At 73.5% G+C, this 109723-nt stretch carries 112 protein-coding genes and 1 pseudogene (2 of these 113 only partly in view); 56 read left to right on the plus strand and 57 right to left on the minus strand.

The annotated features are described in order from the left end of the window. A protein-coding gene (locus ACF1GV_RS28195; protein ID WP_391685877.1) for a putative bifunctional diguanylate cyclase/phosphodiesterase crosses the window boundary here: on the plus strand, positions 1–1642 show its 3' portion. Its footprint begins 494 nt before the window's first position; the window shows 1642 of its 2136 coding nt (coding positions 495–2136); the start codon falls outside the window, past its left edge; its stop codon occupies positions 1640–1642. A 4-nt stretch (positions 1643–1646) separates the two neighbouring features. Then, positions 1647–2342, plus strand: a complete 696-nt coding sequence (locus ACF1GV_RS28200; RefSeq protein WP_391685879.1) for an N-acyl homoserine lactonase family protein — start codon at positions 1647–1649, stop codon at positions 2340–2342. A 157-nt stretch (positions 2343–2499) separates the two neighbouring features. Here ACF1GV_RS28200 and ACF1GV_RS28205 read toward each other — a convergent pair whose 3' ends face one another. After that, positions 2500–3384 (minus strand): LysR family transcriptional regulator, encoded by an 885-nt coding sequence (locus ACF1GV_RS28205; protein ID WP_391685881.1) that lies wholly within the window; start codon positions 3382–3384, stop codon positions 2500–2502. A gap of 120 nt (positions 3385–3504) precedes the next feature. Between ACF1GV_RS28205 and ACF1GV_RS28210 the strand changes: the two genes are divergently transcribed. The 5 genes from ACF1GV_RS28210 (at position 3505) to ACF1GV_RS28230 (ending at position 8700) form a co-directional block, all read left to right on the plus strand. Then, positions 3505–4176, plus strand: a complete 672-nt coding sequence (locus tag ACF1GV_RS28210; RefSeq protein WP_391685883.1) for a succinate dehydrogenase — start codon at positions 3505–3507, stop codon at positions 4174–4176. A gap of 1 nt (position 4177) precedes the next feature. Then, complete coding sequence (locus tag ACF1GV_RS28215; RefSeq protein WP_391685885.1) at positions 4178–6127, plus strand: fumarate reductase/succinate dehydrogenase flavoprotein subunit; 1950 nt, start codon at positions 4178–4180, stop codon at positions 6125–6127. Continuing rightward, complete coding sequence (locus tag ACF1GV_RS28220; RefSeq protein ID WP_391685887.1) at positions 6124–6873, plus strand: succinate dehydrogenase/fumarate reductase iron-sulfur subunit; 750 nt, start codon at positions 6124–6126, stop codon at positions 6871–6873. The genes ACF1GV_RS28215 and ACF1GV_RS28220 overlap by 4 nt, the downstream gene beginning before the upstream one ends. 193 nt (positions 6874–7066) lie before the next feature. Then, positions 7067–7840, plus strand: coding sequence for a GNAT family N-acetyltransferase (locus ACF1GV_RS28225; protein WP_391685888.1), 774 nt, complete (start codon positions 7067–7069; stop codon positions 7838–7840). Beyond that, on the plus strand, positions 7840–8700 hold the full coding sequence (locus ACF1GV_RS28230) for a lysophospholipid acyltransferase family protein (RefSeq protein WP_391685890.1): 861 nt from the start codon (positions 7840–7842) through the stop codon (positions 8698–8700). Before ACF1GV_RS28225 ends, ACF1GV_RS28230 begins: the two co-directional genes overlap by 1 nt. Here ACF1GV_RS28230 and ACF1GV_RS28235 read toward each other — a convergent pair. The 3 genes from ACF1GV_RS28235 to ACF1GV_RS28245 form a co-directional block, all read right to left on the minus strand. Beyond that, a complete protein-coding gene (locus ACF1GV_RS28235) occupies positions 8697–11030 on the minus strand; it encodes an ATP-binding cassette domain-containing protein (protein WP_391685892.1) in 2334 nt (777 codons plus the stop codon). The two genes, ACF1GV_RS28230 and ACF1GV_RS28235, sit on opposite strands and share 4 nt — an antisense overlap. Positions 11031–11073: 43 nt before the next feature. After that, positions 11074–12060: an LLM class flavin-dependent oxidoreductase gene (locus ACF1GV_RS28240; RefSeq protein WP_391686425.1), complete on the minus strand. Its 987-nt coding sequence runs from the start codon at positions 12058–12060 to the stop codon at positions 11074–11076. 492 nt (positions 12061–12552) lie between these two features. Beyond that, positions 12553–12972 (minus strand): (2Fe-2S) ferredoxin domain-containing protein, encoded by a 420-nt coding sequence (locus ACF1GV_RS28245; protein ID WP_391685894.1) that lies wholly within the window; start codon positions 12970–12972, stop codon positions 12553–12555. Positions 12973–13013: 41 nt separating this feature from the next. Between ACF1GV_RS28245 and ACF1GV_RS28250 the strand changes: the two genes are divergently transcribed. Further along, positions 13014–13529 carry a hypothetical protein gene (locus ACF1GV_RS28250; protein ID WP_391685896.1) on the plus strand — a complete coding sequence of 172 codons (516 nt, stop codon included), beginning with the start codon at positions 13014–13016 and terminating at the stop codon, positions 13527–13529. Positions 13530–13545: 16 nt separating this feature from the next. On the opposite strand, the gene ACF1GV_RS28255 is transcribed toward ACF1GV_RS28250, so the two are convergent. Continuing rightward, positions 13546–13761, minus strand: a complete 216-nt coding sequence (locus ACF1GV_RS28255) for a dodecin (protein ID WP_363263834.1) — start codon at positions 13759–13761, stop codon at positions 13546–13548. A 240-nt stretch (positions 13762–14001) separates the two neighbouring features. On the opposite strand from ACF1GV_RS28255, the gene ACF1GV_RS28260 reads away from it, so the two are divergent. Further along, entirely contained in the window at positions 14002–15261 is a 1260-nt protein-coding gene (locus ACF1GV_RS28260; RefSeq protein ID WP_391685898.1) for an extracellular solute-binding protein, read from the plus strand. A gap of 7 nt (positions 15262–15268) precedes the next feature. Here ACF1GV_RS28260 and egtD read toward each other — a convergent pair whose 3' ends face one another. The 4 genes from egtD to egtA are packed head-to-tail and all read right to left on the minus strand — an operon-like array spanning position 15269 to position 19648. Continuing rightward, entirely contained in the window at positions 15269–16231 is a 963-nt protein-coding gene (gene egtD, locus ACF1GV_RS28265) for an L-histidine N(alpha)-methyltransferase (RefSeq protein ID WP_391685900.1), read from the minus strand. Then, entirely contained in the window at positions 16228–17010 is a 783-nt protein-coding gene (gene egtC / locus ACF1GV_RS28270; RefSeq protein WP_391685902.1) for an ergothioneine biosynthesis protein EgtC, read from the minus strand. Before egtC ends, egtD begins: the two co-directional genes overlap by 4 nt. Beyond that, the gene (egtB, locus tag ACF1GV_RS28275; protein ID WP_391685904.1) at positions 17010–18329 is read right to left on the minus strand and encodes an ergothioneine biosynthesis protein EgtB; all 1320 of its coding nucleotides are present in this window, start codon (positions 18327–18329) and stop codon (positions 17010–17012) included. The genes egtC and egtB overlap by 1 nt, the downstream gene beginning before the upstream one ends. After that, positions 18326–19648 carry an ergothioneine biosynthesis glutamate--cysteine ligase EgtA gene (gene egtA / locus ACF1GV_RS28280; protein WP_391685906.1) on the minus strand — a complete coding sequence of 441 codons (1323 nt, stop codon included), beginning with the start codon at positions 19646–19648 and terminating at the stop codon, positions 18326–18328. Before egtA ends, egtB begins: the two co-directional genes overlap by 4 nt. A gap of 269 nt (positions 19649–19917) precedes the next feature. On the opposite strand from egtA, the gene ACF1GV_RS28285 reads away from it, so the two are divergent. Next, the gene (locus ACF1GV_RS28285; protein WP_391685908.1) at positions 19918–20745 is read left to right on the plus strand and encodes a TIGR02452 family protein; all 828 of its coding nucleotides are present in this window, start codon (positions 19918–19920) and stop codon (positions 20743–20745) included. Here the strand turns inward: ACF1GV_RS28285 and ACF1GV_RS28290 are convergent. The 4 genes from ACF1GV_RS28290 to ACF1GV_RS28305 form a co-directional block, all read right to left on the minus strand. After that, entirely contained in the window at positions 20730–21176 is a 447-nt protein-coding gene (locus tag ACF1GV_RS28290; protein WP_391685910.1) for a type II toxin-antitoxin system PemK/MazF family toxin, read from the minus strand. The genes ACF1GV_RS28285 and ACF1GV_RS28290 overlap by 16 nt on opposite strands. A 44-nt stretch (positions 21177–21220) precedes the next feature. Further along, the gene (locus ACF1GV_RS28295; RefSeq protein ID WP_391685913.1) at positions 21221–22750 is read right to left on the minus strand and encodes an SPFH domain-containing protein; all 1530 of its coding nucleotides are present in this window, start codon (positions 22748–22750) and stop codon (positions 21221–21223) included. 133 nt (positions 22751–22883) lie between these two features. Beyond that, positions 22884–23102 (minus strand): hypothetical protein, encoded by a 219-nt coding sequence (locus tag ACF1GV_RS28300; protein WP_391685915.1) that lies wholly within the window; start codon positions 23100–23102, stop codon positions 22884–22886. A gap of 2 nt (positions 23103–23104) precedes the next feature. Beyond that, entirely contained in the window at positions 23105–24535 is a 1431-nt protein-coding gene (locus tag ACF1GV_RS28305) for an amidase (protein ID WP_391685917.1), read from the minus strand. A 218-nt stretch (positions 24536–24753) separates the two neighbouring features. Here ACF1GV_RS28305 and ACF1GV_RS28310 point away from each other — a divergent pair, with 218 nt between their 5' ends. Further along, positions 24754–25542, plus strand: coding sequence for a hypothetical protein (locus ACF1GV_RS28310; RefSeq protein WP_391685919.1), 789 nt, complete (start codon positions 24754–24756; stop codon positions 25540–25542). Here the strand turns inward: ACF1GV_RS28310 and ACF1GV_RS28315 are convergent. Beyond that, a complete protein-coding gene (locus tag ACF1GV_RS28315; protein WP_391685920.1) occupies positions 25466–26293 on the minus strand; it encodes an MIP/aquaporin family protein in 828 nt (275 codons plus the stop codon). The genes ACF1GV_RS28310 and ACF1GV_RS28315 overlap by 77 nt on opposite strands. A gap of 77 nt (positions 26294–26370) precedes the next feature. On the opposite strand from ACF1GV_RS28315, the gene ACF1GV_RS28320 reads away from it, so the two are divergent. Beyond that, positions 26371–27339 (plus strand): fructosamine kinase family protein, encoded by a 969-nt coding sequence (locus tag ACF1GV_RS28320; protein WP_391685922.1) that lies wholly within the window; start codon positions 26371–26373, stop codon positions 27337–27339. Between the two features lie 268 nt (positions 27340–27607). Here the strand turns inward: ACF1GV_RS28320 and ACF1GV_RS28325 are convergent, their stop codons facing one another. From ACF1GV_RS28325 to ACF1GV_RS28335, 3 genes are all read right to left on the minus strand, one after another. Further along, positions 27608–27958: a hypothetical protein gene (locus ACF1GV_RS28325; RefSeq protein WP_391685924.1), complete on the minus strand. Its 351-nt coding sequence runs from the start codon at positions 27956–27958 to the stop codon at positions 27608–27610. Between the two features lie 119 nt (positions 27959–28077). Next, positions 28078–28434: a DUF6479 family protein gene (locus tag ACF1GV_RS28330; protein WP_391685926.1), complete on the minus strand. Its 357-nt coding sequence runs from the start codon at positions 28432–28434 to the stop codon at positions 28078–28080. Positions 28435–28471: 37 nt separating this feature from the next. Next, positions 28472–28876, minus strand: a complete 405-nt coding sequence (locus tag ACF1GV_RS28335) for a ChaB family protein (protein WP_391685927.1) — start codon at positions 28874–28876, stop codon at positions 28472–28474. Positions 28877–28998: 122 nt separating this feature from the next. Between ACF1GV_RS28335 and ACF1GV_RS28340 the strand changes: the two genes are divergently transcribed. Beyond that, positions 28999–29373, plus strand: coding sequence for a ferredoxin (locus tag ACF1GV_RS28340; RefSeq protein ID WP_363263818.1), 375 nt, complete (start codon positions 28999–29001; stop codon positions 29371–29373). 53 nt (positions 29374–29426) lie between these two features. Here ACF1GV_RS28340 and ACF1GV_RS28345 read toward each other — a convergent pair whose 3' ends face one another. Continuing rightward, positions 29427–29945, minus strand: a complete 519-nt coding sequence (locus ACF1GV_RS28345) for a DinB family protein (RefSeq protein ID WP_391685930.1) — start codon at positions 29943–29945, stop codon at positions 29427–29429. A 37-nt stretch (positions 29946–29982) separates the two neighbouring features. On the opposite strand from ACF1GV_RS28345, the gene ACF1GV_RS28350 reads away from it, so the two are divergent. The 4 genes from ACF1GV_RS28350 (at position 29983) to ACF1GV_RS28365 (ending at position 32909) form a co-directional block, all read left to right on the plus strand. After that, positions 29983–30996 (plus strand): methyltransferase, encoded by a 1014-nt coding sequence (locus ACF1GV_RS28350; protein ID WP_391685932.1) that lies wholly within the window; start codon positions 29983–29985, stop codon positions 30994–30996. A 78-nt stretch (positions 30997–31074) separates the two neighbouring features. Then, entirely contained in the window at positions 31075–31872 is a 798-nt protein-coding gene (locus ACF1GV_RS28355) for an oxygenase MpaB family protein (RefSeq protein WP_391686428.1), read from the plus strand. A gap of 234 nt (positions 31873–32106) precedes the next feature. Then, positions 32107–32298, plus strand: coding sequence for a DUF2795 domain-containing protein (locus ACF1GV_RS28360; protein WP_103784522.1), 192 nt, complete (start codon positions 32107–32109; stop codon positions 32296–32298). Between the two features lie 44 nt (positions 32299–32342). After that, entirely contained in the window at positions 32343–32909 is a 567-nt protein-coding gene (locus tag ACF1GV_RS28365) for a GNAT family N-acetyltransferase (RefSeq protein WP_391685934.1), read from the plus strand. Here ACF1GV_RS28365 and ACF1GV_RS28370 read toward each other — a convergent pair. Next, positions 32906–34669: a serine hydrolase gene (locus ACF1GV_RS28370; protein WP_391685936.1), complete on the minus strand. Its 1764-nt coding sequence runs from the start codon at positions 34667–34669 to the stop codon at positions 32906–32908. The genes ACF1GV_RS28365 and ACF1GV_RS28370 overlap by 4 nt on opposite strands. 131 nt (positions 34670–34800) lie before the next feature. Further along, entirely contained in the window at positions 34801–35547 is a 747-nt protein-coding gene (locus ACF1GV_RS28375) for a helix-turn-helix transcriptional regulator (RefSeq protein ID WP_391685938.1), read from the minus strand. A gap of 104 nt (positions 35548–35651) precedes the next feature. On the opposite strand from ACF1GV_RS28375, the gene ACF1GV_RS28380 reads away from it, so the two are divergent. Both ACF1GV_RS28380 and ACF1GV_RS28385 read left to right on the plus strand, forming a co-directional pair. Further along, positions 35652–36185: a DUF2231 domain-containing protein gene (locus ACF1GV_RS28380; RefSeq protein ID WP_363263812.1), complete on the plus strand. Its 534-nt coding sequence runs from the start codon at positions 35652–35654 to the stop codon at positions 36183–36185. Positions 36186–36204: 19 nt separating this feature from the next. Next, positions 36205–36624, plus strand: coding sequence for a hypothetical protein (locus ACF1GV_RS28385; RefSeq protein WP_391685940.1), 420 nt, complete (start codon positions 36205–36207; stop codon positions 36622–36624). 54 nt (positions 36625–36678) lie between these two features. On the opposite strand, the gene ACF1GV_RS28390 is transcribed toward ACF1GV_RS28385, so the two are convergent. Further along, positions 36679–39081 carry a penicillin acylase family protein gene (locus ACF1GV_RS28390; RefSeq protein WP_391685942.1) on the minus strand — a complete coding sequence of 801 codons (2403 nt, stop codon included), beginning with the start codon at positions 39079–39081 and terminating at the stop codon, positions 36679–36681. A gap of 202 nt (positions 39082–39283) precedes the next feature. Between ACF1GV_RS28390 and ACF1GV_RS28395 the strand changes: the two genes are divergently transcribed. Continuing rightward, positions 39284–40783, plus strand: a complete 1500-nt coding sequence (locus ACF1GV_RS28395; RefSeq protein ID WP_391685944.1) for an acyl-CoA synthetase — start codon at positions 39284–39286, stop codon at positions 40781–40783. Between the two features lie 6 nt (positions 40784–40789). On the opposite strand, the gene ACF1GV_RS28400 is transcribed toward ACF1GV_RS28395, so the two are convergent. Beyond that, positions 40790–41347, minus strand: coding sequence for a TetR/AcrR family transcriptional regulator (locus ACF1GV_RS28400; protein ID WP_391685946.1), 558 nt, complete (start codon positions 41345–41347; stop codon positions 40790–40792). Between the two features lie 111 nt (positions 41348–41458). On the opposite strand from ACF1GV_RS28400, the gene ACF1GV_RS28405 reads away from it, so the two are divergent. Next, positions 41459–42616, plus strand: a complete 1158-nt coding sequence (locus ACF1GV_RS28405; protein WP_391685948.1) for an FAD-dependent monooxygenase — start codon at positions 41459–41461, stop codon at positions 42614–42616. A gap of 446 nt (positions 42617–43062) precedes the next feature. Here ACF1GV_RS28405 and paaK read toward each other — a convergent pair whose 3' ends face one another. After that, complete coding sequence (paaK, locus tag ACF1GV_RS28410; RefSeq protein ID WP_391685950.1) at positions 43063–44361, minus strand: phenylacetate--CoA ligase PaaK; 1299 nt, start codon at positions 44359–44361, stop codon at positions 43063–43065. 173 nt (positions 44362–44534) lie between these two features. Here paaK and ACF1GV_RS28415 point away from each other — a divergent pair, with 173 nt between their 5' ends. Beyond that, the gene (locus ACF1GV_RS28415) at positions 44535–45377 is read left to right on the plus strand and encodes an alpha/beta fold hydrolase (RefSeq protein ID WP_391685952.1); all 843 of its coding nucleotides are present in this window, start codon (positions 44535–44537) and stop codon (positions 45375–45377) included. Between the two features lie 31 nt (positions 45378–45408). On the opposite strand, the gene ACF1GV_RS28420 is transcribed toward ACF1GV_RS28415, so the two are convergent. Together ACF1GV_RS28420 and ACF1GV_RS28425 are read right to left on the minus strand one after the other, a co-directional pair. Continuing rightward, positions 45409–46008, minus strand: coding sequence for a DUF6069 family protein (locus ACF1GV_RS28420; RefSeq protein ID WP_391685954.1), 600 nt, complete (start codon positions 46006–46008; stop codon positions 45409–45411). A 140-nt stretch (positions 46009–46148) separates the two neighbouring features. Next, positions 46149–46844: a type 1 glutamine amidotransferase domain-containing protein gene (locus ACF1GV_RS28425; RefSeq protein WP_391685956.1), complete on the minus strand. Its 696-nt coding sequence runs from the start codon at positions 46842–46844 to the stop codon at positions 46149–46151. Positions 46845–46987: 143 nt separating this feature from the next. Here ACF1GV_RS28425 and ACF1GV_RS28430 point away from each other — a divergent pair, with 143 nt between their 5' ends. Together ACF1GV_RS28430 and ACF1GV_RS28435 are read left to right on the plus strand one after the other, a co-directional pair. Next, the gene (locus ACF1GV_RS28430) at positions 46988–47890 is read left to right on the plus strand and encodes a LysR family transcriptional regulator (protein WP_391685958.1); all 903 of its coding nucleotides are present in this window, start codon (positions 46988–46990) and stop codon (positions 47888–47890) included. Between the two features lie 119 nt (positions 47891–48009). Further along, entirely contained in the window at positions 48010–48678 is a 669-nt protein-coding gene (locus ACF1GV_RS28435) for a dienelactone hydrolase family protein (RefSeq protein WP_391685960.1), read from the plus strand. 12 nt (positions 48679–48690) lie between these two features. Here ACF1GV_RS28435 and ACF1GV_RS28440 read toward each other — a convergent pair whose 3' ends face one another. Both ACF1GV_RS28440 and ACF1GV_RS28445 read right to left on the minus strand, forming a co-directional pair. Next, complete coding sequence (locus ACF1GV_RS28440) at positions 48691–49569, minus strand: SDR family oxidoreductase (RefSeq protein WP_391685962.1); 879 nt, start codon at positions 49567–49569, stop codon at positions 48691–48693. Positions 49570–49619: 50 nt separating this feature from the next. Further along, positions 49620–50072: a YbhB/YbcL family Raf kinase inhibitor-like protein gene (locus tag ACF1GV_RS28445; protein WP_391685964.1), complete on the minus strand. Its 453-nt coding sequence runs from the start codon at positions 50070–50072 to the stop codon at positions 49620–49622. Between the two features lie 92 nt (positions 50073–50164). Here ACF1GV_RS28445 and ACF1GV_RS28450 point away from each other — a divergent pair, with 92 nt between their 5' ends. Next, positions 50165–50617, plus strand: coding sequence for an NAD(P)H-dependent oxidoreductase (locus ACF1GV_RS28450; protein WP_363263798.1), 453 nt, complete (start codon positions 50165–50167; stop codon positions 50615–50617). Between the two features lie 24 nt (positions 50618–50641). Here ACF1GV_RS28450 and ACF1GV_RS28455 read toward each other — a convergent pair whose 3' ends face one another. After that, entirely contained in the window at positions 50642–50905 is a 264-nt protein-coding gene (locus ACF1GV_RS28455; protein ID WP_363263796.1) for a GlsB/YeaQ/YmgE family stress response membrane protein, read from the minus strand. A 133-nt stretch (positions 50906–51038) separates the two neighbouring features. On the opposite strand from ACF1GV_RS28455, the gene ACF1GV_RS28460 reads away from it, so the two are divergent. The 4 genes from ACF1GV_RS28460 (at position 51039) to ACF1GV_RS28475 (ending at position 53755) form a co-directional block, all read left to right on the plus strand. Further along, entirely contained in the window at positions 51039–51464 is a 426-nt protein-coding gene (locus tag ACF1GV_RS28460) for a CBS domain-containing protein (protein WP_391685966.1), read from the plus strand. A gap of 119 nt (positions 51465–51583) precedes the next feature. After that, a complete protein-coding gene (locus ACF1GV_RS28465) occupies positions 51584–52273 on the plus strand; it encodes a transcriptional regulator (protein ID WP_391685968.1) in 690 nt (229 codons plus the stop codon). After that, positions 52270–53241: a pyridoxal-phosphate dependent enzyme gene (locus ACF1GV_RS28470; protein WP_391685970.1), complete on the plus strand. Its 972-nt coding sequence runs from the start codon at positions 52270–52272 to the stop codon at positions 53239–53241. The genes ACF1GV_RS28465 and ACF1GV_RS28470 overlap by 4 nt, the downstream gene beginning before the upstream one ends. Before the next feature lie 157 nt (positions 53242–53398). Beyond that, positions 53399–53755 carry a cupin domain-containing protein gene (locus tag ACF1GV_RS28475; RefSeq protein WP_391685972.1) on the plus strand — a complete coding sequence of 119 codons (357 nt, stop codon included), beginning with the start codon at positions 53399–53401 and terminating at the stop codon, positions 53753–53755. A gap of 22 nt (positions 53756–53777) precedes the next feature. Here the strand turns inward: ACF1GV_RS28475 and ACF1GV_RS28480 are convergent, their stop codons facing one another. The 8 genes from ACF1GV_RS28480 to rhaI form a co-directional block, all read right to left on the minus strand. Beyond that, positions 53778–55145, minus strand: coding sequence for a VWA domain-containing protein (locus tag ACF1GV_RS28480; protein WP_391685974.1), 1368 nt, complete (start codon positions 55143–55145; stop codon positions 53778–53780). Further along, entirely contained in the window at positions 55142–55999 is an 858-nt protein-coding gene (locus ACF1GV_RS28485) for an AAA family ATPase (RefSeq protein ID WP_391685976.1), read from the minus strand. The genes ACF1GV_RS28480 and ACF1GV_RS28485 overlap by 4 nt, the downstream gene beginning before the upstream one ends. 102 nt (positions 56000–56101) lie before the next feature. Beyond that, positions 56102–56752 (minus strand): lactate utilization protein C, encoded by a 651-nt coding sequence (locus tag ACF1GV_RS28490; protein ID WP_391685978.1) that lies wholly within the window; start codon positions 56750–56752, stop codon positions 56102–56104. Next, entirely contained in the window at positions 56749–58266 is a 1518-nt protein-coding gene (locus ACF1GV_RS28495) for a LutB/LldF family L-lactate oxidation iron-sulfur protein (RefSeq protein ID WP_391685980.1), read from the minus strand. The genes ACF1GV_RS28490 and ACF1GV_RS28495 overlap by 4 nt, the downstream gene beginning before the upstream one ends. Further along, positions 58263–59018 carry a (Fe-S)-binding protein gene (locus tag ACF1GV_RS28500; RefSeq protein WP_391685982.1) on the minus strand — a complete coding sequence of 252 codons (756 nt, stop codon included), beginning with the start codon at positions 59016–59018 and terminating at the stop codon, positions 58263–58265. The genes ACF1GV_RS28495 and ACF1GV_RS28500 overlap by 4 nt, the downstream gene beginning before the upstream one ends. Before the next feature lie 74 nt (positions 59019–59092). Beyond that, positions 59093–60541: a rhamnulokinase family protein gene (locus ACF1GV_RS28505; protein WP_391685984.1), complete on the minus strand. Its 1449-nt coding sequence runs from the start codon at positions 60539–60541 to the stop codon at positions 59093–59095. Beyond that, on the minus strand, positions 60538–62577 hold the full coding sequence (locus tag ACF1GV_RS28510) for a bifunctional aldolase/short-chain dehydrogenase (RefSeq protein ID WP_391685986.1): 2040 nt from the start codon (positions 62575–62577) through the stop codon (positions 60538–60540). The genes ACF1GV_RS28505 and ACF1GV_RS28510 overlap by 4 nt, the downstream gene beginning before the upstream one ends. 109 nt (positions 62578–62686) lie before the next feature. After that, a complete protein-coding gene (rhaI, locus tag ACF1GV_RS28515; RefSeq protein WP_391685988.1) occupies positions 62687–63847 on the minus strand; it encodes an L-rhamnose isomerase in 1161 nt (386 codons plus the stop codon). Positions 63848–64136: 289 nt separating this feature from the next. Here rhaI and ACF1GV_RS28520 point away from each other — a divergent pair, with 289 nt between their 5' ends. The 9 genes from ACF1GV_RS28520 (at position 64137) to ACF1GV_RS28560 (ending at position 73522) form a co-directional block, all read left to right on the plus strand. Further along, a complete protein-coding gene (locus ACF1GV_RS28520) occupies positions 64137–65654 on the plus strand; it encodes a sugar ABC transporter ATP-binding protein (RefSeq protein WP_391685990.1) in 1518 nt (505 codons plus the stop codon). Positions 65655–65682: 28 nt separating this feature from the next. After that, on the plus strand, positions 65683–66756 hold the full coding sequence (locus ACF1GV_RS28525) for an ABC transporter permease (RefSeq protein WP_391685992.1): 1074 nt from the start codon (positions 65683–65685) through the stop codon (positions 66754–66756). Beyond that, entirely contained in the window at positions 66749–67735 is a 987-nt protein-coding gene (locus tag ACF1GV_RS28530) for an ABC transporter permease (RefSeq protein WP_391685994.1), read from the plus strand. Before ACF1GV_RS28525 ends, ACF1GV_RS28530 begins: the two co-directional genes overlap by 8 nt. A 99-nt stretch (positions 67736–67834) precedes the next feature. Beyond that, complete coding sequence (gene rhaS / locus ACF1GV_RS28535) at positions 67835–68917, plus strand: rhamnose ABC transporter substrate-binding protein (RefSeq protein WP_391685996.1); 1083 nt, start codon at positions 67835–67837, stop codon at positions 68915–68917. A gap of 21 nt (positions 68918–68938) precedes the next feature. Continuing rightward, positions 68939–69259, plus strand: a complete 321-nt coding sequence (locus ACF1GV_RS28540) for an L-rhamnose mutarotase (protein ID WP_391685998.1) — start codon at positions 68939–68941, stop codon at positions 69257–69259. A 52-nt stretch (positions 69260–69311) separates the two neighbouring features. After that, entirely contained in the window at positions 69312–70334 is a 1023-nt protein-coding gene (locus tag ACF1GV_RS28545; protein ID WP_391686000.1) for a LacI family DNA-binding transcriptional regulator, read from the plus strand. A 113-nt stretch (positions 70335–70447) separates the two neighbouring features. Then, complete coding sequence (locus tag ACF1GV_RS28550; RefSeq protein WP_391686002.1) at positions 70448–71749, plus strand: alpha/beta fold hydrolase; 1302 nt, start codon at positions 70448–70450, stop codon at positions 71747–71749. A gap of 91 nt (positions 71750–71840) precedes the next feature. After that, a complete protein-coding gene (locus ACF1GV_RS28555; protein ID WP_391686004.1) occupies positions 71841–72584 on the plus strand; it encodes a PIG-L deacetylase family protein in 744 nt (247 codons plus the stop codon). Between the two features lie 35 nt (positions 72585–72619). Continuing rightward, a complete protein-coding gene (locus ACF1GV_RS28560) occupies positions 72620–73522 on the plus strand; it encodes a sigma-70 family RNA polymerase sigma factor (protein WP_391686006.1) in 903 nt (300 codons plus the stop codon). Between the two features lie 6 nt (positions 73523–73528). Here ACF1GV_RS28560 and ACF1GV_RS28565 read toward each other — a convergent pair whose 3' ends face one another. Further along, the gene (locus ACF1GV_RS28565) at positions 73529–75064 is read right to left on the minus strand and encodes a cytochrome P450 (protein ID WP_391686008.1); all 1536 of its coding nucleotides are present in this window, start codon (positions 75062–75064) and stop codon (positions 73529–73531) included. Between the two features lie 108 nt (positions 75065–75172). Here ACF1GV_RS28565 and ACF1GV_RS28570 point away from each other — a divergent pair, with 108 nt between their 5' ends. Both ACF1GV_RS28570 and ACF1GV_RS28575 read left to right on the plus strand, forming a co-directional pair. Next, positions 75173–75781, plus strand: a complete 609-nt coding sequence (locus ACF1GV_RS28570; RefSeq protein ID WP_391686010.1) for a TetR/AcrR family transcriptional regulator — start codon at positions 75173–75175, stop codon at positions 75779–75781. A gap of 81 nt (positions 75782–75862) precedes the next feature. Then, positions 75863–76588, plus strand: coding sequence for a DUF2470 domain-containing protein (locus ACF1GV_RS28575; protein WP_391686012.1), 726 nt, complete (start codon positions 75863–75865; stop codon positions 76586–76588). Here ACF1GV_RS28575 and ACF1GV_RS28580 read toward each other — a convergent pair. From ACF1GV_RS28580 to ACF1GV_RS28600, 5 genes are all read right to left on the minus strand, one after another. Beyond that, positions 76556–77767 carry a lactonase family protein gene (locus ACF1GV_RS28580; RefSeq protein ID WP_391686014.1) on the minus strand — a complete coding sequence of 404 codons (1212 nt, stop codon included), beginning with the start codon at positions 77765–77767 and terminating at the stop codon, positions 76556–76558. The genes ACF1GV_RS28575 and ACF1GV_RS28580 overlap by 33 nt on opposite strands. Positions 77768–77923: 156 nt before the next feature. After that, on the minus strand, positions 77924–78970 hold the full coding sequence (locus ACF1GV_RS28585) for a hypothetical protein (protein WP_391686016.1): 1047 nt from the start codon (positions 78968–78970) through the stop codon (positions 77924–77926). Positions 78971–79021: 51 nt separating this feature from the next. After that, a complete protein-coding gene (locus ACF1GV_RS28590) occupies positions 79022–80341 on the minus strand; it encodes an aromatic acid exporter family protein (RefSeq protein WP_391686018.1) in 1320 nt (439 codons plus the stop codon). A gap of 223 nt (positions 80342–80564) precedes the next feature. After that, a complete protein-coding gene (locus ACF1GV_RS28595) occupies positions 80565–81059 on the minus strand; it encodes an FBP domain-containing protein (RefSeq protein ID WP_391686020.1) in 495 nt (164 codons plus the stop codon). A 187-nt stretch (positions 81060–81246) separates the two neighbouring features. Next, positions 81247–81852 carry a helix-turn-helix transcriptional regulator gene (locus ACF1GV_RS28600; RefSeq protein ID WP_391686431.1) on the minus strand — a complete coding sequence of 202 codons (606 nt, stop codon included), beginning with the start codon at positions 81850–81852 and terminating at the stop codon, positions 81247–81249. A gap of 168 nt (positions 81853–82020) precedes the next feature. On the opposite strand from ACF1GV_RS28600, the gene ACF1GV_RS28605 reads away from it, so the two are divergent. The 3 genes from ACF1GV_RS28605 to ACF1GV_RS28615 all read left to right on the plus strand — a co-directional run bounded on the left by ACF1GV_RS28605 (position 82021) and on the right by ACF1GV_RS28615 (position 86970). Then, positions 82021–85200: a cytochrome P450 gene (locus ACF1GV_RS28605; RefSeq protein WP_391686022.1), complete on the plus strand. Its 3180-nt coding sequence runs from the start codon at positions 82021–82023 to the stop codon at positions 85198–85200. Between the two features lie 115 nt (positions 85201–85315). Continuing rightward, positions 85316–86605, plus strand: coding sequence for an ROK family protein (locus ACF1GV_RS28610; RefSeq protein WP_391686024.1), 1290 nt, complete (start codon positions 85316–85318; stop codon positions 86603–86605). A 104-nt stretch (positions 86606–86709) separates the two neighbouring features. Continuing rightward, on the plus strand, positions 86710–86970 hold the full coding sequence (locus ACF1GV_RS28615; RefSeq protein WP_391686025.1) for a hypothetical protein: 261 nt from the start codon (positions 86710–86712) through the stop codon (positions 86968–86970). A gap of 130 nt (positions 86971–87100) precedes the next feature. Here the strand turns inward: ACF1GV_RS28615 and ACF1GV_RS28620 are convergent, their stop codons facing one another. Continuing rightward, a complete protein-coding gene (locus ACF1GV_RS28620) occupies positions 87101–88129 on the minus strand; it encodes an SDR family oxidoreductase (protein WP_391686026.1) in 1029 nt (342 codons plus the stop codon). 161 nt (positions 88130–88290) lie between these two features. Here ACF1GV_RS28620 and ACF1GV_RS28625 point away from each other — a divergent pair, with 161 nt between their 5' ends. Further along, a complete protein-coding gene (locus ACF1GV_RS28625; RefSeq protein WP_391686027.1) occupies positions 88291–89124 on the plus strand; it encodes an alpha/beta fold hydrolase in 834 nt (277 codons plus the stop codon). Between the two features lie 6 nt (positions 89125–89130). Here the strand turns inward: ACF1GV_RS28625 and ACF1GV_RS28630 are convergent, their stop codons facing one another. From ACF1GV_RS28630 to ACF1GV_RS28645, 4 genes are all read right to left on the minus strand, one after another. Next, entirely contained in the window at positions 89131–90090 is a 960-nt protein-coding gene (locus ACF1GV_RS28630; protein WP_391686434.1) for an SDR family NAD(P)-dependent oxidoreductase, read from the minus strand. A 270-nt stretch (positions 90091–90360) separates the two neighbouring features. Beyond that, a complete protein-coding gene (locus tag ACF1GV_RS28635; RefSeq protein WP_391686028.1) occupies positions 90361–91590 on the minus strand; it encodes an aromatic acid exporter family protein in 1230 nt (409 codons plus the stop codon). Positions 91591–91621: 31 nt separating this feature from the next. Next, the gene (locus tag ACF1GV_RS28640) at positions 91622–92278 is read right to left on the minus strand and encodes an HAD family hydrolase (RefSeq protein WP_391686029.1); all 657 of its coding nucleotides are present in this window, start codon (positions 92276–92278) and stop codon (positions 91622–91624) included. Between the two features lie 39 nt (positions 92279–92317). Beyond that, positions 92318–93358: a PHP domain-containing protein gene (locus ACF1GV_RS28645; RefSeq protein ID WP_391686031.1), complete on the minus strand. Its 1041-nt coding sequence runs from the start codon at positions 93356–93358 to the stop codon at positions 92318–92320. A gap of 143 nt (positions 93359–93501) precedes the next feature. On the opposite strand from ACF1GV_RS28645, the gene ACF1GV_RS28650 reads away from it, so the two are divergent. Both ACF1GV_RS28650 and ACF1GV_RS28655 read left to right on the plus strand, forming a co-directional pair. Next, positions 93502–94311, plus strand: a complete 810-nt coding sequence (locus ACF1GV_RS28650) for an SDR family oxidoreductase (protein WP_391686033.1) — start codon at positions 93502–93504, stop codon at positions 94309–94311. Between the two features lie 61 nt (positions 94312–94372). Then, on the plus strand, positions 94373–94609 hold the full coding sequence (locus ACF1GV_RS28655; protein WP_391686035.1) for a hypothetical protein: 237 nt from the start codon (positions 94373–94375) through the stop codon (positions 94607–94609). Positions 94610–94624: 15 nt separating this feature from the next. On the opposite strand, the gene ACF1GV_RS28660 is transcribed toward ACF1GV_RS28655, so the two are convergent. Further along, entirely contained in the window at positions 94625–95887 is a 1263-nt protein-coding gene (locus tag ACF1GV_RS28660) for a ricin-type beta-trefoil lectin domain protein (RefSeq protein WP_391686037.1), read from the minus strand. Between the two features lie 162 nt (positions 95888–96049). Then, the gene (locus tag ACF1GV_RS28665; protein ID WP_391686039.1) at positions 96050–96583 is read right to left on the minus strand and encodes a VanZ family protein; all 534 of its coding nucleotides are present in this window, start codon (positions 96581–96583) and stop codon (positions 96050–96052) included. Between the two features lie 222 nt (positions 96584–96805). On the opposite strand from ACF1GV_RS28665, the gene ACF1GV_RS28670 reads away from it, so the two are divergent. The 6 genes from ACF1GV_RS28670 to ACF1GV_RS28695 all read left to right on the plus strand — a co-directional run bounded on the left by ACF1GV_RS28670 (position 96806) and on the right by ACF1GV_RS28695 (position 100749). Beyond that, positions 96806–96988, plus strand: coding sequence for a hypothetical protein (locus tag ACF1GV_RS28670; protein WP_391686041.1), 183 nt, complete (start codon positions 96806–96808; stop codon positions 96986–96988). After that, positions 96985–97437, plus strand: a complete 453-nt coding sequence (locus ACF1GV_RS28675) for a monovalent cation/H+ antiporter complex subunit F (protein WP_391686043.1) — start codon at positions 96985–96987, stop codon at positions 97435–97437. The genes ACF1GV_RS28670 and ACF1GV_RS28675 overlap by 4 nt, the downstream gene beginning before the upstream one ends. 168 nt (positions 97438–97605) lie before the next feature. Beyond that, complete coding sequence (locus ACF1GV_RS28680) at positions 97606–97875, plus strand: Na(+)/H(+) antiporter subunit B (protein WP_391686045.1); 270 nt, start codon at positions 97606–97608, stop codon at positions 97873–97875. Next, the gene (locus ACF1GV_RS28685; RefSeq protein ID WP_391686047.1) at positions 97872–98633 is read left to right on the plus strand and encodes an MnhB domain-containing protein; all 762 of its coding nucleotides are present in this window, start codon (positions 97872–97874) and stop codon (positions 98631–98633) included. Before ACF1GV_RS28680 ends, ACF1GV_RS28685 begins: the two co-directional genes overlap by 4 nt. Before the next feature lie 8 nt (positions 98634–98641). Continuing rightward, complete coding sequence (locus ACF1GV_RS28690; protein ID WP_391686437.1) at positions 98642–98989, plus strand: sodium:proton antiporter; 348 nt, start codon at positions 98642–98644, stop codon at positions 98987–98989. Continuing rightward, positions 98989–100749, plus strand: coding sequence for a complex I subunit 5 family protein (locus tag ACF1GV_RS28695; protein ID WP_391686049.1), 1761 nt, complete (start codon positions 98989–98991; stop codon positions 100747–100749). The genes ACF1GV_RS28690 and ACF1GV_RS28695 overlap by 1 nt, the downstream gene beginning before the upstream one ends. On the opposite strand, the gene ACF1GV_RS28700 is transcribed toward ACF1GV_RS28695, so the two are convergent. The 3 genes and pseudogenes from ACF1GV_RS28700 to ACF1GV_RS28710 all read right to left on the minus strand — a co-directional run. Then, positions 100750–101424 carry a DUF4230 domain-containing protein gene (locus tag ACF1GV_RS28700; protein ID WP_391686440.1) on the minus strand — a complete coding sequence of 225 codons (675 nt, stop codon included), beginning with the start codon at positions 101422–101424 and terminating at the stop codon, positions 100750–100752. 816 nt (positions 101425–102240) lie between these two features. Further along, a complete protein-coding gene (locus ACF1GV_RS28705) occupies positions 102241–102621 on the minus strand; it encodes an anti-sigma factor antagonist (RefSeq protein WP_391686051.1) in 381 nt (126 codons plus the stop codon). Between the two features lie 159 nt (positions 102622–102780). Next, a pseudogene (locus ACF1GV_RS28710) lies at positions 102781–103168 on the minus strand (zinc-binding dehydrogenase); the annotation flags it as partial. A gap of 25 nt (positions 103169–103193) precedes the next feature. Here ACF1GV_RS28710 and ACF1GV_RS28715 point away from each other — a divergent pair. After that, on the plus strand, positions 103194–103649 hold the full coding sequence (locus tag ACF1GV_RS28715) for a helix-turn-helix domain-containing protein (protein ID WP_391686053.1): 456 nt from the start codon (positions 103194–103196) through the stop codon (positions 103647–103649). A gap of 4 nt (positions 103650–103653) precedes the next feature. Here ACF1GV_RS28715 and ACF1GV_RS28720 read toward each other — a convergent pair whose 3' ends face one another. Beyond that, positions 103654–105249: an amidohydrolase gene (locus ACF1GV_RS28720; RefSeq protein ID WP_391686442.1), complete on the minus strand. Its 1596-nt coding sequence runs from the start codon at positions 105247–105249 to the stop codon at positions 103654–103656. Beyond that, positions 105174–105344, minus strand: coding sequence for a hypothetical protein (locus ACF1GV_RS28725; protein ID WP_391686472.1), 171 nt, complete (start codon positions 105342–105344; stop codon positions 105174–105176). Before ACF1GV_RS28725 ends, ACF1GV_RS28720 begins: the two co-directional genes overlap by 76 nt. A gap of 720 nt (positions 105345–106064) precedes the next feature. Between ACF1GV_RS28725 and ACF1GV_RS28730 the strand changes: the two genes are divergently transcribed. Together ACF1GV_RS28730 and ACF1GV_RS28735 are read left to right on the plus strand one after the other, a co-directional pair. Continuing rightward, a complete protein-coding gene (locus ACF1GV_RS28730) occupies positions 106065–106526 on the plus strand; it encodes a pyridoxamine 5'-phosphate oxidase family protein (protein WP_391686055.1) in 462 nt (153 codons plus the stop codon). A 65-nt stretch (positions 106527–106591) separates the two neighbouring features. After that, the gene (locus ACF1GV_RS28735; protein WP_391686057.1) at positions 106592–106984 is read left to right on the plus strand and encodes a VOC family protein; all 393 of its coding nucleotides are present in this window, start codon (positions 106592–106594) and stop codon (positions 106982–106984) included. Positions 106985–107039: 55 nt separating this feature from the next. Here the strand turns inward: ACF1GV_RS28735 and ACF1GV_RS28740 are convergent, their stop codons facing one another. Both ACF1GV_RS28740 and ACF1GV_RS28745 read right to left on the minus strand, forming a co-directional pair. Then, positions 107040–107342: a DUF4235 domain-containing protein gene (locus ACF1GV_RS28740; RefSeq protein WP_363263744.1), complete on the minus strand. Its 303-nt coding sequence runs from the start codon at positions 107340–107342 to the stop codon at positions 107040–107042. Positions 107343–107382: 40 nt separating this feature from the next. Further along, complete coding sequence (locus tag ACF1GV_RS28745; protein ID WP_391686059.1) at positions 107383–108402, minus strand: glutathione S-transferase family protein; 1020 nt, start codon at positions 108400–108402, stop codon at positions 107383–107385. A gap of 115 nt (positions 108403–108517) precedes the next feature. Here ACF1GV_RS28745 and ACF1GV_RS28750 point away from each other — a divergent pair, with 115 nt between their 5' ends. Beyond that, on the plus strand, positions 108518–109501 hold the full coding sequence (locus ACF1GV_RS28750) for a cation diffusion facilitator family transporter (RefSeq protein ID WP_391686061.1): 984 nt from the start codon (positions 108518–108520) through the stop codon (positions 109499–109501). Between the two features lie 84 nt (positions 109502–109585). On the opposite strand, the gene ACF1GV_RS28755 is transcribed toward ACF1GV_RS28750, so the two are convergent. Next, positions 109586–109723, minus strand: the final stretch of a protein-coding gene (locus tag ACF1GV_RS28755) for a nitroreductase family deazaflavin-dependent oxidoreductase (RefSeq protein WP_391686063.1). The gene runs 306 nt beyond the window's last position; the window shows 138 of its 444 coding nt (coding positions 307–444); the start codon falls outside the window, past its right edge — the gene reads right to left on this strand; the stop codon is at positions 109586–109588.

Consider the following 109723-nt stretch of genomic DNA (forward strand, 5'->3'; position numbering starts at 1 on the left):
AATCGGCATCGCCGACCTCGACGGCACCATACTGCAGGTCAACGGCGCGCTGGTGCGCATGTTCGGCGGCATCGAGCAGGCGGTGCGCGGCCGCAACGTCAAGGAGTGGACGCACGCCGAGGACGCCCCGCAGGTGTGGCGCCTGTACGACGAGCTGGTACGCGGCGAACGCGAGCACTACCACGTGGAGAAGGCGTTCTACCGCCCCGACGGAACGGTCCTGTGGACCAACCTGACGGTCTCCCTGCTGCGCGACGCCGACGGCGAGCCGCAGTACCAGCTGGCGTTGATGGAGGACACCACCGAGCGGCGCCTGCTCAACCTGCGGCTGCGCTACGAGGCCACGCACGACGCGCTGACCGGTCTGCCCAACCGCACGCTGTTCTTCGAGCGGCTGGAGAAGGTCCTCGCCCAGCGCGGGGGACAGCGCTTCGGCCTGTGCTACCTGGACCTCGACGGCTTCAAGACCATCAACGACAGCCTCGGACACGCGGCCGGCGACCGGCTGCTCGTCGAGGTCGCCGACCGGCTGCAGTCCTGCGCGACCGCGCCCGGCGAGATGGTGGCCCGGCTCGGCGGCGACGAGTTCGTCGCGCTGACCACCGGACCCGACAGCCGGCGCGAGGTCGACGAACTCGCCGCGCGCATCATGAACGCCCTCCTCGCGCCCGTACGCATCGACGGCCGCGAGCTGACGGTGCGCGGCAGCATCGGCATCGTCGAGGGCGCCGCCGGTGAGCGCAGCGCGGCGGAGGTGCTGCGCAGCGCCGACATCACCATGTACCGGGCGAAATCGGCCGGCGGCAACCGCTTCGAACTCGCCGACCCGGAGGCCGACGCCCGCGCCATCACCCGGCACGGGCTGACCACGGCGCTGCCGGCCGCCCTGGAGCGCGGCGAGTTCTTCATCGAGTACCAGCCGCTGGTGCACCTCGGCGACGGCAGCGTACGCGGCGCGGAGGCGCTGGTGCGCTGGCTGCACCCGCAGCACGGAGTGCTCGGCCCCGACCGGTTCATCCCGCTCGCCGAGCACACGGGGCTCATCGTGCCGCTGGGCCGGTGGGTGCTGGACCAGGCGGTGCGCCAGGCGCGCCAGTGGCGTGAACGCAACGCCGGGGCGGGCCCGCTGCGCATCAACGTCAACCTCTCGCCGTGCCAGCTCACCCATCCCGGGCTGGTGCAGGACACCGTGGACATCCTGGAGCGCGCGGGCGTGGAACCGGACGCGCTGTGCCTGGAGGTGACCGAGTCGGCCCTGATCGGCGCCGACGACGACCTGCTCAAACCGCTGCGCCGGCTGGCCGAGATGGGCATCGACATCGCCCTGGACGACTTCGGCACGGGCTACTCGAACCTGGCGAACCTGCGCCGGCTGCCGGTGTCCGTCCTGAAGCTGGACCGGTCCTTCACGCAGGGCATGCAGCAGTTCCCGGCCGACCCCGTCGACCTGAAGATCGTCGAGGGAATCGTCTCGCTCGCCCACAGCCTCGACCTCGCGGTCACCGTCGAGGGCGTGGAGACCGGCGCCCAGGCCGAACAGCTGCGGATACTGGGCTGCGACACCGCCCAGGGCTGGTACTACGCCCGCCCCGGCCCACCGGAACGGCTGCACGAATTGGCCCTGGCGGACGCGAGGGGCTGAACCGATGCGGATACGGCGGCTGGACCTCGGGTACTTCGTGCGCCCGGCCCCGGAGACCGGTGGGGCGCATCCGCGCGTCGAGCCCGTCCTGGCCTACCTCGTGAGTCACGAGCGGGGCCCGATCCTGTTCGACACCGGGATCGGAGCGGCGAGCCCGGAGACGGAGGCCCACTACCGGCCCCGTCGCCGAGGGCTGCGCGAGGCCCTGGCGGCGGCCAGGGTGGCCCCCGAGGACATCACCCTCGTCGTCAACTGCCACCTCCACTTCGACCACTGCGGCGGCAACCCGCTCTTCCCGGGCACGCCCGTCGTGGTCCAGGACGTGGAGCTGGTCACGGCCCGCGCCGGGGGCTACACCTTCGACGAGCTGATCGACTTCCCCGGCGTGACGTACGAGGAGCTGAAAGGCGAGGCGGAGATCCGCCCGGGCGTGTGGATCGTCCCGACGCCCGGGCACACCGAGGGCCACCAGTCGCTGGTGGTGCGCCTGAGCGACGGCACGGTCGTGCTCGCCGGGCAGGCCCACGACTTCGCCTCCGACTTCGCCGCGGACCACCTGGCCCGCGAGGCGGCCCGCGACGGCGCCGCACCACCCCTGCCCCCGTACCGGCCCTGGCTGGACCGCCTGGCCGCCTTCGACCCCCGCCGCGTCCTCTTCGCGCACGACGCCTCGGTGTGGGAGCCGCCCCAGGGCCCCTGACGCTCCGGGCCACCCTGCACGGCACCAGCCGGCCCGGCCCGCCGCGCCCCGCAGGGGCGCAAAGGGGCGCGGGGAAACTGCGCGAGCAACCACAACGAACCCGCGGACGCCGAGCCGGCCGAAGCTCAACGGCGCTGATGCGAAGCCCGCCCCGGCTTCACCGCTCAAGAAGCATCCGCTGCAACTCCCGCGCAGCCCGAGGCGGAGCCACATCGCTGCGATGGGCGAGCGCGATCGTCCGATGCAACCCCGGCCGGGCCAACGCAGTGACCCGCAGGCCGCGCCCCGACCGCGCCGCCACCATACGGGGCACGACGGCCACCCCGAGCCCCGCCCGCACGAACCCCAGCACCGCGTCCATCTCACCGCCCTCCACCGCGAAGTCCGGCTCGAACCCGGCGGAACGACAGGCCGCCACCGTCAGCTCCCGCAAGTCGTACCCGTGCCGGAACATCACCAGACGCTCGCCCTCCAGGTCGGCGATCCGCACCGCCCGCCGCCCGCCGCCCGGCGTCGGCGCCTCCGGTGAGGACACCACGACCAGGTCCTCGCGCAGCAGCTCCACCGTGGTCAGGGCCGGCGACGGCGTCGGCAGGGGCAGCACCACCAGCGCCAGGTCCAGCGCGCCGCGGGCCAGCTCCCGTACCAGGTCGTGCGAGCCGCTCTCCTCGATCAGCAGCTGGATGCCCGGGTAGCGGTCGTGGAAGGCCCGCAGCACGTCCGGCAGCAGGCCCGTGCACAGACTGGGCGTGGCGCCGAGCCGCACCCGGCCCCGCCGCAGCTGCGCCAGCTCCTGCACCTCGTGGCGCGCGGTGTCGGCGTCGGCCAGGATCCGCCGCGCGAGCGGCAGCAGGGTCTCCCCGGCGTCGGTCAGCGTGATGTTGCCGCGCGCCCGCTGGAACAGATCGGCGCCCAGCTCCCGCTCCAGCGCCTTGATCTGCTGGGACAGCGACGGCTGGGCGACATGGACCTGCTCGGCGGCCCGCGTGAAGTGGCGGGTCTCGGCGACGGCGACGAAGTACTGGAGCTGCTGGAACTGCATCCAGCCAGCATAGGCTCCGCCTATCGAATCAAGCTGGACCATGTCTTGGACCGATCGCCCTCCCAGCCCCTAGCGTGCTGAGACATGGCTCTGGCAACGCGGACGGACCGACGGCCGTCCATGGCACGCACCGTGTGGGACTCCACCGTCGGCAAGAAGACGGTCATGGCCGTCAGCGGCGTGATCATGCTGCTGTACCTGGTCGCCCATGTGATCGGCAATCTGAAGATCTTCTTCGGCGCCGGGGAGTTCAACCACTACGCGCGCTGGCTGCGCACCGTCGGCGAGCCCTTCATGCACTACGAGTGGACGCTGTGGCTGGTCCGCGTCGTCCTGATCGCCGCGGTCGTCGCGCACGCCGTCTCCGCGTACCAGCTCAGCCGCCGCGACATCAGGGCGCGGCCCAGCAAGTACGTGCACTCCAAGCCGCGGGCGAGCTACGCGACGCGCACCATGCGCTGGGGCGGGATCATCCTCGGCCTGTTCATCGTCTGGCACATCCTGGACCTGACCACCGGCACCGTGCACTCCGGCGGTTTCCAGGAGGGCCACCAGTACCAGAACGTCGTGGACACCTTCTCCACCTGGTACGGCAACGTGATCTACATCGTCGCGATGCTCGCCCTCGGCCTGCACATCCGGCACGGCTTCTTCAGCGCCGCCCAGACCCTCGGCGCCGGCAGCCGCACCCGCAACCGGACCCTCAAGACCGTCGCGAACATCCTCGCGCTGCTGCTCACGGCCGGTTTCATCGCCGTCCCCGTGGGCGTCATGACCGGAGTGGTGAGCTGACATGACCTCCTACGTCGACTACACGCCCGGCGAACCGATCGCCGACACCAAGGCCCCCGCCGGCCCGATCCACGAGCGCTGGGACACGCGCCGCTTCGAGGCCAAGCTGGTCAACCCCGCCAACCGGCGCAAGCACACGGTGATCGTCGTCGGCACCGGGCTCGCGGGCGGCTCGGCGGGCGCCACCCTCGCCGAACAGGGCTACCACGTCGTCCAGTTCTGCTACCAGGACTCCCCGCGCCGCGCCCACTCCATCGCCGCGCAAGGAGGCATCAACGCGGCGAAGAACTACCGCAACGACGGCGACTCCGTCCACCGGCTGTTCTACGACACCGTCAAGGGCGGCGACTTCCGGGCGCGCGAGTCGAACGTGCACCGGCTCGCGCAGATCTCCGTCGAGATCATCGACCAGTGCGTGGCCCAGGGCGTGCCCTTCGCCCGCGAGTACGGCGGCCTGCTCGACACCCGCTCCTTCGGCGGCGTCCAGGTCTCCCGCACCTTCTACGCCCGCGGGCAGACGGGCCAGCAGCTGCTGCTCGGCGCCTACCAGGCCCTCAGCCGGCAGATCGCCGCGGGCAACGTGGAGATGCACGCGCGCACCGAGATGCTCGACCTGATCGTCGTCGACGGCCGGGCCCGAGGCATCGTGGCGCGCGATCTGATCACCGGGAAGATCTCGACGTACTTCGCCGACGCGGTCGTTCTCGCCTCCGGCGGCTACGGCAACGTCTTCTACCTGTCGACCAACGCGATGAACTCCAACGCGACCGCGGTCTGGCGGGCGCACCGGCGCGGAGCCTACTTCGCCAACCCGTGCTTCACCCAGATCCACCCCACCTGCATCCCGCGCACCGGCGACCACCAGTCGAAGCTGACGCTGATGAGCGAGTCGCTGCGCAACGACGGCCGGATCTGGGTGCCCAAGGCCAAGGGCGACACCCGTGCGCCGAACGCGATCCCCGAGGACGAGCGCGACTACTACCTGGAGCGCATCTACCCCTCCTTCGGCAACCTCGTCCCGCGCGACATCGCCTCCCGCGCCGCGAAGAACGTCTGCGACGAGGGCCGCGGTGTCGGCCCCGGCGGGCAGGGCGTCTACCTGGACTTCGCGGACGCCATCAAGCGCATGGGCCGCAAGGCGGTCGAGGCCAGGTACGGCAACCTCTTCGACATGTACCAGCGGATCACCGACGAGGATCCGTACCAGGTGCCGATGCGGATCTACCCGGCCGTGCACTACACGATGGGCGGCCTGTGGGTCGACTACGACCTGCAGACCACGATCCCGGGCCTGTTCGCGATCGGCGAGGCGAACTTCTCCGACCACGGCGCCAACCGGCTCGGTGCGTCCGCGCTGATGCAGGGCCTGGCCGACGGCTACTTCGTGCTGCCGGCGACGATCAACGACTACCTCGCGCGCAACCCGCTGGGGGACACGGTCACCGACGAGCACCCGGTCGTCCAGGAGGTCCTGGCCGAGACCGAGGACCGGCTGAACCTGCTGCTGTCCGTCGACGGTGACCGCACCCCGGACTCCTTCCACCGCGAACTCGGCGAACTGATGTGGGAGTTCTGCGGCATGGCCCGCACCGACGCGGGCCTGCGCAAGGCGCTCGAGCGGATCCCGGAGATCCGCGAGGAGTTCTGGCGCCGCATCAAGGTGCCCGGCAGTGGCGAGGAGCTCAACCAGTCCCTGGAGAAGGCGAACCGCATCGTCGACTACCTGGAACTGGCCGAGCTGATGTGCCTCGACGCGCTGCACCGCGCCGAGTCCTGCGGCGGCCACTTCCGCGAGGAGTCCCAGACCTCCGACGGCGAGGCCGCCCGCCGGGACGACGAGTTCTCCTACGCGGCGGCCTGGCAGTTCACCGGCACCGGCGAGGCTCCCGTCCTGCACAAGGAAGACCTGGTCTTCGAGTACGTCCACCCCACCCAGCGGAGCTACGCATGAAGCTCACCCTGCGCGTCTGGCGGCAGAAGAACGCCGACGCCGACGGCGCCATGTCCACCTACGAGGTGGACGGCGTCTCGCCCGACATGTCCTTCCTGGAGATGCTGGACGTCCTCAACGAACAGCTCATCCTCTCCGGTGAGGACCCGGTCGCCTTCGACCACGACTGCCGCGAGGGCATCTGCGGCGCGTGCTCGCTCGTCATCAACGGCGACGCGCACGGCCCGGAGCGCACCACCACCTGCCAGTTGCACATGCGGTCCTTCCGGGACGGCGACACGATCGACATCGAGCCGTGGCGGGCGGCGGCGTTCCCGGTAGTGAAGGATCTGGTCGTCGACCGCTCGGCCTTCGACCGGATCATCCAGGCCGGCGGCTACATCACCGCCCCGACCGGATCCGCACCGGAGGCGCACGCGACCCCTGTCCCGAAGGCCGACGCGGACTACGCCTTCGAGCACGCCGAGTGCATCGGCTGCGGCGCCTGCGTGGCCGCCTGCCCCAACGGCGCGGCCATGCTGTTCACTTCAGCGAAGGTGAACCACCTGGGAGTCCTCCCGCAGGGCTCGCCCGAGCGCGAGACCCGCGTCCTGGACATGGTGGCCCAGATGGACGCCGAGGGCTTCGGCGGCTGCACTCTGGCCGGCGAGTGCGCCACCGCCTGCCCCAAGGGCATCCCGCTCACCTCCATCACCCACATGAACAAGGAGTGGCTGCGCGCGACCCGCAAGGTCGCCAGGCGCTGACAGACGTTCGCCGTCAGGCGCGAACGGGCGGGACCGGGGGCTGGTGCTCTCCCCGGTCCCGTCTCGCTTCGGTGCCTGGCATTCAACAGCTCCACATCCTCGCTCCTGGCTGCGGTCACGTCCACGCCAACCGGCGTCGGAAGAAACGAGGGGTACCGCCCCCTCGCCCTTCCGGCCGTACCAGGAGTCAGCCATGACCGGCGTTTCCACGCTCGACCGTCCGCCGCGGCCCGCCGCGCCCACCCGTTACACCGTCTCCCTCACCCGGGACGAGGCCGAGGTGCGGGCCGCGCAGCGGCTGCGGCACGACGTCTTCGCCGGGGAGACGGGCGCCCTGCTGACCACCCCGCAGCCCGGCCACGACATCGACGCCTTCGACGCGTACTGCGACCACCTGCTGGTGCGCGAGGAGACCAGCGGGCAGGTCGTCGGCACCTATCGGCTGCTGCCGCCCGAGCGGGCCGCCGCCGCCGGACAGCTCTACTCCGAGGGCGAGTTCGACCTCGGCGCGCTCGACGCGATCCGCCCCGGCCTCGTCGAGGTGGGCCGTTCCTGCGTCCACCCCGACCACCGTGACGGCGCCGTCATCGGCCTCATCTGGGCCGGCATCGCCCGCTACATGGCCGACCGCGGCCACGAGTGGCTGGCCGGCTGCTGCTCCCTGCCGCTCGCCGACGGCGGCGCCCTCGCCGCCGCCACCTGGGACCGGGTACGGGCCAAGCACCTCGCCCCCGAGGAGTACCGGGTGCGCCCGCTGCTGCCGTGGACCCCGCGCACGGCCGGCACGCCGGCACCCCGCGCCGAGCTGCCCGCCCTGCTTCGCGGCTATCTGCGCCTGGGCGCCTGGGTGTGCGGCGAGCCCGCCCACGACCCGGACTTCGGGGTGGCGGACCTGTACGTGCTGCTGCCGATGCGCCGCGTCGACCCGCGCTATCTGCGGCACTTCCTCTCCCTCGTCCCGGCCTGATGAGCGTCTGGCTGCCCAGCGCCCCCTGCACCCCCGGGACGTGCGTGGAGGCGAGGGCGCGCATCAGTGCCGTACCGCGCGCGGTGTTCAGGCTGGCCGGGCTGGTCGCCGTGCTGCTCGTCGGGATCGCGCTGGCCCCGCTCGGCGCGCGGATCCCGGCGCCGGCCGTGCGGATCTGGTGCCGGTGCGTCGTACGGGCGGCCGGCGTGCGGGTGCGGATCACCGGCACCGCCGCCGCGCCCACCGGGGGCCTGCTCCTGGTCGCCAACCACATCTCCTGGCTGGACGTCCCGCTGCTGGCCGCCGTCCGCCCGGCCCGCATGCTCGCCAAGTCCGAGATACGAGGCTGGCCGGTCGCCGGGGCGCTGGCAGCGCGTGGCGGCGTCCTGTTCATCGACCGGGACCGGCTGCGCGCCCTGCCCGGCACGGTCGCCCGGATCGCCGGCACGCTGCGCGCCGGGCAGGCCGTCGCCGTCTTCCCCGAGGGCAGCACCTGGTGCGGCCGCGCCCAGGGCCGCTTCCGCCGCGCCGCGTTCCAGGCCGCGCTCGACGCCGGTGTCCCCGTCCAGCCGGTGCACCTGCGCTACTACCGGCACACCGGGGGAGCGGCCTCGACAGCCCCTGCCTTCGTCGGCGAGGACTGCCTGCTCAGCTCCGTGTGGCGGGTGGTGTCCTCGCGCGGGCTGGTGGCCGAGGCCGAGGTCCGCGCCCCGATCCCACCGGGCCGGCACCCGGACCGCCGCGCCCTCGCCCAGGCCGCGCAGCCCGCTCCGCCCACGGGCGCGCACCTGCCCGGCCTCACCCCGACACGCCTGCCCGCACCCCGACGCCCCGCACTCCTCCCCGCGGACGTCGCCTAGCGCCCCAGCGTCCGCGCCAGATACGGCGCCGTCGCGCTGCCCTCCGCACGGGCCACGTGCCCCGGGGTGCCCGCCGCCACGATGCGGCCGCCCGCGTCGCCGCCGCCGGGGCCCAGATCGATCACCCAGTCGGCGGCCGCGACCACCGTCATGTCGTGCTCGACGACCACCACCGTGTGTCCGGCGTCCACCAGGCCGTGCAACTGGCGCATCAGCACCTCCACGTCGGCCGGGTGCAGGCCGGTCGTCGGTTCGTCCAGCAGATACAGGGTGTGGCCGCGGCGGCCGCGCTGCAGCTCGCTCGCCAGCTTGATGCGCTGCGCCTCACCGCCCGACAGCTCCGTCGCCGGCTGGCCGAGGCGGAGATAGCCGAGACCCACGTCGAGCAGCGTGCCCAGGCTGCGCGCGGCGGCCGGAGTGTCCGCGAAGAACTCCGCCGCGGCCTCCACCGTCAGATCCAGCACCTCGGCGATCGTCCGCCCCCGGTAGGTCACCTGGAGCGTCTCGGGGTTGTAGCGGGCCCCCGCGCAGTCCGGGCACGGCGCGTAGGTGCTGGGCAGGAACAGCAGCTCCACGCTGACGAAGCCCTCGCCCTGGCAGGTCTCGCACCGCCCACCGGGCACGTTGAAGGAGAACCGGCCCACCCCGTAACCCCGGGCCCGCGCCTCGTCCGTGGCCGCGAACACCTTCCGCACCACGTCGAACAGGCCCGTGTACGTCGCCAGGTTGGAGCGCGGGGTCCGGCCGATCGGCCGCTGGTCCACCGATACCAGCCGCCCCACGCCCGGCAGGTCCTCGGTGATCTCGCCCACCAGCGTCGACTTGCCGGACCCCGACACCCCGGTGACGGCCGTGAACACGCCGAGCGGGAACGAGGCGGTCACCTGCCGCAGGTTGTGCCGGGTGACCGGACCGACCGTCAGCTGCCCGCGCCGGGCACGCACCTCACGCACCGGCGCGGGGGAGTCGTCGAAGAGATAGCGCGCCGTCGCCGACTCCGCCACCCCCGCCAGCTCGGCGACCGGCCCGCTGTGCAGCACCCGCCCGCCGTGCTCCCCGGCCCGCGGGCCGACGTCCACCAGCCAGTCGGCGCCGCGCACCACGTCCAGGTGGTGCTCGACCACGAACACCGAGTTCCCGGCCCTCTTCAGTCGCGCCAGCACCGTCAGCAGCGCCTCGGTGTCCGCCGGGTGCAGCCCCGCCGACGGCTCGTCGAGGACGTACACCACCCCGAACAGCCCGGAGCGCAGCTGCGTCGCGAGCCGCAGCCGCTGGAGCTCGCCCGCCGAGAGGGTCGGTGTGGCCCGGTCCAGGCTGAGATAGCCCAGGCCCAGCTCGAGGACCGGCGCGATCCGTGACTTCAGGTCCTCGGTGAGCACGCGGGCCGTCTCGCCGTCGGCGGTCAGCGTGTCCGCCAGTTCCGCCAGCGGCAGCGCCGCCAGCTCGGCGATCGTGCGGCCCGCGAAGGTCACCGCCAGCGCCTCCGGCCGCAGCCGGCTGCCCCCGCAGGCCGGACAGGGCGCGCTGGTCAGGAAGCGTTCCGCCTTCGCCCGCAGCGTCTGGCTCCTGGAGTCCGCGAACGTCTTGAGCACATAACGCCGGGCGCTCATGTACGTCCCCTGGTAGGGCCGTTGGATACGGCCGGCGTCCCGCACCGGATGCACGGTCACCACGGGCTGCTCGTCCGTGAACAGGATCCACTCCCGCTGCTCGACGGGCAGTTCGCGCCAGGGCCGGTCCACGTCGTAGCCGAGCGCGTCGAGGACGTCCCGCAGGTTCTTGCCTTGCCAGGCGCCCGGCCAGGCGGCGATCGCGCCGTCCCGGATCGACAGCGAGGCATCCGGCACCAGCAACTCCTCGCTGGTGTCGTGCACCTGGCCGAGGCCGTGGCAGGCGGGGCAGGCGCCGGCCGCCGTGTTCGGCGAGAACGCGTCGGAGTCGAGGCGCTCGGCGCCCGGCGGATAGGCGCCGGCCCTCGAGAACAGCATCCGCAGCGAGTTGGACAGGTTCGTCACCGTGCCCACCGAGGAACGCGAGGTCGGCGCCGAGCGGCGCTGCTCCAGCGACACCGCGGGCGGCAGCCCGGTGATCTCACCGACCTTCGGCGCGCCCACCTGGTGGATCAGCCGCCGCGCGTACGGCGCCACCGACTCGAAGTACCGGCGCTGCGCCTCGGCGTAGATCGTGCCGAACGCCAGCGACGACTTGCCCGACCCGGACACGCCGGTGAAGACCGCCACCGCGTCGCGCGGGATGTCGACGTCCACGCCCTGGAGGTTGTGCTCACGGGCGCCGCGCACCCGGACGTACGGGTCGTGGGGGCTGTGCATGGCGGTGACTCCGTACGGCTGCTGGGGGACAAACCCCGCGATTCTATGCGAACAGCGTGGCCAGCCGGCGGTAGGAGTCCAGCAGCGCCGCACGGTCGTAGGTGCTCGTGGTGACGAGCACCTCCTGCGCGTCCATCTCCTTCAGCAGCGTCTCCAGCTCCGCGGCGACCTGCTCCTCGGTGCCCGCGATGTGCCCGGTGAGCCCCGACTCGTAGAAGCCGCGCTCCTTCGCCGTCATGGCGCGGGTCCCCACCGTCTCGGCGGGCGGCAGCGGCGGGAAGGCGCCGTGGGTGCGGGAGTACGCCATCGACCAGGCCTCGGGCAGGAGCAGCCGTCGGGCGTCCGCCGCGGTGCCGGCCACCGCGATCGTGCCGGAGATCACCACGTACGGCTCGCTCGCCCACGGCGAGGGCCGAAAGGCCTCCCGGTAGGCGTCGATGCCGCGCCGCATCTTCTCCCGGCCTCGCAGGTCGCCGATCACCATGGGCAGGCCGAGCCGGGCGGCGATCAGGGCGCCCTCTCCCATGGCCAGCACGAACGGCGGCACGCTGAGCCCCTCCGCGGGCCGTGCGTGCACCCCGGTCGGGGAGGTGCCACCGAACCAGCCGAGCAGTTCGACGATCTGCGCCGCGAAGTCCTCGGCGTCGTTCTTGTCACGGCCCAGCGCCCTGCGCACCCCGTCGGTGAAGCCGACCGACCGTCCGAGCCCCATGTCGATCCGGCCGGGGAAGAGGGACTCCAGCACCCCGAACTGCTCCGCGACGATCAGCGGTTGGTGGTTGGGCAGCATCACCCCGCCCGTGCCGACCCGGATCCGCTCGGTCGCCCCGGCCACCGCGGCGGCCAGCACCGTCGGCGCCGAACCGGCCACGCCCGGCACGCCGTGGTGCTCCGACACCCAGAAGCGGTGGTAGCCGAGCCGCTCCGCCTCCCGCGCGAGGCGCACGGTGTCGCGCAGCGCCTCGCCCGCGGGGTGCCCTTCCCGGGTGCGGGAGCGGTCGAGGACGGAGAAACGGGTCCGGCTGATCAGCGCATTCACCTCCTGTTCAACACCCGCGGCCGCGAGGGATTCCCACCGTCACGGTGCGTCGGCGCGCGGACACGGCCGCGCGAACGGCTGATTCTTCATGACTCCTCCCGCCGCTGGGCGTTGCATCTGGTGCGGGCGAAAGACCGCACCTCTCTCCTGGGTTACCCGGAACACCCTGATCGCGGTGGCCGCCGCGTCCGGTGCGAGGCAAGGGCGGCCCCGGCGAGAACGGCTCGGGCAAGGGCGGCTCGTCGAACGCGGGCGGCGGCGCGTCGGCCGGTCGGTGTCTCCGACGCACGCGCGGCCGCAGGCTCCGCACCACGACACCGGCGCTGGTGCGCACCCCGGTCGAGGAGGTGGGCGCCGTGGGAGCCCTCACCGAGACCGGCACGGACGGCTTGCTCCTGGCCGCCCTGGCGAGCGGGGCGCTGCTGCTGGGCGGCGCCGCGCGGTACCGGCGTCACCGCCCGGGCCGGCAAGCACCGAGGCGCCCTATTTGCGTGCCCCGGGCCGCCGGATGACCTGCAACTCCAGCGTCACCGGCGGCGCGGCCACGCCGGGGCCGCCCGCGGCCGCCCAGTCGATGACCTCCTGCGTGCAGTCGTCGTCCGTCGCGAACCCCACCCACACGGCCCGCCCGCCGGCCCGGCGTCCCGCGGCCGACGGCTGGACGACGATGACGTTCGCCTGGTCGCAGGGGCCGAGACAGTCGGTCGTACGGACCTCGAAGCCGTGTTCCTCGGCCGCGGCGCGCAGCCGCTCCAGCTGCCAGACGTGATCGGTGCCGGGGTGCTTGCGGGCGTTGCCGCAGCAGCAGCCCCGGCACACCACGAGGGTGCAGGGCCGCTGCCGGGCGGCACCGACGAAGGACCTGCGGGGGGCGGGGACGGCGGCTCGGACGGGGGATCGCATGGGAGAAGCATGATCCATACGGCGGGGCTAGGGTGGACCGCGTGACTGTTACGTCCGGCACGTCCGCCTCCCGCGCGTCGCGTCGCCCGCTCGCCGTGTTCGATCTCGACAACACGCTCGCCGACACCGCGCACCGTCAGAGGTTCCTCGAGCGGCTGCCGAAGGACTGGGACGCCTTCTTCGCCGCCGCGCCCGCGGACCCGCCGCTCGCCCAGGGTGTCGCGCTGGCCGTGGAGAGCGCGCGGGAGTGCGAGGTCGTCTACCTCACCGGTCGGCCCGAGCGGTGCCGGGCCGACACGCTGGACTGGCTGGCCGCGCACGGGCTGCCCGAGGGGCGCGTGTACATGCGCGGCGACGACGACCGGCGGCCCGCCCGGCGCACCAAACTGCAGACGCTGCGCCGGCTCGCCCGCAGCCGCGAGGTCCGGGTGCTGGTGGACGACGACGAGCTGGTGTGCGACGACGCCGAGCGGGAGGGGTTCACCGTGCTGCGGGCGCGCTGGGCCACCCCCTCGACCGAGCTGAAGGTGGCGCAGGAGCGCGAGGGCCGTACCTGAGCCGTCCGGCTCCGTGTCAGTCGGTCTCCTCGAGCCGGAAGCCGACCTTCAGGCCCACCTGCCAGTGGGCGATGTCCCCGTTCTCGATCTGCCCGCGCACCTGTGTCACCTCGAACCAGTCCAGATTGCGCAGGGTCTGCGACGCGCGCGTGATGCCGTTGCGGATCGCTGCGTCGACACCCTCGGGGGAGGTGCCGACGATCTCCGTGACCCGGTAGGTGTGGTTCGACATGCGGGTGCTCCTCTCGCGGGCGGGGCACGTGTGTGTCACGCGTCACTCCACCGTGCCCCAGAGTGCGGCTCGGCGCGAGGCGGTCGGATCGGCCTTACCCGGGGAAACCCTTGACCCCCCGTATTGGTCCATACCAAAATCCGGCACACCCGTTCGAGTCAGTCGCTCGTCCCCCACGTCGGGTCCCATTCCTCTGTCCGCAGCCTGAAGCCCTCCAGCCAGGACCCCGGGAGCCCCCTCGTGCCACGCCGCCTCCTCGCCCTCGCCTGCGTGTCCGCATGTCTGCTCACCGCCTGTGGCGTCCTGCCGCACGACGGCACCGCGCGCCGTACGGTCACCGTCTGGCTGATGAAGGACAGCGCCTCAGCTGAGTTCCTGCGCCGGTTCACCGACGACTTCGAGCACACCCATCCCGGCCTCGCGCTCGACATCCGCATCCAGCAGTGGACCGGCATCGGCACCAAGGTGCAGGCGGCCCTGAAGGCGGACGGCAGTGACGGCCCCGACGTCATCGAGGTCGGCAACACCCAGGTCCCGCAGTACATCGACAAGGGCGGGCTGCTGGACCTCACCCTGGAGTCCATGCGTGACTGGGGCCTGGACGACTGGCTGCCCGGACTCGCCGAGCCGGGGCAGCGCGACGGACAGCAGTTCGGCATCCCCTGGTACGCCGCCAACCGCGTCGTCATCTACCGCAAGGACCTCTTCGCCGAGGCCGGCGTCACCACACCGCCGAAGACCCGCCAGGAGTGGCTGGAGGCCACCCGGAAGCTGAACTCCGCCGGTCACCAGGGCATCTACCTCGCCGGACAGGACTGGTACACCCTCGCCGGATTCATCTGGGACGAGGGCGGGGAACTCGCCGTGGAGGGCGACGCCGGCTGGCGCGGCACCCTCGACTCCCCGGCCGCCCTGCGCGGCATGGACTTCTACCGGCGGCTGCACGCCCTCGGTGCCGGGCCGGCCGGCGCCGACGAGGAACACCCGCCGCAGGCCGGCGTGTTCGCCTCCAGCCGGGCGGCGCAGATCGTGGCCGTCCCCGGACTCGCCCAGTCCATCGTGCAGCAGAACCCCGGCCTGAAGGGCAAGCTCGGCTTCTTCCCCGTCCCCGGCAGGAACACCGGCCGCACCGGCGCCGTGTTCACCGGCGGTTCCGACCTCGTCGTGCCGCAGAACACCGACGAACGCAAGGGCGCCCTCGCCGTCGTCGAAGCCCTCACCGGCACCCGGTGGGACAGCGACCTCGCCCGCACCATGAACTACGTGCCCAACAAGGCCGGACTCGCCCCGGCCGTCGCCGGTGAGGAGGGGGTCGCGGCCATGGCGGCCGGAGCCGCACACGGCAGGGCGACCCCCAGCACGCCCGAGTGGGCGGTGGTCGAGGCCGACAACCCGATCAAGCGGTACATGACCGCCGTACTGACCGGGGCCGACCCCGCCACCGAGGCCCGGCGCGCCTCACGCCGGATCACCGAGGAGCTGAAGGTGTCGCTGCGCTGAGCCGCCCTCAGCGCACCGTGGCCAGCGACAGCGCGAACCGGCCCTCGTGGTCCGTCCACCAGTGGGACAACTCCATTCCGCAGGCGGCGAGTTCCTCCGCGACCCCTTCCCTGCGGAACTTCGCCGACACCTCCGTGCGCAGTTCCTCGCCCGCCGCGAAGTCGACGGCGAGCCCGAGCGCGGGTACCTTCACGCTCTGCGCGGTGCGGGACCGCAGCCGCATCTCGATCCACTCGCGGTCCGTGTCCCACCGGGCGACGTGGTCGAACGCGTCGGCGTCGAAGTCGGCGCCCAGCTCGCGGTTGATCACGGTGAGGACGTTCTTGTTGAACGCCGCGGTCACCCCGGCCGCGTCGTCGTAGGCGCGGACCAGGACCCGTTCGTCCTTGACCAGGTCCGTGCCGAGCAGCAACGCGTCACCGGGGGAGAGCAGGCCCCGCACCGAGGTGAGGAACGCGGACCGCTCGGCCGGCAGCAGATTGCCGATCGTGCCGCCGAGGAACGCCACCAGCCGCGGCCCCGGTGTGTCCGGCAGGGCGAGCGCGCCGGTGAAGTCGGCGATGAGGGCGTGCACCTGAAGGTCCGGCCGCTCGGCGGCGAGCGCCTGCCCGGCCTGGGTGAGCGCGCTCTCGCTGACGTCGACCGGCACATAGGTGTGCAGGGCGTCCAGCGCGTCGATCAGGTACCGGGTCTTCTCCGAGGAGCCGGAGCCCAGTTCGATCAGGGTGCGGGCCCCGGTGGCGGCGGCGATGTCCCGGGACCGGTCGATCAGGATCTCGCGCTCGGCGCGCGTCGGGTAGTACTCGTCCAGGGCGGTGATCCGCTCGAACAGGTCGCTGCCGTGGGCGTCGTAGAACCACTTCGGCGGCAGCGTCTTCGGGGTGGCCGCGAGGCCGGCGAGGACGTCCGCGCGCAGGGCGGCGTCCGTCGCGTCCTCCGGCAGCGTGCGGGTGATGCGGAACGGGCTCACGGTCGGGGCTCCTTGGGGGGTACGTCCTGATCGAGGTCCTTCAGCGGGGTGAGCAGCACCTCGCTGCGGCTCGCCGTCAGCAGGGTGCGGTCCGGCACCTCGCGCCACAGCGGGTCGTCGTCGTACGGCTCGGAGGCCACGACCGCGCGGTGGCCCGGCTCGGCCAGGTACCACAGGGTGTCGCCCCAGGCGGTCGCGGCGATCGTGTCGCCGTCGGTGAGCAGCAGGTTGAGCCGGGAACCCGGTGCGGCCCGGGCGGTCTCGGCGACCGTGTCGGCCAGCGCCTGGCCCATCTCGTCACCGGCCCGCAGCCGGGCCAGCACCAGCGCCCACACCAGGGCCGAGTCGGTGCGGGCCTCCAGCGCCAGCAGGTCCTCGGGGGGCAGGGTGCGCGAGAGGGCGGCCAGGGAGCGGGGCCAGCCGGCGATCGCGCCGTTGTGGCTGAACAGCCAGTGGCCCGAGGCGAACGGGGCGGCGGCGGCCTCCGCGTCGGCCCCGGCCAGCGTCGCGTCCCGTACGGCGGCCAGCAGTGCCCGGGTGCGCACCACGCGGGTCAGGTCGGCGAAGGACTGGTCGGCCCAGATCGGCCCGGCCCGGCGGTAGCGCGCCGGCACCGGGTCGCCCTCGGCGTACCAGCCGACGCCGAAGCCGTCGGCGTTGACCGTGCCGTAGCGCTGCCGGCGGGGAGCCCAGGACTGCCGGTACAGGCCGTGCGCGGGCTCCACGAGGAACCGGCCGAGCGGCTCCTCGTCTCCCACCCAGGCGATGTGACGGCACATCAGATGTGCTCCACGGAGCGTGCGGTGCGGAAGCCGGAGAAGATCTGCCGCCGGATCGGGTAGTCCCAGTTGCGGAAGGTGCCCCGGCAGGCCACCGGGTCCACCGCGAAGGAACCGCCGCGCAGCACCTTGTACTCGGGCCCGAAGAACACCTCCGAGTACTCCTTGTACGGGAACGCCGTGAAGCCCGGGTAGGGCAGGAAGTCGCTCGCCGTCCACTCCCACACGTCGCCGATCAACTGCCGTACGCCGAGCGGCGACTCGCCCTTCGGGTAGCTGCCGGCCGGTGCCGGGCGCAGATGGCGCTGGCCGAGGTTGGCGTGCTCGGGCTCCGGTTCGGCGTCGCCCCACGGGTAGCGCATCGAGCCGCCGGTCGCCGGGTCGAAGCGGGCGGCCTTCTCCCACTCCGTCTCCGTCGGCAGCCGCCGCCCGGACCAGCGGGCGTAGGCGTCGGCCTCGTACCAGCACACGTGCAGCACCGGCTCCTCGGGCGGGACGACCTCGGTGACGCCGAAGCGGCGGCGCAGCCACTGCCCGCCGTCGCGGCGCCAGAACAGCGGTGCGTGGATGGAGTGGCGGCGGATGTGGTCGAAGCCCTCGCGCGTCCACCAGCGGGGGTCGTCGTAGCCGCCGTCCTCGATGAACGCCTGGTAGGCGCGGTTGGTCACCGGGGTGGTGTCGATCGCGAACGGCGCCACCTCCTTCACGTGCGCGGGCCGCTCGTTGTCCAGCGCCCACGGCTCGCTGGACGTGCCCATGGTGAACGGGCCGCCGGGAACGACCACTTCGACCGGGCCGGTGAACAGCGGCGCCGGCTCGGGGTCCGGGGCGGTCAGGGCCGGCGGTCCCGTGCGCAGCTGATGGGTGATCAGCATCGTCTCGTCGTGCTGTTGTTCATGCTGCGCGATCATCCCGAACGCGAAGCCGGCCTCGGTCAGCCGGGTGCCGTCCAGCCGGGCGGACTCCAGCACGTCCAGGGCCCGGGTGCGCACCTGGGCCGCGTACGTGCGGGCCTCATCGGGCGGGAGCAGCGGCAGGGAGGGCCGTTCGGCGCGGGGATGCTCGAAGGCGTCGTAGAGATGGTCGATCTCGGGGCGTATCGCCTCCTGCCCGCCGACCGTGCGCAGCAGCCACATCTCCTCCTGGTTGCCGATGTGCGCGAGGTCCCAGACCAGCGGGGACATCAGGGGCGAGTGCTGCGCGGTGAGGTCGGGGCCCTCGACGCAGGTGGTGAGCAGGGTGGTGCGCTCGCGGGCGGTGGTGAGCGAGGTGAGGGCGCGCTCGCGGAGCGTCTCGGCGTCGGGCGCGGGCTCGGTCATCGCAGGTCGTCCTTCCCGTGGGCGCGCGCGTCCGCGCCGCGCAGTCGGTCCAGCAGATCGTCGGCGGGGCAACGGCCCCTGAGCACATAGCGGTCCCGGTACGCGGCGACGGCGTCCGTGACCTCGGTGGTGGCACCGAGGCGGGGCAGCGCCGCGAGTGCCGCCGTGAAGCAGTCGGCGGCCGCCTCCGCGAGTTCCGGGTCGGCGAGGCCGTCGCGGGCCGCGTCGGCCCACAGCGGGTTGTGCGGGGCGGGCAGTGCCAGCGTCCGCTCCGCCAGCGGCTTCACCGTGCGATAGGCGGTCTCGGCGGCCTCCGGGTCGTCGAACAGGGCGGCCGTCACCGCCAGCGGGACGATCCAGCCGTCGTCGCCGGGCTGCGCGTCGATCATCCGCAGCTCCAGATGACCGCGTGGCCGCACGGGCGGGAACAGCGTCGTGAGGTGGTAGTCGAGGTCGGCGCGGGTCGGCGGCCGGGGTGCACCGGAACGCGTCCACTCGCGGAAGGTGAGCCCGTCGGGCACCTCCCACGGGCCGTCCTCGCGCCGGACGCACATCACGGGCGCGTCCAGCACGTGCCGGGCCCACGCGGCGCGCGGCTCGCCGTCCGGTACGGGGGCGCCCGCGCGGCCGGGACCGATCTCCATCCAGCGCAGCTGCCGGGTGGAGCGCCAGCCGGTGGGGCGGTGCCCGGCCATCGGGGAGTGCGCGAAGGCCGCCACCAGGACGGCGCCCAGGGTGTGTGCCAGCCACCAGCGGCGCCCATGGCCCAGCGGGCCGGGCTCCTCGTGTCCGGCGTCCACGCAGACCTGCACGGAGGCGGAGGCGCGCATCATGGATCGGCCTGCCGATCCGGTGCGATCCAGGGCGGTCTCCATGGCGTCGTAGCGCGGTTCGCGCAGGTACCGGCGCGGGGAGTGCCAGGGTTCGTGGCCGATGCCGGCCAGGACCAGGCCGTCGCGGCGCAGTACGGCGCGGACGGCGGCGAGGTCGGCGGAGACGGTGCCGACGCACTCCATCAGGGAGGCGGCGGGCGGCGAGCTGAGCTCCAGCTGGCCGCCGGGTTCGACGGTGAGGGCCGAGCCCAGGGGCACGCTCCGCAGTGCGGCGTAGGCCGCGTCGAGCCGGTCGGGGGTCACGGGGCGTTGCGGCTCGCGCTCCTCGTGGACCAGCCATTCCACTTCCACCCCGAGTCGGCGGGGTGGTCCGGTCTTGAAGCAGATGCCCCTGACGAGGGCCTCCACCTCGGCCTCGGTGACGCGGGTACGGGGCTCAGCGTGCTCCGTACAGTCACCCGCCGCGGTGGTCGACGAATCGGACATGTCGGGATCCTCCTGAGAGTCCACCATGCCGCCGGCCCGTTTCGGGTGGCCCGGGCGCGGCGCGCTCGTCCCACCCAAGACGCTCCTGCCGGTTCGCACAAGAGTGCCAGGCGGCAAGTTCCGGGCTTCGTAAGGCTCCTTTCCCGCAGGTTTTCCGCCGCGTTCCACGCCCGGGAAAACGCGTTGCAATCCACGACCAGCATCGCTCAGGATGCGTCCATGAGCACGACGGGGGAACGCGCGCTCGGGGCGTCCACGGGGGTGACGCCGTGAGCGCGCGGTTGCGCGGCATCGCGCGGGAGACGGAGAAGATCGTCGAGGCAGGCCGGTACGTCCGGTCGGACGGGCACACGGTGTCGCTCGCGCAGGCGATCGAGGCGGCCCGGCAGGACACGCGGATGCTCGGCCCGGAGCCGGTGCCTGTGCCCGGGGCGCCGCCGGTCGACGCGCGGATCGAGGTCACCGGCGAGAGCAGCCTGGAGGCCGCCCGCCGCCTCGCGCACCACCCGGTGGCCGTCCTGAACTTCGCCTCCGCGCGCAATCCGGGCGGCGGCTATCTGAACGGGGCGCAGGCCCAGGAGGAGGCCCTGTGCCGGGGCTCCGCGCTGTACACCTGCCTGCTACGCGCGCCCGGGTTCTACGACCGCCACCGCACCGACCGCGACCCGTTCTACACGGACCGGGTCATCCACTCCCCGGCCGTGCCGGTCTTCCGTGACGACCGGGGCCGCCTGCTGGACGAGCCCTGCTACGTCGGCTTCCTGACCGCCGCCGCACCGAACGCCGGCGTCGTCCTGCGCACGGCCCCTCGGCGCGCGGCCGAGCTGCCCGCCGCCCTGGCGGTACGGGCCGAGCGGGTGCTGGAGACGGCGGCCGCGCACGGCTACCGGCGGCTGGTGCTGGGCGCCTGGGGCTGTGGCGTGTTCCGCAACGACCCGGCCCAGGTGGCCGAATCGTTTCGGTCGCTGCTCGCGCCCGGCGGGCGGTTCGCTCACCGGTTCGAGCACGTGGTCTTCGGCGTACTGGACCGCAAGGGTGACACCCGTGCGGCGTTCGAACGCTGCTTCGAGGGTTTGGCCGCTCAGGTCCAGCCGTAGCGCTCCGCCAGCCGCCTGCGCACCAGGCCGAAGCGCATCCGGTCCAGGGCACAGGCCTCGCGGCGCATGCCCTGCTCGTGCAGCCGCAGCACCCGGTCCACGTCCACCCAGGAGTCACGCCCGGAGCGGTCCCACGGGCCGCTGCCGATCGGCACCCACTCCCGGTCGTCGTCGTGCCGCTTGCTCGACAGCTGCACCGCCAGGAAGGTGCCGGCCGCCTCCCGGGCCACGACCAGCACCGGCCGGTCCTTGCCCCGGCCGTCGTTCTCCTCGAAGGGCACCCAGGTCCACACGATCTCGCCGGGGTCGGGATCGCCGTCGTGGGCGGGGGAGTACTCGGTACGCACCCGCCCGACCTGGCTCGGGTCGGCCTCGGTGGTGGCCGTGGGGCCGTAGCGGCCCGGGACGTTCTCTTCGGTGAAAGCGGTCACGGGGGCACCCTAGAGGGTCCCCCCGTGACCGCGCGATCAGAGGCTCACGCGTCCTGCACCGGCACCCTCTGCGGTGCGGCACCGTTGAGGGACGGACCAACCTGGTTACGGTCGTCCGGGTTCTGGCCGTCCGGGTTCTGGCTGTTCGGGTTCCGGCCGTTCGTGTGCTGGCCGTTCGCGTTCATCGACGCGAGCAACTGGCGGGCCAGCCCCAGGCCGGTGCCGCCCATGGTGAGCGCCTTGGCGAACACCTCCGCCATGCCGTCGGCGCCGTTGAGCAGCACCATGTTGTCGACGTTGCCGAAGGCGGACGCCCCGGCCTGGACGATCTCCGGCCACTTCTCGGCGAGTTGCTGGGCGACGACCGCCTCCTGGTTCTCGGCGAGCGCCGCGGCCCGCGCCTTGATGGCCTCGGCCTCGGCGAGACCGTGGGCCTTGACCGCCTCCGCCTGCGCGAGCCCCTTGGCCTGCGCGGCGGCCGCCTCGGCCTCACCGGTGGCCCGGGTGGCGGCGGCACCGGCCTCACCGCGCGTCCTGGTCGCCTCGGCCTCCGCGCCCGCGGCCGTCTTGACCCGGGTCGCCTCGGCCGCCGCGGCCAGCTCCGTCTCCTGCGCCTTGGCCTGTGCCGCCGAGATCCGCGCGTCACGCTCGGCCTCGGCCAGCGTGCGGGTCTCGTAGGCGCGGGCGTCGGCCGGCTTGCGCACGTCCGCCTGGAGCTGCTGCTCGCGCCGGTGCGCCTCCAGTTCGGCGACCCGGGTCTCCTGCACGACGACCTCCTGCCGGGCCCCGGCCTCCGCGAGCGGTCCGGCCTGGCGCGCCTTCGCGGCCGCCTTGTCCCGCTCGGCCTGGTAGCCGGCCTGGAGGATCTCGCTGTCCCGGGTCGCCTCCGCCATCCGCGCGAAGGACTGCTGCTCGGCCTCGGTCGCCAGCCGGTTGGCCTCGGCCTGAGCGATCCGCGCGTCCCGCTGCACGGCCGCCGCGTGCGGCATCGCCAGGTTCTGGATGTACCCGGTCGGGTCCTCGATCTCGTGGATCTGCAGCGAGTCCACGATCAGACCCAGCTTCTCCATCTCCGTGCCGCACGCGGCACGCGTCTGACCCGTCAGCTTCTCCCGGTCGCGGATCATGTCCTCGACCGTCAACCCGCCCACGATGGAGCGCAGATGACCGGCGAAGACGTTGTGCACCCGGTCCGACATCAGCTTCTGCTGATCCAGGAAGCGGCGGGCCGCGTTCGCGATCGACACGAAGTCGTCGCCCACCTTGAAGATGACCACGCCGCGCACCTTCAGCGGAATGCCCTGGTGCGTCACGCAGTCCACATGCAGCTCGGTCTCGTTCAGATCCAGCGAGAGCCTGCGCACCGCCTGCACGCCGGGCAGCACCAACGTGCCGCGCCCGGTGACGATGCGGAAGCCCATGCCCTCCTCCAGGCCCTCCGTGCGGTGCTTGGAGCCGGAGATGACGAGCGCCTCGTTCGGCTCGGCGACGCGCCACATGAGTTTGAACAGACCGATCAGAAGCAGGACGGCAACGACGACCGCCCCCGCAACGACGCCGACGACCATCGGCATTCGCCCCCTTTGCATGGTGCCCTTTCGGCACCGAACGAAGGGAGTGTGCGCCCGGTGGGGCCGCGCGGGAAGGCGTCCGCTAATCCTTGTTGCAATCTTGACGCGGGCGCCTCTCACCTGCGCCGCAGCGGGCTCAACTGTCGTACGCAGCCGTGACGTAGACGGTCCGCGGTGGCAGGTACTCGACCACCATCACGACCGTGCCGCACTCCAGACGGCCGGCGCCGGAGGCGGGGTGGGCGAGGAAGTGCTCGGCGCCGCCGCGCACCCGGACGATCACCTCGCCGACCAGTCCGGGCCCGACCGTCCCGGTGACCCGCCCCATGAGCCCGACCATCGACGCATCGTCCATCGTCACAGCGTACGGGCCTCTCCCGGCGCGGCCCATGCCCGCGGCGGCCACCGTTCGTGCCAGCGCAGCTCCGCCTCCAACTGGGCGGCGAGCGACACCAGCAGCGGTTCGCTGTGGGCGGGCCCGAGCAACTGGGCGCCCACCGGAAGCCCGTCGGCGGTGAACCCGGCGGGCACGTTGACCCCGGGCCAGCCGAGCACGTTCCACGGCCAGGCGTAGGGGCAGGCCGCGATCACCGCCCGGTCGGTGGCGAACCCGCCCAGCGCGTGCAGGGCGCCGATGCGGGGCGGGGGAGCGGCCGTGGTGGGCGCGAGGATCACGTCGTACGACCCGAAGAACGCGCCGATACGGCGCTGCAGCACCGCCTCCGCCCGCCGGGCCGTCCGCAGCGGCACCCCGCCGAGCAGCCGGCCCAGCCGGGCGGCGCCGCGGGTGCGCGCGTCGAGCAGGTCGGGGAACGGTGCCCCGGCGACGCGTTCGGCGATGCCGGCGGTGGCGCGCGGCACGAAGGTCAGCCCGATCGGTCCGTACGGCGGATCGGCCTCCTCCACCACATGCCCCAACCCGGCCAGTTTCTCCGCGAGTTCGACGACCCGGACGCGTACCTCGGGTCGCAGCCGGGCCGGAACCGCGGTGAACGGCGGCTTCAGCGACAGCGCGATCCGCAGCCGGCCGGGGTCGCGGCCGACCGCGTCGGACACGGTGAGCGGGGGCGGCCGGTGCGGGTCACGCGCGTGGTTGCCGCTCGCCGCGTCCAGCAGCAGCGCGGCGTCGGCGACCGTGCGGGCCAGGGTGCCGTTGACGGTGATGCCCTGGAAGGACTCGCCGCGCGGCCAGGTCGAGATCCGGCCGCGCTGCGGCTTGATGCCGACGAGATGGGTCCAGGCGGCCGGGATGCGCACCGAACCGGCTCCGTCCGAGCCGAGCGCGGCCGGCACCAGCCCGGCGGCGACGGCGGCAGCCGACCCTCCGGAGGACCCGCCCGGGGTGTGCTCCGGGCTCCACGGGTTGCGGGTGGCGCCGAACGCGGGGCCCTCGCTGTGTGGCCACTGCCCGAACTCGCAGGTGTTGGTCTTGCCGACGATCACCGCCCCGGCCGCGCGCAGCCGCCGTACCGCCTCCCCGTCCTCGGCGACGGGCGGGAAGTCGCCGCAGCAGCCGAACGCGGTGGGCTCGCCCGCCACATCCATGTCGTCCTTGACGGCGACCGGTACGCCGAGCAGTGGCCTGCGCACCCCGGCGGCCAGCTCCCGGTCCGCCGCGTCGGCCTCGGCGAGCGCGGCCTTGGCCCGTACGATCCGGAACGCGTTCACCGTCGCCTGTGAGGCCTCGATCCGCTCCAGGGTGCGTTCGGTCAGCTCCCGAGCGCTCACCTCGCCCTCGGCCAGTGCACGGGCGGTCTCGGCCAGTCCTGCGCGGCGGTCGAGCGTCATACGGCGTACCTCCGGGACTCCGTCGTCTACCGAACGGTAACCTGCGCGGCGCGGGCGGCGGAACACCCCGGCGCCCGGCCGGGGTCGGGCGGGGGTCTTCCTTACGATGGCGGTGGTCGTGCTGGAGGGGGCGGCGGGGGCGGACCCCGCGTCAGGGGGCGGGTGTGTACCGGGACCAGGGGCGTCCACAGGGGGAAGGCGCGGGCGGCGCCGGAGCGATGCCGCCCACCGGGCAGGAAGGCCGGCGTGCGCGGCCGCGGGGGCTGCCACGCCGCGCGGCAAGGTTCGTCGGGCGCACGCTGTGGAACGAGTTCCGCGGCATCGTGGCCGACCCGGTCGTCCGGCTCCTGCGCCGCGGGCCGGGCGCGCTGCTGCTGGGGTGCGTGGCCTGTGTCGGGGTGATCTTCTTCCACGCGATCGCGCAGTACCCGGTGGGCGCGACAGTGGTGCGCGTCCTCGGCGGCGTCCAGGGCGATCTGCCGCTGTGGCTGGCGCTGCTGCGCACGCCGGTGTCGCTCTATGTGCCGGCCCTGGACCTGCCGGTGTGGGCGGGCCTCACGTCGCTGTTCCTGGCGTTCGCGCTGGCCGAGCTGGCGCTCGGCCGGGCCCGGACGCTGGCCGTCGCCTATGCCACCACACTGGCCGGGACGCTCGCCGCCCGGGTGATGATCGCACTCGGCCCCGGCTGGTGGGGGCTCGGCCTGCCGCCCGAGGCCGGCCGGGTGCTCGACACCGGCCCCTCGGCCGCGGTCGTGGGGCTGTTCACCTACATGGCCGTGACCCGCCGGGCGCCCGTGCTGTTCACGCTCACCGGCGGGTCGATGGTGTGGGAGTCGATCGCCGTGCCCAACCTGGCCGGACGCGAACACCTGGTCGCGGTGGGCGCGGCGATCGTCCTCGCCGTGGCGCACGGACGCCTGCGGCGACCGCCTATTCGGGACCTGCGTCGGGCGAGGGAATGCGGCCCGGTTCCTGTTCCTCCAGCCCGCGCGTCAGATACGGAGTGATCATCAGCCGGTAGATCGCGGCGCCGACCACACCGCCGACGAGCGGTCCGACGATGGGCACCCACCAGTAGAGATTGCCGTACTGATCTCTCCAGGCGGTGCCGTACCCGGTGATGAAACTCGCCAGCCGGGGGCCGAGGTCACGGGCGGGGTTGATCGCGTAGCCCGCGTCCGTGCCCCAGGCCATGCCGATCGCCACGACGATGAGGCCGATGATGAACGGCGCGAGGTTGGCGCCGGGCGGGGTGTTGAGCAGGTCGGTGACCGCGAAGATCAGCAGCACGAGGATGGCGGTGCCGATCACCTGGTCACGCAGCGCACCCCACTCGCTCACCGGGGCGGCGCCGTTGCCGGGCAGGGTCGAGAAGACGAACTGCGACTTGATGGTGTGGCCGGGGTCGAACTTGGCCAGGACCTCCGTGTAGTTCCAGCGCACGATCAGCGCCGCGACGAACGCGCCGGCCGTCTGGGCCACCGCGTACGGCAGGACCTTGCGCCAGGAGAAGCCCTTGAAGCAGGCCAGGGCCACGGTCACGGCGGGATTGAGATGCGCGCCGCTGATCCGGGCGGCGACGTACACACCGAAGGTGACGCCGAGGCCCCAGGCCCAGGTGATGCTGTCGTGATTTCCGAGTCCCCCGGCCACGACCTGGGCGACCACGCCGACGCCGAAGAGGATGAGGATCATGGTGCCGAGGAATTCCGCGACCAGCTCGCCGGTCATTCCTCTGGCGGTCGTCCTGTCTGCCATGGAGCACCGCCTCCACCTTCTGAGGGGGGATGGGTGTGGTGACGATGGGGCGTTTTGCATACGACCGTAGTGATTTGATGCTGGACGTCCAGAGCCGGAACGTCAACCGGAGCGCCATCTTCCGTGTGGATCTGTTGCCCGTCGGCCGGGTGTACGGCCGTACGCTGGGCGCCGTGTGGAACAGCTCCGACGGTCTGGATGCCGGTGCCGTGGCGGCCCGGTTCACCGGCGCGCGGGTGGCCGGCCAGCGGCGGCTGTCCGAGGCGCTCGCCGAGATCACGTTGGACGACGGACGCCTGGTGATGGTCAAACGCGCCGACGAGACCGGCGCGGTGCGCGCCGAGGCCGCCGGACTGCGCTGGCTGGCGGACGCCGGCGCCGTACGGGTACCCGGGGTGCACGGGCAGGACGAGCGCTGGCTCGTGACCGACCGCGTCCCCGGCGGGCCGCCCACGGCCGAGGCCGCGGTCCGCTTCGGGCGCGCGCTGGCCGCCCTGCACGCCGCCGGTGCCCCCGCCTTCGGCGCCGCGCCGCCCGGCGGGCCGCGGGACGCCTGGATCGGACGGGCCCCGATGCGCAACGCCACCGGACCCCGATGGCCGCGCTGGTACGCCGAACACCGCGTCCTGCCCTACCTGCGGCGCGCCGTCGACCAGGGGATCGTCCGGTCGACGGAGGCGCCGGTCGTCGAGCGGTTCTGCGAGCGGCTGCCCGAGCTGGCCGGGCCCCCCGAGCCGCCCGCCCGCTTGCACGGCGATCTGTGGAACGGCAACGTGGTGTGGGGAGCCGACGGGCACGCCTGGGTGATCGACCCGGCCGCACACGGCGGTCACCGCGAGAGCGATCTCGCGATGCTGCATCTCTTCGGCTGCCCCCACCTTCAGCGGGTGCTGGAGGGCTACCAGGACGCGGCACCGCTCGCCGCGGGCTGGTGCGAGCGGATGGCCCTCCATCAGCTCTTTCCGCTGCTGGTGCACGCCGTCCTGTTCGGCCGCGGTTATGCCGAACAGGCGCTGACGGCTGCCCGGACGGCCGCCGGGGGCTGAGCGCGGGTACAAGCGCGGACCGAATGCCGAGCGGGGACTGAGCGGGGGCTCGGTGTCCCCGTCACGTTCCCTCGTTCTCCCCGACAGCACCGCGCATGCGCGCCCCCGTACGGCCCCCCGCGCGCCCCCGTACGGCCCCCCCCGCGCGCGCCCGCACGGCCCCCCGCGCGCCCCCGCACAGCTCCCCGCGCGCCCCCACACGGGCCCCGCACACGAATGCCCCCGTCACGCCGGACGAGTCCGGGGTGACGGGGGCACGGAAGACCGGCTAGGTGCGGTCGCCCTTGGGCTTGCCGCGCTGGTCCGGAGTGCCGTGCGGCGGAGGGCTGAAGGGCTCGGGGGAGGTCGCCGGGGACACGGGGGAACCCGTGCTGCCCTCGCTCTGCTCGGGGCGCAGGGCCCCCGGATCGCCCGCCGAGGGTTCGGCGCCGGCCCGCAGCTGATCCAGGCGTGCCGTCAGAACCTCGGTGATCGGCAGGCGGTCGGCGTGGGTGCGCTCGTAGGCGAGCAGCTCCTCCACCTCCTCGGCGGTCAGCGACCGCACACGGCTCTCCAGACCGCCGATCGGCAGGTGGTCGTAGTCGGGCAGGGGCAGGGTGCTGCGGCCGGGGTCGGCCATGTGGACCTCACTTCCCTTCGTGCGTGGGCTCCGGTCCGGGCGAGCGCCTCCCGCGGCCCGGCGCCCCGCGGCTGCGGGGCGTGCGGCCGCGGGGCGGGCGACTGTGGGGTGCCGGGGGCTCAGTGGGCGCCCAGGCCGCCTCCGCCGAACGAGCCACTGGAGCCCTTGCCCCACTTGGGCCGTTCCTGCGACTCGCTCGGCCGGGTGCCGAGGTTGCCGAACTCGTGCGGAAGCCGACGGCGTCCGTCGCGGGGCACCTCCTCGGGTTCCCGGTTCTCCTGGATGCCGCGGACCGCGCCGCCCGGGGGCAGGTGCGGCTGCTCCTCGGGGCGCGGCGGAGCGGGCTCGCGGCTCTTGAAGACGTCGCCGAACCAGAAGGCGCCGATCAGCCCGCCGACGAGGAAGACCCCGGCGATGACCGGGCCCAGGACCCAAGCGCCGCTCGGGGCGGCAATCTGCATCAATGCGCTGCTCATACCACACGAATACCCCCCAAACGGATTCGCTACCAGTTCACTCCGAACGGGATTGCCGGGTCCGCGAGCGGTTGGCCTTGCGGACCGCGTCGAGCAGCTCGGACTTCGACATCCGCGAGCGCCCCTCGATGTCCAGTCGCCGCGCGAGGTCGTAGAGGTGCTCCTTGGTGGCCTGCTCGTCGACGCCCTCGCCGCTGCGCCCGTCCTGCTGCCGGGGCCGGGCCGAGCGCGGGTCCGAGGGGCCCTTGCGGCCGCCCTCCTTGCGCTCCCAGTGGTCGCCGACCTTCTCGTGCGTGTGCTTGAGCGCCCCGTAGGCGACCCGGTGGGCCCGCTCGCCCTCGCCGTAACTCTCGACGGCGGAGTCGTGCGCCTTGATCCAGGTCTCCTGCGCGTGCTGCGAGGAGCGCTCGAGGGTCGACGGCAGCTCCTGTCGTCCGGGCACGTCGCTCACCTCCTCGGGTGCGGCCTCCGGGCTTCTCCGGGTTCCCGCGCCGGCGGCGGGATAACAGGCGAGTGCCGGGCCCGGCCGGGTTTGGTGCAAGGGGCACCGGCTACCCGCACGGCGTGACTTCGACGACGACCCAGCAGGAGCTCATACGGTTCCTCGAGGACCGCTTCGCATGTGCCCAGGCGTGCACCGAGTGCGCCAGGGCCTGCGCGTTGCGGGCGAGCCTGGTGGACCCCGGAGGGACCGAGGAGCAGGAACTGACGCGACGCAAGGGCATCATGTGCGCCGAGGTGTGCGATGCCACCTGCCGCGTGCTGTCCGAGCAGAACAGTGTGGACGAGGCCGGTATCCGCGTGCAGGTGGAGTGGTGCCGGACCGTCTGCCTCGAAGCGGCCCACGTCTTCGATCGCCACCAGGGCGCCGAGGACACGGCACAGCACTGCCGGGACTGCGCCCGGGCGTGCTCGGACTTCCTCCGCACGCTCGCCTGATCCCGTTCACGGCACCCTTCGGGTGCCCTCGGAGAGGGAGGTGCCCCGGACCTCTACGACTGAAGTGCGTTCTGAGCATCGACGGCGCGGCGCACGTCGAGCAGATGGTGGCGCAGCTCGTGCAGCGTGTGCACGGCGAGCCAGCGCAGGGAGCGTTCCGCGCGCTCGGGGAAGCTGTAGACCAGCGTGCGGTCCCAGCCGGCGGGCGACAGCTTCCCCAGCACATGCCCGAACATCAGCGCGCCGTCGCGCAGCTGCCGTGCGACATCGGCGGGCTGCTGCTCGGCGTAGCCGTCGTGCTCGACCCGCTCGTCACGCCCCATGGGCTCGGCGACCGGCGTGTTCGTACGGAGCGCGGCCAGCGCCCGCTCCCGCTGCACGAACAGCACGTCGCGGACGTGGCAGGCGTACTCCAGCGGCGACCACACCTGCGGCGCCGGCCGCCGCCTCAGCACCGCGGCGTCCGCCCGCAGCAGCGGCCCGTACGCGTCCGCGGCGTCCAGGGCGAGCTGCGGCACCGAGGGGGCCAGGGAGAGGTCGTACTCGAAACCGCATTCCGCGCACGTCGTCATGCGGGCACGCTATCAACGCCGTCGCTAGCATGGGCGGATGCCGTCGCAACGGAGCGAACCCTCGGGGTGGCAGCTGCTCGCGCCGCTCGTGGACCTGGTGACCCCCATGGCGGTCAGAGTGGCCGCCACCCTGCGCCTGGCCGACCTGATCGCCGCCGGTGCCGAGCAGGTGGACGAGCTGGCGGAGCGCAGCGGTACCGACGCCGACGCGCTGGGCCGGCTGCTGCGCCACCTCGCCCGCCACGGGATGTTCGAGGAGGTCTCCCCGGGGCGGTTCGTCCTCGACGAACGGGCCGAGCTGCTGCGCTCGGACCATCCCTCGGATATGCGGACCTGGTTCGACCTGGACGGTTTCGGCGGCCGGATGGACCTGGTGTTCACCGGGCTGCTGCACACCGTCCGCACCGGCCGGCCCGCTTGGGAGGAGGTCTTCGGCGCGCCCTTCTGGGACCATCTCGCCGCCGACCCCGCCCTCGCGGCCTCCTTCGACGCGACGATGGCGCGCTCGCTGCGCAGAACGGCGGCCGCCGACTACGACTGGTCCGGGGTGAAGCACGTCGTCGACGTCGGCGGGGGCACCGGGGCGCTGCTGGCCGAGGTGCTCGGCGCGCATCCCGGTCTGCGCGGCACCCTGGTCGACCTGCCGGAGACCGTCGTCCGCGCACGCCGGTTCCTGGGCGAGCACGGCCTGGCGGAGCGGTGCGCGTTCGCCGGGCAGAGCTTCTTCGACCCGCTGCCCGCCGGCGGCGACGTGTACGTGCTCAGCGCCGTGATCCACGACTGGGCCGACGAGCCGGCCGTCGCCGTGCTGCGCCGGTGCGCCGAGGCCGCGGGCCGGGACGGCCGGGTCCTCCTCGTCGAGACGCACGGCAGGGCCGGCGACGACGCGGCCATGTTCGCCGAGATGGACCTGCGCATGCTGGTGATCTCCGGTGGACGCGAGCGCAGCACCGAGGAGTACACGGCGCTCGCCGCGGCGGCCGGGCTGGCCCCGGCCGAGGCCCGCACGACAGCGTCGGGGCACCTGCTGATGGATCTCCGGGCAGCCTGAGTCGGCCGGACCGCAGAGGGGGACCACGTGAGCGACGCCGACCCGGGCCTGTTCGGCCCCGACTCGGTGACCTGGCAGATGCACGGAGACCCCATGATGTGGGTCGCCGGCGTCCGCGCGCTCTATCTCCAGGCCCTGCACCCGCGCGCGGTGCGGGGCGTCCTGCAGAACAGCGACTTCCGGCGCGACGCCTGGGGACGCCTGCGGCGCACGGCGCACTTCGTCGGTACGACGACGTACGGCACCCGTGAGGCCGCCGAGCGGGCCGGTGAACGCGTCCGGGGCATCCACCGCCGGCTCACGGCCACCGACCCGGCCACGGGCGAGCGGTACCGGATCGACGACCCCGAGCTGCTGCTGTGGGTGCACTGCGCCGAGATCGACTCCTATCTGCACGTGCTGTGGCGCTCCGGCTTCCCGCTCACCGACACCGCCGCGGACCGCTACCTCGCCGAACACCGCGTCAGCGCCCGCCTGGTCGGCCTCGACCCCGACGCCGTGCCCGCCGGCCGGGCGCAGCTCGCCGCCTACTTCGAGCAGGTCCGACCGCACCTGGCCGCCACACCCGAGGCACGCGTCGTCGACGACTTCCTGCTGCGCCCACCGACGCGCCCCCTGCTCGTCCCGGCGCGCGAGGTGCTGTGGCGGCGTGTGGCGCAGCTGGCGTACGCCTCCCTGCCGCCGTACGCCCACGCGCTGTACGGCAGAGCGGCCCCGCCGCCCGCCGCCGTGACCCGGCGACTGCGGGCGACCGGCGCCCTGCTGCGCCGCATCCCCGCGGGTGTGCGCTGGCAGCTGCCGCCCAAACACATCCTGCGCGCGGTCGCCCGGCTCGGCCCGGACGCCCGCCCGGCACCGTACAAAGCAGGGCGATAGCCCGCCGTACTGGGCAGGCCAGGGGCGCGGGACCGGGCCCAGGCCATCCGGACGCCTGTCCGCCCGCACCGACGAGGCCCGCTGTCCGAACGCTGTCTGCGGCGACTCGGACGGCGCGCCGAGGCGGCCGCAGCACACGGGTACGAGGCGAGGTGAATGGGTCGCACGCCCGGGGATACCCGGGCGAAACGGTGAAGCCGTACATCGTCCGCACGACCTGCCGAGGAGGCTCTGATGGCGGACCTCAGCCCCATCGACCTGCAGAAGGCACTCAGCGGGATGGACTACCCCACGGACAAGAAGCACCTGGTGGAGGTCGCCCGCAAGAACAAGGCGGACGACAAGATCGTGAGCCGTCTCGACGGCCTCAAGGAGGACCACTTCGACGGCCCGAACGAGGTGCAGAAGGCGGTCTTCAACTCCTAGACGTCCGCATCCCCGGCGCGTCCCCGACCGCGTAGGCTCGGCGGATGGACAAGTCCACCGTCGCGCTTCGGACAGAAGCGGCCGAGGGCGCGCCGGCCCTGCTGCTGCGTGCCTGGGCGCCGCGCGACATACCGCAGCTGGTCGAGGCCCACCGGGACGCGGAACTGCGCCGCTGGATCACCACGCTCGTGCACGACGAGGAGAGCGCCGCCCGCTGGGTGCAGGACCAGCGCAGCGGCTGGGACAGCGGCGAGCGCATCGCCTTCGCCGTCGTCGAGCCGGCCGCGGCCGACGGCGGTGAGACCGTGGTGGGACATGTCGTCCTCAAGAGGACCGGCACCGCCACCAGTGCCGAGGTCGGTTACTGGACCGCCGCCGCTGCCCGGGGCCGTGCCGTGGCCCCCCGGGCCCTGCGCGCCCTCACCGACTGGGCCTTCACCGTCCTGGACCTGACGCGCCTGGACCTGCTGCACCGGACGGACAACGCCGCCTCCTGCCGGGTGGCGGAGAAGGCCGGGTACAGGCTCGAGGCCGTGCTGCCCGCGGCTCCGCCGGCGTTCCCGGAGACGGGCCACCTGCACACCCGGGCCGCCGAACCGCCCGCCCCCTAGTCCGCCGACACCGACCAGCCCTTCGCCTCGATCCGTGCCGCGTCCGCCGGCCGGCGTTCGTCGAAGAGCGGGCCGTCGGCCGTCTCCACGCGCAGTGCGTCGACGTACGCCCCCCGGCCGACGTAGAGCCGGTCGGTGCGGTAGCGCCAGCGCAGGGTCAGCGACCGGGCGGGCGGCAGGGGCGCTGTGAGCCGGTGCCAGGTGCGCTCCGACCAGCCGGTGACCGTACCGGCCGGGTGCTCCTCTTTCCGGCCGTCGGCGCCGGCGGCCGTGGCGAACGGCACCGGTTGCCAGGTGGCGCCGCCGTCGGGGGACGCCTCCAGCGCCAGCACGTCCGCCTGCGGTTCGGTGTCCCACCACAGCGCGCAGGTCAGCCGCGAGCCGTCCGCCCATGTGTCCAGCGGCGGCAGCGTGAGCGTGGCGGAGGCAGCGCTCGCCATCCCGGAGAACCAGGCGGTACGGCCCTGCCGCGGGCGGACCGGCACGGCGCGCGCCAGGTTGTTCCCTGCGGCGACCCGCGGCGCCGAGCCGGAGCGCCAAGTGCGTACCGGATGGACCGAGTTGCCGAGCACGACGAGGAAGGAGTCGGTCGTCGGGTCCAGGACCAGCGACGTACCGGTGAAGCCGGTGTGGCCGGCCGTGCGCGGGGTGGCCATCGCGCCCATGTACCAGTGCTGGTAGAGCTCGAACCCCAGCCCGTGCTCGTCCCCGGGGAAGGCGGTGTTGAAGTCCGTGAACATCAGCTCCACGGACCGTGGACGCAGGATGCGGGCCCGGCCGTAGCAGCCGCCGTTGAGCAGCGTGCGCGCGAGCACGGCCAGGTCCCAGGCGCAGGAGAACACCCCGGCGTGGCCGGCGACCCCGCCCAGGCTGTAGGCGTTCTCGTCGTGCACCTCGCCCCACACCATCCCCCGGTCGAGACCCGACCACGGTCTGCGGGCGTCCTCGGTGGCGGCGATCCGGGGTCTCCAGGAGGCGGGCGGGTTGTAGCGGGTGCGGGTCAGGCCGAGCGGGCCGGCGATCTCCTCCTCAACCAGCGTGTCCAGCGGGCTCCCGGTGATCCTCTCCAGGACGAGCTGCAGGGAGATCAGGTTCAGGTCGGAGTAGAGGTAGGCCGTGCCCGGCGGGTTCAGCGGCGCCTCGTTGTAGATCAGCCGCAGCTTCTCCTCCCGCGACGGCGCGTTGTACAGCGGTATCCAGGCACGGAAGCCCGACGTGTGGGTGAGGAGCTGGCGGATCGTCATGTCCTGTTTGCCCGCGGCCCCGAACTCCGGCACGTACGAGGCGACCGGCGCCTCGAGCCGCAGCGCGCCGCGCTCGATCTGCTGCACGGCCAGTAGCGAGGTGAACAGCTTGGACACCGACGCCAGGTCGAACACGGTGTCGCGGGTCATGGGGATCTGCTGCTCGGGCGGGAGTTCGGCGCCGGTGTCGGTCTTCTCGTCGTAGGCCCGGTAGCGCACCGCCATGCCGATCGGCTCGTGCAGCGCGACGGTGCCACCGCGCCCGGCGAGCAGCACCGCGCCCGCGTACCAGGGATGCTTGGGGGAGGGGTCGAGGAAGGCCCGCGCGTCGGTGACCAGCCGGCGCAGATGCCCGTCGAGCAGTCCGGCGCGCTCGGCCGGGCCGTGCCGCAGCGTGGGCCCGCCGCCGCGTGGCCCGGCGGCCGCCGCCGGACCGGCCGAAAACGGCACCACGGCCAGGGCGCCGCCCAACGCCGCTGCCGCCGAACCGAGTTGACGTCGCGTCAGTCCGCCCACCGCTGCCTCCCGCGCAACCCCTGAAAGTATCTTTCCGCGACCGTGGAGCGGATGAAACTTTCCCGTCAGTCCTGTGGCCGTGTCAACGGGCGTGCAGCGCAGGGAAACTGACGGAGGGACGGAAAAAGCCGCTATGCGTGGTCGCCGGCGTCGCGGGAGCAGGCGGGGACCGCGCTGCCGTCGCCGGGATCCGTCGCCTCGTCGACCAGCTCGACGCAGCACACTCCCGCGTGGGGTTCCAGCACCGCCGTGGTGCGCCGGTGCCCGGAAGCGGTGAGGTATCCGCTCAGGAAGGCGTGGTTCATCCCGCACACCAGCTCCGGCGCCTGCGCGGCCACCGGGTGGAACGGGCAGTTGTACAGCACGGTACGGCCGCCGCCGTCGTCGGCGGGCTCGAACCCGAGGGACTCGAGGAACGCGGCCACATCCCCTCCGCGCGCCTCGGTGCCCAGCGACGCGCCGCGCTCCCGGGCGATGCGCAGCGCCGCCTCGTGCGCGCTCTCGCCCGGCCGCACCGCGGTCACCGCCTCGGTCAGCAGGGACGCCAGCAGTTCGTGCCGGCGCGGCGGCAGGGTGATCTCCAGCGTCTGTGTGCTGGGCTCGTAGACCTTCGGGGCGCGCCCCACGCGACGCGGACCGTGGCCCCCGTGCCGGGCCTGCAGCAGCCCGGCGTCGACGAGCTTGTCCAGATGGAAGGCGGCCAGCTTGCGGGAGATCCCGACCGCCGCCGACGCCTCCTCCCGGGTGACCGGACGCCGGGCCCGCCGCACGAAGTCGAACAGCCGCCGCCGCGACTCGTCGCCCAGGACGGCGAGCGCGGCCACGGAATCGGTGGTGGTCGTGGCCGAGGTGCCCGCGGGGGAGGAATCGAACGTCACGCGCCCACGGTAACTCCGTGACCGCGGGTTGACGCCGGACTTGACCCGTGCACTGAATAAGACCAACAATCGTTGGTGAAATACCCCACAGGTGAGGTGCAGGTATGACCGCGAACACTGATCTTCGTCAGGCCAAGCAGCCGGTCAGCGGTGCGCTGGCGGGGCCGTACGGTCACCCCTTCCACCCGATCCTGGTGACGGTGCCGATCGGCGCCTGGGTGAGCAGCCTGGTCTTCGACATCGCCTCGCACGTCGTCGACCGGCCCGCTTTCCTGGTGCGGGGCTCGATGTGGCTGATCGCCATCGGGGTGATCGGCGCGCTGGCGGCGGCCTGCGTCGGCTTCCTCGACCTGTTCGCCATCCCCACCGGCACCCCGGCCTTCCGCACGGCTCTGGTCCACATGACGCTGAACCTGTGTGTCACCGCCGCCTACGCGGGCGGCTGGGCCTGGCGGCACAGCGCCGGCACCGCCGGACAGGAGGGCGTCGGCCCCGGGCAGCTGACGCTCTCCGCCGTCGCGCTCGCCGCCCTCGGTCTGTCCGGGTATCTCGGCGGAAAACTCGCCTACCGCTACGGCGTGCGGGTCGCCGACGAGGCCACGCAGGCCGACGGCTACCGCACCCCGTCATCGTCCTGACGCACTCTGGAGATCGCCCATGGACATCGCCGCTCTCGTCGCCTGGATCGTCACCGCCCTCGGCGGTTTCGTCCTGCTCGGCCGCTGGATCGCCCGCGGCGGCCTGCGCCCCACGCAGCAGGCGGCGCCGACCCGCCTGCCCGCGCCCGTCGTCTTCGGCCACTTCCTGCTCGCCGCGGCCGGCCTGGTGGTGTGGATCGTCTACCTCGTCGCCGACAAGAGCGCCCTGGCGTGGACGTCCTTCGGGGTGCTCGTGGCGGTCGCCCTGCTCGGCTTCACCCTGTTCGGCCGCTGGCTGCCGGTGTACCAGGGTACGTCGGGTGAGACGGCGCCCCCCGAGCGTCACCTGCCCGTCCCCGTGGTCGCCGCCCACGGCCTCCTCGGCGCCACGACCCTGGTACTGGTGCTGCTGGCCGCACTGGGCGTCGGCGGCAGCTGAGGCACCGCGTGACGCGGTCGGCGCCCGGGAGGCGGACCCCGGGCGCCGGCCGCGTCACCCCTTCTCGCCCACCCTGACCACCCGCAGCACCGGAGAGGTGAGGATGTCCTTCTCGCAGAAGCGGGAGGTCACCCACTGCCCTGCCGAGAACAGCCGCGTCTGGTCGCTGAAGTGCGGCGAGTCCGGATTCGAGGACTGGGAGTACGTCAGCAGGGTGCGGGCCACCGGGCACCGCGAGCCGTCCCAGCCCACCGCCTGGAGGTAACTGGAGCCGTGGGCCACCTCGGTGTAGCCGCCGCCGGCCGCGTTCCATACCGGCTCGGCCTTGTTCCACACGCCGAGCGACTCCGTGCCCCCGGGCACCGGGATGCGCTGCCCGCCGCGCACCACGAACTGGTGCTCGCCCAGCGGGGAGTCCAGCGGGATGCCGGCCGCCCGCAGCTCGGCCACCGCGTCCGCGAGGGCCGTGGCGAACGCCGGGCTGTCCGTGTTCAGCGTGTTCGGCGTACCCACCGGGTCGGCAGGCGAGAACGGCACCTTCCACAGCCGCGCGGCCGGCAGCCTGCGCCACAGCCGGTCGAAGAGCAGCGCCCCGCGGCTGGAGGTGTTCACGGTGTGATCCCACGCCGCGAGCACCCCGCACGCCTCCCGCACGTCGACGGCCCCGCCGTCGCTGCCGGTGGCCGTGGAGCCCGGCAGCGCGGCACACGCCTTCGCCGCGTCCGCCGCGGCCAGGTCGCCCGCGGGCACCCGGTCGGCGAACTGCTGCGCCTGCAGGTCCCGCACGGTCAGATGCCCGCGCGCCGCCATCGCCGCCACGTCCTCGAGCGCACCCCGGGTGCGCAGCGAGCGCGCGGTGCCGACGGTGCCGAAGATCCGCTCGTAACCGGTCAGCGGCCGCTCCGCGTTGGCCAGCCAGGCGCTGTCGTTGGAGTTCTCCGCGTACGGCGCGTCCTTGAGCACCGGCATCCGCGCGGGCCCGAACACGCCGGGCTGTACGGCGTCGGGGTCGCTGCCGAGCGCGCAGTCACCGCGCGAGCCGTCCAGGACCGCCAGGCCCGACGCCGGATAGGTGGCCCGGCCCAGCGGGGTCAGGCAGCGCTGCGCCAGGTCGTCGGTGACGCGCGGCAGTACCTGCGACTGGGTGTACAGGCTGTGGCCGCGGGAGTCGGCGGCGATCGTGTTCACCCACGGCAGGCCCTGGGTGCGGCGCAGCGCGGCGAGTACGTCGTGGGTGGAGCGGGCGGTGCCGAAGCCGAGGGCGGTGTCGGCGCCGCGCAGGTTGACCGCGTTGGGGTCGCCCACGGCGTACGCCGTCGTGGCCGTCCAGGGCAGCGGCAGCGAGGCGCCGAGGGAGGTGGTGACGGGGCCGTAACGGGTCCACCACTGGGTGCGGGTCACCGGCGCGCCGTTGTTCACCGCGACCGTGACGGTCCGCCGCGTCATGCGCTCCCGTCCGCCGTCGACCAGGTAGACCGTCGGGTCGGCCGGGTCCAGCGTCAGCTGGTGCAGGTCCAGGGTGACGCCGGTGGCGACCGTGTGGCTCCAGGCGACGTACGCGGTGTGGCCGATGGAGATCGTCGGCGAGCCGAGCAGCGAGCCGCCGGCCACGTTCAGCACGCCGGGGATGGTCTGCTGGGACTGCCAGAAGCGGCGGCCGCCCTGCCAGGGGTAGTGCGGGTTGCCCAGCAGCAGGCCGCGGCCGTTCGCCGTGGTCGCGCCGCTGAACGCCACCGCGTTGGACCCCATGTCCGCGGAGTCGGTGGCGAGCAGCGCCCGTGCGGCCCGCGCGACGTCCCCCGCGTCGGGCGCCTGCGCGCCGGAGGACCCCGCCACCGGCGGCTGCGCGGCCGTGATGCCGTCGATCGCCCGGCCCTCACCGCCGAGCACGGCGAGCGCGTAGGAGCGCGCGGCCACGTCCAGCGCGGTCACCGGGCGCACCCAGGCTGCGTTCCGGCAGGCCGGGTCGGTGATCCGGTGCTGCGCCAGCCAGGCGTTGTACCCGGCGGCGAAGCCCCGCATCAGCTCCTTGGCGTCACGGCTCGGCCCGGCCGGCACCGGCTGCCGCAGCAGCTTCTCCACCGTGCCCGCCTCCCGTACGCCGCGGAAGTACAGGTCGCTGGAGAGATTGGCGCCGGCCGAGGACAGCGAGCCGTCGGTCGCCGCGTCGGCGCCGAAGTACCGCGAGCGCTCGCCCCGCACGGTCACGAAACCGTCGGCCAGCGTGCAGACCTGGTCGGCGGCCTGCGCCCAGCCGGTGCCGAAGCCGAGGCCGGCGTAGGAGCGGGCCAGGATGTGCGGGATGCCGTACTCGGTGTACCGGATGACGGCGGACAGACCGCCGTGCGCGGGACGGTCCTCGCGGACCGGCCGCTCGGCGGCTGCCGCCGGCAGCGCGGACGCGGCGGTGAGCAGGGCCGCGGCCGCGACGGCGGCTCGTCTCAGGCGGGTGCGCATCGTGCCTCCCAACATCGTCGGGGGAAGGAGCGGCCGAGCGTACCAGTCGGTATGTCCGGTTGGCAGCAGGTGTGTTGAAGGGTTCGGTCGCATCGCGGGGGACGGCGCCGTGCGGTGCCGGATGCCGCGCGGGCCGGGCCGGGTCCCCCGGACCGCGCACGTGTCTTGACCGCCCCGGCACGTGCGTCGAGGATCATGAGGCATGACGCCCGGACACGGCAGCACCGTCGACGGCGTGCTGCGCCGCAGCGCCCGCCGCACCCCCGCGCGCGTCGCCGTCACCTACGGCGAGCGCTCCTGGACGTACGAGGAACTCGACGACGCCGTCTCCCGCGCGGCGGGCCTGCTGCGGGGCGAGGGCCTCTCCCCGGGCGACCGGGTCGCCGCCTACGGCCACAACTCCGACGCCTACCTCATCGCCTTCCTCGCCTGCGCCCGCGCCGGCCTGGTGCACGTGCCCGTCAACCAGCACCTCAAAGGCGACGACCTCGCCTACCTCGTCCACCAGTCGGGCAGTGCGCTGGTGCTCACCGACCCCGCCCTCGCCGGTCACCTGCCGGACGGCGTGACGACCCTGCCGTTGCGGGACGCGGACGACGCGCTGCTCGACCGGCTGCCCGCGACCGCGCCGTACGACGGGCCGGAACCGCGCGGTGAGGACCTGGTCCAGCTGCTGTACACCTCCGGCACCACCGCCCTGCCCAAGGGCGCGATGATGACCCACCGCGCACTGGTCCACGAGTACCTGAGCGCCATCACCGCCCTCGACCTGAGCGCCGGTGACCGCCCGGTCCACTCGCTGCCGCTGTACCACTCGGCGCAGATGCACGTCTTCCTGCTGCCCTACCTCGCCGTCGGCGCCACCAACGTCATCCTCGACGCCCCGGACGGGGAGCGGCTGTTCGACCTCATCGAGACGGGCCGCTGCGACAGCCTCTTCGCGCCGCCCACGGTGTGGATCGCCCTGGCGAACCGCCCCGACTTCACCACCCGTGACCTCGACGGGCTGCGCAAGGCCTACTACGGCGCCTCCATCATGCCGGTGCCCGTGCTGGAGCGGCTGCGCGGCCGGCTGCCGCACCTGGCCTTCTACAACTGCTTCGGGCAGAGCGAGATCGGCCCGCTGGCGACCGTACTGGGACCCGACGAGCACGAGGGGCGCATGGACTCCTGCGGCCGGCCCGTGCTGTTCGTGGACGCGCGGGTGGTCGACGAGGACGGCAAGGACGTGCCGGCCGGCACGCCCGGTGAAATCGTCTACCGTTCCCCGCAGTTGTGCGAGGGGTACTGGGACAAGCCCGAGGAGAGCGCCGAGGCCTTCCGCGACGGCTGGTTCCACTCCGGCGACCTCGCGGTACGCGACGCCGACGGCTACTTCACGATCGTCGACCGGGTCAAGGACGTCATCAACTCCGGTGGCGTGCTGGTCGCCTCCCGCCAGGTCGAGGACGCCCTGTACACACACGAGGCCGTCGCCGAGGCCGCGGTGGTGGGGCTGCCAGACGAGCGCTGGATCGAGGCGGTCACCGCGGTCGTCGTCGCGCGCGGCGAGGTGACCGAGGCCCAGCTCATCGCCCACGCCCGGGAGAAGCTCGCCGCGTTCAAGGCGCCCAAGCGGGTCGTCTTCGTCGACGCGCTGCCGCGCAACGCCAGCGGGAAGATCCTCAAACGGGAGCTGCGGGACCGGCTCAAGGACGGGTGAGGCGGCTCAGCGCAGCGCCGTCTCCACCAGCCGCCGGATCTCCTCGGCGCACACCGCGCCGCCGCTCACCAGCCGGTCGAAGACCAGGCCGTCCACGCAGGTCAGCAGCGTCAGCGTGCGTTCCTCGGCGTCCGTGTGCCCGTGCGCCGCGACGAAGGCGCGCACCAGGTCGCGGCCCGCGTTCTCGCGCGGCCGCAGGATCTCCCTCAGCTCCGGGTGCCGCACGCTCTCCAGCGCGCACGCGTAGCGCGCGAGGGAGCGGCGTCGCCCCTCCCCGGTGAGCCGGCGTTCGGTGAGGGCGGCGATCCCGGCGACCAGGTCGTCCGCGGTCCGCGGCTTCGGCGTCGCCGCCCCGGCCGCCTGCAGCTCCGCCTGGTCGAGCGCCACCAGCCGCCTGACCAGCCCGGTCAGCAACGCCTGCCGGGTGCGGAAGTACGCCGATGTCGTCCCGGAGGGCAGGCCCGCCGCCCCGTCGACGGCGCGATGGGTCAGCCCGCGGATCCCGGCGTCGGCCAGGACGCCGATGGCCGCGTCGGCGAGCACGGTGCGTCGGTCGGTGGTCACCGGTCCTTTCTACACCCCGGCTTCTACAGCTGTAGAGGGCGGGCGTACGCTGCTGCGGTCTTCTACAGATGTAGAAGGCCGGCGACGGGGAAGACGAGGAAAGGGGGCGGCATGCGCGGAGGTGCGGTGGTCGTGGGAGGGGGCATCGGTGGGCTGGCGGCCGCGATCGGACTGCGCCGGACCGGCTGGGAGGTGACCGTCGTCGAACGCGCGCCGGTCCTCGCGGACGTCGGCGCCGGTATCTCCCTGCACGCCAACGGTCTGCGCGCGCTGGACGCGCTCGGCGCCGGCGCGGCGGTCAGGGCGGCCGCGCGGCCCGTGCACACGGGCGGCACCCGCACCCCCGACGGCCGCTGGCTGACCCGGCTGGACGGCGCCGCGCTGGCCCGCGCCGTGGGGGACCCGATCCACGGCATCACCCGGGCCGACCTGCACCGGCTGCTGCGCGAGACACTGCCCGCCGACCGGCTGCACGTCGGCACGCAGGCCACCGGCATCGACCGTACCGACCCCGCCCGGCCGCGGGTGCTGCTCGCGGACGGTGCCCTGGAGGCCGACCTGGTGGTGGCCGCCGATGGCGTCAACAGCCGGCTGCGTGCGCAGCTCCTGCCCGGTCATCCGGGGCCGGTGCACAGCGGCTCCACCGTCCTGCGGGCGCTCACCGAGGGGCCGCTCGCCGTGCCCACCGACTTCTGTCTGACCTGGGGCCCCGGTGCGGAGTTCGGCCACCTCGCCCTGGCGGACGGCCGCGCGGAGTGGTTCGCGGTGCTGGGCGCGCCGCCGGGCATCCGGTACGCCGACGCCCTGGCCGCCGTACGGGAACGGTTCGCCGGCTGGCACGACCCGATCCCTGAGCTGCTGGCGGCCACCCGCCCGCAGGACGTCCTGCACCACGACATCCACGAACTGGCCACGCCCCTGCCCACGTTCACGTCCGGCCGGGTGGCGATGCTCGGCGACGCCGCCCACGCCATGACCACCAACCTCGGTCAGGGCGCCTGCCAGGCCCTGGAGGACGCGGTGGTGCTGGCCGCCGCCCTGGCCGCCGAGCCGTCCGTCGAGGCGGCCCTCGTCCGCTACGACGCCGAGCGCCGCCCGCGCAGCGCCGGGGTCGCCCGCGCCGCGCGCCAGGCCGGCCGCATGGGCCACCAGCTCACCCACCCGCTGGCCGTCGGCCTGCGCAACACCGCCGTACGGCTCACTCCGCCCGCCGTGATGCTGCGCGGCCTGCTGCGGCACGCGGACTGGACGCCGCCCGCGCTGACATGACGGCGGACCGCGATCGCTGACGTGACGGCGGACCGCAACGCGTCGAACGCCGGCGGGACCCGCCGGCGCCGGCCTGCACGAATGTGCGGCCCGCGCACATACGTCGCCCCGGCCCGCGCGTACGTGGCCCCGCGGATGCGTGGCCCGCGGGACGTTCGGGCCGTAAGCACCGTGCGAACAATTGCGCGGCCCTTCGACGCCTCCCCGCGCGGCTTTGCGGCACCGTCGATGCCGGGCTGCCCGGCTGTGCGCACGGCTGCGGGGCCGCGCGACGGCCCGCCAGCCCCTTCTCGCCCGCGCGACTGCCGGGCCCCCGCTGCTCGCTCGCGCGCCCGCGCGGCACCGGGGCCCGCCGGGGTGACCGCGCGACTCCTCGTCGCCGCGCACCCGCTGCGGTCCCTCGGCGCTCGCCGCGCGGCTGCCCGCGCAGACCCGCCGAGCCCGTCTCAGCGCGGGCGCAGGTCGACGATCCGGCGGATCTTGCCGACCGAGCGTTCCAGGGACTCCGGGTCGACGATCTCGACTCCGACCGAGACCCCGATGCCGTCCTTGACGGCCGTCGCGATGGACCGGGCGGCGGCCTCACGGGCCTCGGGGCCGGCGTCGGGGCGGGCCTCGGCGCGGACGGTGAGGGCGTCCATACGGCCCTCGCGGGTCAGCCGCAGCTGGAAGTGCGGCGCGATGCCCGGTGTACGCAGCACGATCTCCTCGATCTGGGTCGGGAAGAGGTTCACGCCGCGCAGGATCACCATGTCGTCGCTGCGGCCGGTGATCTTCTGCATCCGCCGGAACACGCGGGCCGTGCCCGGCAGCAGCCGGGTCAGATCGCGGGTGCGGTAACGGACGATCGGCATGGCCTCCTTGGTGAGCGAGGTGAAGACCAGCTCGCCCTCCTCCCCGTCCGGCAGCACCTCGCCGGTGATCGGGTCGACGACCTCCGGGTAGAAGTGGTCCTCCCAGATGTGCAGGCCGTCCTTGGTCTCCACGCACTCCTGCGCCACGCCGGGCCCGATCACCTCCGACAGTCCGTAGATGTCGACGGCGTCGATGCCGAACCGCTCCTCGATCTCCCGGCGCATCTCCTCCGTCCACGGCTCGGCGCCGAAGACGCCCACCTCCAGCGACGTGGAACGCGGGTCGACGCCCTGCCGCTCGAACTCGTCGAGCAGGGTGAGCATGTACGACGGCGTCACCATGATGATCCGGGGCCCGAGGTCCTGGATCAGCTGCACCTGGCGGGCGGTCATCCCGCCGGAGGCGGGGACGACCGTACAGCCGAGGCGCTCGGCGCCGTAGTGGGCGCCCAGGCCGCCGGTGAACAGGCCGTAGCCGTAGGCGATGTGCACGATGTCGCCGGGGCGGCCGCCCGCCGCGCGGATCGAGCGGGCCACCATGTCCGCCCACAGCGACAGGTCGCCGTCGGTGTAGCCGACGACCGTGGGGCGGCCGGTGGTGCCGCTGGAGGCGTGCAGCCGGCGGACCCGGTCCCGGGGGACGGCGAACAGCCCGAAGGGGTAGTTCTCGCGCAGGTCGGACTTGACGGTGAACGGGAACCTCGCGAGGTCCTCCAGCGAGCGGCAGTCCTCCGGATGCACGCCCGCCTTGTCGAAGGCCTCCCGGTAGAACGGCACGTTCGTGTACGCGTGCCGCAGCGACGACCGCAGCCGCTCCAGCTGCAGCGCGCGCAGGGCGTCCCGGTCGAGCCGTTCCCCCGAGTCCAGCAGGTCCGCCGTCGCATCCGCCATCGGGACTTCTCCCTCACCAACCATGCCAATCCGGGCGACCGATCATTCGGTCGAGGTGCTGTGGATCAGTAATCCAGGCGACCGCGGAGCAGGCAAGAGGGAAGGGCGCACTTTTTCGACTCGGTCCCGGAAATCCCTTGCGGTCACGGGTACGACGACCGATGCTCTCGATCATGCCGACCTTCACCGCCGCCGACGGCACCGAGCTGGCGTACCACCAGCGCGGTACGGGCGACCCCCTCGTCGTCCTGCCCGGCGGCCCCATGCGGGCCTCCGCCTACCTCGGGGACCTGGGCGGCCTCGCCCGGCACCGCCGCCTGATCCTGCTGGACCTGCGCGGCACCGGCGACTCGGCGGCACCGGCCGACCCGGCGACGTACCGCTGCGACCGGCTGGTGGACGACGTCGAGGCGCTGCGGGTCCACCTCGGCCTGGACCGGATGGACCTGCTCGGGCACTCGGCGGGCGGCAGCCTCGCCGCCCTCTACGCGGCCCGCCACCCGCACCGGACGGCCCGGCTCGCGCTCGTCACCACCGCCCTGCGGCCGCTCGGGCTGCGGGCGAGCCCGCAGGACCGGCTGACAGCGGCCCGGCTGCGGCAGGGCCGGCCGGGCTTCGAGGACGCCTTCGCCGCGCTGCGGGCCTGGCTGGCGGGGGAGCGGGAGTACGGTCTCGACGTCGCGCCCTTCTTCTACGGCCGCTGGGACGACGCCGCCCGGGCGCACGCGGAGTCCGAGGAAGCGCAGACCAACGACGACGCGGCCGACCGCTACTTCGACCCGGAGGCATTCGACCCGCCGGAGACCCGGGCCGCGCTGTCCGCGCTGAGTGCCCCGGTGCTGTTCCTCGCCGGGGAGCTGGACGGCGGCCCCAGCCCGGCCCTGGCCCGGCGCGCCGCCGAATCCTTCCCGCAGGCGGAGGTCGCCGTCCAACCGGGCGCCGGGCACTACCCGTGGCTCGACGACCCCGAGTGGTTCGTACGGCGCGTGACGGCGTTCCTCGACACGGCGGCGTAGGCCCTCGTCGGGCCGGACAGCGCGGCGCCGGTCACCACCCGCGGCGTACCGCTCCGCGCCCCACCGCCGACAGCAGGGAGCCGATCGTGGCGCCGACGGCCAGGTTCACCGCGGCGGTGCCGATGTGGGCGCCGGTGCTCGCGGCCGTGGTGAAGGGCAGCACGACGGCCGCCGCCGTGCCCGCCGTGACCAGCCAGGTGAACAGGCGGCCGGGGCGCGGGACGGTCAGGACGAGGACATGGACCAGACCGGTCGCGACGAGGGCTGCCACGGCCGCGCCCGCCGCCGGCATCCTCGTGGAGGCGCTCTCCATCACGTCGTCGCCCCGGGGCACGAACAGCGCCACCCCCAGCACCCCGCGCACGACCAGCAGTGCCGCGACGGCCGCGAGCCCGGCGACCCCGGCCGCCATCACCCCGCCCGCCCACAGCCGCCCGGCGTTGAGGCCGGGCGCGCGCCGCGCGGGCGGGGCGGCGGCGGTGGAGGCCGGGGTCCGCGGCGGTGACGGTGAGGCGGTGGCGGCGGGTGCCGCGTGCGGGGACGAGACAGCGGTGGCGGGGACCGCCTGGGCCGCGTGCGGGGAGTCCTGGGCCGCCCGGGGGGCGTTCTCGGGCGGGTCGGGTGTCTCCATGCGTGACCTCCTGCCGTGCTGCTGCCGGGCCTTCGCTGCCCTCAGTCAAGAGCCCCGGCGCCCCGGCCGCATGTCGGGGCGGTCCGGCAGGTCACGGTTCACCCGGACGGGCTCAGCCCGGCCGGCGCCCCGACCGGCTCTCAGCCCAGCCGCTTCAGCAGCTCGGCCGCGAGCGGCGCGGAGGAGGCCGGGTTCTGGCCGGTGACCAGGGTGCGGTCGGTCACCACGTGCGGCGCCCACGGCTCGGCCGCCTCCACCCGCACGCCCGCCTCGGTGAGCCGGTCCTGCAGCAGCCACTTCACCTGGTCGGCGAGGCCGCCCTGGATCTCCTCGGCGTTGGTGAAGGCGGCGACCCGGTAGCCGGCGAAGGCGTTGCCGCCGTCCGACGAACGGGCCGCCAGCAGTGCGGCCGGGCCGTGGCAGACCACGCCGAGCGGCGTGCCGGCGGCCAGCGCCTCGGTCAGCAGCCGGCCGGAGCCGGCGTCGACCGCCAGGTCCTCCATGGGGCCGTGACCGCCCGGATAGAAGACGGCGGCATAGTCGCCGAGGGTGACGTCCTCCAGGCGCACCGGCCGCCGCAGCTCGGCCATCGCGTCCAGCGCGGCGGCGATCCGGTCGGCGTTGTCCTGGCCGCCGTTGACCTCGGCCGCGAGGCTGGCCTTGTCGACGGGCGGCACCACACCGCCGGGCGTGGCGACGACGATCTCGTGTCCGGCGGCCTTGAACGCCTCGTACGGGGCGACGGCCTCCTCCGCCCAGAAACCGGTCGGGTGCTGGGTGCCGTCGGCGAGCGTCAGCCGGTCGGCGCCGGTCATCACAAAGAGGATCTTCGACATGGGTCTCTTCCGTGAGGTTTCGTGAGCAGCGACTGTCACGGTCGACCGTAGGGCGACCAGCCATAGGAATCCAATGAACATCTCCATGGCTGCCATTGGTCTGCCTATGGCTCGGCCGGTCTTCGGCCCCGTACATTCGACGGGTGACCGACCAGCTCGACCTCAACCAGTTGCGCACCTTCCTCGCCGTGTACCGCTCCGGCTCCTTCACGGGCGCCGCCCAGCTGCTGGGCCTGTCCCAGCCCACGGTCACCACGCAGATGCGCGCCCTGGAGCGGCAGACCGGGCGCGAGCTGTTCGAGCGCGGCCCGCGCGGCGTCGTGCCGACCGCCGTCGCCGACGAACTCGCCGCCCGGATCGCCACTCCGCTGGACGAGCTGGCGACCGTGGCCGGCCCCGACCCGGCCGCCGGCGACCGCCGCGCCCCCGTGCACCTCGCCGGGCCCGCCGAGTTGCTGTGCAGCCGCGCCCTGCCCGCGCTGGCACCGCTGGTCTGCGACGGCGTACGGCTGCGCGTGAGCCCCGGCCTGACCGACGCGCTGCTCGACGAACTGCGCGCCGGCCGCCACGACCTGGTCATCGCCACCGCCCGCCCGCGCGGCCGGGCCCTGACCTCCGTGCCGCTGACCGACGAGGAGTTCGTGCTCGTCGCGGCCCCCGTCTGGGCCGACGCCCTCAAGGAACGGCTCGCCGTCGAGGGCCCCGCCGTGCTGCACACCGTCCCGCTCGTCAGCTACGCCGAGGACCTGCCGATCGCCCGCCGCTACTGGCGCCATGTCTTCGGCCGCCGGCTGTCGTGCACGGCGGCCGTCACGGTGCCGGATCTGCGCGGGGTGCTCGCCGCGGTGGAGGCGGGCGCCGGGTTCACCGTGCTGCCCCGCTACCTGTGCCTGGACCAGCTGGCCCGCGGCACCCTCGTCCCGCTGCACGAACCCGACGACCCACCCATCAACACCGGCTTCCTGGTGCAGCGCCCAGGCGTCGGCGACAACCCGGACGTCGCCCGGGTGCGCGAGGTGCTGCTGCGGGCCGCGCGCGGCTGGTAGGCACCGGCGCGGCGGTGTCCCACCGCCCCGACCGGGGTTCGGCCCCCGGTGTCCCACCGCCCCGAGGGGGTACTGGGGCACTCGCAGGCGTCCCCGTCCGTCCGAGGGGAGGAGCCGCCATGACCTCTCGAACCGTCCGGGTGCCCGTCGACGCCGCCCGGCTGACCGGGGATCTCGTCGTGCCGGACGGCGCCCGGGCCGTGGTGCTGTTCGCGCACGGCAGCGGCAGCTCCCGGCACAGCCCGCGCAACCGCATGGTCGCCGAGCGGCTGCGCGAGGCCGCCCTCGCCACTCTCCTCGTCGATCTGCTCACCGAGGACGAGGACGAGCGCGACCGGATCACCGCCGAGCACCGTTTCGACATCCCACTGCTCGGCGCGCGGCTCGCGGCCGCCCTCGACTGGCTCGGCCGGGAGGCGGCCACCCGGGAGCTGCCCGTCGCGCTGTTCGGCGCCAGCACGGGCGCCGCGGCGGCGCTGGTCGCGGCGGCGCGGCGGCCCGATCGGGTCCTCACGGTCGTCTCCCGCGGCGGCCGCCCCGATCTGGCGGGCGACGCGTTGGGCGCCGTACGCGCGCCGGTCCTGCTGCTGGTCGGCGGCCGGGACAGGGAGGTGCTGCGGCTCAACGAGGCCGCCGCGCGCGAGCTGGGCGGCCCGCACACGCTGCACGTCGTGCCCGGCGCCACGCATCTCTTCGAGGAACCCGGCACCCTGGAGGAGGTCGCCGACACGGCCCGGCAGTGGTGCGTCGACGTCCTGGACGCCGCCGGGGGCGCCCAGGACGGATGAGGACGGCGGGTCTCAGGGCAGCGGTGTCCCGCCCGTCGCGTTGACGATCTCCGCGGTGATGTACGACGCCTCCTGCGAGGCGAGGAACACATACGCGGGCGCCATCTCGGCGGGCTGTGCGGGCCGCCCGATCGGTGCCTGCTTGCCGAACTCGGCCGTGTCCGGCAGCGTCGCCGGGATCAGCGGCGTCCACACCGGCCCCGGTGCCACGGCGTTGACCCGGATGCCCCGGTCGATCAGCATCTGCGCGAGGCCCTGCGTGAAGGTGACGATCGCGCCCTTGGTCATCGCGTAGTCCAGCAGATGCGGGCTGGGCTTGTACGCCTGCACCGAGGCGCTGTTGATGACGCTGCCGCCCTCGGGGATGTGCGGCACGGCGAACTTCGTCAGCCAGAACATGCCGTACAGGTTGGTGCGCATGACCCGGTCGAACTGCTCGGTCGAGACCGCCTCGATGCCGTCCGGCTGGGACATCTGGTAGGCGGCATTGTTCACCAGGACGTCGATCCGGCCGAACTCCTGCACCGCCCGGTCGACCAGCGCCCGGCAGGTGTCCTCCTCGCGGATGTCCGCCGGCACCGCGACCACCCGGCGGCCCGCCTCCTGGACCAGCCGGGCGGTCTCGGCCGCCTCCTCCTTCTCGCTGTCCAGGTGCGTGAACAGCACGTCGGCGCCCTCGCGGGCGAACGCCAGGGCGACGGCCCGGCCGATTCCGGAGTCGCCGCCGGTGATCACCGCCTTGCGGTCCGTCAGCCGTCCGCTGCCCCGGTAGGACTCCTCACCGTGGTCGGGCGGCGGGTCCATGGGGCCCGTCCAGCCGGGATGCGGCTGGTCCTGGGCGGGGAAGTCGGGCTGCGGGTGCTGCTCGGCGGGGTGCTGGGGTTCGTTCACGGTTCGCCTTTCTCCGTGTTCCTCACGGTCTTCGCATTCGTCCCGCCCGATCACCGCTGGTAGAGGCCCACCAGGGTGCCGCTCGCGAGCTGCTGCTTCTCCACCGCCTCGTGCACCTGCTCGGCCGAGGGCGCGTCGGGCAGGGCGCACGGCTCACCGAGGGCGTAGAGGCGGAAGAAGTACCGGTGCGCCTCGTCGCCGGGCGGTGGATGCGGCCCGCCCCAGCCGTGCCTGCCGTAGCCGTTGACGAGTTCGGTGCCGCCGGGCGGGCCGCTGCCCGTCTCCGCGCCCGTACTGCCCGGGTCGGCGCCGACGACGACCCAGTGCACGAAGGTGCCCGACGGGGCGTCCGGGTCCTCGCACAGCAGCACCAGTTCCACCGTGCCGTCCGGCACGCCGGACCAGGCCAGCGGAGGAGAGACGTTCTCGCCTTCCAGGGCATAGCGGCGCGGTATGACGGCATGGTCGTTGAACGCGCTGCTTCTCAGTTCGATACCGGCCATGCGGCCGGAGTACCCGTGGGACCGTCGTGCATGCGGGGGCCCGGGGTACGCGGGTTGCGTCCGGCGGGGCCGTCCCGGCAGGGTGGGGGGCCGTGGCCACCTTGCTGATCGTCCATCACACGCCGTCGCCGAACTGCCAGGCGCTGTTCGAGGCCGTCGTCTCCGGCGCGAGTGCCCCCGAGATCGAGGGCGTCCGGGTCGTACGGCGCCCGGCGCTCGCCGCGACCGTCTCCGACGTGCTGGAGGCCGACGCGTACCTGCTCGGCACCCCGGCCAACCTCGGCTACATCTCCGGGGCCCTGAAGCACTTCTTCGACCAGGTCTACTACCCGTGCCTGGATGCCACGCGGGGCCGGCCCTTCGGCGCGTGGGTGCACGGCGGCAACGACGTGACGGGCGCGCTGCGGGCCCTCGACGCGATCACGACCGGCCTGGGCTGGCGCCGCGCCGCCGAGCCGGTGACCGTGACCGGCGAGCCCGCCAAGGCCGACATCGAGGCGTGCTGGGACCTGGGGGCCACACTGGCGGCCGGCCTCATGGAGTGACCCCCGGTCGTGTGCCCGGCCGTCTCACCGGCGCAGCTTTACCTTGCTGATCGCCGAGACGCCGAGTGCCGCGAGGGCGATCTGGATGAGCCACTCGATCCAGTCGACGCCCTTGGTGTTCGCCACGCCGAGCCCGGAGGCGATGCCGGTGCCGATGAACGCGGCGACGATGCCGATCACGATGGTCCACAGGATGCCGATGCGCTGGCGGCCGGGGACGGCGAGCCGGCCCAGAACGCCGATCACAATGCCGATAACAAGGGCGCTGATGACGCCGGAGATCTCCATGAGCGGTCTGTCACCCCTTCGTGGTCGGTGACTGCGTCGTTGGTGGCGTCCGAGTGCCCGGCCGTCCGTTTGCCGTCGGCCGTTCGGGCTACGCTGCAAGCAGTCAGCGTTCCCCGGACGGGGGAGGTACCCCATGAGCCGGCTCATTCGTGACGTGATGCACCCCGGCGCGGTCGCGGTCGAACCGATGACCACCCTGGAGCGGGCCGCCCGGGTGATGCGCGAACAGGACGTGGGTGACGTCCTCGTCGCCTACGACTGCGACCTGTTCGGCGTCCTCACCGACCGCGACATCGTGATCCGTGCCGTCGCCGAGGGCTGCGACCCGCACACCACGGCCGTCGGCACGGTGTGCAGCCGGCCGCCCGTGGTGACCGTGGCACCCACCGACACCACCGACCAGGCGATCAAGCTCATGCGCGAGCACGCCGTACGGCGCCTGCCGGTCGTCGAGCACGGCGGCTGCCCGGTCGGCATGGTCAGCCTCGGCGACCTCGCCACGCTGGAGGACTCCACGACGGCCCTGGCCGGGATCAGCGCGGCGACACCCAACCACTAGGTCCCGGGCGCTCCCCGGCGCTTGGCTCCGCTGGTCGCGGCGGGGGCTTGCAGCGCCGCTACACCCTCTGCTTGGATTGTGAGTCCAGACGTTGGACACGCAATCCAAGGAGTGTGCTGATGGCCTCGTCGGACACCGCCCGGGACGGCGAACGTGACGCGATCCTCGCCGCCCTGGTGCCGGTCGTGCACGGCATCGCGGTCACCTTCGGCCCGGTGTGCGAGGTCGTGCTCCACGACTACCGGGAGCCGGAGAAATCGGTCGTCGCCGTGGCCGGATCGGTGACCGGACGGGCGGTCGGCGGCGCGATGAGCGAGATCGGCATGCGCGTCCTGGCCCGCGGCGACGAAGCGGACGACGACCTGAACTACGTCACCCGCACCGCCGACGGCACCCGCGTCAAGTCCTCCACGATCGTGCTGCGCGACTCCACCGGCGCGGTCTTCGGCGCCCTGTGCGTCAACCTCGACGTCACCGCCGTCGACCGGGCCCACGCCCTGCTCGGCGCGCTCGCCGGGGCCGCGGGCGGCGCGTCGGAGCCGCCGGTCACCACCTTCGGCGACGACATCGACTCCGTCGTCGACGCGATCGTCGACGCGCATCTGCGCCGGCAGGACCAGACCTGGGCCGGCCTGGACCGCGCCCGTCGGCTCGCCCTGTTCCACAGCCTGGACGACCAGGGCGTCTTCGCCGTGCGCCGCGCGGTCGAGCAGGTCGCCGGCCGCCTCGGCATCTCCCGCGCCTCGGCCTACAGCTACCTCGCCCAGTCCCGCGCCACCGCCCCGACCCCCGAGGGAGACCACCCGTGACCCCAGCGCCGATCACCCTGGACGACGTCCGCGACGCCGCCGAGCGGATCAAGGGCGTCGCCCACCGCACCCCCGTCCTGCGCTCGCGCACCCTGGACGAGCGCGTCGGCGCCGAGGTCTTCCTCAAGTGCGAGAACTTCCAGCGCGTGGGCGCCTTCAAGTTCCGCGGCGCCTACAACGCCGCCTCCCGGCTCACCCCCGGGCAACTGGAGCGGGGCATCGCCGCCTACTCCTCCGGCAACCACGCCCAGGCCGTCGCCCTCGCCGCCCGCGAACTCGGCACCACCGCGGTCATCGTCATGCCCGAGGACGCCCCGCCGTCCAAGCGGGCGGCCACGGAAGGGTACGGCGCCGAGATCGTGACGTACGACCGCTACACCGGCGACCGGGTCGCCCTCGCCGAGGCGCTGGCCGCCGAGCGCGGTCTGACGCTCATCCCGCCCTACGAGCATCCGCACGTCATGGCCGGGCAGGGCACCGCGGCGCTGGAACTCCTCGAGGAAACCGGGGAACTGGACGCCCTGGTGGTCCCGGTCGGCGGCGGCGGGCTGATGGCCGGCAGCGCCACCGCCGCGACCGGACTGCGCCCCGGCATCCGCATGATCGGCGTGGAGCCGGAGGCCGGCGACGACACCAAGCAGTCGCTGGCGGCCGGCCGGCGGATCGAGATCCCGGTACCGCGCACCCTCGCCGACGGCCAGGCCCTGCCCACGCCCGGGGAGCTGACGTTCTCCGTCAACCGGCGGCTCGTGGACGACATCGCCCTGGTCACGGACGACGAGATCCGGCAGGCGATGGTGTTCGCCTTCGAACGGCTCAAGATCGTCCTGGAGCCCAGCGGCGCCACCCCGCTCGCCGCCCTGCTGGCCGGCCGTGCGGGGACCGTGCCCGGGAGGGTCGGGCTGATCCTGTCCGGTGGCAACGTCGACGCCGAACGCTTCTCCCGGATCGTCCGGGGAGAGGGCTGAGCGGCCCGTCAGCCAGGGGCTGTTCACCCGAATGGCGGTCGCGCGCTCGCGGGCGGACGATGGTTGCACGGGGTTCGGCCCCGCCGCTCACGCCTGCGTCCGCAGGGGGACGAGACCGGCCCCGGCCGCCGGGAGGCGGCGGGAAGGGAGGAGCGTCATGTTGGAGGCCAAGACGCTCGACAAACCGGATGAGCGGCGCGATTTCCCGAGGGGACACCTCGAAGCCGTCCATCTGACGGGGTGCGACTTCGCCGTGGCGACCTTCGAACCAGGCTGGCGCTGGTCGGAGTCCGTGGGACCGATCGTGGGCACCGACAGCTGTCAGGTGAACCACAACGGCTACGTCGTCCAGGGCCGGATGTGCATCCGCATGGACGACGGCACCGAGGCGGAACTCGGCCCGGGTGACGTCTTCGTGTGCTCGCCCGGACACGACGCCTGGGTCGTGGGCGACGAGCCGTGCATCGCCTACGACTTCGAGGGCCAGATGGCCAAGGACTACGCCAAGAAGTGAGGCGGCGTCGGACGGTGGGGCGTCAGACCGGGAGCAGACGCCCCACCAGCGCGCTCAACTGACCCACGGTGCGGCACTCGTACATCTCCACGACCTCCGCGTACGCGGGCGCGGCCGAGTCACCGGTGCCCCACTGGGCGAGCGGCTCGGGGTTCAGCCAGTACACGCGGCGGGCCTGCCCGGCGATCTGCCGCAGCGCCGGCAGGTTCGGGTCGCTCATGTTGGTGCGGGCGTCGCCCAGCACGAACACCGTCGTCCGCGGGCCCACCGCACCGCCGTACCGCTCCGCGAACTCGCCCAGCGCCCCCCCGTAGTCGCTGCTGCCGTGCCAGCCGGTCAGCGTGGCCTCGGCGCGGATGCGCCCGCCGAGCCCCTCGGCGTCGGCGGTGCCGCGCACCAGCAGCCCGGTCACCTCGTCGACCCGGTTGACGAACGCGAACACCCGCACCTTGCTGAACTGGTCGTGCAGCGCCTGCACCAGCAGCATCGTGAAGTCCGAGAACCCGGACACCGACCCCGACACATCGCACAGCAGCACCAGTTCCGGCCGGGCCGGCCGGCGCCGGCGCAGCACCGGCCGCATCGGCACCCCGCCCGTCGACAGCGAACCGCGCAGCGTGCGCCGCAGATCGATCGTGCCGCGCGCCGCCCGTCGGCGCCGGGCGGCCAGCCGGGTCGCGAGCTTGCGCGCCAAGGGCTGCACCGTGCGCCGCAGCTCGGCCAGTTGATCCCGGCCCGCGTACAGGAAGTCGACCCGGTCCACCGTCGGGGCCACCGCCCGCCGGGCGATCTCGTCCCGCCCGCGCCGCTCCGCCACCCGCCGCCGCGCCTCCGCCGCCACCAGCGCCCGGAAGGCGTCGATACGCCGGCGGATCTCGTCCTCCAGCAGCCGGCCGGCGAAGCCGCCGCCTCCGCCCCGTGCCCGCACCTGTTCCCGGACGGGCGCGAGCAGCGTCTGCGGCCGCAGCCGGTCCAGGGTCTGGTACGAGGAGAAGCCGTCCGAGCCGGGTGAACTCCCGTACCCGCCGAGCGCGTCGACTGCCTCCACCGCGAGCCGGCCCATGGCCTCGGCGTCGCCGGCCGCCAGAGCCGCCGCGAGCCGCTCCCGCAGGTCCTCCCGGCCCGCCGGCTCCTGCCCGGGCCCGCCGACGGCGCGCGGGAAGTACAGGTCGAAGACCGGATCGAACACCGGCCGCTGACCCGGGCCGTGCAGCAGGGTGGCGGCCAGCCCTTCCCGCAGCAGCTCCCGGTCGGCCAGCCCCAGCGCCTGCACGGCCTGCGCCGCGTCCACGCTCTCCCCGGTGCCGATCCGCATCCCGTGCGCCCTCAGCGCGGCGACGAACCCGGTCAGCCGCGCCGCGACATCGCCCTGCTCGGCCGGCACCGTCATACGGCGTCCAGATCGAGCTTGGCCGCCGCCTTCAGTACGTCGTCCTGATGCTTGAGCAGCACACCGAGGCTCTCCCGGACCACCGCCTCGCCGAGGCTGTCCGCGCCGAGCGCCAGCAGGGTGCGCGCCCAGTCGATGGTCTCCGCGACCGACGGCACTTTGCGCAGGTCCATCGCGCGCAGCGCACCGACCACCCGCACCACCGACTCGGCCAGCGCCGCGTCGAGGTCCGGCACCTTCAGCCGGACGATGCGCCGCTCCAGCTCCTGTTCGGGGAAGCCGATGTGCAGGAACAGACAGCGGCGGCGCAGCGCCTCCGACAGCTCACGGGAGGCGTTGGAGGTGACCACCACGAACGGACGGCGGGTCGCCGTGATCGTGCCCAGCTCCGGCACGGTCACCTGGAAGTCGCTGAGCACCTCCAGCAGCAGCCCTTCCACCTCGACGTCCGCCTTGTCCATCTCGTCGATCAGCAGCACCTTCTGCTCCTCGCCGCGGATCGCGGTGAGCAGCGGCCGGGAGAGCAGGAACTCCTCGCTGAAGATGTCCGTGCGCGCCGCGTCCCACGTCTCGTCACGGCCGGCGCTGATCCGCAGCAGCTGCTTGGCGTGGTTCCACTCGTACAGCGCCCGGGACTCGTCCACGCCCTCGTAGCACTGCAACCGCACCAGCCGTGCCCCGGCCACCTCGGCGACGGCCTTGGCCAGCTCCGTCTTGCCGACCCCGGCGGGTCCCTCCACCAGCAGCGGCTTGCCGAGGCGCGCGGCGAGGAAGACGGTGGTGGCCACGGCAGGTGAGGCGAGGTAACCGGTCTCGGCGAGGCGGGCGGAGACATCGTCGACGGACGTGAACAACTGCGCCTCCGGTGCGGTCGCGGACTGATCGGCGTACGCTCCTATCTAAGCGCTTGTTCAGCTCACTGTCACTGCCCACCGGGGACACGGCCCGGAAGCGGATCAGCCGACGAGGACGACCTCCAGGGTGCGCGGGCCGTGGACGCCCTCGACGCGGTCGAGTTCGATGTCGCTCGTCGCCGACGGGCCGGAGATCCATGTCAGCGGCCGGGCGGGGTCGAGGCGTTCGAGCGCCTGCGGTACCGAGGAGACGACCTGCTCGGGTACGCGGACGACACAGATGTGGTGGTCGGGGATCAGGGTGATCCGGCGCCGGCCCTGGTCGGGGGAGCCGTCGAGGACGATGGTGCCGGTCTCGGCGATCGCCACGGCGCAGCCGGTGACCACGCTGCCGACCTTGTCCAGCTCGTGCGGCGTGCTCACCGCGCGGTCGTGCACCCGCGTGGGATCGGCGGCCGACATCCACTCCGGCGGCAGCCCCGGCGGCACCAGGACCAGATCGCAGCCGCGCTCGGCCAGCAGCCGCATGATCAGATACGGCAGCTCCTCGTCACTCGCGCGGTGCACGACGGCCCGGTAGTCCGCCAGGTTCTCCGCCAGCAGCTCCACCGTCTGCTCGACGGTCCGCTCCCCGTGCTCGCGCAGATAGTCCCGCGCCACCGCCTGCTCGTAGTGACCTTCGTCCGCCGGTACGTCCGCCAGGGCGCGCCGCACCCGGCCCAGGATCCGTTCCCTGCTGCTCGCGTGACTCACTCGGCTCCGTCCTCTCCCAGGCTCTGGCCTGCGCTCGAGCTGGGGGCACCCCCGGCGCCGTGGGTGCGCTGCCACCAGTCCCGGAACGGCTCGGCGGGCACCGCCGGCAGATCCCGGCTGTCCGTCCACGCCCGGCCGGGCCCCGGCAGGGACCGGGGATGGAACCGGCGGGTGCGCGAGGCCAGCCGCTGTCCGGCGCCCAGCGCACCGGGATGGGTGAACGCCCAGCGCGCCGCCCGCATCGCGGCGCGCTCGGCGGCGTGGCCCTTGGCGGGCCTGAGCACCACCTTGTTGCCGCCGCGCACCGCGGGTCCGCCCTCGACGACCCGCTCCCGCAGATGCACCAGCACCTCGGGGATGTCGATCGCCACCGGACACACCTCGTAGCACGCCCCGCACAGCGACGACGCGTACGGCAGCGAGGCATCGATCTCGCTCCCGGTGCCCCGCAGTTGGGGGCTGAGGATCGCGCCGATCGGGCCGGGGTAGACCGACCCGTAGGCGTGCCCGCCCGCCCGCTCGTACACCGGGCACACGTTGAGGCACGCCGAGCAGCGGATGCAGCGCAGGGCCTGGCGTCCGACCTCGTCCGCGAGGGTGTCGGTGCGGCCGTTGTCGAGCAGGACCAGGTGGAACGTGCGCGGACCGTCCCCGTCCGTCGTTCCCGTCCACGTCGACGTGTACGGGTTCATGCGCTCGGCGGTGGAGGAGCGGGGGAGGGTCTGCAGGAACACCTCCAGATCCCGCCAGGTCGGCACGATCTTCTCGATGCCGACGACCGAGATCAGCGTCTCGGGCAGGGTCAGGCACATCCGCCCGTTGCCCTCGGACTCCACGACGACCAGCGTGCCCGTCTCGGCGACCATGAAGTTGGCACCGGAGACGCCGACCTTGGCCCGCAGGAACTTCTCCCGCAGATGCAGCCGGGCCGCCTCGGCGAGTTCGGCGGGCGTGTCGGTCAGGCCCTCGGGCGCGGGGCGGCCCCAGCCGGCCATCTCCGCGCGGAAGATGTCCCGGATCTCCCCCCGGTTGCGGTGGATCGCCGGGACCAGGATGTGCGAGGGCCGGTCCTTGCCCAACTGCACGATCAGCTCGGCGAGATCGGTCTCGTAGGCGCGGATGCCCTCCGCCTCGAGCGCCTCGTTCAGCCCGATCTCCTGCGTGGCCATCGACTTGACCTTGACGACCTCCGACTCGCCGGTCGCCTTGACCAGATCGGTGACGATCCGGTTGGCCTCCTCGGCGTCGGCCGCCCAGTGCACGACACCGCCCGCCCCGGTCACCGACTCGTCCAACTGCTCGAGGTAGCGGTCGAGATGGCGCAGCGTGTGGTCCTTGATCCGCTTGCCGGCCTCCCGCAGCGCCGCCCAGTCGGAGACCTCGGCGACCGCCTTGGCCCGCTTGGCGCGGATGGTGTGGGTGGCATGCCGCAGATTGCCGCGCAGGGTCGAGTCGTTCACGGCCTCGTGCGCGGCCTTGGGGAAGGCCGGCATGCCCAGATACGTTCCGCTCATACCGCCGGCTCCTCCTCCGTGCTCGCCAGGATCTCCGCGATGTGCACCGGCCGCATGCCCACCTTCAGCCGGGCCATGGTCCCGCCGATGTGCATCAGACAGGAGTTGTCGGCCGCGCACAGCACCTCCGCGCCCGTCGACTCGGCGTGGCGCACCTTGTCCACGCCCATCGCTGCCGAGACGTCCGCGTTCTTCACCGCGAAGGTGCCGCCGAACCCGCAGCACTCGTCGGCACCGGGCAGCTCCACCAGCTCGAGCCCCTTGACGGCCTCCAGCAGCCGGCGCGGCCGGTCCCCGAGGCCCAGCGCACGCAGCCCGTGACAGGTCGGGTGGTAGGTGACCGTGTGCGGGTACCAGGCGCCGACGTCGGTCACGCCGAGCACGTCCACCAGGAACTCCGTCAGCTCGTACGTCTTCGGCACGACCGGCGCCACCACCTCGGCCAGCGAGCCCCCGCGCCCCTCGGCCCGGGCCCGCTCGCCCATGCGTGGATACAGCTCACGCACCATCGCCCCGCACGACCCCGACGGCGTCACGATCGCGTCGTAGTCGCCGAAGACCTCGGCGTAGCGGCGGGCCAGCGGCTCCGCCTCGTGCCGATACCCGGTGTTGTAGTGGGCCTGCCCGCAGCAGGTCTGCGCGACCGGAAAGTCCACGTCGACGCCCAGCCGGTGCAGCAGCCGCACCACGGCCCGGCCGGTGTCCGGATAGAGCGTGTCGTTGACGCAGGTCAGGAACAGGGCGACACGCATCGCGGCTCCTCGAGAACTCGATCATCTCACCAGTGCAGGGTAATCGGCGCCCCGGGGACCGGGGGAGACCCGGCTCACCGTGCGGCGAGCCGGGCCTCGGCCGCCCGCCACCGCCCCGTGTCGCCGCGCGGCTCGTACCGCGTGAGCGGCTGGGTGCGCACCAGCAGGCGCCGCATGTCGGTCAGGTCGCCGACGAGTCCGTGCGCGCGGGCCTGCACCAGCACGTTGCCGAGTGCGGCCGCCTCCGTCGGCCCCGCCACCACCGGCAGCCCGCAGGCGTCGGCGGTGAGCTGGCACAGCAGCGCGTTGCGGGTGCCGCCGCCGACCACGTACACCACGTCCACCGGATGCCCGGCGAGCCGCTGCGCGTCCTGGACCGCCCGCCGGTGGGCGAGCGCCAGGGAGTCCAGGATGCAGCGGGTGATCTCACCCGGCGTGCCGGGCACCGGCTGACCGGACGCCCGGCACGCCTCGGCGATCCGCTCCGGCATCCGGCCGGGCGCCAGGAACGCCGTGTCCCCGGCGTCGACCACCGACCGCAGCGCCGGCGCCGCGGCCGCCTCCCGCAGCAGCGCGCCCAAGTCCTGTTCGCCCCAGGCCCGCTGGCACTCCTGGAGCAGCCACAGCCCCATGATGTTGCGCAGACAGCGGACCGTGCCGTCCAGGCCCAGCTCATTGGTGAAGTTGGCGGCCCGGCTCTCCTCGGTCAGCACCGGCGCGGTCAGCTCCAGACCGGCCAGCGACCAGGTGCCGGTGCAGATGTAGGCGAACCGCTCGCCCGTCGCCGGCACCGCGGCCACCGCCGACGCCGTGTCGTGCGAGCCGACCGCCGTCACCGGGACCGGCCCGGTGAGCCCCGTCTCCCGCAGCACCCGGTCCCGCAGGACGCCCGCCGGATCACCGGGCTCCCGCAGCGGCGCGAACAGCCCGAGGTCGATCCCGAGCCGGTCGGCGATCCCGTACGCCCATGAGCGCGTCCGGGGATCGATCAGCTGGGTGGTGGAGGCGTTGGTCAGCTCGGTGCCCTGCTCCCCGGTCAGCCAGTACGTCAGCAGATCGGGAATCAGCAACAGCCGCCTGGCGAGCGCGAACTGAGCGGTACCGGCGGCGGCCGTCAGCTGGTAGAGCGTGTTGAAGGGCGCGTACTGGATGCCGGTCGCCGCGTACAGCTCGGCCGCCGGGACGGTCGCCCACACCTTCTCCGCGACGCCCTCGGTGCGCTGGTCGCGGTAGTGCACCGGGTTGCCGAGCAGCGCCCCGTCGGCATCCAGCAGGCCGTGGTCGACGGCCCAGCTGTCGATGCCGACGGAGTCCACCCGACCGGCCGCCCGCAGCCCGTCCAGCACCCCGGCGTACAGCGCCAGGATGTCCCAGCGCAGCCCCTCCGGCGTGCGCACGGGCCGGTTGGGGAAGCGGTGCGCCTCGGTCAGCTCCAGCGAGTCCGGGCCGACCCGTCCGGTCATGACGCGCCCGCTGGAGGCGCCGAGGTCGACCGCGGCGTACGTCTTCACGCGTCCGCTCATCGCAGGAAGGCGGCGGCGACGCCGGCGTCGACCGGGATGTGCAGGCCGGTGGTGTGGGTCAGGTCGCCGCCGGTGAGCGCGAAGACGGCGTTCGCGACGTGCTCGGGCAGCACCTCCCGCTTCAGGATGGTCCGCTGCGCGTAGAACTCGCCCAGCTTCTCCTCCTCCACCCCGTACACCGCCGCCCGCTGGGCTCCCCAGCCGCCCGCGAAGATGCCGGAGCCGCGCACCACACCGTCCGGGTTGACGCCGTTGACACGGATCCCGTGCTCGCCCAACTCGGCAGCCAGAAGCCGCACTTGATGAGCCTGGTCGGCCTTGGTGGCCGAGTAGGCGATGTTGTTCGGCCCGGCGAAGACGGCGTTCTTGGACGCGATGTAGACGATGTCACCACCGAGTTCCTGGGCGATCATCACCCGGGCCGCCTCCCGCGAGACGAGGAAGGAACCGCGGGCCATGATGTCGTGCTGCAGGTCCCAGTCCTTCGCGGATGTCTCCAGCAGCGGCTTGGAGATGGAGATCCCGGCGTTGTTCACCACCAGGTCCACCCCGCCGAAGGCGAGGACGGCCTCACGGAACGAGGCGGCGATCTGCTCCTCGTCCGTCACGTCCACGGTCACCGCGACGGCCCGGTCCGGCCCGCCCAGCTCCTCGGCGACCTTGGCGGCGTTCCCACCGTCGAGATCGGCGACGACGACACACGCGCCCTCGGCCACCAGCCGGTGGGCGATCGCCTTCCCGATGCCGCTGCCCGCGCCCGTCACCAGCGCCACCCGCGTCGCCAGCGGCTTGGGCTCCGGCATCCGCCGCAGCTTGGCCTCCTCCAGCGCCCAGTACTCGATACGGAACTTCTCGGACTCCTCGATCGGCGCGTACGCCGAGACGGCCTCGGCCCCCCGCATCACGTTGATGGCGTTGACGTAGAACTCGCCGGCCACCCGCGCGGTCTGCTTGTCCTTGCCGAAGGAGAACATGCCCACGCCCGGAACCAGCACGATCGCCGGGTCGGCGCCACGCATCGCGGGGGAGTCGGTGGTCGCGTGCCGCTGGTAGTAGGCGGCGTATTCCTCACGGTAGGCGGCGTGCAGTTCCTTCAGCCGCGCGACCGCCTCCTCCAGCGGTGCGGTCGGGGGCAGATCCAGCACCAGCGGCCGCACCTTGGTCCGCAGGAAGTGGTCCGGGCACGAGGTGCCCAGCGCGGCCAGCCGTGGATGCTCGGCCCGCGCCAGGAAGTCGAGGACCGCGTCGGAGTCGTCGAAGTGCCCGACCTGCGCCCGGTCCTGCGAGGCGACTGCGCGCACGTACGGCGCCAGCGCCACCGCCCGCTCCCGCCGCTCGCCCTCGGGCAGCGCCTCGTACCCCTCGATCACGGGGCCGAACGGCTCGGCCCTGCCCCGCTCGGCGAGGAACTTCTCCGCGGTACGGATGATGTGCAGCGAGTTGCGCTCGCACTCCTCGGAGGTGTCACCCCAGGCGGTGATTCCGTGCCCGCCGAGAATGCAGCCGATGGCCTGCGGGTGGGCCTCCTTGATCGCGGCGATGTCCAGCCCCAGCTGGAACCCGGGGCGCCGCCACGGCACCCACACCACGGTGTCGCCGAAACACTCGGCGGTCAGCTTCTCCCCGTCGGCGGCACACGCCAGCGCGATGCCGGAGTCCGGGTGCAGATGATCGACGTGCGGGGCGTCGACGAGCCCGTGCATCGCGGTGTCGATGGACGGCGCGGCCCCGCCCTTGCCGTGCAGGCAGTAGTCGAACGCGGCGACCATCTCGTCCTCACGCTCCACACCGGGATACACCCCGACGAGCGCCCGCAACCGATCGAGCCGCAACACGGCGAGCCCGCTCTCGGTGAGCGTGCCGAGGTCGCCTCCCGACCCCTTCACCCACATCAGCTCGACGTCCCCGCCCGTGACGGGATCGGTGGCAGTGCCTTTGGCGGAGGCGTTGCCGCCGGCGTAGTTGGTGTTCCGGGGATCGGAGCCGAGCCGATGCGAACGGGCGAGGAGAGCGGCGGCTTCGGGATGGACAGCCATGACGTTCAGTTCCTTTTCGAAGAGGGGGAGTGAAGAAGGGGCGCGGGGAACTGCGCGACCGGCCACAGCGGCCCCGCACCCCGCAACGAACAAGAACCCGGCAGACGCGTCACGCCCCCCACCCGGCCTGCTCCCCACCCACCCGCTCTGCCACGATCTTCTCGGCCCACCCGGACCGCGCATACGCCGCCAGGGGATCGGGATCCAGCCCCGTCTCCTCCCGCACCTGACGCAGCAACGGCCGCACATCCGTGTTGAACGCGTCCATCAGCACGGCGTTGGCGCCCAGCACGTCCCCCGAGGCCTGAGCGCCGGCCAGAGCGACGCGGTCGACGAGCAGCGCCTTCGCCGTGGCCTCCTGCACGTTCATCACCGAACGGATGATCGCCGGGATCTTCGCCTCGATGTTGTGGCACTGGTCGAGCATGAACGCCACCTCGGAGGTGAGCCCACCCCAGCGCACGACCTCGTACATGATCCGGAACAGCTGGAACGGATCGGCCGCCCCCACCATCAGGTCGTCGTCCGCGTAGAACCGCGAGTTGAAGTCGAACCCGCCGAGCTTCCCCTCCCGCAGCAGCGTGGCGACGATGAACTCGATGTTGGTCCCCGGCGCGTGGTGTCCCGTGTCCACGACGACCTGTGCCTTCTCGCCCAGCCGCAGACAGTGCGCGTACGCCGTCCCCCAGTCCGGCACATCGGTCGTGTAGAACGCCGGCTCGAACAGCTTGTACTCCAGCAGCATCCGCTGCCCCTCACCCAGCCGCTCGTACACCTGCGCGAGCCCCTCGGCCAGCCGGTCCTGCCGGGCACGGATGTCGTCCTGCCCCGGATAGTTCGTCCCGTCCGCGAACCACAGCTTCAGATCGGCGGAGCCCGTCGCGTCCATGATGTCGACGCACTCCAGCAGATGATCGACGGCCTTCCGGCGCACCGCCGCGTCCGGGTGGCAGATGCTGCCGAGCTTGTAGTCGTCGTCCTGGAAGGTGTTGGAGTTGATGGCGCCGAGCTTCAGCCCGCGCTCCTCCGCGTGCTTGGCCAGCGCCGCGTAGTCGTCGACCTTGTCCCAGGGGATGTGCAGCGCCACGGTCGGCGCGACGCCGGTGACGGCGTGCACCTGGGCCGCGTCGTCGAGCTTCTCGTACGGGTCACGGGGTACGCCCGCCTGGGCGAACACCTTGAAGCGGGTGCCGGAGTTCCCGTACGCCCATGACGGCGTCTCGACGGCCTGGGTCTTGAGCGCGGCCTTCACCGCGGCGAGGTCGGTCACTTCCGGACTCCTGGTGGCATCGGAGAAACGTGGGATCGATGCGGGGGCATCGAGGAACGGCGTCGGTGAAACGATTCAGAAAGCGAAGCTATGAGCCCCCCGGAAGCGTGTCAAGACCCCGGCCGAGCACTCTTCGCCGTAATCTGGGCGTGACCTTCTGGCGTCGAAAGTTTTTCGATACGAACCCATTGACGCAGACGAGTGACGCTGCCTACGGTCCCGGCAATCCAGTTGAAACCTTTCATGGCGCTGCGGAGGTCCGACCCGCCGGCGTCGTCGAGGAGCCCTCATGACCCACCCGTCCGACTCGGGGCCGGTCCCGGTGCTGGCGCTCAAGGACGTCTCCAAGTCCTTCGGCGCCGTACGGGCCCTGCGGGACGTCCGCCTGGAGCTGTTCCCCGGCGAGGTGCACGCCCTCGCCGGTGAGAACGGCGCCGGAAAGTCGACCCTGATCAAGACGCTCGCCGGGGTGCACCGGCCGGACGCCGGCCAGGTGCTGCTCGACGGCCGTCCCGTCGCCTTCCACGGTCCCGGCGACGCCCGCGACGCGGGGATCGCCGTGATCTACCAGGAGCCGACGCTCTTCCCGGACCTGTCGATCGCCGAGAACATCTTCATGGGCCGCCGGCCGAAGAAGGCCCTCGGACGCATCGACCACAAGGCCACCCACGCCGCCACGCTCGCCCTGATGCAGCGCCTCGGCGTCGACCTCGACCCCGACCGCCCGGCGCGCGGCCTGTCCATCGCCGACCAGCAGATCGTCGAGATCGCCAAGGCGCTCTCCTTCGACGCCCGCGTACTGATCATGGACGAGCCGACCGCCGCCCTCACCGGCAGCGAAGTGGCCCGCCTCTTCGGCGTCGTGCGCACCCTGAGCGAGCAGGGCGCAGCGGTGCTGTTCATCTCGCACCGGCTGGAGGAGATCTTCCAGATCTGCCGGAAGGTCACCACCCTGCGCGACGGCGCCTGGATCGCCGGCGAACCGCTGGACGGCATGACCGAGGACGACCTGGTGCGCCGCATGGTCGGCCGCGACCTCGACGAGCTGTACCCCAAGCAGGACGTCCGCCCTGGCGAAGTCGCCCTGAGCGTGCGTCGGTTGACCCGGGAAGGAGTGTTCACCGACGTCTCCTTCGAGGTGCGCAGCGGCGAGATCGTCGGCCTCGCCGGACTGGTCGGCGCGGGCCGCACCGAGGTCGCCCGGGCCGTCTTCGGCATCGACCGCCGGGACGCCGGCGAGGTTTCCGTGCACGGAAAGCGTCTGGTCAACGGGGCGCCGTCGAGCGCGATGGCCGCCGGACTCGCGCTCGTGCCCGAGGACCGGCGGGCCCAGGGCCTGGTGATGGACATGTCCATCGAGCGCAACATCGGCCTCACCGGTCTGCGCACGACCGTGAAGGCCGGCCTCATGGACCGCGGCGCCGAACGCAGCCGCTCCCTGGACTGGGCGGTCAGGCTCCGGGTGAAGTACGCCCGGATCGCGGACGCCGTCTCCACGCTCTCCGGCGGCAACCAGCAGAAGGTCGTCCTCGCCAAGTGGCTGGCCACCAGCCCCCGGGTGCTCATCGTCGACGAGCCGACCCGCGGTATCGACGTCGGCACCAAGGCCGAGGTGCACCGGCTGCTGTCCCAGCTCGCCGCCGACGGGGTCGCCGTTCTGATGATCTCCTCCGACCTGCCCGAGATCCTCGGCATGGCCGACCGCGTGCTCGTGATGCACGAGGGCCGGCTGACCGCCGAGATCCCCCGCTCCGAAGCCACCGAGGAAACCGTGATGGCCGCCGCCACCGGGAGGGCCGCCGCATGACGCCCACCGCTCCCGTCAGGAGGGCCGCATGACCGTGACCGCTCCCGACCACGCTCCCGTCGCCGACGTGCCCAAGTCCGGCGGCACCCGCCTCGTCGACCGCGTCTTCAAGATGCGCGAACTCGCCATCCTGGTCGTCTTCCTGGTGATGATCGCCGTCACCCAGGCCGGCAACAGCCAGTTCCTGTCCGAACAGGGCATCAAGGACCTGCTGCTGAACGCGACGATCCTGGTACTGGTCGCCACCGGCCAGTCCCTCGTCGTCATCACCCGCAACGTCGACCTGTCCGTAGGCTCCATCCTCGGCATCAGCGCCTTCGCCGCAGGCACCTACCTCCAGGGCGGCGGCAACCCCGTCGTGGCGATCGTCCTCGCCGTCCTGCTCGGCATCGGCTTCGGGCTGCTCAACGGCCTGCTCGTCAGCCTCGGCCAGGTGCCCGCCCTCGTCGTCACCCTCGGCACCCTCTACATCATCCGCGGCATCGACTCGATCTGGGTCGGCTCCCGCCAGATCACCGCGGCCGACCTGCCCGGCTCCTTCGTCGACTTCGGCTCCGGCGGCTTCTCCGCGGTCCCCTACCTGGCCCTGATCGCCCTCGTGGTGCTCGTCGCCACGGCGTACTACCTCAAGCACTACGGCAGCGGACGCGAGTTGTACGCGCTCGGCTCCAACCCCGAGGCGGCGCGGCTCGCCGGCATCCCCGTGCGCAAGCGCATCCTCGCCGCGTACACCTTCTGCGGCGCGCTCGCGGGCCTCGCCGGCGCCCTGTACCTCGCACGGTTCGGCAACGTCGACTCCGGCACCGGCAGCGGCTTCGAACTCACCGTCGTCAGCGCGGTGGTGGTCGGCGGCGTCGTCTTCACCGGCGGCTCCGGCAGCGTCTACGGCGCCGCCCTCGGCGCGCTGCTGCTGACCTCCGTCAACAGCGTGCTGCCCGCGCTCGGCGTCAGCAGCGTGTGGGTGCTCGCCATCAACGGCGCGCTGCTGCTGCTCGCCATCGCGGTCGACCGGGTCGTCGCCCTGCGGGTGGCCGCCGCCCTGAAGAAGAAGCCGGCCCATGTGAAGCCGCTCCCGCAGAAGGGGGACACCCGACATGTCTGAGTCCCTGACCCGTGCCGTCCGCTGGGACACGGTGGTCGGTGCCCTGCTGATCGTCCTGCTCCTGCTGTCGTTCTCCCTCGTGGACGGCTTCGGCAACGCGCTGAACCTGTCCTTCCTCATCGGCAACACCCTGCCGATCGCCCTCATCGCCCTGCCGATGACCCTGCTCGTCGTCTCGGGTGAGATCGACCTGTCCGTCGCCTCCACCGCCGGGCTGTCCGGCGCGGTGATGGGCCGGCTGTGGAACGAGGGCATGGCCATCGAGACGATCATCCCGCTGTGCCTGCTGCTCGGCGTGGTCTGCGGCCTGGTCAACGGCCTGCTCGTGACCCGGCTGGGCCTGCCCTCGCTCGCCGTCACCATCGGCACGCTCGCCCTGTACCGGGGCATCGCGCAGATCGTGCTCGGCTCGAACGCGGTCACCGACTTCCCCTCCGGGTACCTGGACTTCGCCGCCGGGCGCGTCGGTGACAGCTTCCTGCCGCGGGCGTTCCTGCCCTTCCTCGCGCTGCTCGTCATCGCCGTCGTCGTGCTGCACGCCACCCCGTTCGGCCGGTCGCTGTTCGCGATCGGGGCGAGTGAGGAGGCGGCACGGTTCGCGGGCATCCGCGTCAAGCGGTCCAAGCTCCTGCTGTTCGTCGCGACCGGTTTCATGGCCTCGCTGACCGGCATCTTCTGGGCCCTGCACTACGCCAGCGCCCGCTACGACAACGCCACGGGACTCGAACTCTCCGTCGTCGCGGCCGTGTTGCTCGGCGGTATCGACTTCGACGGCGGCAAGGGCACGCTGGGCGGCGCGATCGCCGGGGTGTTCCTGCTGGGTGCGTTGCAGAACGTGATGAGTCTGCTGAACGTCTCCGCCCAGTCGCAGATCGTCGTCACGGGTGTGTTGCTCGTGGTGTCCGTGCTCGGGCCGCGCGTCGCCCGTCAGATCGTCGTCGCCCGCGCGGTGCGCTCCGCGCCTCGCTCCGCCGGCTAGGTCGTCCCGAAGCTGCGGGCCGTCTGTGGCTGGTCGCGCAGCTTCCCGCGCCTCTTTGGGGCGCGTCCAGCTCACCTTCGTATCTAAGGACTCCCCGCCATGCGTAAGTCTTCCCTCCGCCGTGCCTGTGCCGCCCTCGCCGCCGGGACCTCCCTCGCCCTCGCCCTCACCGCCTGCGGCGGCACCACCAAGAACGACGTTCAGGACCAGGGCTCCGGCTCCGGTGCCGCCGCCGGCAAGGCCGACCCGAACGCCGCCACCAAGAAGGGGCTGACCGTCGGCTTCCTGCCCAAGCAGGTCAACAACCCCTACTTCACCACCGCCGACAAGGGAGGCCAGAAGGCGCTCACCGAGCTGGGCAGCAAGTACAAGGAGGTCGGCCCGTCCAGCGCCACCGACACCGCCGGCCAGGTCTCCTACGTCAACACCCTCACCCAGCAGCAGGTGAACGCGATGGCCGTCTCCGCGCAGGACCCCGGTGCCCTGTGCACCGCGCTGAAGCAGGCCATGAGCAACGGCATCAAGGTCGTCACCTACGACTCCGACACCAAGACCGACTGCCGCAACGCCTTCGTCTCGCAGGCCTCCGCCGAGGACCTCGGCCGCACCGAGGTGCAGCTCCTCGCCCGGCAGATCGGCTACAAGGGCGAGATCGCGATCCTGTCCGCCGCGCAGACCGCGACGAACCAGAACACCTGGATCGGCTTCATGAAGGACGAGCTGAAGGACCCCAAGTACAAGGACGTCAAGCTGGTCAAGATCGCCTACGGCAACGACGACCCGCAGCAGTCCTTCCAGCAGACCCAGGGCCTGCTCCAGGAGCACCCCAACCTGAAGGGGATCATCTCCCCGACCACCGTCGGCATCAAGGCGGCCGCCCAGTACCTGTCCGGCTCCAAGTACAAGGGCAAGGTCAAGCTGACCGGCCTCGGCACCCCCAACGACATGCGCAAGTACGTCAAGAACGGCGCCGTCGAGGCGTTCGAGCTGTGGGACCCGGCCCAGCTCGGCGACCTCGCCGCCCGTACCGCCGTCGCGCTGTCCTCCGGGCAGATCACCGGCAAGGAGGGCGAGACGTACAAGGCCGGCTCGACGACGTACACCATCGGCAAGGACGGCGTGATCAGCCTCGGCAAGCCGACCGTGTTCGACGCCAAGAACATCGATCAGTTCAACTTCTGACCCACGAGGGGGGCCCGTCCCATGCAGCGCGTGTGCTTCCTGCTGAAGGTCCGCGAGGACCGCGTGGCCGAGTACCGGGAACGGCATGCCGCCGTGTGGCCGGAGATGCGCGAGGCGCTGACGGCCACCGGCTGGCACAACTACTCGCTCTTCCTGCGCGACGACGGCCTGCTGGTCGGCTATCTGGAGACGGAGGACTTCGAGGCCGCCAAGGCCGGGATGGAGGCCACCGAGGTCAACGCCCGGTGGCAGGCCGAGATGGGGCCCTTCTTCGAGTCCCTCGACGGCGCCCGCCCCGACGAGGCGATGAAACCGCTCACCGAGGTCTTCCACCTGGCGTGACGTAATGTGAAGCTCTCCCCGCCGCTCCAGAACCTCAGGAGGTCCCTGCCCGATGGCCCAGTCGGTGGGTATCAAGGACGTCGCCCGTGCCGCCGGAGTCTCCGTCGGCACGGTGTCGAACGTGATCAACCGGCCCGACACGGTCGCCAGTGAGACCCGGGCGCGGGTGCTGTCCGCGATCGACCGGCTCGGCTACGTCCGCAGCGAGTCGGCGCGCCAGCTGCGCGCGGGCCGCAGCCGGATCATGGGCCTGCTGGTGCTGGACATGGGCAACCCGTTCTTCGTGGACGTCGCGCGCGGCGCCGAGCGGGCCGCGCGCGAGGCAGGGCTCGGCGTGATGGTCTGCAACAGCGCCCAGAGCGCGGGCGAGGAGGCCGAGTACCTCTCCCTCTTCGCCGAGCAGCGCGTGCGGGGCGTGCTGCTCACCCCCACCGACGCCTCCGGCCGCAACATCGGTGCCTTCCGCCGGCACGGCATCCCGTTCGTGCTGGTCGACCGGGTCGCCGAGGGTGCCGCCGAGTGCTCGGTGTCCGTCGACGACGTCGCCGGCGGCGCCCTGGCGGTGCGGCACCTGGTGGACGCCGGCCACCGCTCGATCGCGTACGTCAGCGGTCCGTCCGGACTCAACCAGGTCCGTGACCGCCGCACCGGCGCCCTCAACGCCCTCGCCGAGGCCGGGCTCGGCCCGGAGGCGCTGCGCGAGATCCCCACCGAGCGGCTCGACGTCGCCGCCGGCCGGGACGCCGGCGCCCGCCTGCTCGGCCTCGCCGAGCGGCCCACGGCCGTCTTCTGCGCCAACGACCTGCTCGCCCTCGGCGTGCTCCAGGCCATGTACGCCGCCGGAGTCGGCGTCCCCGACGACCTCGCGATCGTCGGCTACGACGACATCGAGTTCGCCGCCGCCGCGGCCGTCCCGCTCACCTCGGTGCGCCAGCCCGCCGTCACCATCGGCGCCCTGGCCGCCGAGCTGCTGCTGGAGGAGACCGAGGAGCGGGGCAAGCAGCCGCACGAGCACCGCCGGGTGGTCCTCCAGCCGGAGCTGGTGGTGCGCCGCTCCAGCCTGCCGGGACGCTGACCCACCGGTCAGCGACGGGTGAACCGACGTTCAGTTGCCCCGGCGGGGCGCGGCGACCCGGCGTGTGCTGGACTGGGACCGATCGCACCCACCGTCCGCACCGGGGAGACGCGTTGACCACCAGCTACCGCCAGCCCGGCGTCCATCTGACCGACCGCCGCTTCACCGTGCCGCTCGACCACGCCGACCCCGCGGGGGAGACCATCGAGCTGTACGCCCGCGAGGTGGTCGCGAGCGACAAGGCCCGCCAGGACCTGCCGTGGCTGGTGTACCTCCAGGGCGGCCCCGGATTCGGCGCACAGCGCTTCACCGGCCGCACGGGCTGGCTGGACCGCGCGCTGCGCGAGTTCCGCGTGCTGCTGCTGGACCAGCGCGGCACCGGCGCCTCCACACCAGCCAGCCGCCAGACCCTGCCGCTGCGCGGTGGTCCGGCCGCGCAGGCCGGCTACCTCACGCACTTCCGCGCCGACTCCATCGTGCGCGACTGCGAGGCGATCCGCCCGCAGGTCACCGGCGGTGCCCCCTGGACGGTGCTCGGTCAGAGCTTCGGCGGCTTCTGCACCGTCCACTACCTCTCCACCGCCCCCGAGGGCCTGGCCGCCGCGCTGATCACCGGCGGGCTGCCTTCCCTCGACGCCCACGCCGACGACGTCTACCGGGCCGCCTACCCGCGCATCGAACGCAAGGTCGCCGCGCATTACGCCCGCTACCCGCAGGACGTCGAGCGGGCCCGCCGTATCGCCGACCACCTGCTCGGCCAGGACGTGGTCCTGCCCGGCGGGTACCGGCTCACCGTCGAGGCCTTCCAGTCCCTCGGCATCCTCCTGGGCACCGGTGACGGCAGCCATCGCCTGCACTACCTGCTGGAGGACGCGTTCGTGCCCACGGTGGGCGGCCGGCAGCTGTCGGACGCCTTCCAGGAGGAGGTGCGGGGTCTGCTGTCGTACGCCGCGCACCCGCTGTACGCCCTCGTCCACGAGTCGATCTACGGACAGGACGCCCGCCCCACCGCCTGGGCCGCCGAACGGGTCCGTGCCGAGTTCCCGCAGTTCGACGCGGCCAAGACGCTCGCGGGCGACGGGCCGCTGCTGTTCACCGGCGAGACGGTCCACCCCTGGATGTTCGACTGCGACCCGGCGCTGCGCCCGCTGAAGGAGACCGCCGAACTGCTCGCCGCCCGCACCGGCTGGAGGCCCCTGTACGACCGTGAGCGCCTGGCCGCGAACCAGGTACCGGTCGCCGCCGCCGTCTACCACGACGACATGTACGTCGACGCGGACCACTCCCTCGCCACCGCGCGGGCGATCCGCTCCCTGCGCACCTGGGTGACCGACGAGTTCGAGCACGACGGGGTGCGCGTGGGCGGCCCGCGGGTCCTGGACCGGCTGCTCGCCCTCGCCCGCGACGAGGTGTGAACGCCGGCCGTTCGCAGCGCGGCGCGCGGTCCTCCCCGTCAAGATCCACAAAGGGCCGGTCATCGCCCTCCGCACGGGTTACTGTGCGCCCATGACCGAGCCGACGAACGCTCAACTGCAGCCCATGCCCGAGGGCTGGCAGCGCGCCCTGGCCGTGGTGGCCCACCCGGACGACCTGGAGTACGGCTGCTCGGCGGCCGTCGCCGCCTGGACCGACGCCGGCCGCGAGGTCGCGTACGTGCTGGCGACCCGCGGCGAGGCCGGCATCGACACGCTGGAGCCCGCCGTGTGCGCTTTCCTGCGCGAACGGGAGCAGCGGACGAGCGCGGCGGCCGTCGGGGTGTCGAGCGTGGAGTTCCTCGACCACCGCGACGGAGTGATCGAGTACGGCCCGGCGCTGCGCCGGGACATCGCGGCCGCCATCCGCCGCCACCGGCCCGAGCTGGTCATCACCCTCAACCACCGGGACACCTGGGGCGGGGTCGCCTGGAACACCCCCGACCATGTGGCGGTCGGCCGGGCCACCCTCGACGCCGCCTCCGACGCGGGCAACCGCTGGATCTTCCCCGAACTGGCCGAGCAGGGCCTTGAGCCCTGGGACGGCGTGCGCTGGGTCGCGGTCGCCGGCTCGGCCTCGCCCACCCACGCCGCGGACGCCACGCCCGGTCTGGAGCGCGCGGTGCGCTCGCTGCTGGAACACCGCACGTACATCGAGGCGTTGACCGACGAGGACCCGGAGACCTACGCGCGCGGATTCCTCACCGCGAACGCCCAGGCGGCGGCGGAACGCTTCGGCGGTCGCCCGGCCGTGGCCTTCGAACTGTTCAGCAGATGACTCGGCAGCCGACGACACGCGGGGGAGACGCGCCCATGGACACCACCCAGGCACTGGCCGACCGCTTCGAGGAGCACCGCGGGCATCTGCGGGCCGTGGCCTACCGCATGCTCGGCTCGCTGGCCGAGGCGGAGGACGCGGTGCAGGAGACCTGGCTCAAGCTCAGCCGCACCGACTCCGACGCCATCGAGAACCTCGGCGGCTGGCTGACCACCGTGACCGGCCGGGTCTGCCTTGACCTGCTGCGCTCGCGCGCCGCACGCCGCGAGGAGCTGATCGACGACCGCGTCGACGCCTTCGTCCCGGACCTGGAACTGCGGCCGTTGTCCCGCCTCGACCCCGAGCAGGAGGTCCTGCACGCCGACTCGGTGGGCGTCGCCCTCCTCGTCGTCCTGGAGAACCTGGAGCCGGACGAGCGGCTGGCGTTCGTGCTGCACGACATGTTCGCCGTTCCGTTCGACGACATCGCGCCGATCGTGGACCGCACCTCGGCCGCCACCCGCCAGCTCGCCAGCCGCGCCCGCCGCCGGGTGCGCGGCGCCGAGCCGGCCGCGGAGCCCGACCTCGGCCGGCAGAAGCAGGTCCTGGACGCCTTCCTCGCCGCCTCGCGCGCCGGCGACTTCGAGGCGCTGGTCGGCGTGCTCCACCCGGACGTGACGCTGCGGGTGGACGCCGGGACGCTCATGCGGGGTCTGGCCGCCTCCAAGGTGGTCCAGGGCGCCAAGACGGTGGCTGAACAGGCGCTCATGTTCTCCCGGTTCGCCGGCAGCGCGCGGCCGATGCTGGTCAACGGCACGGTGGGCCTGGTCAACGCCCCCGAGGGCGGGCCGAAGTCGGTCATGGCGCTCACCATCGCCGACGGCCGCATCACCGGCATGTACATCCTGGCCGACCCCGAGCGGCTGGAGCGCCTGGACTTCGACGGCTGCACCGGCTGACCGGGCTCAGCTCCCGGCCCCGTGCACGGGACAGCGGGGGGCGCGCGGCTCGTCCGCGCGCTCGTCGCCGTCCGCTCGCGGGGCCGGCACCTCGGCGGGTGACCGGCGTTCCAGCCGCAGTCGCAGCCCCTCCGGCATCAGGGTGAGCCGTTCGGCCACCCGCAGCCGGTAGCCGGGGTCGGGCAGGAAGGAGTAGCGGCGCAGCAGCAGGCCGAGGACCAGGGTCGCCTCGTGCAGCGCGAACTGGCGGCCGATGCAGGCGCGCGCCCCGGTGCCGAACGGCTTGAAGACATGCGGGGGCCGGGCCCGTACGGCCGCGGCGTCGAAGCGGTCCGGGTCGAACCGCTCGGCGTCCGCGCCCCACACCTCGGGATCGCGGTGCAGCATCGGCGTCAGCACCAGCGCCCAGGCGCCGCGTCGCATGGAGTGCTCCCCGGCCAGCACGGTGTCCTGCCGGGCCTCCCGGGCGAAGGCGGGCGCGGTCGGCCACAGCCGCAGCGACTCGTCGAGCACCCGGCGCACGTACCGCAGCTTCGCCACCTGCTCGTAGGCGGGCACCTCCGTCCCGCCCCACACCCGCTCGACCTCGGCCCGGGCGCGGGCCGCGACCTCGGGGTGCCGGGCGAGGTAGTACAGGGCGAAGGAGAGCGCCCCGGAGGTGGTCTCGTGCCCGGCGACCAGGAACGTGATGACCTGCCGCCGTACGTTCAGCGCGGACAGCCGCTCCCCGGTCTCCGGGTGGGCGGTCCGCAGCATCCGGTCGAGCAGGTCACCGTCCCCGCTGCCCGCCGCCCGGCGGGCCCGCACGACCTCGTCGACGGTCCGGTTCAGGTACGCCATGTCGGCCGCGTTGCGCCGGCTCGCACCGCGCAGCAGCAGCGGGGCCGCGGGCGCGGGCACGGTGTTGAGCCGCTGCGCGTGGCTGAGGGTGCCGACCATGGCCGTCACGAAGGGGTGCAGCCGGGGCCGCTCGAAGGAGCCGAAGTCGTGGCCGAAGCCGGTGCGGGAGATGGTCTCCAGGGTCAGCTTGGTCATGTCGCCGGGGACGTCGACGTCGTGGCCGTCGGCGGCGGCCCGGTCCCAGTGCTCGGTCAGCCGCGCGGCGACGTCCAGCATCATCGGGTGGTAGGCCGCCATCGCCTCGCGGCTGAACCCCGGCGCCAGGACGTCGTGCGCGAGCTGCCAGTTGGGCTCGTCGTTGTACGCGGTGAACAGCGCGTCCCCGACGACCGGGCGCAGATTGGCGATGCCGAGCCCCACGTGCTTGGCGAACCGGGACTCGTCGGAGAGGTCCGCGACGAGTGCACCGCCCCACACGAGCACGAACTCCTTGCCGAAGGCGCGCCGCCGGAAGATCGGGCCGAGCCGGCGGCCGAGCCGCACCGAGTCCTGCACGGGGGTGGTCCGGTTCGCGCCGAGCACGTCACCGAGCAGGGGCAGCCGGTGCGGCGGATGCGGAATGCGGTGCAGCTCGGGCCAGCCCAGCTCGGCGCTGCGGAACCCCCTGGTGTGACGGCCGTGGTCCGCCCTGGCGTCGGCCATGCGCGATCTCCCTTGATCCTGCGGCATGTTGAGCAGTGTTGTACGCCGGTTCAATAACGTGTTTCAGTCTCGTCCCCTTGTTGAATCCGCGTCAAGTACAGTGCGGGCATGGCCGCGAACCACGGGGAGCGCACCCGCCGCCGCCTCAGCACCGCGGAGCGCCGGGAGCAGCTGCTCACGGTCGGCGCCCGGCTGTTCTCGGAGAGCCCCTACGACGACGTGTGGATCGAGCAGGTCGCGGAGATCGCCGGTGTCTCGCGCGGCCTGCTCTACCACTACTTCCCGACGAAACGGGACTTCTTCGCCGCGGTCGTGGAGCGGGAGAGCGAGCGCATGCTGCGCTTGACGGCCGCCGTGCCCGGCGTGCCGGTGCGCGAGCAGCTCACCGCAGGCCTCGACGCCTACCTGGAGCATGTGCGGGCCCACGCCCACGGCTACCGCGCCTTTCACCGTGCCGACGCGGCCGGCGACCGGACGGTGCGGCGCGTCTACCGGCGGGCCCTGGCCGTGCAGGAACGCCAGATCCTCGCCGCCCTGGCGGCCGACCCCGAGTTCGGTCCGCTCTTCCAGCAGCGCCCCGACGTCCGCCTCGCCGTGCGCGGGTGGCTGGCGTTCACGACCGCGGTCTGTCTGGAGTGGCTGCGCGGCTCGGACCTGAGCCGGGAACAGGTGCGGGACCTCTGCGCGCGGGCGCTGCTCGGAGTCCTCGCCGGCTGACCGCCGTCCGTGCCGGGGCCTGGTTGGCGCACGCCCCGATCTCCGATAAGTTAGGTGAGCCTTACCTAAGGAGGATTGGTGATGGGTGACAGCCAGACGTGGGCCGCGGCGCCCGGAGCGGCCGAGCGGGCACGGTCCGTGCTCGCCACCGCCTGGTCCTGCGCGGTGACCGCCGAGGGCGGGCGCGAGGAGTTCGTGGGCGCGCACAGCGTGAGCGACGACGGGCGGCTGCTGCTGCGCCTGCCCGACGACAGCGCGCTGCTCACCGCGGCGATCTGCGCCCCCCGCGGTGAACCCTCCGCCGTGCTGGAGTTCGCCGACGTCGCCCCCGTACCCGTCCGCCACCGCATCCGCGCCCGGCTGTGGCTCGCCGGCTGGTTCACCCCCGAGGACGACCACCTGGCCTTCCACGCCACCCGCGTCGTCCTGCGCCGACCCTCCGGCGCCGCCGTCGTCGCCGTGGACGCCTTCACCGCCGCCGCGCCCGACCCGCTCTCCGAAGCCGAGGCACGGCTGCTCACCCACCTCGCCGACGCCCACCCCGACGCCGTCGAACGCCTCACGCGTCTGATCGACCCCGGCAGTCTGCACGGCGCCGTCAGGGTCCGCCCGCTCGCCGTCGACCGGCACGGGCTGACGCTGCGCATCGAACGCGCCCGCACCCACGGCGACGTACGCCTGCCCTTCCACACCCCCGCCGACGGCGTCGCGCAGCTCACCGAGCGCGTGCAGCGCCTGCTGGCCCGGGCGAGCGGCTCCGGCTGCCCGCGCGCCCTACAGGGGCAGCGCGCAGACGGCGACCGGTGACGGGAAGGGGGCGCCGGCCAGGCGCAGGTCACCGGTGCGGCCGTCGACATGGAAGACGCTGACCGTGCCCGACTTCTGGTTCGCGGCGAACAGCAGCCGGCTGTCGGGGGAGAGGGCGATCTGCCGCGGGAAGTCACCCTCGACATCCGTCGTGCCCAGCAGCCTCAGCCGGGCGCCGGCCGCCTCCACCGCGAACCTGGCCACGCTGTTGTGACCCCGGTTGGCGAGAAAGGCGAACCGGCCGTCGGAGGTGACGGCGAACTGCGCCGGGTAGTTGGTGCCGGACTCCGCCCCCGTGGACTGCGGCGCGCCCACGGTCAGCCGGCCGCTTTCCGGGTCGTAGCCGCACACCATCACCGTGTTGCCGACCTCGCCGGCCAGGTAGGCGTGGCGGCCGCCCGGATGGAAGGTGAGGTGGCGCGGGCCGGTGCCGGGACGGGTGGCGGCCCGCGCGGCCTCGGTAAGCTGTCCCGTACGCGGATCGAGGCGGTAGGTGTACACGGTGTCCGTGCCCAGGTCGACGGCGAGGACGTGACCGCCGTCGGGACTCGTGACGACCTGGTGTGCGTGCGGCCCCTGCTGTGCGGGGCCCGGCGCCGGAGACGTGTGCGTGACCAGGTCCGCCCGCTCGCCGAGGGCGCCCGAGGCGTCGATCGGGTGGACCGCCACGCTCCCGGAGCCGTAGTTGGCGCTCAGCAGCCACCGCCCGCTCGGATGCACCGACAGATGACAGGGCGCCGCCCCGCCGGTGCTCCGGCTGCCCAGCACGCGCCGGTCGGCGAGATGGACGGCGCTCACCGCGCCGTCCTCCCGCTCGTCGACCGCGTACAGCGTCCGGCCGTCCGGATGCACCGCCAGATATGACGGGTCCGGTACGCCGGTCAGCGTGCCCCGCCCGGTGATCCGGCCGGTGCCGGCGTCGTAGACGGCCAGGCCGATGCCGCTGCCGCCGCCCGAAGCGGAGGTGTAGGTGCCGAGGTAGACCGGGCGCGGCCCGGACGCCGTCCGGTCGGCCCGCCGGGAGGGCCCGGCCGCCGTACGCGCGGCGGCGGGCCCGTCGGACTCCCGCTCGGCCCCGCATGCGGCGAGCGCCACGGAGGAGGCGGCGGCACCGAGTGCGCCCACCACACCGCGCCGGCTCCAGCCGGCCCCGCGCACCCCTTGCCCACCACTGCCCATGCCCGCACCTCGAGGAGTCGTCCGCCCGGCCGGTCGTGACAGCCACCCTCGCAAGACGGACCCGGCACGCGCAACACCTGTTGCAGGGCGTGCGCCGCGCCGCCGGGCGTCATCGGTGCGACCACCCGGCTCGGGCCTCGGTGCCCCTCGTGGCCGCTACCAGTCGCCGTCCGTCACCGGCTTGCCCGGAGCGTCCTTCAACGGGTGGATCTGGTGCGGGGCCGGGGCCTGCCATGGGTCGTGGTCGTCGCCGAGCCAGTCGCCGACCGGCTTGACCGATTGCAACGGGTCCGCGGGGGCCAGATCGTCGGCGTCGGCGTCGTAGTAGTCGTACCAGGGCAGGCCAGCCCGGGTGTACGCCGCCCGGTCGACGGGCGAGGGCGGCGGCGCCTCGCCCGTGATGCGGCGCCACTCCGGCGGGGTCACCAGGTGCACGAAGACCCGTCCGGCGGGCTCGGCCGCCCAGTCGGACAGCGGGCGGTCGTCGCGGTAGACCTCCTGGCGCATGGAGCCGCCCACGCCCAGGCCCATCGCCGCCGCGGCGCGCGGCGCGGAACCCGGGGCGGCGGGCGCGGCACCCGCGGGCGCCATGGCGGGCAGGGCGCCCGGCGGCGGCCCGCCGTAGCCGCCGGTCGCGGTGGCGCGCACCGCCTCCGCGAGACGCCGCTGCTCCTCCCGCCACCGCTGAAGCGCCGGCTCACCGAGCGGGAACGACTGCAGCTGTACGCCGCCCCACACCTCCTCGCCGGTGACCTGGCCCTCCACGGTCGCGCCGAGACCGAGCGGCACCGCGACGAACTGCCGCACCGTGCCCTTTCCGGAGTTGATGCCGTCCAGCCAGGGCTGGCGGGGCAGGACGACGTAGTTCTGCGGGTCGCGCGACAACCGCCCGGTCCACGCCTTGCCGGAGACCGCGCACACCTTGCCCGCCCCGATCTGCAGGGCGGCCGGCTCGGTGCTGCCGGCGAACGACAGCCACATCGCCTCGCGCAGATACACGGGCAGCATCACGCCCCCGCGCGCCCGCCATGCCTCGGGCACGGTGTCCGGGTAGTCGGCGACCCGGCGCACCGGGAACTCGCCGAGCCCCGGAGGCAGCGCATGGGTGCCCGACTCGGGCAGCCGCAGCGTACGGATGAACCGCACCGCCACACCGCCCGGCAGCCGCAGGGTGTTCCCGTCGATCCGCACGCCACCGCTCATCCGCACGCTCCCTCAAGTGGTGCCTTTTCGGACACCGCGCACGCGGTGCCGTCACGGAGAACGCCGGATCCCCGCCCCGCGGTTCCACCGCAGCCGCTCCGGAATCCGGGCGCGCAGCCGCCGGCCGCCCCGGCGCAGCCGGCGCGGCAGCCAGAGCCGTTCCCGCAGCCCCGCCACCCATGGCAGCCGTGCGCGCTGCTCACGAGTGTGCCGGTCCAGCTCCTCCAGCAGCCGGCGCGAGCGGTGCTCGGTGTCCAGCTCGTCGAGCATGCGGTTGACCTCGGTCAGCACGGCGCCGCTCAGCTGCCAGTGCCGGGCGTCGTGCTGCACCTCCTCCAGCAGCAGCTGGGCCACCTTGTCCCGGGTGGCCGCGGCCTGCCGCAGCTGGGCCGTCAGCCGCTCCTCGGCGGACTCGGCGCTGTGGCTGGTGTGCGTGGTGACGAGCACCGCGAAGCTGACCACGGCGTCGGCGATCTCGGAGAGCAGCTCCTCGATCGCCGCGCCCGCGGCCTGCGGGAACAGCGGCTGCGGATCGCGCTCCTTGGCCAGGTCGGTCAGTGTGCGGGCGAGCACCCGCAGCACGACCGTGCAGATCTCCAGGGTGTCCAGGCCGGTGCGCAGCACCACCCGGTGCAGCAGTCCCTCGCGCACCCGCGGGTTGAACCGCAGGCTGTCCTCGGCCTGCCGCAGCGCCGCGTCCACCTCGGAGATGGCGTGGTCCAGCCGGCGGGCCTCGTGCAGCCGGGCCGCCGCCAGCTCGTAGGAGGGGCGCCCGGCGGCCTGTTCGCCGACGCGCAGCATCATCTGGCGGATCCGCCGCGCCAGATCGTCGATGGAGTCGCCCGCCTCGTCCACCCACACCGGCGGGGCGAGCAGCAGGTTGAACCCCATGCCGACCACGGCGCCGATCAGCGTCTCCAGGACCCGTGCCCACGCGGTCGCGCCGTGCGTGGTCACCCCGAGGATCAGCATGGCGCTGATCGCGACCTCCTGGACGTACTCCTCGACGCGCACCAGATGGCCGACGGCCAGCGCGGCCACGATCACCAGCGCCAGGCTCCACCAGGTCAGGCCCACCAGCAGGCTGAACGCGATGGCGACCAGCACACCGGCCACCACGGCGTTCACCCGGCGGATGCCGTTGGTGAGCGTGGCGTACAGGGTGACCTGGACCACCAGCAGCGCGGTCAGCGGCGCGGTCAGCGGGGCGGGCTCGGGGCTCAGCCGGACCGCGACGACGTAGGCGACCGTCGCCGCGGCCGCCGACCGCAGTGCCTGAACGACCGAGGGGTCCCGCCGCCACTGCCACAGCCGCGCGAGCCACTGCTTCAGTCGCGCGAGGTCGGGCGTCCACTCACGTACATCTCGCATCCCTTGGCCTGTTCCCGTTCCCCTCCGACCTCGAACGCCCCATGGCCGAAACCGAACGCCTACGGCCCACCATGGCACCCAGGGCGAACCTTCCCGGCGGGGGTTCGGGGGCCGCAGGCGAGGCAGGAAGAGGCGGGGTGCGGGGCGCCTTCCCGCGCGCATCACGGCGACCCGGGCGACGCGCGAAACCCGTGGCAACCTGCGCGAACCGGTGTCCGGCCGGTCAGGCCTGGATCTTGTCCAGGAAGGCGAACAGGTTGGCCTTCGTCCGGGCGATCTGCTCCTGGACGGTCAGACTCTCCTCGAACCGGGTGCCGCTCTCCGGCACTTTCTTGCCACGGACGTACAGGGAGCAGGCGAGGTCGGTGCACATGTACAGACCCACCGAGTTTCCCTCCCGCCCCGCCGCGCCCGTCTTGCGCGCGGTCATCAGCGACACGCCGCCGCGCGGATGCGCGGTCAGGCACAGGGCACACAGGCTGCGCTGCATCAGCGCGCGCCGGGCGGGCGTGAACCGGAAGGCGACGCCGACCAGCTCTCCGTCCCGCTCGGTGACCAGATGGGCGCGGTCGGGCGCACCCGGATCACGCCAGCCCAGGAAGTCGAGGTCGTCCCAGGGCCGCTGGTCGAGGTCCCGGGGCACCGCCAGACGCTTCGCCTCGCCCTTGGAGCAGTTGATGAACGAGTTGCGGATGTCCCGCTCGGTGAGTGATCTCATGAGTGCTTCCCGGTATCGGATCCTAGGGGCCCTAGGTTTTCACCTAGGTTAGGCAGGGGCGAGGAGAGGACGCCAACGGATTTCCGAGGCGAGCCGGTCCCCGCAGCGGGCGGTAGGTCTCACAGGACCTGAAGACGGTCTGGCACACGCCGGCCCGCTTCGGTGCCCCCGAGGCAGCGGGCAACGCCTACTCGACGGCCGGCGCCGGCGGCCACACCCCGGTGACCAGCACGCCGGAGGCGTAGGCGCGGGCCACCAGTTCCGTGCGGTTCGCCGCACCCCAGCGGGCCGACAGCCGCCGCAGGTGGTACGTCACGCCGTCCGGGGTCAGGCCCGTCTCCCGCGCCGCGCGGGCCGTGGTGGCGCCCTCCGCCAGCAGCGCGAGGATACGGGCCTCGACCGGCGTGACCTGAGCCGACGGCCGGTCCCGCGGCGTGCGTTCGCCGAGCACCCGCAGCATCACCAGCAGCGCGGGCGTGTCGTCGGCGGTGTCGCTCACCGGGTCGGCCGTCAGCTCCCCGAGCCGCTCGGCACCGCCCGGGGCCCTCCAGCGCACGGACACCTGGTAGCGGGAGCGGTGACGCAGCCGCAGCGCCTGCGCGATCCGCTCGACCTGCGCCTCCTCCAGCGGCCGGAACAACTCCAGCACCTGCCGGCCGCGCAGCCGTCCCGGCGTCGTACCGCACTCGGCGGCCATCGCAGGATTGGCCAGGATCAGTGCGCCGTACACATCGCACACCGCGACCGGCACCGCCACCCGGTCGAAGAGCGTCAGCGTGCGGTTGCGCCACATCACGGCCTCCTGCCGCGCCCGGTCCACCAGCACCTCCCGTCACTCGGCGCAAGGGCCGTCCGCATCCGCCGACTACACAATCATGTAGTCGGCCGGTGCGGGCGGACGGGGCCCGTCGAGCAAGGTGGAGCGCAGCCCGTCCTTACCGCGAAAGGCAGTTGTCGCGCCATGCCCCCCACCGCAGCGCAGCCCCGGACCGCCGCCGCACTCCCCGGCGTCCCCGTCGTCGACATCACCGCCACCGGCCCCGGCCCGACCCCGATCCAGCAGGTCATGGACCTGATGCGGGAGCACGGGCCGGTGCTGGTGCGGCGGTTGCACGGGCGGGACACTCTGTTCGTCGCCGACCTCGACCTCGTCACCGACCTCGCCGACGAGCGGCGTTTCGCCAAGCACGTGGGCCCCGCGCTGCAGAACGTGCGTGAGTTCACCGCCGACGGCCTGTTCACCGCGTACAACGACGAACCGAACTGGGCCAAGGCGCACGACATCCTGATGCCGGCCTTCGCCCTCGGCTCGATGCGCACCTACCACCCCGTCATGCTGAAGGTCGCGCGCCGGCTTCTCGCCGCCTGGGACCGCGCCGCCCGCGACGGACGGCCGGTCGACGTCGCCGACGACATGACGCGGATGACCCTGGACACGATCGGACTGGCCGGTTTCGGCTACGACTTCGGCTCCTTCGAGCGCGAGCGGCCGCACCCCTTCGTCGAGACGATGGTCCGCTGCCTGCACTGGAGCATGACCCGCCTGGCCCGCACCCCGGGCGAGGACCACTCCGGCGCCGACGCCGCCTTCCAGGACGACGCCGCCCACCTCGCCCGGGTCGTCGACGACGTCATCGCCTCCCGCACCGGCACCGGCTTCCAGGACGCCACCGACCTGCTGGGCCTGATGCTCACCGCCGAGCACCCCGCCGACGGCACCACCCTGGACCACGCCAACATCCGCAACCAGGTCATCACCTTCCTGATCGCCGGCCATGAGACGACCTCCGGTGCGATGTCGTTCGCCCTGTACCACCTGGCCAAGGACCCCACCGCCCTGAACCTCGTGCGACGCGAAGTGGACGCGCTGTGGGGCGACACCGCCGACCCGGAACCGACGTACGAGGACGTGGGCCGGCTGCCCTTCACCCGGCAGGTGCTGAGCGAGGCGCTCAGGTTGTGGCCGACCGCCGCCGCCTTCAGCCGGCACGCCCTCGAGGACACCCTGCTGGGCGGGCGGGTCCCGCTGCGCGCCGGACAGGCCGTCACCGTGCTCACGCCGATGCTGCACCGGCAACCCGTGTGGGGCGACAACCCCGACCTCTTCGACCCCTCCCGCTTCACGCCCGAAGCCGAGGCGGCCCGCCCCGTGCACGCCTACAAGCCCTTCGGGACCGGCGAACGCGCCTGCATCGGGCGGCAGTTCGCCCTGCACGAGGCCACGATGCTGCTCGCCATGCTGGTCCACCGCTACCGGCTGCACGACCACGCCCGCTACCGGCTCGACGTGAGGGAGACCCTCACCCTCAAGCCCGAGGGCTTCACGCTCACCCTGACGCCGCGCACCCCCGCCGACCGCGCCCACCCGCCGCTGCCGGGCACCGCCCCCGCCCAGGCGGCGCAGACCATCGCACCCGACACCCTCCCCGCCCGAGTCCGCCCCGGCAGCGGCGCTCTCTTCCTGCACGGCAGCAACTACGGCACCTGCCGCGCCTTCGCCGCCCAACTCGCCGACGAGGCCGCGGAGATCGGCTGCACGACGGAGGTCGCCGCGCTGGACGCGTACGCGGACGCGCTGCCCACCGACCGGCCCGTGATCATCACCGCCGCCTCCTACAACGGCCGCCCCACCGACGACGCCACCGCCTTCACCGCCCGGCTGGACGGCGAGCCCGACCTGACCGGCGTCAGCTACGCCGTCCTCGGTGTCGGCGACCGTACCTGGGCGGCCACCTACCAGCACGTGCCCACCCGCATCGACGAACGCCTCGCCGCGCTCGGCGCCGCCCGGCTCACCGACCGCGCCGCCGCCGACGCCTCCGGCGACCTCACCGGCACCGTCCGCGACTTCACCGTGCGGCTGCGAGCGGCCCTGCTGGAGCGGTACGGCGACCCGGACGCGGGCCCCGCCCAGGGGGAGGAACCGGCCGCGGCGTACGAGGTGCGGACCATCGGCGGCGGCCCGCTCGACGCGCTCGCCGAGCGGCACGGTCTGATGCCGATGACCGTGACCGAGGCGTACGACCTCACCGCGCCCGGGCACCCGCGCCGCAAGCGGTTCATCCGCCTCGCGCTGCCCGACGGCGTCACCTACCGCACCGCCGACCACCTCACCGTGCTGCCCGCCAACGCGCCCGCTCTCGTCGAGCGCGCCGCCGCGGCCCTCGGCGTCGACCCCGGCACGGTCCTGGACATCCGGGCGACCCGCCGCCGTCGCGACGGGCTCGCCGTCGACCGGCCGGTGACGGTGCGCGACCTGCTCACCCACCACGTCGAGCTGCAGGAGCGGCCCGGGCCCGACCGGATCGCCACCCTCGCCGCCGCCCATCCCTGCCCGCCCGAGCGCGCCGCGCTCGCAGCTCTCCCCGCCGACGACCCCCGCACCCTGATCGAGCTGTTCGAGGACCACCCGGCCCTGCGCGGCGCCCTCGACTGGCCGGCGCTCCTCGACCTGCTCACCCCCCTGCGCCCGCGCCACTACTCGATCTCCTCGTCCCCCGCCGCCGACCCGCGCCACGCCGACCTGATGGTCTCCGTGCTCCACGCCCCGGCCCGCTCGGGCAAGGGCGACTACACCGGCACCGGCTCGGGCCACCTCGCCACCGTCCGCCCCGGCGACACCGTGTACGCGCGCGTGCAGCCGTGCCGGGAGGCCTTCCGTGTGGATCACTCCGCACCGGTCGTCCTGGTCGCCGCCGGCACCGGCCTCGCCCCCTTCCGCGGGGTGGTCGCCGACCGCGCGGCGGCCCTCGCGGCCGGCGCCGAACTGCCGCCCGCACTGCTCTACTTCGGCTGCGACGCGCCGGACGCCGACTTCCTGCACGCCGAGGAGCTGCACGCCGCCGAGGCCGCCGGCGCGCTCTCGCTGCGGCCCGCGTTCAGCGCGGCACCGGCCGACGGCCCGATGTTCGTCCAGCACCGCATCGCCGCCGAGGCCGAGGAGGTCGGCCGGCTGCTGGACGCAGGCGCCCGTGTGTACGTCTGCGGCGACGGCGCACGCATGGCGCCGGGCGTACGCGAGGCCTTCCGTGCGCTGTACCGGGGCCGCACCCGGGGAGCCGACGAGGCGGCGGCACAGCGGTGGCTGGACGAGATGACCACCGCCGGGCGTTACGTCGAGGACGTGTACGCGGCGGGGTGAGCGGCGCTCCTCCAGGCGACCGGCTTACCTTTCTGTCTGAACTAAGGGGTGGGGAAAGTGCGGTACCGCCCCTTCCGGGGATAGGGTGCAGGTCGGCAGGGGCGGAAGGAGCCACATGGCGGGGCGGAACGGGCGCACGGTACGTGATCTGAGGCGGGCCAACCGTACGGCCGTACTCCAGCGCCTGTACTTCGACGGGCCGCTCAGCCGCTTCGAGCTCGGCCCGGCCACCGGGCTGAGCTCCGGTTCCGTCAGCAACGTCGTCGCCGACCTGATCGCCGACGGCCTGCTGGAGGAGGCCGGCAGCGTCGACTCCGACGGCGGCCGCCCGCGCACGCTGCTGCGCGTCGCGCCCGGCAGCGGCCACATGATCGGCGTCGACGTCGGCGAGACGCGGGTGCGCGTGGAGCTGTTCGACCTCACCCTCACCGAGCTGGCCCGCGCCGAGCGGCCGCTGGAGCAGCGGGGATACGCCGTCGAGACGATCGTCGGCCACATCCGCGACGGCATCGCCGAGGTGCTCACCGCCTCCGGCACCGGCGCGCACGCGCTGCTCGGTGTCGGCATCGGCGTCCCCGGGATCGTGGAGCACACCCCCGAGCAGGGGGCCGTCGTGCACGGTCAGACCATCGGCTGGGACGCCGCCCCGCTGGAGGCGCTGCTGCGTGCGGGCTCCCCGCTGCCGGACACCGTGCCCTACTTCATCGACAACGGCGCGAAGACCCTCGGCCAGGCCGAGATGTGGTTCGGCGGCGGGCGCGGCGCCCGCAACGCGGTCGTCGTGCTCTTCGGCTCCGGCGTCGGCGCCTGCCTGGTCACCCCGGACGTGGAACACGGGCGGGCCGTGGAGTGGGGCCATCTGACCGTACGGGTGCGGGGGCGGCGCTGCCGCTGCGGCGCCCTGGGCTGCCTGGAGGCGTACGCCGGGGCCGAGTCGCTGCTCGCCCGCTGGGCGGAGGAGGGCGGCCGGCCCCCGCAGGGCAGCGACGAGGAGGCGGCGCTGACCGCCATGCTCGCCGCCGCCTACCCGCCCGAGGGCACCGAACCCGACCCCGTCGCGCTGGCCGTCCTGGAGGAGACCGCCGAGTACCTCGGCGCCGGACTGTCCGACCTGATCAACCTCTTCCAGCCCGAGCGGATCCTGATCGGCGGCTGGGCCGGGCTCCAGCTCGGCGCCCGCTTCCTGCCCGCGGTGCGCCGCCACGCCACCGCCTATGCGCTGCGGCACCCGGCCGAGAAGGTCTCCGTCGAACTGGGCCGGCTCGGCCCCGACGCGGTGACGGTCGGCGCGGCGATCCTCCCCCTGGCCGACTTCTTCGGCCGCGGCGGCCGCCGCCCCGAACCGGCCGCGCAGAGCCCGGAGCCGGCCTGGCGCACGGCGCTGGAGGACCGGGTGCCGCGCTGACCATGGCGCGCCCGCAAGGGTGCGGCTTCCTTGATCGCCAAGCGGGTTTCGCGGGTCCCCGGCACGGTACTCGCGGGGGCCGGACGAGCGGAAAGGAGCATGTCGTGGACGAACATCGTGCCGAGGCGCCCGGAGAGAACGGCGACCCGGTCCCGCGTGACCTGCCCGACCAGCAGGCCGACGCCGGCGAGGACCCCTGGGAGGTTCCGACCCCGGCCGCCAGGCCCTCCGCCCGAGACGCCGAGAACGACGGTGGGGCCGACGACGTGCCCGACACCGACGAGGCGGGCACGGGCCGCGAAGGCGCATCGCAGCCTCGCGGCGTCCACCAGGACGAGCCGCTCCCGGACGAGCCGTCGGGCTGAGGGCGGACTGCGGCTCCCGGACGGCGCCGCGCCGTCGGGCGGGGGCGGTCCCGGCCGTAGAGGTGAGCGTCGGGCTGGGCTGGGGCCCGGCCGTAGAGGTGAGCCTGCCGACCGCCGCCTCCCGGCCCCCTCAGCCCACCTTCCGGCCCGCCATCGGGGCGGTCTTCGCGCCCGCGCCCTGCTGGAGCCCCTCGAGGAACTCCTGGATCACGTCCGTCGCCGAGCGTTCCGGGAGCCAGCCCAGTTCGACGCGGGCGCGCGTGCAGTCCATCAGGGGCAGCCGGAGCACCGCGTCGAAGAGGTGCGGGGAGGCCGGCAGCAGATGCAGCCCCCACGCGGCGGCGATCGCCGAGCGGGCCGCCGTGCGCGGCAGCCGCACCGGACGCGCGCCCAGCAGCTCGCCCAGCACCCGCGCGTCGAGTGGGGGCTCGGCGGCCAGATTGAAGGCGCCGCGCACGTCGGAGGCGACGGCGAGCTGATAGGCGCGGGCCGCGTCGTCGGTGTGCAGGGCCTGCACCCTCAGCCCCGGGATGTCCGGCAGGAAGGGCAGCAGCTCGGGACGGGCCAGCGGTCCGGGCAGGAAGCGGCCACCGAAGATGCGGCGCTGCTCGCTCGCCGACTCCCGCTTGAACAGGAACGCCGGCCGCATCCGCACCACCCGTGTCTCGGTGTGCTCCCGCTCGAAGGTGTCGAGCGTCCGCTCCAGATAGGCCTTCTCCCGGCAGTACGCGGCGTCCGGCCAGCCGTGCGTGGGCCAGGACTCGTCGACCGCGTGGTCCTTCGGTCCCGGTGAGTACGCTCCGACGGAGGAGGCGTGCACCAGCGCGGGCACCCGTGCGGCCGCCACCGCCTCGAACACCCGGATGCTGCCGAGGACGTTCGTCCGCCAGGTGGTCGCCGGATCGTGCGTCGGCTGGAACGCCCACGCCAGATGGATGACCGCGTCCGCGCCGGCGAAACGCTCGGCGAGGCCCGCCCGTTCCGAGGCCAGGTCGACGGCCGACCACTCGGTCTTCGGCGGTGACCAGTCCGGCACCCGGCGGGCCAGGCCCAGCACCGATCCGACCTGTGGATCCTCCGACAACAGCCGCACCACGCTGGTGCCGACATTGCCGGTGGCGCCCGTGACGACGATCCTGCTGCCCGAGGTGCTGCTCACCTTCGACTCCCTTCTGCGCGGCGGCTGGACGGCCCGGGTACCCGTCGCCGGGCCGCACACGCAGCCGGGCGGCGGCCATGACCTCCGGGGTAATCGACCTGCGCCCGGGCCGCCGCGAGGATGAGGGACGTACTCGCCACCGGATCGCAGGAGGACGTCCCATGCCGTACTTCGCCAGCCCCGCAGACGGCACCCGGCTGCACTTCGTCGACTACGGCCCGGCCGACGGTGCCGTGATCGTCTTCGTCAACAGCGCCTACTTCGGTACGGAGATGTGGGAGGCGCAGATGATCCCGCTCGCCGAAGAGGGCTTCCGGTGCGTCGGCCTGGACCGGCGCGGGCACGGCCGCTCGGACGACGTGTGGGGCGGCTTCGACCTGGACAGCCTCGCCGACGACGTACAGGGCCTGCTCGACCACCTCGACCTGCGCGGTGTCACCCTCGTCGCCCACTCCGTCGGGACGGTCGAGGCCGTGCGCTGCCTGACCCGGCACGGCTCCGCGCGGGTGGCCCGGCTCGCCCTCGTGGCCGGCGTGGCCCCCGGCCTGGTCCGCTGTACCGACCACCCCGGCGGTCTGGAGCCGGAGACGATGCGGGCGCTGAACGACTCCGTGCGACGGGATCGCTCCGCGTTCTTCGCGGACGGCGCGGACTCCTTCTTCGCCCGCGACCTGCCGGGCAACGAGCTCTCCGACGCCTATGTGCAGTCCATGGTCCGCGCCTGCCACGTCTCCACACCCCGCGCCGGGATCGCGCTGCGCGAGCTGATCGCCGAACTGAACCTGGCGCCGGAGATCACCAAGCTGGACCTGCCGGTCCTGGTGATCCACGGCACCCACGACACCTCGGCACCCCTGGAGCTCACCGGCCGGCGCACGGCCGAGCTGGCGCCCGACGCCACGCTGAAGGTGTACGACAACGGCGGGCACGGCCTGTTCGCCACCCACGCCGGGCAGCTCACCGCGGACCTGCGGGAGTTCGCGACGGCCCGCTGAGCCGGGCTACGCCCCGAAGGCGTTCACGCCCGTCAGCCGGGCCGAGACCTCCCACAGGCGGGCCGCCTGCTCCGGGTCGGTGGCCCAGGCCTTGACGCCGGTGGTGCCGCCCTCGACGGCCGGCTCGGCGATGTCGCAGTCCTCCAGGTAGACCCCGCCCATGCCGTCCAGCTGGGGTGAGGTCGCCGCCCACACCTGGGTGGCCGCGCCCTGCTGCGGGCTCTTGAAGCCCTCCGGGTTGAGCACGGTGCCGCTCTCGTCGATCCAGCCGCGCTCGATCATCTCCTCCTTGGGCAGGTGCCGCTGGAGCGGGGTGAGGATGCCGCCGGGGTGCAGGGAGAAGGCCCGCACGCCCCGGTCCCGGCCCAGCCGGTCGAGGTGGACGGCGAACAGCACGTTCGCCGTCTTGGCCTGGCCGTAGGCCTGCCACTTGTCGTAGCCCTGCTGCCAGTGCAGGTCGTCCCAGCGGACGCCGGAGAAGTGGTGGGCGCGCGAGGAGACCGACACGACGCGGGCGCCGCCCGGCTCGATCGCCGGCCACAGCCGGTTGACCAGGGCGAAGTGCCCGAGGTGGTTGGTGGCGAACTGCGCCTCCCAGCCCGGCCCGACCCGGGTCTCGGGGCAGGCCATGATGCCGGCGTTGTCGATGACGTAGTCGAGGGTGCGGCCGGAGGCGAGGAACCTCTCGGCGAAGCCGCGCACGCTGTCCAGGTCGCCGAGATCGAGGTCGTCGACCTCGACGCCGTCGATGCCCGCCAGGTTCTCCTGGGCCGCTGCGGGGCGCCGGGCGGGCACCACGACCCGGGCGCCGGCCTTGGCGAGGGCCCGTGTGGTCTCCAGGCCGAGGCCGGAGTAGCCCCCGGTGACGAGGGCGAGCCTGCCGGTGAGATCGAGGCCGGCCAGGACGTCGTCGGCGGTGGACCGCGCGCCGAAGCCGGAGCCGATCTTGTGCTGTGCGGTGATCACGCTGTCGCTCATGCCCGGCACGCTATGAATTGGAGCGCACTCGAAGTCAAGCGCCACTCCCGGACAGGAACTCCGGACAGGAACTCCGGACAGGAAAAAGCCCCGACCGGACGGGGGATGCCGGTCGGGGCTGATTGTGGTGGGCACGGATGGCGGTCGCCTCTCGGCGAAAGGCTCCACAGGGCTTCAGCCGAACGATCGTCCCTGTGGGCAAAAGGTGAGGCCCGGGGACACTGTCCCATCCGCACCCACGGTTCGTTCAACGGGTGACTACCGGCCGGTGTTCCCCGGCCGGCCGCCGTGCGGGGTGACCTGCGTCACGTGCGAGGAGTCGGCGGCGTTGTCCTCGGCGTCGTCGTCCTGGCCCGGTACGGCGTCCACCCAGATGTTCTCCGCCTCCAGCAGCAGCGTCCCCAGGACCGTCGCGACCGAGGCCCCGAGCCCCACGTGTTCCTGCAGGCTCTTCTGGAGCCGGCGCCGCAGCTCCTCCATCTCGTCCTCGCGCCGCGCGTCGCCCACCGGCGGGCCGGCCTGCGGATCGCCGAGCCGGTCCGCCTCGGCGCGGCAGGCGTCCCCGATCAGTTCCAGCAGGCCCGCGTACAGCCGTAGCGCCTCGCCCTGGGGCGGCGCCGGGGTGCGCGCGTCGTCGGCGGCGACCGCGAGCGCGCGGGTCAGCGCCGTGACGTGCCCGGCGACCCGGCCGAACCGCTCGTCCTCCGACCGCGGCGGCACCCCCTGCGGGACCCGGTGCAGCGCACGCAGCGGGGCGGAGGTCAGGCGCAGGCTCTCCTCGCTCCAGGCACGGGCCGAGCCCAGCGCCTGGCACCGTCGCTGCAGGCGGTCGGCGGCGCGGGACCACTCGTCGGTCACCGAGGCGTCCCAGTCGCCCTCGCGCAGCCCCGACGCCACCAGGTGCAGCGTGTCGCCCGCCTCCCGGGCCAGCGCCGACAGGTTCTCCCGTACGTCCCGCAGATGCACCGGCGGCAGCACGAACGCGTTGACCGCGACCCCGATCACCGCGCCGAGGGCCGCCTGGCCGATGCGGTGGCCGACCGTGGACGGCGACACCGCGCCCGCGGTCAGCGTGAAGATGGCGGTCGTGGCCGCGTACACACCCTGGTTGCCGAAGCGCGGCCAGTTCGCCAGCAGCATCAGCAGCGGCAGCGACAGCGCGAGCGCGCCGGTCGTGTCGTCGGTCACCGCCTGCGCCGCCGACGCGATCAGCGCGCCGGCGCAGATCGCGGCGAACTGCTGGGTGCCGCGGCGCAGCGAGCTGTAGACGGTCGCCTGCACCAGGACGACGGCCACCCACGGCGCCATCAGCGCCATCGGGTCGTTCAGCCAGAGCCGCGCCACCACCCACGCCAGCAGCCCGGCCCCCGCCGCCTTCAGCGACTGCACCACCAGATCCCGCTCGCGGCCCGGGCCGCGTACGGCCGCACTCACCGCCCGGCCGACTGCGTGAACCTCACCCTGTACGGCGTCCGTCGCTCGTGTCATGCGCGACGGGTATCCCGCGGATGCGTATCGATCACCCAAGGGGGCTGTCGTCCAGGCGGGCGAGCAGATCGGCGGGGTTGGCGTAGATCGCCTGCGCGCCCGCCTCCTCCAGGTCGGCGCGCGGAATGCCGCCGCACAGCACACCCACACAGCGCACCCCGGCGCGGCGGCCGGCCTGCATGTCCCACACCGTGTCGCCCACGAACACCGCCCGCTCGGCGCTCACCCCGGCCAGCTCCAGGGCGTGCTCGACGGGCTCCGGGGCGGGCTTGCCCTCCTCGACGTCGTCGGAGCTGGCGGTCGCCGTGATCGCGTCGTCGGCGTCGATGGCACGGCGCAGCGCCTTCAGTTCGGGGCCGCTCGCGGAGGTGGCCAGCACCACGGCCCAGCCGTCGCCGTGCAGCCGCTTCAGCAGCGCCCCGGCCTCCGAGAGCGCGGGCAGCCGGTCGAAGTACTGGCCGTACAGCGCCGTGTGCGCGGCGCTGAGCTGCGCGTCCTGGTCCCGGTCGCGGTCCTCGCCCAGCAGGTGGGCGATCAGATCGGTGGAGCCGAGGCCGACCGCCCGGTGGACGGCGTGCATCGGCACCCGGTGGCCCGCCTGGCGCAGGGCCTCCCACCAGGTGACGACATGCAGGTGGTTGGTGTCGACGAGGGTCCCGTCGACGTCGAAGACGGCGGCACGCTCCATGCGGTGATCCCTTCTCTTGCGGATCGCACGGGTACCACGTCAGCGGCCCGCCACGCCGGACGGCACCCGGCCGGTGCGGGTCCAGGCGAGCAGGTCGCCGGCGGACCAGGTGGTGACGACCCGTTCGGCGGGCACCCCGCACTCCTCGGCGCGGGCGCATCCGTTGATCTGCCAGTCCAGCTGACCGGGCGCGTGCGCGTCGGTGTCGATCGAGAACAGCACACCCGCCTCGACCGCGCGGCGCAGCAGGCGACGGGGCGGATCGAGCCGCTCGGGGCGGCTGTTGATCTCCACGGCGGTGCCGGACTCGGCGCACGCGGCGAACACCTCGTCCGCGTCGAACTGCGACTCCGGGCGCCCCCGGCCCGTGACCAGGCGCCCGGTGCAGTGGCCCAGGATGTCGGCGTGCGGGTTGCGCACGGCGGCCACCATACGGCGGGTCATCGCGAGGGCGTCCATACGGAGCTTGGAGTGCACGGACACCACCACGACGTCCAGCTGCGCCAGCAGCTCGGGCTCCTGGTCGAGGGAGCCGTCGTCGAGGATGTCGCACTCGATGCCGGTGAGCAGCCGGAACGGCGCCCAGGTGCGGTTCAGCTCCGCCACCACGCCGAGCTGCTCGCGCAGCCGCTCGGGGGACAGGCCGCGGGCCACCGTCAGGCGCGGGGAGTGGTCGGTCAGGACGGCCCAGTCGTGGCCGAGCGCGGCGGCCGCCCGGCCCATCTCCTCGATCGGGCTGCCGCCGTCGGACCAGTCCGAGTGCAGATGGCAGTCACCGCGCAGCGACGCCCGCAGCGCCTGCCCGCCCCGCACGGCCGGCGTCTTGCCGGCCTCCTCCTCCAGCTTCCGCAGGTAGCCGGGCGTCTGCCCGCCCAGCGCCTCCTGCACCACCTGCGCGGTCTTCGGCCCGACGCCCTTGAGCGACTCCAGCGTCCCGCCCCGCACCCGCTCCCGCAGCTCCTCCTCCGGGAGCTCCCGCACCACCCGCGCCGCGGTACGGAAGGCCCGCACCCGGTACGTCGGTTCCTGGGCCCGCTCCAACAGGAACGCGATCCGCTCCAGAGCCGCCACGGGATCCATCGCCACCTCCTGCCCCCAGGGTTCCCCACGGCGGCGGGGCACGCACGGCGACGTACCCGGGCCGGCGGACCCGCTGTTTGTCCGGGGCGGACCCGGGTACTGCGACGGCCCGACCGCGGTTCCCGTCCGACGAGGAGGCCCCCATGCCAGATACGAGCCCGAGCGGCGGCAAGGTCGCCGTGGTCACGGGTGCCGATTCGGGAATCGGGCGGGCCACCGCCGTACGGCTGGCCCAGGCGGGTATGGACGTGGGGATCACCTGGCACACCGACCTCGAGGGCGCCGAGGAGACCGCGCGGGAGGTTCGCGCGCATGGGCGGCGGGCCGAGGTGGAGCGGATGGACCTGACCCGGCTGCCGGACGCGGCCGACGCCGTCGACGCGCTGTGCGAACGGCTCGGCCGCCTCGACGTCCTCGTCAACAACGCCGGAACAGGCACCATGACGCCGTTCCTCGACATCGACCTGGCAACCGTGCGCGAGGTGCTGGACGTCGACCTCGTCGGCCCGTTCCTGTGCGGGCAGAAGGCCGCCCGGCACATGATCCGGCAGGGCGACGGGGGCCGCATCGTGAACGTGACGTCCGTGCACGAGCACCAGCCCCGCGTCGGCGCCGCCCCCTACTGCGCGGCCAAGGGCGGTCTCGGCCTGCTCACCCAGGTGATGGCGCTCGAGCTGGCCGAACACGGCATCACCGTCAACGCCGTCGCCCCCGGCGAGATCGCCACCCCCATGACCGGCCAGGAGGACACCGACGTGCGCACGCAGTCCCGGCCCGGTGTGCCCCTCGGCCGGCCCGGCGACGCCCGCGAGGTCGCCGCCGTCATCGCCTTCCTGGCAGGACCGGACGCCTCCTACGTCACCGGCGCGTCCTGGACCGTGGACGGCGGCATGCTGCGCATGGGACCGCAGGCCGGCTCGCACCTGGACAGCGACGCCTGGCGCCGGCCCTGAGGGGCCGGCTGTGCTGCGTACGATGACCCGTTCGTCCCTGTTCCGCTCTACCCTCGATGACATGACCGAAGTCGCGAGCCCTTACATCTCCCAGCCGCGCATCACGGTGCTCGGGGTTCAACCGGGCACGCCGCCGTTCCGCATCGTGGAAATCGACGGTCAGGTCGTCGGTGAGGCGACGAGCATGATCGGCGTCCTGGAGGCGGCCGCCGCGTACGGGATCACGGTCCACGACCTGGACGACCCCGACGTCGTCCGCTGGGTGGGCGGGGGGAAGTTCACCTGGGCCCTGCACTGACAGCCGGGCGGTGGTTCAGCCCAGCGTCCACTTCTGGTTGGCGCCGCCCGTGCAGGTCCAGATCTGCAGCCGGGTCCCGTTGGCGGAACTGCCCCCGGTGGCGTCCAGACACCTGTTCGCCTGCGGGTTGACGATGTCGTGCGCGGCGGTGACGACCCACTGCTGGTTGGCGCCGCCCGAGCAGTCCCACAGCTGCACCGTCGAGCCGTCCGCCGTCCCGCGGTCGGTGATGTCCAGGCACTTGCCGAGCGCGCGCAGCGTGCCGTCCGCGCCGGCCGTCCACGTCTGCGCGGGGGTGCCGTTGCAGTCGTAGAGCTGGACGGGGGTGCCGTTGGCGGAGTTCGCCCCGGCGACGTCCACGCACTTGCCTGCGAGGCCCCGGATCGGCATCCCGATGGCCGTGTCGCCGGTCGTCACCGAGACGTGGTCGACCACCAGCTGCTGCGGGAAGGCGGTCGAGGCGTCGGGATCGCCGGGCCAGTAGCCTCCGACGGCCAGGTTCAGGATGAGGAAGAACGGCTTGTTGAACACCCACGTCTTCCCGCCCAGATCGGCGGGGGTACGCCGCTGGTAGACCGTGCCGTCGACCGACCAGGTGATCGAGTCGGGGGCCCAGTCCACCGCGAAGGTGTGGAAGGCGTCGGCGAAGGCCTGACCGCCGGACAGGGTGTAGGGGGCGCCGATGCCGCCGGAGCCCGAGTAGCCGGGGCCGTGGATCGTGCCGTGCACGGTGGACGGCTCGTAGCCGACGTTCTCCATGACGTCGATCTCGCCCGAGTCCGGCCAGTTCACCGGCGTGCCGAGCATCCAGAACGCGGGCCACATGCCCTGCCCGCGCGGGATCTTCATCCGGGCCTCGACATGCCCGTACTGCGCGGTGAACTTCCCGGCGGTGTTCAGCCGGGCCGAGGTGTACTGGCAGGTGCCGTACCAGCACTGGTAACCGGCCGGGTTCTCCCGCCGTGCCGTGATGACCAGATGGCCCTGGCCGTCGAGGGCGGCGTTCTTCGTGCCGGACGTGTAGTACTGCCGCTCGTGGTTGTTGACGTTGTCGCCGGTCTCCAGCTGCCACTTCGAGGCGTCCACCGGCGCGCCGGCGGGCCCGTCGAAGGTGTCGGAGAACACCGTGGCGGCGGTCGCGGCTGAGGTGTCGGAGAATCCCGTGGTGGCGGTCGCGGCGGAGGTCTGCGCGCCGGCCGGGACCACCGTGCCGGACGCGGCGAGCAGGGCGGAGGCGGCGGCGAGGAGGCATCTGCGGAGCAGGCGTGGGCGGACCACGGCTCTCCCTTCCTTCCGGCGGCCCGTGTGCGCGGGCGGGCCGGACCGAGGCGGGGGTGGGGGAGTGGTGCGTGTCGCCTCTTGATTTAAGGAGTGAACTAAGGGGTCGTCAATACCCTGGTACAGACTTGGAGTTGACCGGGGTGCCGGCCACCGCCGACGTCAGCCGTCGCGTCGCCCGTGCCGGGCCCGCGCGTGCACCGCCCGCCCCATGCGCCGGCCCAGCAGCAGGTAACCGACCAGCGCCCCGGTGGTGTTGAGGATGACGTCGTCGATGTCGAAGGCGCGCCCGGTGATCATCGCCCCCTGCGCCAGTTCCACCAGCAGCATCACGATCGCCGTGAGCAGCAGCACCCGCAGCAGGCGCCGGGCGCGCGGCGCCACCAACGGCACCAGCACCCCGAACGGCACGCCGAGCAGCAGATTGCCGCCGATCTGCTTCGCGGCGTCCCGCAGTGACGGCTGGTCCAGATACGCCTTCAAGGAGCGCCCGGGGTGCAGATTGGTGTGCGTGAACGCCGCCGAGGCCGGGGAGGGCCGCAGCGTCAGCCGGGCCAGCACCACGGCGAACGCCACCATCAGGACGAACGCACACGCCATCACCAGCAGCCGCAGGACCAGCCGCAGCGGCCCCTGACGGTCCTTCGGCTGCTCCGGCGCGCGGGGCTTGCGCTTGGCGAACGACAGCCGGGCCACGGTGGAATCCCTCCAAGTTCCCTGCATGGCACGGCGGTTACCCGCGATCCGCCCGGCCACTCCGCCGCCTCGCCCCCGATCGCGGGGCCGCCGGCCGGTTTCCGTTCCTGCGCCCGGGGCACTCCGCGTGCAGACCCGCGCGTGCCGCCGCCCGGCGCAGCACGCGCGGTGCTTGGATGCCCGCAGGACTCCGGGCGACGTCGGTGACGAGGAGGTGGCGCTTTGCACAGGCGTACCGCACTGCGCGCCGCGGGTGAACTCCTCGCCTGGTGGGCCGCGCTCGCCGTGCTGTGGCTGATGCTGATCAGCACCGTCTACCCGCTGGAGCTCGCGGTGGGCGGCGGCGCCGCGGCGGTCGGTGCCATCGCCGCGCGGGCCGCCCGGCGGGCGGTGACCGAACGGTGAACGGCTGGCTCCTCGCGGCGGCCGTCGTCCTCGCCGGCGGGGCGGGCGCGGCCCTGTGGGGCGTGTCCACCGGCCCGTTGCGCCGCCGCGCCGTCGCCCAGAACCTGTCCACCGCCCTGGTCTGCCCCGGCCTGCTGCTGCTCTCCCAGGGCTACCAGCGCACCTCCTACGTCGATCTCGCCCTGTTGCTCGCGCTGCTCGGCCCGGTCGGCACCCTCGTCTTCGCCCGGCTGCTCACCGACGAACTGGCCGACGACCCGCCGCGCGCCCAGGGCGCGACCCGGGCGGCCGCGGGCGTCGGTGCGGTGACCGTGCTGGCCCTGTGCGCGGCGACCGGCCCCGGCCGGGCGACGGTGAAGCTCCTGGTGATCGGCGCGCTGCTGATCGCCGGCAACCTGGTCGCCTCCCGCGCCCTGTCCGGCGGCATCACGGGGGTGCGCGGTGGCTGACGCGTACCGCCTGCGGCGGCCTGCGCGGGTGGGGCTGCGGCTGGTCGCGCGGTTCCCCGCGCCCCTTGACCGCTTGCGGCGGCCGCCGGTGCGGGCGGACCAGTCGGCGGACCGCGGCGGTCAGCCCGCCCGGGCGGGGACGGCCACGCACGGGGAGGCGATGCCGCGGTGACCGACGCCGTCATCGTCGTCGCGCTGCTGCTGGTGGCCGCGGCCGCGACCGTCGCCGTGGCCACCCGCGACCCGGTGCGCCAGTCACTGGTGCTGTCCGTGCTCGGCGTGGTGCTCGCGGTGCTGTTCACCGTCCTCCAGGCGCCCGACGTCGGCCTCTCCCAGCTCGTCGTGGGCGCCGCGATCACCCCGCTGTTGCTGCTGCTGACGGTCCGCAAGGTCCGCCGCCGCGCCAAGGACACCGACGGCAAGGGGAGCACCCGGTGAGCCGGCGCGCCCGGCTGTGGCTCGTGGCGCTCGGCGGCGCCGGTCTCGCCGCGCTGCTCGTCGCCGCCTGCCTCGACCTGCCCTCGTTCGGCGGCCGGAGCCACCCTTACGGCGACCGGGCCGTGCATGCCGCCCTCAGCCGGCACACCGCCAACACGATCGCGTCGGTCAACTTCGACCTGCGCGCCTACGACACCCTCGGCGAGATGAGCATCCTGTTCGCCTCCGTGCTCGGCTGCGTGGTCCTGCTGCGCCAGGCCCGCGACGAACACCGCGCCGCCCCGCAGCCCGCGGACGTGGCCCGCCCGGTGCGCCGCTACGCGCTCGTCGTGCTGCCCGTCGCCGTGCTGACCGGCCTCTACGTGATCGCGCACGGGCAGCTCAGCCCGGGCGGCGGCTTCCAGGGCGGTGTCGTCACCGCGACCGCCCTGCACCTGCTCTACCTCGGCGCCGACTACCGCGCCCTCGAACGCATCCGTCCGATCGGCCTGTACGAGGCCGGCGACGCGCTCGCCGCCTGCGCCTACCTCGTCACGGGCGTCGCCTGCGTCCTCGCCGGTGCCGCCTTCCTGGCCAACACACTGCTGCCGTACGGCACCTTCAACACGCTCTCTTCCGGCGGGCTCGTCCCGCTGCTGAACGCGGCCATCGGCATGGAGGTCGCCTGCGCGGTCGTCGTCCTGCTCGCCCGCTTCCTGGACCAGGCCGTGGAGATCATGGAGGAGCCGGAGAACCGGCAAGGGAAGGAGAACGGGTGAGAGACGTGCTGCACGTCCTGCCGTACCTCGTCGCCGCCTGGGTGTTCCTGGCCGGCGCCTACGGCCTCGCCACCAGCCGCAACCTCATCCACGCCGTGGGCTGTCTGTCCGTCTGCCAGGCCGCCACCTACGTCCTGCTGCTGGCCGTCGGCTACCGCGACGGCGCCACCGCGCCCGTGTTCTCCGACATCGAGCCCGGTTCCCGGCCCGTCGTCGACCCGGTGGTGCAGGCTCTCGCACTGACCGACGTCGTCGTCGGCGCCACGGTCACCGCCCTGCTCCTCGCCCTCGTCGTGCAGATCGCCAAGCGGCACGGCACGGTCGACCCCGACGAGCTGTCCGAGCTGCGCGGCTGATGCACCATCTGATCCCGTTGCTCGTGGCCCTGCCGATGCTGGGGGCGGGGCTGCTCGTCGCCGCCGGCCGCAGGCTGCCCCGGCTCGCCGCCGAGACCGTCGGCTGCCTGGTCTCCGCCGGCACCTGCGCCCTCGCGCTGGTGCTGCTGCTGAACTCCTCGCCGCCCATGGTGGAGTGGGTCGGCGGCTGGCTGCCGGTGAACGGCCAGAGCGTCGGCATCGTCGTCGTCGGGGACGGGCCCGGCCTCGGCCTGGCCGCGCTCGCCTCCCTGCTCACGCTGGCCGCCCTGGCGTACTCCTGGCGCTACTTCGACGAACCGCCGGGCCGGCACACCGGATCCTTCCCCGCCCTGATACTGGTCTTCCAGGCGGGGATGTGCGGCTTCGCGATCGCCGGGGACCTGTTCAACGCGTTCGTGTTCTTCGAGCTGATGAGCGTCGTCGCCTACGCCCTGACCGGCTACCGCATCGACGAACCCAGCGCCGTGCAGGGCGCGCTGACCTTCGCCGTCGTCACCTCGCTCGGCGCGTACGCGATGCTGATGGGCCTCGGCCTGCTGTACGGGCGTACCGGGGAGCTGGCCATGACCGCGATCGGGCGCGGCCTCGACGCGCACGGCAAGCCGGACGCGCTGGTCCTGACGGGGTTCGTGCTCGTGCTGACCGGGCTGATGGTCAAGGCGGCCGCGGTGCCGCTGCACTTCTGGCTGCCGGACGCGCACGCCGTGGCGCCGACTCCGGTGTGCATGCTGCTGTCCGGCGTCATGGTCGAACTCGGCGTGTACGGCGTGTGGCGGGTGTACTCCACCGTCTTCTCCGGACCCGGCGGCGTGCCCGCGGCCGACGCCGGGCACGCGCTGGTCGTGCCGGGCGCCCTCAGTGCCGTGGTCGGCGCGGTGATGTGCTGGTACCAGCGGCACATCAAACGGCTGCTCGCCTACTCCACCGTCGCCCACACCGGCCTGTTCCTGCTGGGCATCGGACAGCTCACGCCCGAGGCCGACGACGGGGTGGCGATCTACCTCCTCGGTCACGCCGGGGTGAAGGCGGCGCTGTTCGCCTGCGCCGGCATCCTCCTCGACCGGTACGGCTGCCTCGACGAGCATGTGCTGCACGGCCGGGCCCGCCGGATGCGCGCGGTCGCGGTGATGTTCGCCGTCGGCGGCCTCGCCCTGGCCGGGCTGCCCCCGTTCGGCATCGGCTTCGGCAAGGCGGTCGGCGAGGAGGCCGTGGGCGGCCCGCTCACCGTGCTGTACGTCGTCGTGTCCGCCGTCACCGCGGGCGCGGTGCTGCGGGTGACGGCACGCGTCTTCCTCGGCCTCGGCCCCGAGCCGCGGGACAGCGGCGAGTACGAGACGACCGGCGCCGACGAGGAGCCCGAGACCGAACACCGGCTCACCCGGGTCCCCGACACCATGCGGGCGGTCCCGGCGCTGCTGCTGGCGGGCTCGCTCGCCGTGGGCGTGGTACCCGGGTTCGCCACCTCCGTCGCCGACGCCGTGAACGAGGCCGGCTCCGGCGGGATGCGCAGCGACGTGCACTGGACCCTGCCCGGGGTGCTGCTGGGCCTGCTGTCCACGCTGCTCGCCGTCGCCCTGGCCGCCGTCGCCGTCACCCGCCCGACGCTGCTGGCCGCTCCCCGCTGGGCGCTGCCGTTGCGCCGCCTGCAGTCCGGGCACATCGGCGACTACGTGGCGTGGGTGCTGGTGGGCACGACCCTGCTCGGGGTGCTCGCCCTGCCCGGGGTGCTCGGCGGCTGATCAGGTGCCGCCGTAGGACACGTGCACCTCCTTGAAGCCGAGCGAGCGCAGCAGCCCTTGGAGCATGGCGGTGGTATTGGCCTCGGCCCGTGTGGTCAGCCCGCTGCCGCGCGCGGCCTCCCCGATGTGCCGGGCGGCCAGTTTCTGCACGGCCTGCTCGTTGTTGGGGTTGTCCGAGAACAGGTCGCCGAGGCGGTCGAGCAGGCCGCGCTGCTTGGAGACGGCGTAGGAGTGGTCGGGGTCCAGGGCGGGCCGGCCCAGCTGTGCGTGCGGCAGCCGCAGCGTCGCCGTCGTGCGGTCCGCGTCCACGCGCACGTCCCGCTCACCGAGCTTGCCGAGGTCGACATAGGCGTCGACGGTGCCCGCGCCGACGTACAGGGTGCGGGTGCCGCGGATCGCGTCCGGCAGGAACCGGGCGTCCTTCTCCAGGTCGACGACCACCTGGAAGGTGCCGGAGGCGGCGTCGTAACGGCTGATGTCCGTCACGGACTTGAGCAGGGCGGGGCCGGAGCGGTCACGGGTCTCGGTGCCGAACAGGTCCCGCAGGCCCGGCAGTACGCTCAGCCGCAGCCCCGCGAAGAACACGGCGAGCACCAGCACCACGGACAGCAGCACCTTCGCCCAGCCGGGCAGGCGGCGCGACGGACGGGCGGGTGCCGCGGGGGCATCGGTCATGACGACGGCCCTCCTTCCTGAACTCCGCATGCCCGCCAAGGCCGTTTCCAGACCGGCGCGTTGAGCCGCAGTGGCTGGCCTGTCCCCCGGTAGCTCGCCGGTGATCAGCCCGCCTTGAAGCCGTGCTTCGGTGCTGCCGCTGCGCGCCGAGGCCGGCCGTACCCCGGACGGCCAGGCGCCGATGCACCTGGCGAGGTGCGGCCCTCGGGCCCCCGGCGCGAGTGTCCGCCGCGTCCGCCGTGCCCGTACGGTGCCGTCTCGGGCGGTGCGGGCCGGTGACCCCGCCGCTTCCCGGACGGCCTCGCCGGTCCGCGAGGCGTCACCGACCACCACCGTCACCAGCCGGTCGGGTGCGAACGCCTCCCGCAGGGCAGCCGATGCCCCCTCCACGGTGACGGCCGCGGCCCGCCGGAACGCGCCCGGCAGGGTGGCCGGCGCGCGCCCGTCGAGCACCAGCACGGCGATCTCGTCCGCGACGGCGCAGGCCGTGAGACAGCGCAGCGGTACGGCGTCCACGATCCGCGCCACCGCCGCCGATCGCTCCCGCGCGCTGATCCCGTGCTCGGCCACCTCCGGCAGCGAGCGGGACGACACTGTGCAAGGCGGTGCGCTCGGAACCGGTGGCGGCGTTGGTGTGAGCGCCGGCGTCCTCGACGGCCGCGGTGGGTCCGCTTGCGGGCGCATGCGTCGACCCCGGGAACATCAGCCGGCCCTGGGACGCGACGGCGAGGTCCGCGAGCACGACGGTCCGTACTGGGGTCCGGGCATCCGGATCTGAGCCGAAGAGCGCCGCGCGAGACGCCGTGACCCCGGCCTCTACAGATGACCGGATGTCGCCCCGGGCCGGCCCAGGGCCGCGTCCCGGGTCGGCTGAGGGGGCAGCAGCCGGGCGAGCCCGGTCAGCCGTAGTACCCGCAGCGTCAGGGCGTGCGTACACACGAGGTGGATCCGGCCGTTCTGCTCCAGCACGCGCCGCCGGGCCCGGTACAGCAGGCGCAGCCCGGAACAGTCGAAGAACTCCACCGCGCTCAGGTCGATCACGACGCGGGGCGCGGGGCCGGCGGTGGCCCGGTCGAGGTGCGGGGCGATCTCGGCCGCGGCGGCGATGTCGATCTCGCCGCGGAATTCCAGCACCGTGTGGCCCCCATCGGAGCGGACACGCAGATGACGCGTGGGCGGCGCAGGGTCCTGCTGCACGACGGCATCGCCTCCAACCCGCTGCGTGGACGGGAACCCCGACGAGGGCTCCCCGTCCTGCAAGTTACCCTCGGCAGACTGTATTTGAGCATGTTCGATTGACATATGTCGTCGAATTGCGGCCGAGTTTGATCGGCAGGGTGGCCGGAGTCCTGCGGATCAGTCCATCACCAGCACGAGCTTGCCCGTGGTGCGCCCGGTGTCGCCCAGCCGGTGCGCCTCGGCGGCCTCGGCGAGCGGGAAGGCGCCGCGATCTCGGCACGCAGCTTCCCGGCCCCACCAACTCGGCGATCCGCCGCATGCCGCTGTGCGAGGCGTCGACCAGCATCCGCACCGCGCGCACCCCGAGCCGCTCGGCCTGTGCCGGGAAGTCGTCGGAGCCCACCGGCAGGATCGACACCACGATGCCGCCCGGCCGCAGCACCCGCAGGGACTTCACCGAGGTCTCACCGCCGAGCGTGTCCAGCACCACGTCGACGTCCTTGACCGCCTCGGTGACGTCCTGCTCCCGGTAGTCGACGCACTCGTCCACGCCGAGGGACTTGATGGCCACCCTTCGTCAGGATCGTGCCATGAGTGCCGTGTCGCCCCGGCGCGTCGAGCGTGTCGCCGCCCTGGCCCTCGACGGCGTCCACCCGTTCGAACTGGGCATGCCCAGCTGCATTTTCGGCCCCACCGGCCCTTACGAGGTGCGGACCTGCACGGCCGACGGGCGCCCGGTACGCACCAACGCCGACTTCGCCGTCGCCGTGGATCACGGGCCCGAGATCCTGGACACCGCCTACGCCAGGATGAGCCTGCGCACCTTCGCCCGCCGCTTCGACGACGAGGTCGGCGTCAGTCCCGGCCGCCGGCTGATCCAGCAGCGTGCGGCCCGCGCCCGGCACCTGCTGGAGAGCAGCGACCTGCCGGTGGACCAGATCGCCGGGGAGGTGTGCTCCGCCGGCGCCTCCCCGCGCCGGCACCTGCACACCGCCATCGCCGTCACCCCGCAGGCCTGCCGGCGCACGTTCCGGGCGGCCCGCTGACCGCTCACGCGTCGGCTGCCGCGTACACCCGCTCCCCTCCCACGTACGTCAGCCCCACCTTCGTCTCGCCGAGCGTCCGGGCCGGGACGGCGAAGGGGTCCCGGTCGAGCACCACCAGGTCGGCGAGGGCGCCCGCGCGCACCTCGCCCGTGTCGTCCAGGTGGTTCACGTATGCCGAGCCGGCGGTGTACGCGGTGAGGGCGGGGGACAGAGCGAGCCGTTCACCCGGCAGGAACACCGGGCCGTCGCCGCCCGGTTCGACGCGGTTGACGGCGACGTGCAGGCCCTGCAGCGGGTCGGGGCTGCTCACCGGCCAGTCGCTGCCCGCGGCCAATCGCGCGCCCGAGCGCAGCAGCGAGTCGAACGGATACTGCCAGGCGGCCCGTTCGGGCCCGAGGAACGGGATCGTCAGCTCGTCCATCTGTGGCTCGTGCGCCGCCCACAGCGGCTGGATGTTCGCCACCGCGCCCAGCCGCGCGAACCGCGGCACGTCCTCGGGGTGGACCACCTGCAGGTGCGCAAGATGCGGCCGGGTGTCGCGCGGCCCGTTCGCGGCCCGCGCCGCCTCGATCGCGTACAGCGCGTCGCGTACGGCCCGGTCGCCGAGCGCGTGGAAGTGGCACTGGAAGCCGAGCGCGTCCAGCTCGGTGACGTACTTCGGCAGCTGCCCGGGGTCCACGAAGCTCTTGCTGCGGTTGCCGGTGACGCAGCCGCACCCGTCCAGATACGGCTCCAGCAGCGCCGCCGTGCCGTTCTCCGCGACGCCGTCCAGCATCAGCTTCACGCTGCCCGCCCGGAACCGCCCGTGGCTCAGATGCTCCCGCTTCTCGACCAGTTCAGGAATCTGCTCGGCCCCGCGCTCCCGGTCCCACCACAGCGCGCCCCGCACCCGCGCGGTGAGCGAGCCGTCCCGCGCGGCGGCGTGGTACACCTCGGACGGGTCGGGCATCCCGAGGAAGTTCCCGACGAGCGCGTCCTGCCAGGCGGTGATGCCGAGTGCGTGCAGGGTGCGCTGCGCGTGCAGCAGGGCCGCCCTCAGGTCGGCGGGCGTGGCCGCCGGGGTGAGCCGCCCGACCAGCTGCATCGCCCCCTCCTGCAGCGTCCCGCTCGGCTCGCCGGACGCGTCCCGCTCGATCCGCCCGTCGGCCGGGTCGGGTGTGTCCCGGGTGATGCCGGCGAGGGCGAGGGCGCGGCTGTTCACCCAGGCGCCGTGGTGGTCCCGGTTGGGCAGATACACCGGCCGGTCCGGCACCACGGCGTCCAGCAGCTCCCTCGTCGGCGTACCGCCCGGATACGCCTCCATCGACCAGCCGCCGCCCGTGATCCACTCCCGCTCCGGATGCGCGGCGGCGTACGCCCGTACGGCCGCCACGCTCTCCTCGGCCGTCCTGGTGCCGGTCAGATCGCACTGCGTCAGCTCCAGGCCGGCCGGTATCGGATGCATTCCCACCACGGGACCCGACGGGCCCCGGTGAGCGGACATGAAACTGCCGACGTGTCCACGCGGACGCGCTGGACGTGCCGTCACACCTTGCCTTCCGGTACCTCCGCCGGCAGGGCCGCCGCCGCTGTCAGCAGCAGGTCGAGGGCTGCCGGGCAGGAGCTGCGGCGCATGGTGGTGATCAGGTGGCCGGCCGTGGCGGCGATGTGGGGGTGGGTGGCCTCCGGCAGGCGGGCGTACGTGGGCCGCCGCACCGCGGTCTCCGCCTCCCGGGCGGCGGGCGGAGAATCCCGAAGTGGTGAACATCCGCTCTTCCTTCTCGGTGGAGAACCGGCACCGAGGAACCGAGTCCGACCGAACGGACGCCCTCCGGCAGGAGTCGCCTGCGGCGTGCGGGTGCGGCAGTGAACCGGCATGTGACGGCGCGCGTTCACCACAGGGCGCCCTCCGCGGCGGGCCCCGCCCCGCCCCGGCAGCCCGCCCCGGCCGCAGCCGTCCGGTGGACGTCCGCCCGCCCCCGCCGCGCCGACCGGTCGCCGGACGGCCACGGTCGCGGCCGTCGCCGGGGCATATGGGAGCCGGAGGTGTGACGGCGCGCCTCCCGCACGCGTCACCCGCTGCTGGGCGCGTGTGCGGCAGGGAGCCGGCGTATGACGGCACCCCCTCTGCGCGAGGTGCGGCAACGACTGCCGGGGAGGCGGGTCGGCGTTGGGTGGACGCCCTCCGGCCCTCGCCGTGGCCGACGTAGCTGGGGCGCCCAGCCGGCGCGGGGAGGTGACGGCGCGCGCTCACCACAGGCCGCCCTCCGCGCGGGCCGCCCTCCGCGCGGGCCGCCCTCCGGGGCGGGCCCCGCCCCGCCCCGGCCGCCCGCCCCGCCCCCGCCGCAGCCTTCCGGTGAACATCCGCCGCCCCCGCCGCGCCGAACGGACGGCGTTTCAAGGGCGCGGGCGGGAGGTGATTGCCACACTGGTGGCATGACCACCGCTCCCCGCACCGCGCAGCAGCGCAAACGTGACACTCTGCACCGGCTCGAACGCGACGTCGACGCCTGGGTCGCGACCGCCGCCGAGGACGGCGCGGCTCCCCACCTGGTCCCGCTGTCGTTCGTGTGGGACGGCGCCACCCTGCTGCTCGCCACCCCCGCCGCGAGCCGCACCGGGCGCAACCTCGCCGCCACCGGCACCGCCCGCCTCGGCATCGGCCCCACCCGGGACGTCGTCCTCCTCGAGGGCAGTGCCACGGCCGTCGAGCCGCACGACCTGCCGGAGGAGGACGCCGAGATCTTCGCCGCCAAGACCGGCTTCGACCCGCGTGAACTCGACACGCCCTACCTGTACTTCCGGGTACTGCCGCGCCGCGTCCAGGCCTGGCGCGAGGCCGACGAGCTCGAGGGCCGGGACCTGATGCGCGACGGCCGCTGGCTGGTGACGGACTGAAACCGGGGTATCCGCAGGATCGAGGGGGCGGACCTGGCCGCCCCGCGCGAACCCGCGGAGGAGACATGGCCCTGTTCACGGCCGGCGTCGTCGTGCTCGACTGTGCCGAACCGGAGAAACTCGCCGAGTTCTACACGGCGTTGCTGGATGCCGAACAGGTGGAGGCGACCGCCAACCGGGTGGAGATCCGCGCCGCGGAGGGCACCCGGCTCGCCTTCCGCCGCGACATGAACGCGACGCCGCCGAGCTGGCCGCGCCCCGAGAACTCCCTCCAGGTGCACCTCGACTTCCTGGTCGAGGACCTCGACGAGGCCGAGCGCCGGATCGTCGGTCTGGGCGGGCGGCCCCTGGACACCAAGGACGCGTCCGGCCCGTACGAGGAGCGCGGTTACGCCGACCCGGCCGGCCACTCCTTCACCCTGCGCCGCGTAGCCCCCACCGCGCCGAAGCTCGGCTGAGCGGCGGGGGCGGGGGCGGAGCGGCCCGGCCCGGTTCCGGCGGGGGCGGGACCGGTCAGTCCCGGCCGCCCTTGTCCTGCACCGGCCAGACACCGGTCGAGCGCTCGATGGCCTTGGCGCCCGTACGGTCCACGGCGCTGCGCACGGCGGCGAAGATCGCACCCTGCACCGCGGCGGCCAGCAGGATCTCGCCCCAGCCGCGGTCCGGGTCCAGCGCGTCGGGCGCGTTGTCCTCGTGCCGGATCAGCTTCCACGTCTTCTGGAACGCGAGTCCGGCCAGCGCACCACCGGCCCAGCCGAGCAGGAAGCCGACGGGCTTGTAGGCGAGGGGGAGCGTCTTCTTCTTCGTCTTGGCCACAGGGTCTCCTTGGGTGTGGATGTGGTGAGGGACAGCGGGATCAGGGCCGGCCGCGCGCCGGCACCTCCTCCGTGGGGTGCACCGGTCCAGGCGCGGTTCCGTCCCCGAAGGGCCGCCCGCCCAGCCGCTCACGGTGATGGGGCGTCAGCCAGCCCGCCGGATCGGGGCCGAGGGGCACGATGCCGGTCGGATTGATGCCGGTGTGCACCTGGTAGTAGTGCCGCTTGATGTGGTCGAAATCGACGGTGTCGCCGAAACCGGGCGTCTGGAACAGGTCCCGGGCGTAGGCCCACAGCACCTCGTTCTCGGCCAGCTTCCACCGGTTGCACTTGAAGTGGCCGTGGTAGACCGCGTCGAAACGCACCAGCGTGGTGAACAGCCGGATGTCGGCCTCGGTGATCGTCTCCCCGACCAGATAGCGCTGCCGCTCCAGCCGGGCCGCGAGCTTCTCCAGCCGCTGGAAGACACCGGTGCAGGCGGCCTCGTACTCCTCCTGCCCGGTGGCGAAGCCCGCCCGGTACACGCCGTTGTTGACGTCCCCGTAGACCTCCGCCATCACCGCGTCGATCTCGTCCCGCAGCCTTTCCGGGTACAGATCGGGCGCCCCGGGGCGGTGCAGCGCCCGCCACTCGGTGGCCAGGTCCAGCGTGATCTGCTGGTAGTCGTTGGTGACGAGCCGTCCGCTCGGGACGTCCACGATCGCCGGCACGCTCACCCCGCCCGGGTATCCGCTCTCGCGCCGGTCGTAGGCCTCGCTGAGGTAGCGGATGCCCAGCACCGGGTCTCGGCCGTCCGGATCGAGGGTGAAGCGCCAGCTGCGGTCGTCCTGGATCGGGTCGGCGATCGCCATCGACAGCGCGTCCTCCAGACCGAGCAGCCGCCGCGAGATCACCGCCCGGCTTGCCCAGGGGCAGGCCCGGCTGACCACCAGACGGTACCGCCCGGCCTCCACCGGCCAGCCGTCACGGCCGTCGGCGGTGATCCGGTCCGCGAAATGGCTCTTCGACCGGCGGAAGGCCTTCCTCCCGTACGCGCTGTTGCCGTCGCCGTCCCGCCCCATGATCCGCTCCTCACTCCTGCCGGGGGTGCGATCCTGCCCTTCTGCCTTCCCCGGGTTCCCCGAAACACCTCACCGGCACGGTGTGATCCCCCACGGCCGGGGCAACCGCCTCTCCGTGAGCGGTACACCCACGCAACGTGACACGGCACGCACGGCCGACCGCAGGACGCGGGTCACCGTCCTGGTGGCGCTGGCGGCCAACCTCCTCATCGCGGTCGCCAAGGCGGTCGGCGGCCTCCTCGCGGGCTCGCCCGCCCTGCTGTCGGAGGCGGCGCACTCCGTCGCCGACAGCCTCAACGAGGTCTTCCTGCTGGCCGCGCTGCGCCGCAGCCGCCGCCCCGCCGACCGGCGCCACCCCTTCGGCTACGGCAAGGAACGCTTCTTCTGGTCGCTGCTCGCCGCCGTCGGCATCTTCGTGATGGGCGGCTGCTTCTCCGTCTTCCAGGGCGTCGAGGCCCTGCGCGACGGCGCCGAGGAGAGCTTCGGCGGATACGTCGCCGGGCTGGCCGTCCTCGGCGTGGCGCTGCTCGCCGAGGGCGCCTCGCTGCTGCGGGCCCTGCACCAGGTGCGCCGGCAGGGCGGGGTGGCGGCGGGCCTGCGCGACCCGGCGCTGCGCACGGTCGTCGCCGAGGACGGCACCGCGGTGCTCGGCGTCACCCTGGCCCTGGCCGGGATGGCGCTGCACATGGCCACCGGGCAGGTCGTCTACGAGGCCGCCGCCTCCTTCGCCATCGGCGCGCTGCTGGTGTGCGTGGCCTACCACCTCGGCCGCGAGGCCCGCGACCAGCTGATCGGGGAGGCGGCCGACCCCGAGGCGAGCGAGAGGATCCGGCGGCTGCTCGCCGGGCAGCCGGAGATCGACAGCGTGGAGGCGCTGTTCAGCATGAAGACAGGGCTCGACTCCGCGCTCGTGGCCGCGCGGATCGATCTGGTGCCGGGGCTGGACAGCGAGCGGGTGGAGGAGGTCGCGGTGCGCATCAAGCGGTCCATCGCCGACGCGGTGCCCGAGGCGGCGCAGATCTTCCTCGACATCACCGACAGCGCCGCCCGCGAGTCACATGAAAGCCCCGCCGCGACGGGGGAACGCGGCGGGGCCTGACACTCACGTGCCCGCCCCGCGCCCGACCATGCGCACCCACGCGGATTTTTTCCGGAGTACGGCACGCCGGTCCGGCGCACGGTCTCATCCGGCCGGTTCGAGGACGAACACCGGGATCTCGCGGGACGTCCGCGTCTGGTAGTCGGCGTACGGCGGGTACGCGGCGACCGCCCGCTCCCACCACTCGGCCTTCTCGGCGCCGGTGACCTCACGTGCGGTCAT

It is taken from the genome of Streptomyces sp. NPDC014006, from assembly GCF_043088925.1.
In the GTDB taxonomy this organism is placed as follows: domain Bacteria; phylum Actinomycetota; class Actinomycetes; order Streptomycetales; family Streptomycetaceae; genus Streptomyces.

Excerpts from the sequence above, each read along its gene's own strand:
- ACF1GV_RS28565 (WP_391686008.1), bottom strand. The coding sequence starts at position 75,064 with ATGGCCGACGCCAGGGCGGACCACGGCCGTCACACCAGGGGGTTCCGC.
- ACF1GV_RS28315 (WP_391685920.1), bottom strand. The coding sequence starts at position 26,293 with ATGGCAGACAGGACGACCGCCAGAGGAATGACCGGCGAGCTGGTCGCG.
- ACF1GV_RS28200 (WP_391685879.1), top strand. The coding sequence starts at position 1,647 with ATGCGGATACGGCGGCTGGACCTCGGGTACTTCGTGCGCCCGGCCCCG.
- ACF1GV_RS28220 (WP_391685887.1), top strand. The coding sequence starts at position 6,124 with ATGAAGCTCACCCTGCGCGTCTGGCGGCAGAAGAACGCCGACGCCGAC.
- ACF1GV_RS28305 (WP_391685917.1), bottom strand. The coding sequence starts at position 24,535 with ATGACGCTCGACCGCCGCGCAGGACTGGCCGAGACCGCCCGTGCACTG.
- ACF1GV_RS28610 (WP_391686024.1), top strand. The coding sequence starts at position 85,316 with ATGGCGGGGCGGAACGGGCGCACGGTACGTGATCTGAGGCGGGCCAAC.
- ACF1GV_RS28255 (WP_363263834.1), bottom strand. The coding sequence starts at position 13,761 with ATGTCGAACCACACCTACCGGGTCACGGAGATCGTCGGCACCTCCCCC.
- ACF1GV_RS28645 (WP_391686031.1), bottom strand. The coding sequence starts at position 93,358 with ATGGATCCCGTGGCGGCTCTGGAGCGGATCGCGTTCCTGTTGGAGCGG.
- ACF1GV_RS28405 (WP_391685948.1), top strand. The coding sequence starts at position 41,459 with ATGCGCGGAGGTGCGGTGGTCGTGGGAGGGGGCATCGGTGGGCTGGCG.
- ACF1GV_RS28245 (WP_391685894.1), bottom strand. The coding sequence starts at position 12,972 with ATGCGATCCCCCGTCCGAGCCGCCGTCCCCGCCCCCCGCAGGTCCTTC.
- ACF1GV_RS28655 (WP_391686035.1), top strand. The coding sequence starts at position 94,373 with ATGACCGAAGTCGCGAGCCCTTACATCTCCCAGCCGCGCATCACGGTG.
- ACF1GV_RS28525 (WP_391685992.1), top strand. The coding sequence starts at position 65,683 with ATGACCGTGACCGCTCCCGACCACGCTCCCGTCGCCGACGTGCCCAAG.
- ACF1GV_RS28650 (WP_391686033.1), top strand. The coding sequence starts at position 93,502 with ATGCCAGATACGAGCCCGAGCGGCGGCAAGGTCGCCGTGGTCACGGGT.
- ACF1GV_RS28510 (WP_391685986.1), bottom strand. The coding sequence starts at position 62,577 with ATGGCTGTCCATCCCGAAGCCGCCGCTCTCCTCGCCCGTTCGCATCGG.
- ACF1GV_RS28355 (WP_391686428.1), top strand. The coding sequence starts at position 31,075 with ATGCACGGAGACCCCATGATGTGGGTCGCCGGCGTCCGCGCGCTCTAT.
- ACF1GV_RS28345 (WP_391685930.1), bottom strand. The coding sequence starts at position 29,945 with ATGACGACGTGCGCGGAATGCGGTTTCGAGTACGACCTCTCCCTGGCC.
- paaK (WP_391685950.1), bottom strand. The coding sequence starts at position 44,361 with ATGGCGGATGCGACGGCGGACCTGCTGGACTCGGGGGAACGGCTCGAC.
- ACF1GV_RS28310 (WP_391685919.1), top strand. The coding sequence starts at position 24,754 with ATGCCGCCCACCGGGCAGGAAGGCCGGCGTGCGCGGCCGCGGGGGCTG.
- ACF1GV_RS28380 (WP_363263812.1), top strand. The coding sequence starts at position 35,652 with ATGACCGCGAACACTGATCTTCGTCAGGCCAAGCAGCCGGTCAGCGGT.
- ACF1GV_RS28455 (WP_363263796.1), bottom strand. The coding sequence starts at position 50,905 with ATGGAGATCTCCGGCGTCATCAGCGCCCTTGTTATCGGCATTGTGATC.
- ACF1GV_RS28235 (WP_391685892.1), bottom strand. The coding sequence starts at position 11,030 with ATGCACAGCCCCCACGACCCGTACGTCCGGGTGCGCGGCGCCCGTGAG.
- egtA (WP_391685906.1), bottom strand. The coding sequence starts at position 19,648 with ATGTCCGATTCGTCGACCACCGCGGCGGGTGACTGTACGGAGCACGCT.
- ACF1GV_RS28230 (WP_391685890.1), top strand. The coding sequence starts at position 7,840 with ATGAGCGTCTGGCTGCCCAGCGCCCCCTGCACCCCCGGGACGTGCGTG.
- ACF1GV_RS28325 (WP_391685924.1), bottom strand. The coding sequence starts at position 27,958 with ATGGCCGACCCCGGCCGCAGCACCCTGCCCCTGCCCGACTACGACCAC.
- ACF1GV_RS28530 (WP_391685994.1), top strand. The coding sequence starts at position 66,749 with ATGTCTGAGTCCCTGACCCGTGCCGTCCGCTGGGACACGGTGGTCGGT.
- ACF1GV_RS28595 (WP_391686020.1), bottom strand. The coding sequence starts at position 81,059 with ATGAGATCACTCACCGAGCGGGACATCCGCAACTCGTTCATCAACTGC.
- ACF1GV_RS28475 (WP_391685972.1), top strand. The coding sequence starts at position 53,399 with ATGTTGGAGGCCAAGACGCTCGACAAACCGGATGAGCGGCGCGATTTC.
- egtB (WP_391685904.1), bottom strand. The coding sequence starts at position 18,329 with ATGACCGAGCCCGCGCCCGACGCCGAGACGCTCCGCGAGCGCGCCCTC.
- ACF1GV_RS28435 (WP_391685960.1), top strand. The coding sequence starts at position 48,010 with ATGACCTCTCGAACCGTCCGGGTGCCCGTCGACGCCGCCCGGCTGACC.
- ACF1GV_RS28460 (WP_391685966.1), top strand. The coding sequence starts at position 51,039 with ATGAGCCGGCTCATTCGTGACGTGATGCACCCCGGCGCGGTCGCGGTC.
- ACF1GV_RS28575 (WP_391686012.1), top strand. The coding sequence starts at position 75,863 with ATGGGTGACAGCCAGACGTGGGCCGCGGCGCCCGGAGCGGCCGAGCGG.
- ACF1GV_RS28520 (WP_391685990.1), top strand. The coding sequence starts at position 64,137 with ATGACCCACCCGTCCGACTCGGGGCCGGTCCCGGTGCTGGCGCTCAAG.
- ACF1GV_RS28585 (WP_391686016.1), bottom strand. The coding sequence starts at position 78,970 with ATGAGCGGTGGCGTGCGGATCGACGGGAACACCCTGCGGCTGCCGGGC.
- ACF1GV_RS28580 (WP_391686014.1), bottom strand. The coding sequence starts at position 77,767 with ATGGGCAGTGGTGGGCAAGGGGTGCGCGGGGCCGGCTGGAGCCGGCGC.
- ACF1GV_RS28300 (WP_391685915.1), bottom strand. The coding sequence starts at position 23,102 with ATGGACGATGCGTCGATGGTCGGGCTCATGGGGCGGGTCACCGGGACG.
- ACF1GV_RS28365 (WP_391685934.1), top strand. The coding sequence starts at position 32,343 with ATGGACAAGTCCACCGTCGCGCTTCGGACAGAAGCGGCCGAGGGCGCG.
- ACF1GV_RS28570 (WP_391686010.1), top strand. The coding sequence starts at position 75,173 with ATGGCCGCGAACCACGGGGAGCGCACCCGCCGCCGCCTCAGCACCGCG.
- ACF1GV_RS28695 (WP_391686049.1), top strand. The coding sequence starts at position 98,989 with ATGCACCATCTGATCCCGTTGCTCGTGGCCCTGCCGATGCTGGGGGCG.
- ACF1GV_RS28210 (WP_391685883.1), top strand. The coding sequence starts at position 3,505 with ATGGCACGCACCGTGTGGGACTCCACCGTCGGCAAGAAGACGGTCATG.
- ACF1GV_RS28420 (WP_391685954.1), bottom strand. The coding sequence starts at position 46,008 with ATGGAGACACCCGACCCGCCCGAGAACGCCCCCCGGGCGGCCCAGGAC.
- ACF1GV_RS28635 (WP_391686028.1), bottom strand. The coding sequence starts at position 91,590 with ATGACACGAGCGACGGACGCCGTACAGGGTGAGGTTCACGCAGTCGGC.
- ACF1GV_RS28445 (WP_391685964.1), bottom strand. The coding sequence starts at position 50,072 with ATGGCCGGTATCGAACTGAGAAGCAGCGCGTTCAACGACCATGCCGTC.
- ACF1GV_RS28715 (WP_391686053.1), top strand. The coding sequence starts at position 103,194 with ATGAGTGCCGTGTCGCCCCGGCGCGTCGAGCGTGTCGCCGCCCTGGCC.
- ACF1GV_RS28350 (WP_391685932.1), top strand. The coding sequence starts at position 29,983 with ATGCCGTCGCAACGGAGCGAACCCTCGGGGTGGCAGCTGCTCGCGCCG.
- egtC (WP_391685902.1), bottom strand. The coding sequence starts at position 17,010 with ATGTGCCGTCACATCGCCTGGGTGGGAGACGAGGAGCCGCTCGGCCGG.
- ACF1GV_RS28735 (WP_391686057.1), top strand. The coding sequence starts at position 106,592 with ATGGCCCTGTTCACGGCCGGCGTCGTCGTGCTCGACTGTGCCGAACCG.
- ACF1GV_RS28590 (WP_391686018.1), bottom strand. The coding sequence starts at position 80,341 with ATGCGAGATGTACGTGAGTGGACGCCCGACCTCGCGCGACTGAAGCAG.
- ACF1GV_RS28545 (WP_391686000.1), top strand. The coding sequence starts at position 69,312 with ATGGCCCAGTCGGTGGGTATCAAGGACGTCGCCCGTGCCGCCGGAGTC.
- ACF1GV_RS28730 (WP_391686055.1), top strand. The coding sequence starts at position 106,065 with ATGACCACCGCTCCCCGCACCGCGCAGCAGCGCAAACGTGACACTCTG.
- ACF1GV_RS28480 (WP_391685974.1), bottom strand. The coding sequence starts at position 55,145 with ATGACGGTGCCGGCCGAGCAGGGCGATGTCGCGGCGCGGCTGACCGGG.
- ACF1GV_RS28295 (WP_391685913.1), bottom strand. The coding sequence starts at position 22,750 with ATGCCGATGGTCGTCGGCGTCGTTGCGGGGGCGGTCGTCGTTGCCGTC.
- ACF1GV_RS28225 (WP_391685888.1), top strand. The coding sequence starts at position 7,067 with ATGACCGGCGTTTCCACGCTCGACCGTCCGCCGCGGCCCGCCGCGCCC.
- ACF1GV_RS28700 (WP_391686440.1), bottom strand. The coding sequence starts at position 101,424 with ATGACCGATGCCCCCGCGGCACCCGCCCGTCCGTCGCGCCGCCTGCCC.
- ACF1GV_RS28360 (WP_103784522.1), top strand. The coding sequence starts at position 32,107 with ATGGCGGACCTCAGCCCCATCGACCTGCAGAAGGCACTCAGCGGGATG.
- ACF1GV_RS28505 (WP_391685984.1), bottom strand. The coding sequence starts at position 60,541 with ATGAGCGGACGCGTGAAGACGTACGCCGCGGTCGACCTCGGCGCCTCC.
- ACF1GV_RS28540 (WP_391685998.1), top strand. The coding sequence starts at position 68,939 with ATGCAGCGCGTGTGCTTCCTGCTGAAGGTCCGCGAGGACCGCGTGGCC.
- ACF1GV_RS28555 (WP_391686004.1), top strand. The coding sequence starts at position 71,841 with ATGACCGAGCCGACGAACGCTCAACTGCAGCCCATGCCCGAGGGCTGG.
- ACF1GV_RS28425 (WP_391685956.1), bottom strand. The coding sequence starts at position 46,844 with ATGTCGAAGATCCTCTTTGTGATGACCGGCGCCGACCGGCTGACGCTC.
- ACF1GV_RS28560 (WP_391686006.1), top strand. The coding sequence starts at position 72,620 with ATGGACACCACCCAGGCACTGGCCGACCGCTTCGAGGAGCACCGCGGG.
- ACF1GV_RS28320 (WP_391685922.1), top strand. The coding sequence starts at position 26,371 with ATGCTGGACGTCCAGAGCCGGAACGTCAACCGGAGCGCCATCTTCCGT.
- ACF1GV_RS28205 (WP_391685881.1), bottom strand. The coding sequence starts at position 3,384 with ATGCAGTTCCAGCAGCTCCAGTACTTCGTCGCCGTCGCCGAGACCCGC.
- ACF1GV_RS28415 (WP_391685952.1), top strand. The coding sequence starts at position 44,535 with ATGCCGACCTTCACCGCCGCCGACGGCACCGAGCTGGCGTACCACCAG.
- ACF1GV_RS28465 (WP_391685968.1), top strand. The coding sequence starts at position 51,584 with ATGGCCTCGTCGGACACCGCCCGGGACGGCGAACGTGACGCGATCCTC.
- rhaS (WP_391685996.1), top strand. The coding sequence starts at position 67,835 with ATGCGTAAGTCTTCCCTCCGCCGTGCCTGTGCCGCCCTCGCCGCCGGG.
- ACF1GV_RS28640 (WP_391686029.1), bottom strand. The coding sequence starts at position 92,278 with ATGGAGCGTGCCGCCGTCTTCGACGTCGACGGGACCCTCGTCGACACC.
- ACF1GV_RS28600 (WP_391686431.1), bottom strand. The coding sequence starts at position 81,852 with ATGTGGCGCAACCGCACGCTGACGCTCTTCGACCGGGTGGCGGTGCCG.
- ACF1GV_RS28495 (WP_391685980.1), bottom strand. The coding sequence starts at position 58,266 with ATGAGCGGAACGTATCTGGGCATGCCGGCCTTCCCCAAGGCCGCGCAC.
- ACF1GV_RS28500 (WP_391685982.1), bottom strand. The coding sequence starts at position 59,018 with ATGCGTGTCGCCCTGTTCCTGACCTGCGTCAACGACACGCTCTATCCG.
- ACF1GV_RS28390 (WP_391685942.1), bottom strand. The coding sequence starts at position 39,081 with ATGCGCACCCGCCTGAGACGAGCCGCCGTCGCGGCCGCGGCCCTGCTC.
- ACF1GV_RS28330 (WP_391685926.1), bottom strand. The coding sequence starts at position 28,434 with ATGAGCAGCGCATTGATGCAGATTGCCGCCCCGAGCGGCGCTTGGGTC.
- ACF1GV_RS28605 (WP_391686022.1), top strand. The coding sequence starts at position 82,021 with ATGCCCCCCACCGCAGCGCAGCCCCGGACCGCCGCCGCACTCCCCGGC.
- ACF1GV_RS28745 (WP_391686059.1), bottom strand. The coding sequence starts at position 108,402 with ATGGGGCGGGACGGCGACGGCAACAGCGCGTACGGGAGGAAGGCCTTC.
- ACF1GV_RS28215 (WP_391685885.1), top strand. The coding sequence starts at position 4,178 with ATGACCTCCTACGTCGACTACACGCCCGGCGAACCGATCGCCGACACC.
- ACF1GV_RS28625 (WP_391686027.1), top strand. The coding sequence starts at position 88,291 with ATGCCGTACTTCGCCAGCCCCGCAGACGGCACCCGGCTGCACTTCGTC.
- ACF1GV_RS28385 (WP_391685940.1), top strand. The coding sequence starts at position 36,205 with ATGGACATCGCCGCTCTCGTCGCCTGGATCGTCACCGCCCTCGGCGGT.
- ACF1GV_RS28395 (WP_391685944.1), top strand. The coding sequence starts at position 39,284 with ATGACGCCCGGACACGGCAGCACCGTCGACGGCGTGCTGCGCCGCAGC.